The 115,343-nt window shown below is 64.6% G+C and carries 84 protein-coding genes and 1 tRNA gene (2 of these 85 running past the window's edge); 37 read left to right on the forward strand and 48 right to left on the reverse strand.

Going from position 1 to position 115,343, the window contains the following annotated elements:
- The 3 genes in view from K3172_RS07750 to K3172_RS07760 are tightly spaced (at most 48 nt apart) and all read left to right on the forward strand, a layout consistent with a single transcriptional unit that may run on beyond the window.
- Positions 1–648, forward strand: partial view of a sugar porter family MFS transporter gene (locus tag K3172_RS07750; protein WP_221588491.1) — the 3' portion only. Its footprint begins 771 nt before the window's first position; the window shows 648 of its 1,419 coding nt (coding positions 772–1,419); the start codon falls outside the window, past its left edge; its stop codon occupies positions 646–648.
- Positions 649–696: 48 nt separating this feature from the next.
- Positions 697–2,220 carry a tryptophan halogenase family protein gene (locus K3172_RS07755; RefSeq protein WP_221588493.1) on the forward strand — a complete coding sequence of 508 codons (1,524 nt, stop codon included), beginning with the start codon at positions 697–699 and terminating at the stop codon, positions 2,218–2,220.
- Positions 2,217–3,692 (forward strand): tryptophan 7-halogenase, encoded by a 1,476-nt coding sequence (locus tag K3172_RS07760; protein ID WP_221588495.1) that lies wholly within the window; start codon positions 2,217–2,219, stop codon positions 3,690–3,692. Before K3172_RS07755 ends, K3172_RS07760 begins: the two co-directional genes overlap by 4 nt.
- Here K3172_RS07760 and K3172_RS07765 read toward each other — a convergent pair.
- From K3172_RS07765 to K3172_RS07775, 3 genes are read right to left on the reverse strand one after another with little or no spacing between them, the layout of a single operon-like run.
- Entirely contained in the window at positions 3,670–4,686 is a 1,017-nt protein-coding gene (locus tag K3172_RS07765) for a cupin-like domain-containing protein (protein WP_221588497.1), read from the reverse strand. The two genes, K3172_RS07760 and K3172_RS07765, sit on opposite strands and share 23 nt — an antisense overlap.
- Entirely contained in the window at positions 4,683–6,215 is a 1,533-nt protein-coding gene (locus K3172_RS07770) for a tryptophan halogenase family protein (protein ID WP_221588499.1), read from the reverse strand. The genes K3172_RS07765 and K3172_RS07770 overlap by 4 nt, the downstream gene beginning before the upstream one ends.
- Positions 6,215–7,768, reverse strand: a complete 1,554-nt coding sequence (locus K3172_RS07775) for a tryptophan halogenase family protein (RefSeq protein WP_345725627.1) — start codon at positions 7,766–7,768, stop codon at positions 6,215–6,217. The genes K3172_RS07770 and K3172_RS07775 overlap by 1 nt, the downstream gene beginning before the upstream one ends.
- A gap of 188 nt (positions 7,769–7,956) precedes the next feature.
- Between K3172_RS07775 and K3172_RS07780 the strand changes: the two genes are divergently transcribed.
- On the forward strand, positions 7,957–11,334 hold the full coding sequence (locus K3172_RS07780; protein ID WP_247717957.1) for a TonB-dependent receptor: 3,378 nt from the start codon (positions 7,957–7,959) through the stop codon (positions 11,332–11,334).
- A gap of 75 nt (positions 11,335–11,409) precedes the next feature.
- Here K3172_RS07780 and K3172_RS07785 read toward each other — a convergent pair whose 3' ends face one another.
- Both K3172_RS07785 and K3172_RS07790 read right to left on the reverse strand, forming a co-directional pair.
- Positions 11,410–12,567, reverse strand: a complete 1,158-nt coding sequence (locus tag K3172_RS07785) for an endo-1,4-beta-xylanase (protein WP_221588503.1) — start codon at positions 12,565–12,567, stop codon at positions 11,410–11,412.
- Positions 12,564–14,966, reverse strand: a complete 2,403-nt coding sequence (locus K3172_RS07790) for a glycoside hydrolase family 3 N-terminal domain-containing protein (protein ID WP_221588504.1) — start codon at positions 14,964–14,966, stop codon at positions 12,564–12,566. Before K3172_RS07790 ends, K3172_RS07785 begins: the two co-directional genes overlap by 4 nt.
- A 58-nt stretch (positions 14,967–15,024) precedes the next feature.
- Between K3172_RS07790 and K3172_RS07795 the strand changes: the two genes are divergently transcribed.
- Genes K3172_RS07795 through K3172_RS07805 form a run of 3 tightly spaced genes read left to right on the forward strand, consistent with a single transcriptional unit; the run spans position 15,025 to position 20,073 of the window.
- The gene (locus K3172_RS07795; RefSeq protein ID WP_247717958.1) at positions 15,025–17,136 is read left to right on the forward strand and encodes an alpha-glucuronidase; all 2,112 of its coding nucleotides are present in this window, start codon (positions 15,025–15,027) and stop codon (positions 17,134–17,136) included.
- A gap of 43 nt (positions 17,137–17,179) precedes the next feature.
- Positions 17,180–18,292: a LacI family DNA-binding transcriptional regulator gene (locus tag K3172_RS07800; protein ID WP_221588506.1), complete on the forward strand. Its 1,113-nt coding sequence runs from the start codon at positions 17,180–17,182 to the stop codon at positions 18,290–18,292.
- Complete coding sequence (locus K3172_RS07805; protein WP_221588508.1) at positions 18,289–20,073, forward strand: IlvD/Edd family dehydratase; 1,785 nt, start codon at positions 18,289–18,291, stop codon at positions 20,071–20,073. The genes K3172_RS07800 and K3172_RS07805 overlap by 4 nt, the downstream gene beginning before the upstream one ends.
- Before the next feature lie 14 nt (positions 20,074–20,087).
- On the opposite strand, the gene K3172_RS07810 is transcribed toward K3172_RS07805, so the two are convergent.
- From K3172_RS07810 to K3172_RS07825, 4 genes are read right to left on the reverse strand one after another with little or no spacing between them, the layout of a single operon-like run.
- A complete protein-coding gene (locus K3172_RS07810; protein WP_247717959.1) occupies positions 20,088–21,992 on the reverse strand; it encodes a sialate O-acetylesterase in 1,905 nt (634 codons plus the stop codon).
- Positions 21,989–22,873 (reverse strand): SMP-30/gluconolactonase/LRE family protein, encoded by an 885-nt coding sequence (locus K3172_RS07815; protein ID WP_221588511.1) that lies wholly within the window; start codon positions 22,871–22,873, stop codon positions 21,989–21,991. Before K3172_RS07815 ends, K3172_RS07810 begins: the two co-directional genes overlap by 4 nt.
- Complete coding sequence (gene xylB / locus K3172_RS07820; RefSeq protein ID WP_221588513.1) at positions 22,864–23,649, reverse strand: D-xylose 1-dehydrogenase; 786 nt, start codon at positions 23,647–23,649, stop codon at positions 22,864–22,866. Before xylB ends, K3172_RS07815 begins: the two co-directional genes overlap by 10 nt.
- Before the next feature lie 52 nt (positions 23,650–23,701).
- Positions 23,702–24,826 carry a fumarylacetoacetate hydrolase family protein gene (locus K3172_RS07825; RefSeq protein WP_221588515.1) on the reverse strand — a complete coding sequence of 375 codons (1,125 nt, stop codon included), beginning with the start codon at positions 24,824–24,826 and terminating at the stop codon, positions 23,702–23,704.
- A 93-nt stretch (positions 24,827–24,919) separates the two neighbouring features.
- On the opposite strand from K3172_RS07825, the gene K3172_RS07830 reads away from it, so the two are divergent.
- Positions 24,920–26,575, forward strand: coding sequence for a glycoside hydrolase family 43 protein (locus K3172_RS07830; RefSeq protein WP_221588517.1), 1,656 nt, complete (start codon positions 24,920–24,922; stop codon positions 26,573–26,575).
- A 4-nt stretch (positions 26,576–26,579) separates the two neighbouring features.
- Here K3172_RS07830 and K3172_RS07835 read toward each other — a convergent pair whose 3' ends face one another.
- From K3172_RS07835 to K3172_RS07845, 3 genes are read right to left on the reverse strand one after another with little or no spacing between them, the layout of a single operon-like run.
- On the reverse strand, positions 26,580–27,614 hold the full coding sequence (locus K3172_RS07835) for a glycoside hydrolase family 5 protein (protein WP_247717960.1): 1,035 nt from the start codon (positions 27,612–27,614) through the stop codon (positions 26,580–26,582).
- Positions 27,615–27,626: 12 nt separating this feature from the next.
- Positions 27,627–28,634 (reverse strand): cupin-like domain-containing protein, encoded by a 1,008-nt coding sequence (locus K3172_RS07840; RefSeq protein ID WP_221588519.1) that lies wholly within the window; start codon positions 28,632–28,634, stop codon positions 27,627–27,629.
- A 30-nt stretch (positions 28,635–28,664) separates the two neighbouring features.
- Entirely contained in the window at positions 28,665–31,178 is a 2,514-nt protein-coding gene (locus tag K3172_RS07845) for a glycoside hydrolase family 3 protein (protein WP_247717961.1), read from the reverse strand.
- A 205-nt stretch (positions 31,179–31,383) separates the two neighbouring features.
- Between K3172_RS07845 and K3172_RS07850 the strand changes: the two genes are divergently transcribed.
- The 7 genes from K3172_RS07850 to K3172_RS07880 all read left to right on the forward strand — a co-directional run bounded on the left by K3172_RS07850 (position 31,384) and on the right by K3172_RS07880 (position 41,160).
- Positions 31,384–34,245, forward strand: coding sequence for a glycoside hydrolase family 31 protein (locus tag K3172_RS07850; protein WP_221588523.1), 2,862 nt, complete (start codon positions 31,384–31,386; stop codon positions 34,243–34,245).
- A gap of 132 nt (positions 34,246–34,377) precedes the next feature.
- Positions 34,378–35,556, forward strand: a complete 1,179-nt coding sequence (locus K3172_RS07855; RefSeq protein ID WP_221588525.1) for a Gfo/Idh/MocA family oxidoreductase — start codon at positions 34,378–34,380, stop codon at positions 35,554–35,556.
- Entirely contained in the window at positions 35,553–36,605 is a 1,053-nt protein-coding gene (locus tag K3172_RS07860; RefSeq protein ID WP_221588527.1) for a sugar phosphate isomerase/epimerase family protein, read from the forward strand. The genes K3172_RS07855 and K3172_RS07860 overlap by 4 nt, the downstream gene beginning before the upstream one ends.
- A 30-nt stretch (positions 36,606–36,635) precedes the next feature.
- Positions 36,636–38,042 carry an MFS transporter gene (locus K3172_RS07865; protein ID WP_221588529.1) on the forward strand — a complete coding sequence of 469 codons (1,407 nt, stop codon included), beginning with the start codon at positions 36,636–36,638 and terminating at the stop codon, positions 38,040–38,042.
- Positions 38,039–38,602: a gluconate 2-dehydrogenase subunit 3 family protein gene (locus K3172_RS07870; RefSeq protein WP_221588531.1), complete on the forward strand. Its 564-nt coding sequence runs from the start codon at positions 38,039–38,041 to the stop codon at positions 38,600–38,602. Before K3172_RS07865 ends, K3172_RS07870 begins: the two co-directional genes overlap by 4 nt.
- A gap of 12 nt (positions 38,603–38,614) precedes the next feature.
- Entirely contained in the window at positions 38,615–40,321 is a 1,707-nt protein-coding gene (locus tag K3172_RS07875; protein ID WP_221588532.1) for a GMC oxidoreductase, read from the forward strand.
- Entirely contained in the window at positions 40,321–41,160 is an 840-nt protein-coding gene (locus K3172_RS07880) for a sugar phosphate isomerase/epimerase family protein (protein WP_221588534.1), read from the forward strand. The genes K3172_RS07875 and K3172_RS07880 overlap by 1 nt, the downstream gene beginning before the upstream one ends.
- A 5-nt stretch (positions 41,161–41,165) precedes the next feature.
- Here the strand turns inward: K3172_RS07880 and K3172_RS07885 are convergent, their stop codons facing one another.
- Both K3172_RS07885 and K3172_RS07890 read right to left on the reverse strand, forming a co-directional pair.
- The gene (locus K3172_RS07885; protein ID WP_221588536.1) at positions 41,166–42,185 is read right to left on the reverse strand and encodes a LacI family DNA-binding transcriptional regulator; all 1,020 of its coding nucleotides are present in this window, start codon (positions 42,183–42,185) and stop codon (positions 41,166–41,168) included.
- A 120-nt stretch (positions 42,186–42,305) separates the two neighbouring features.
- Positions 42,306–43,280, reverse strand: coding sequence for an SMP-30/gluconolactonase/LRE family protein (locus K3172_RS07890; RefSeq protein ID WP_221588537.1), 975 nt, complete (start codon positions 43,278–43,280; stop codon positions 42,306–42,308).
- Between the two features lie 157 nt (positions 43,281–43,437).
- Here K3172_RS07890 and K3172_RS07895 point away from each other — a divergent pair, with 157 nt between their 5' ends.
- Positions 43,438–43,944, forward strand: coding sequence for a gluconokinase (locus tag K3172_RS07895; protein ID WP_247717962.1), 507 nt, complete (start codon positions 43,438–43,440; stop codon positions 43,942–43,944).
- On the opposite strand, the gene K3172_RS07900 is transcribed toward K3172_RS07895, so the two are convergent.
- From K3172_RS07900 to K3172_RS07935, 8 genes are all read right to left on the reverse strand, one after another.
- Positions 43,924–45,291, reverse strand: a complete 1,368-nt coding sequence (locus K3172_RS07900) for a GntP family permease (protein ID WP_221588539.1) — start codon at positions 45,289–45,291, stop codon at positions 43,924–43,926. The genes K3172_RS07895 and K3172_RS07900 overlap by 21 nt on opposite strands.
- 16 nt (positions 45,292–45,307) lie before the next feature.
- Positions 45,308–45,688 carry a cupin domain-containing protein gene (locus K3172_RS07905; RefSeq protein WP_221588542.1) on the reverse strand — a complete coding sequence of 127 codons (381 nt, stop codon included), beginning with the start codon at positions 45,686–45,688 and terminating at the stop codon, positions 45,308–45,310.
- A gap of 186 nt (positions 45,689–45,874) precedes the next feature.
- On the reverse strand, positions 45,875–47,596 hold the full coding sequence (locus K3172_RS07910; RefSeq protein WP_221588544.1) for a methyl-accepting chemotaxis protein: 1,722 nt from the start codon (positions 47,594–47,596) through the stop codon (positions 45,875–45,877).
- A 971-nt stretch (positions 47,597–48,567) separates the two neighbouring features.
- Positions 48,568–50,691, reverse strand: a complete 2,124-nt coding sequence (locus K3172_RS07915; protein WP_221588546.1) for a DUF11 domain-containing protein — start codon at positions 50,689–50,691, stop codon at positions 48,568–48,570.
- A gap of 3 nt (positions 50,692–50,694) precedes the next feature.
- The gene (locus K3172_RS07920) at positions 50,695–55,695 is read right to left on the reverse strand and encodes a hypothetical protein (RefSeq protein ID WP_221588548.1); all 5,001 of its coding nucleotides are present in this window, start codon (positions 55,693–55,695) and stop codon (positions 50,695–50,697) included.
- Between the two features lie 40 nt (positions 55,696–55,735).
- Positions 55,736–56,797 (reverse strand): DUF11 domain-containing protein, encoded by a 1,062-nt coding sequence (locus K3172_RS07925; RefSeq protein ID WP_221588550.1) that lies wholly within the window; start codon positions 56,795–56,797, stop codon positions 55,736–55,738.
- Positions 56,798–56,869: 72 nt separating this feature from the next.
- Positions 56,870–57,349 carry a hypothetical protein gene (locus tag K3172_RS07930; protein ID WP_221588552.1) on the reverse strand — a complete coding sequence of 160 codons (480 nt, stop codon included), beginning with the start codon at positions 57,347–57,349 and terminating at the stop codon, positions 56,870–56,872.
- Positions 57,350–57,363: 14 nt separating this feature from the next.
- Positions 57,364–58,341 (reverse strand): hypothetical protein, encoded by a 978-nt coding sequence (locus K3172_RS07935; RefSeq protein ID WP_221588554.1) that lies wholly within the window; start codon positions 58,339–58,341, stop codon positions 57,364–57,366.
- A 92-nt stretch (positions 58,342–58,433) separates the two neighbouring features.
- Here K3172_RS07935 and K3172_RS07940 point away from each other — a divergent pair, with 92 nt between their 5' ends.
- Entirely contained in the window at positions 58,434–59,123 is a 690-nt protein-coding gene (locus K3172_RS07940; protein WP_221588556.1) for a response regulator transcription factor, read from the forward strand.
- Here the strand turns inward: K3172_RS07940 and K3172_RS07945 are convergent, their stop codons facing one another.
- Complete coding sequence (locus K3172_RS07945) at positions 59,124–59,456, reverse strand: Hpt domain-containing protein (protein WP_221588558.1); 333 nt, start codon at positions 59,454–59,456, stop codon at positions 59,124–59,126. It abuts the gene before it with no gap.
- Between the two features lie 185 nt (positions 59,457–59,641).
- On the opposite strand from K3172_RS07945, the gene K3172_RS07950 reads away from it, so the two are divergent.
- Complete coding sequence (locus tag K3172_RS07950; protein WP_221588560.1) at positions 59,642–63,208, forward strand: PAS domain S-box protein; 3,567 nt, start codon at positions 59,642–59,644, stop codon at positions 63,206–63,208.
- Positions 63,209–63,751: 543 nt separating this feature from the next.
- On the opposite strand, the gene K3172_RS07955 is transcribed toward K3172_RS07950, so the two are convergent.
- Entirely contained in the window at positions 63,752–64,204 is a 453-nt protein-coding gene (locus K3172_RS07955) for a GFA family protein (RefSeq protein WP_221588562.1), read from the reverse strand.
- 214 nt (positions 64,205–64,418) lie between these two features.
- Between K3172_RS07955 and K3172_RS07960 the strand changes: the two genes are divergently transcribed.
- Together K3172_RS07960 and K3172_RS15530 are read left to right on the forward strand one after the other, a co-directional pair.
- Complete coding sequence (locus K3172_RS07960) at positions 64,419–65,147, forward strand: methyl-accepting chemotaxis protein (protein ID WP_247717964.1); 729 nt, start codon at positions 64,419–64,421, stop codon at positions 65,145–65,147.
- Complete coding sequence (locus K3172_RS15530) at positions 65,141–65,461, forward strand: hypothetical protein (RefSeq protein WP_247717965.1); 321 nt, start codon at positions 65,141–65,143, stop codon at positions 65,459–65,461. Before K3172_RS07960 ends, K3172_RS15530 begins: the two co-directional genes overlap by 7 nt.
- 64 nt (positions 65,462–65,525) lie before the next feature.
- Here K3172_RS15530 and K3172_RS07965 read toward each other — a convergent pair whose 3' ends face one another.
- Both K3172_RS07965 and K3172_RS07970 read right to left on the reverse strand, forming a co-directional pair.
- Positions 65,526–67,925 carry a YbcC family protein gene (locus K3172_RS07965; protein WP_221588564.1) on the reverse strand — a complete coding sequence of 800 codons (2,400 nt, stop codon included), beginning with the start codon at positions 67,923–67,925 and terminating at the stop codon, positions 65,526–65,528.
- 25 nt (positions 67,926–67,950) lie between these two features.
- Positions 67,951–69,510 carry a proton-conducting transporter transmembrane domain-containing protein gene (locus K3172_RS07970; protein WP_221588566.1) on the reverse strand — a complete coding sequence of 520 codons (1,560 nt, stop codon included), beginning with the start codon at positions 69,508–69,510 and terminating at the stop codon, positions 67,951–67,953.
- Positions 69,511–69,618: 108 nt separating this feature from the next.
- Here K3172_RS07970 and K3172_RS07975 point away from each other — a divergent pair, with 108 nt between their 5' ends.
- On the forward strand, positions 69,619–70,482 hold the full coding sequence (locus tag K3172_RS07975) for a LysR family transcriptional regulator (protein ID WP_221588568.1): 864 nt from the start codon (positions 69,619–69,621) through the stop codon (positions 70,480–70,482).
- Here the strand turns inward: K3172_RS07975 and K3172_RS07980 are convergent.
- The 3 genes from K3172_RS07980 to K3172_RS07990 are packed head-to-tail and all read right to left on the reverse strand — an operon-like array spanning position 70,465 to position 73,984.
- Entirely contained in the window at positions 70,465–71,676 is a 1,212-nt protein-coding gene (locus K3172_RS07980; protein WP_221588570.1) for an acyltransferase, read from the reverse strand. The two genes, K3172_RS07975 and K3172_RS07980, sit on opposite strands and share 18 nt — an antisense overlap.
- Before the next feature lies 1 nt (position 71,677).
- Positions 71,678–72,994 (reverse strand): hypothetical protein, encoded by a 1,317-nt coding sequence (locus K3172_RS07985; protein WP_221588572.1) that lies wholly within the window; start codon positions 72,992–72,994, stop codon positions 71,678–71,680.
- Positions 72,995–73,030: 36 nt separating this feature from the next.
- Entirely contained in the window at positions 73,031–73,984 is a 954-nt protein-coding gene (locus tag K3172_RS07990) for a UbiA family prenyltransferase (protein ID WP_221588574.1), read from the reverse strand.
- A 659-nt stretch (positions 73,985–74,643) separates the two neighbouring features.
- Here K3172_RS07990 and K3172_RS15670 point away from each other — a divergent pair.
- Together K3172_RS15670 and K3172_RS08000 are read left to right on the forward strand one after the other, a co-directional pair.
- Entirely contained in the window at positions 74,644–75,261 is a 618-nt protein-coding gene (locus K3172_RS15670; protein WP_282098593.1) for a LuxR C-terminal-related transcriptional regulator, read from the forward strand.
- Between the two features lie 263 nt (positions 75,262–75,524).
- Positions 75,525–75,977, forward strand: coding sequence for a GtrA family protein (locus K3172_RS08000; protein WP_221588578.1), 453 nt, complete (start codon positions 75,525–75,527; stop codon positions 75,975–75,977).
- Here K3172_RS08000 and K3172_RS08005 read toward each other — a convergent pair.
- From K3172_RS08005 to K3172_RS08035, 7 genes are all read right to left on the reverse strand, one after another.
- Positions 75,904–76,896 carry a glycosyltransferase family 2 protein gene (locus K3172_RS08005; RefSeq protein ID WP_221588580.1) on the reverse strand — a complete coding sequence of 331 codons (993 nt, stop codon included), beginning with the start codon at positions 76,894–76,896 and terminating at the stop codon, positions 75,904–75,906. The genes K3172_RS08000 and K3172_RS08005 overlap by 74 nt on opposite strands.
- Positions 76,889–77,857 (reverse strand): NAD-dependent epimerase/dehydratase family protein, encoded by a 969-nt coding sequence (locus K3172_RS08010; protein ID WP_221588582.1) that lies wholly within the window; start codon positions 77,855–77,857, stop codon positions 76,889–76,891. Before K3172_RS08010 ends, K3172_RS08005 begins: the two co-directional genes overlap by 8 nt.
- Before the next feature lie 19 nt (positions 77,858–77,876).
- Positions 77,877–79,139 (reverse strand): class I SAM-dependent methyltransferase, encoded by a 1,263-nt coding sequence (locus K3172_RS08015; protein WP_221588584.1) that lies wholly within the window; start codon positions 79,137–79,139, stop codon positions 77,877–77,879.
- Positions 79,132–80,352, reverse strand: coding sequence for a DegT/DnrJ/EryC1/StrS family aminotransferase (locus tag K3172_RS08020; RefSeq protein ID WP_221588586.1), 1,221 nt, complete (start codon positions 80,350–80,352; stop codon positions 79,132–79,134). Before K3172_RS08020 ends, K3172_RS08015 begins: the two co-directional genes overlap by 8 nt.
- Entirely contained in the window at positions 80,343–81,485 is a 1,143-nt protein-coding gene (rfbG, locus tag K3172_RS08025) for a CDP-glucose 4,6-dehydratase (RefSeq protein ID WP_221588588.1), read from the reverse strand. Before rfbG ends, K3172_RS08020 begins: the two co-directional genes overlap by 10 nt.
- On the reverse strand, positions 81,478–82,299 hold the full coding sequence (rfbF, locus tag K3172_RS08030; protein ID WP_221588590.1) for a glucose-1-phosphate cytidylyltransferase: 822 nt from the start codon (positions 82,297–82,299) through the stop codon (positions 81,478–81,480). The genes rfbG and rfbF overlap by 8 nt, the downstream gene beginning before the upstream one ends.
- A 157-nt stretch (positions 82,300–82,456) precedes the next feature.
- Positions 82,457–84,037: a glycosyltransferase family 39 protein gene (locus K3172_RS08035; protein WP_221588592.1), complete on the reverse strand. Its 1,581-nt coding sequence runs from the start codon at positions 84,035–84,037 to the stop codon at positions 82,457–82,459.
- Between the two features lie 206 nt (positions 84,038–84,243).
- Between K3172_RS08035 and K3172_RS08040 the strand changes: the two genes are divergently transcribed.
- The 3 genes from K3172_RS08040 to K3172_RS08050 are packed head-to-tail and all read left to right on the forward strand — an operon-like array spanning position 84,244 to position 87,013.
- Positions 84,244–85,380, forward strand: coding sequence for a glycosyltransferase family 4 protein (locus K3172_RS08040; protein WP_221588594.1), 1,137 nt, complete (start codon positions 84,244–84,246; stop codon positions 85,378–85,380).
- Positions 85,377–86,345 carry an ATP-grasp domain-containing protein gene (locus K3172_RS08045; RefSeq protein ID WP_345725621.1) on the forward strand — a complete coding sequence of 323 codons (969 nt, stop codon included), beginning with the start codon at positions 85,377–85,379 and terminating at the stop codon, positions 86,343–86,345. Before K3172_RS08040 ends, K3172_RS08045 begins: the two co-directional genes overlap by 4 nt.
- A complete protein-coding gene (locus tag K3172_RS08050; protein WP_221588596.1) occupies positions 86,342–87,013 on the forward strand; it encodes an HAD family hydrolase in 672 nt (223 codons plus the stop codon). The genes K3172_RS08045 and K3172_RS08050 overlap by 4 nt, the downstream gene beginning before the upstream one ends.
- 5 nt (positions 87,014–87,018) lie before the next feature.
- On the opposite strand, the gene K3172_RS08055 is transcribed toward K3172_RS08050, so the two are convergent.
- From K3172_RS08055 to K3172_RS08070, 4 genes are all read right to left on the reverse strand, one after another.
- On the reverse strand, positions 87,019–87,582 hold the full coding sequence (locus K3172_RS08055) for a sugar transferase (protein WP_221588598.1): 564 nt from the start codon (positions 87,580–87,582) through the stop codon (positions 87,019–87,021).
- 9 nt (positions 87,583–87,591) lie between these two features.
- The gene (locus K3172_RS08060; RefSeq protein WP_221588600.1) at positions 87,592–89,820 is read right to left on the reverse strand and encodes a GumC family protein; all 2,229 of its coding nucleotides are present in this window, start codon (positions 89,818–89,820) and stop codon (positions 87,592–87,594) included.
- A 265-nt stretch (positions 89,821–90,085) separates the two neighbouring features.
- Entirely contained in the window at positions 90,086–91,246 is a 1,161-nt protein-coding gene (locus tag K3172_RS08065) for a glycosyltransferase (protein ID WP_221588602.1), read from the reverse strand.
- Positions 91,243–92,700 carry a pectate lyase family protein gene (locus tag K3172_RS08070; RefSeq protein WP_247717966.1) on the reverse strand — a complete coding sequence of 486 codons (1,458 nt, stop codon included), beginning with the start codon at positions 92,698–92,700 and terminating at the stop codon, positions 91,243–91,245. Before K3172_RS08070 ends, K3172_RS08065 begins: the two co-directional genes overlap by 4 nt.
- 200 nt (positions 92,701–92,900) lie before the next feature.
- Between K3172_RS08070 and K3172_RS08075 the strand changes: the two genes are divergently transcribed.
- On the forward strand, positions 92,901–94,256 hold the full coding sequence (locus tag K3172_RS08075) for a hypothetical protein (RefSeq protein ID WP_221588604.1): 1,356 nt from the start codon (positions 92,901–92,903) through the stop codon (positions 94,254–94,256).
- On the opposite strand, the gene K3172_RS08080 is transcribed toward K3172_RS08075, so the two are convergent.
- From K3172_RS08080 to K3172_RS08100, 5 genes are all read right to left on the reverse strand, one after another.
- Positions 94,253–95,479, reverse strand: a complete 1,227-nt coding sequence (locus tag K3172_RS08080; RefSeq protein ID WP_221588606.1) for an outer membrane beta-barrel protein — start codon at positions 95,477–95,479, stop codon at positions 94,253–94,255. The genes K3172_RS08075 and K3172_RS08080 overlap by 4 nt on opposite strands.
- A 2-nt stretch (positions 95,480–95,481) precedes the next feature.
- A complete protein-coding gene (locus K3172_RS08085) occupies positions 95,482–96,063 on the reverse strand; it encodes a polysaccharide biosynthesis/export family protein (RefSeq protein WP_247717967.1) in 582 nt (193 codons plus the stop codon).
- A gap of 146 nt (positions 96,064–96,209) precedes the next feature.
- Positions 96,210–97,061 carry a sulfotransferase family protein gene (locus K3172_RS08090; RefSeq protein ID WP_221588607.1) on the reverse strand — a complete coding sequence of 284 codons (852 nt, stop codon included), beginning with the start codon at positions 97,059–97,061 and terminating at the stop codon, positions 96,210–96,212.
- On the reverse strand, positions 97,058–98,278 hold the full coding sequence (locus K3172_RS08095; protein WP_221588609.1) for a DegT/DnrJ/EryC1/StrS family aminotransferase: 1,221 nt from the start codon (positions 98,276–98,278) through the stop codon (positions 97,058–97,060). The genes K3172_RS08090 and K3172_RS08095 overlap by 4 nt, the downstream gene beginning before the upstream one ends.
- Complete coding sequence (locus K3172_RS08100; protein WP_247717968.1) at positions 98,275–100,368, reverse strand: polysaccharide biosynthesis protein; 2,094 nt, start codon at positions 100,366–100,368, stop codon at positions 98,275–98,277. Before K3172_RS08100 ends, K3172_RS08095 begins: the two co-directional genes overlap by 4 nt.
- Positions 100,369–100,661: 293 nt before the next feature.
- On the opposite strand from K3172_RS08100, the gene K3172_RS08105 reads away from it, so the two are divergent.
- The 8 genes from K3172_RS08105 to K3172_RS08140 all read left to right on the forward strand — a co-directional run bounded on the left by K3172_RS08105 (position 100,662) and on the right by K3172_RS08140 (position 109,578).
- Entirely contained in the window at positions 100,662–101,891 is a 1,230-nt protein-coding gene (locus tag K3172_RS08105) for a glycosyltransferase family 4 protein (protein WP_221588611.1), read from the forward strand.
- A 44-nt stretch (positions 101,892–101,935) separates the two neighbouring features.
- Positions 101,936–102,850, forward strand: a complete 915-nt coding sequence (locus K3172_RS08110) for a methionyl-tRNA formyltransferase (RefSeq protein ID WP_221588613.1) — start codon at positions 101,936–101,938, stop codon at positions 102,848–102,850.
- Entirely contained in the window at positions 102,847–103,533 is a 687-nt protein-coding gene (locus K3172_RS08115; RefSeq protein ID WP_221588615.1) for a PIG-L deacetylase family protein, read from the forward strand. Before K3172_RS08110 ends, K3172_RS08115 begins: the two co-directional genes overlap by 4 nt.
- A gap of 414 nt (positions 103,534–103,947) precedes the next feature.
- A complete protein-coding gene (locus tag K3172_RS08120) occupies positions 103,948–104,226 on the forward strand; it encodes a hypothetical protein (RefSeq protein ID WP_221588617.1) in 279 nt (92 codons plus the stop codon).
- A 94-nt stretch (positions 104,227–104,320) separates the two neighbouring features.
- Entirely contained in the window at positions 104,321–105,838 is a 1,518-nt protein-coding gene (locus K3172_RS15745) for a hypothetical protein (RefSeq protein ID WP_221588619.1), read from the forward strand.
- A gap of 201 nt (positions 105,839–106,039) precedes the next feature.
- Positions 106,040–107,218 (forward strand): glycosyltransferase family 4 protein, encoded by a 1,179-nt coding sequence (locus K3172_RS08130; RefSeq protein ID WP_221588621.1) that lies wholly within the window; start codon positions 106,040–106,042, stop codon positions 107,216–107,218.
- The gene (locus K3172_RS08135) at positions 107,218–108,222 is read left to right on the forward strand and encodes a class I SAM-dependent methyltransferase (protein ID WP_221588623.1); all 1,005 of its coding nucleotides are present in this window, start codon (positions 107,218–107,220) and stop codon (positions 108,220–108,222) included. Before K3172_RS08130 ends, K3172_RS08135 begins: the two co-directional genes overlap by 1 nt.
- Before the next feature lie 36 nt (positions 108,223–108,258).
- Entirely contained in the window at positions 108,259–109,578 is a 1,320-nt protein-coding gene (locus K3172_RS08140) for a lipopolysaccharide biosynthesis protein (RefSeq protein ID WP_247718115.1), read from the forward strand.
- Here the strand turns inward: K3172_RS08140 and asnB are convergent.
- The 3 genes from asnB to yghU all read right to left on the reverse strand — a co-directional run bounded on the left by asnB (position 109,552) and on the right by yghU (position 112,704).
- Positions 109,552–111,552 carry an asparagine synthase (glutamine-hydrolyzing) gene (gene asnB / locus K3172_RS08145; protein ID WP_221588627.1) on the reverse strand — a complete coding sequence of 667 codons (2,001 nt, stop codon included), beginning with the start codon at positions 111,550–111,552 and terminating at the stop codon, positions 109,552–109,554. The genes K3172_RS08140 and asnB overlap by 27 nt on opposite strands.
- Before the next feature lie 173 nt (positions 111,553–111,725).
- Positions 111,726–111,800 (reverse strand) — tRNA-Gln (locus K3172_RS08150).
- 52 nt (positions 111,801–111,852) lie between these two features.
- On the reverse strand, positions 111,853–112,704 hold the full coding sequence (gene yghU, locus K3172_RS08155) for a glutathione-dependent disulfide-bond oxidoreductase (RefSeq protein WP_221588629.1): 852 nt from the start codon (positions 112,702–112,704) through the stop codon (positions 111,853–111,855).
- A gap of 92 nt (positions 112,705–112,796) precedes the next feature.
- On the opposite strand from yghU, the gene K3172_RS08160 reads away from it, so the two are divergent.
- Both K3172_RS08160 and K3172_RS08165 read left to right on the forward strand, forming a co-directional pair.
- On the forward strand, positions 112,797–113,801 hold the full coding sequence (locus tag K3172_RS08160) for a DNA topoisomerase IB (RefSeq protein WP_221588631.1): 1,005 nt from the start codon (positions 112,797–112,799) through the stop codon (positions 113,799–113,801).
- A 276-nt stretch (positions 113,802–114,077) separates the two neighbouring features.
- Positions 114,078–115,343, forward strand: partial view of an NAD(+) synthase gene (locus tag K3172_RS08165; RefSeq protein ID WP_221589150.1) — the 5' portion only. The gene runs 804 nt beyond the window's last position; 1,266 of the gene's 2,070 nt are visible here — the first part of the coding sequence; the start codon lies at positions 114,078–114,080; its stop codon lies off the right edge, out of view.

Here is a 115,343-nt window from a genome sequence, read left to right on the forward strand (position 1 = left end):
ACCAAGGGCTTCCTCGGCCTGCGCCCGATCATCTGGGTCGGTATCATGCTCGCCGTGTTCCAGCAGCTCGTCGGGATCAATGTGATCTTCTACTACGGCGCCACGCTGTGGCAGCTGGCGGGCTTCACCGAGAACGACAGCCTGCTGATCAACATCGTTTCGGGCGCGGTGTCGATCGCGGCCTGCTTCATCACCATCGCCGTCATCGACAAGATCGGTCGCAAGCCGCTGCTGCTCATTGGTTCGGCGGGCATGGCGGTGACGCTGTTCGTCATGGTCTACGCCTTCAGCCAGGGTGGTCTCGATGCCGAGGGCAATTTAACGCTCTCGGCCTCGCTCGGGACGCTCGCAGTGGTGGCTGCGAACCTCTACGTGATCTTCTTCAACGTTAGCTGGGGTCCGGTCATGTGGGTCATGCTGGCCGAGATGTTCCCCAACCAGATCCGCGGTTCCGCACTGGCGGTGGCGGGCTTCTTCCAGTGGTTCGCGAACTATCTCATCGCGCAATCCTTCCCGCTGATGGCGGCAGGGATCGGCCTTGCCGCGAGCTATAGCTTCTACGCGGTCTGCGCGGTCATCAGTTTCTTCCTCGTCCAGAAGTTCATCACCGAAACGAAGGGCAAGGAACTGGAGGAAATGCAGGGATGACCGGAACGGGGCTGGTTCTGCCGGACCGGCGGCCCTAGTCTGGCGACGATGGGTAGCGAGACAGCCAAGCGCCTGCGGGTCGTTGTCCTCGGCGGGGGAACCGCCGGATGGATGACGGCCGCGGGGATTGCGCGGCTCCTGCCCGATCTCGCCAATGTGCAACTGGTCGAAAGCGAGGACATCGGCATCGTCGGCGTCGGCGAGGCGACCCTGCCGCATATCCGCGGCTTCGTCGAGCGGCTGGGGATCGACGAGGCGGCCTTCATGAAGGCGACCCACGCGACCTACAAGCTGGGCATCGACTTCCGCGATTTCGGCAGGATCGGTGAGAGCTACATCCACCCCTTCGGCTCCTTCGGCGAGGAGCTGCGCGGGGTGGGCTTCCACCACTACTGGCTCGAGCTGCACCGGCAGGGGCTCGCGCGCCCGCTCGGTGAGTATTCGCTGGCGGTCGCTGCCGCGCAGGCCAACCGCTTCCGCCCACCGAGCCTCGATAGCTCGCTCGGCTCGACCTATGGCTATGCCTACCAGTTCGACGCCACGCTGTTTGGCCCGTTCATGCGCGAATTTGGCGTCTCGATCGGCGTCGAACGGCACGAGGGTGTCGTCACTTCGGTCGAGCGCGACGCGGAGACCGGCGATGTCCGCGCGCTGTGCCTCAGGGACGGGCAGCGGATCGAGGGCGACCTGTTCGTCGATTGCTCGGGCTTTCGCTCGGTGCTGCTCGGACAAGAACTCGCGGTCGACTGGGAAGACTGGATCCACTGGCTTCCCTGCGATCGCGCGGCGGCGATGCCATGTACCCATGCGACCGAGGATTTGCGGCCCTATACCACCGCGACCGCCATGCCCGCGGGCTGGCGCTGGCAGATCCCGCTGCAGCACCGCATGGGCAATGGATATGTCTTCTCCAGTGCGCATCTCGACGAGGACGCTGCCTGCGAGGCGATCAGGACGAGCGCCGAGGGCACGCCGCTGGCAGAACCGCGCATCCTGCGCTTCCGCCCCGGACGGCGCGCGCAGTCATGGAGCCACAACGTCATCGGCGTCGGCCTTGCGAGCGGCTTCCTCGAGCCGCTGGAATCGACCTCGATCTATCTCGCGCAGATGGCGATTACCTATCTTATCGAGCTGTTCCCGCAGGACGGGACCATCGACCCGCGCGACCGCGACGAGTTCAACCGGATGGTCGATATGGAATACGACCGCGTGCGCGACTTCCTGATCCTGCACTACCACGCGACCACGCGCGACGATTCCGAGTTCTGGAACCACGTCCGCACGATGACGGTGCCCGACAGCCTCGCCGACAAGCTCGAGCTGTGGCGCAAGGCCGGGCGGATCGAGAAATATTCCGACGGCCTCTTCTACGATGCCAGCTGGATCGCGGCTTATGTCGGGCAGGGCCTGCTGCCCGAACGCTACGATCCGCGCCCTGCACTGGGCGACCCAGCGCAACTGGCGCGCGCGGCGGAGCGGCTGCACGAAGCGATCGCACAGGAGGTCGCGGCCATGCCCGATCACCGCGCTTTCCTGCTGCGCGAAGCGGCGCGCATCGCGGAGGCGGCATGATCGCCCCGCGCGAGCCCCTGCGCCGGATCGTCGTGGTCGGCGGGGGGCAGCTGGGCGTGCTCGCCGCTATCGCACTGCGTCGCGCGCTGCCGGTGTGCCAGGTGGTGGTGGTCGGGCAACTGCCGTCGCCCGCCTCATTCGCCGACTGGTCGCCGACCGCGCTTCCGTTCACCAACAAGCTGCACGACCGGCTCGGCGTGGCGGAGGATGCCATCGTCCTGCGAGCTGGCGGCAGTCACCGTCTCGTGACCCGCTATCTCGGCTGGGGCGGAGAGGGACAGGCGGGCGTGCTCGCCTATGGCGAGACGCTCGATCCGGTGCTCAAGACCGCCTTTGCGCGCGAGTGGGGCGGTGGGCGCCCCCTTCCGGGCGGGCCGCGTCCCGCCGGGTCGGTGGCCGAGGTGCTGGCCGATGCCGGACGGTTCGCACCGCCGCCGCCCGACCAGCAGACGCCTCTTTCCGATATCGACTATTCGCTGCGCTGGAATGCGCAGGCCTATCGCGGGCTGCTGATCGAGCACGCGCAGGCGCTTGGCGTGGATTATGTCGAGGGCGAGATCGACCGGGTCGAGCCGGGCGAGGGCGACACGATCCGCGCCATCGGGCTCGCGGGCCAGGGCGAAATCGAAGCCGATTTCTTCGTCGACTGCAGCGGTCCGCAGGCGCGCCTGCTCGCCTCGCATCCTCAGTTCGCGATGGTCGACTGGTCGGCGAGTCTGCCGACGCGCAAGGTCTACCTGTCAGGGCCCGGTGCGCCGATGGCCGCGCTCGAAGATCGTGTCTCGCTGCTCGCGGAAGGCTGGCTGGTCGAGATTGCGGGGCGCGACGGGCTCTATCGCATGCTCGGCACGAGCGAGGAGGTGTCGCGCGATGCAGCGCTGCAAGCGCTGGGGGCACCTGCAGCTGCGGTGGTCGCGCTGGAGCCCGGCCGGGTCGCGGCGCCGTGGCTTGGCAATGTGGTGGCCCTCGGCGATGCCACCGCGCGCTTCGAGCCGATCGGTCCGTGGCACCTCGACCTTGCGCATCGCCAGCTTCACCTGCTGCTCGAAATGCTGCCGGGGCGACAGATCGAACCGCTCGAGCGGGCGGAATACAACCGTCGCTCGGTGCTGATGATGGAGGGCGTGCACGAGACGTTGGCGCTTCATTTCGCCTCCGATCGCGGCCGCGCGGTGTTCGGCGATCGCGCCCTCCCGAACCGGCTCGGCGAGGTCATCGATCAATGCCGCAGGCGCGGCCGTATCCCGTTTCGCGAAGAGCAGCCGCTGGTGCCGCAAGAGCAGTTTGCGCTGATGGCAGCGCTGGGTTTCAAACCCGGCTTGCCCCCTGTCGCTCGCTCGGCTTACCAGCACTCGGAAGAGCGGGCTAAGGAAGGCTTTGCCGCGCGCTCCACGCAGGCGCTGCAATTCGCACCGCCCTACGAGCGCTGGCTTGCCTCGATGCTCCAGCCTAGCCGAGCGCCTGCCGGATAATCTCGCGCATCCGCGCAAACAGCGGCGGCGAGGGTGGGCCGAGGATGCCTGCTGCACTCGCCGGCAGGTGCGCCGCCGGAACGCCAGACCGCTCGAAGACGTAATAGTCGAGCAAGGTGCGCCACACATCCCGCTGCTCCTCGGGCAAGTGCCGATAGGCGAGCATGGCGTGGAGCAGCGCATCATAGGCCCCACCGATTTCCGCAGGCAGGCCCTCGGTCCACCAGTAATTGACGAGGATGCTCACCGGATCGAGCGATTCCACGCCGTGCCACCAGCCATAGGGAATGTAGATCGCATCTCCGGGTTTGAGCATTGCCTGCTGCGCCGCCGCCCACGCCTCGGCGAAGCGCGGGTGGGCTTCGAGGTCGGGGCTCGCAAGATCGACCATGCTCACCGGCGTCCCGGCGGGCGTAAGCTCGAAGGGACCGGGATAGAGATTGGCAATCTGGTCGGGCGGAAACAGGGTGAAGCGCCGCCGCCCGGAAACGCAGCAGGCGACGTTTTCCTTGGCATCGTAATGCGGTGCGACACGGATGCGGTTGCCGATCCAGATGCGCGGCGCGACGCCGGGCAGCAGGGCGAGCGCATTGTCGCGCACGAATTGCGGCAGGAGGCTGGCGATGTCCTCGGATTGCACCGCCATGGCAGGCGGATCGGCGAGATCGCGCGCCCTCAGGAGATCGTCGAGAAAGGCTTCGAGGCGACCCTGGCCGCGCACGAAGTTCAGGCGGGACAGGTCGGGCGTGTAGAAGAACCGTCCGCCTTCCTCGGGCGGGGCGGCGATGGCCGATACCGGCCGGGCGCTGCCCTTGGCGGCGAGATAGTTGCGGATCGACTCATCGCCACGTCTGGCAGCAGCGACGGCGGGCCAGTCGGCGACGATCCCGCGCAGGACGCAAGGCCGTGCCGCCTGCCTGATCGCTGCAAAATCTTCTGCGCCGAACGGTCCCGCGTGTTCGGGCAGGGGAGCCGGGCTACCCGAAAGGCTCATGTGCTCAGGCGGTCCGCTGCCTCGATCGCTCCGCCGTGCTGGCGCAGGAAGGCAGCCTGCGTCGGCATCTGCGCCACGGTATTGCCGATGACCTCGCGGATATGGGCGAGGCGGGTCGGCGTTTCGCCCGCGTCGAGCAGGTGCGCGGCAGGATGGTGGCCCTCGGGGACGATGCCCTGGTTGAGCATCACCGAAAGCCAGCTCGCCTCGGTGAAGAGCTCGTTGTTCTCGCGGAAGATGCGCCCCGAACTGCGGAACATCTCGATCTTGGCCGCCAGCGCATCGGTCGGCTCGAGATTGCGGCAATAGCGCCAGAACTCGGAATCGTCCCGCTCGCTCGCCATGTAATGCAGCAACAGGAAGTCGCGGATATCGACATATTCCTGCTCCGTCTCGCGATTGAAGCGGTCGATTTCGGCATGGCCGAAGCTGCTGTCCGGAAACAGCGAAAGCAGGCGCGCGATGCCCGACTGGACGAGGTGGATCGAGGTCGATTCGAGCGGCTCGAGAAACCCGGCCGCAAGACCCAGCGCGACGACGTTCTTCTCCCACGCCCGCGCCCGGTGGCCCGCCGTGAAGCGCAGCTGGTTGGGCTCGGCCAGCGGCGTGCCGTCGAGGTTTTCGAGCAGCATCGCGGTGGCGTCGTCGCGCTCCATATAGGCAGAGCAGAACACGTGCCCGTTGCCGATCCGGTGCTGTAGCGGGATGCGCCATTGCCAGCCTGCCGGTCGCGCGGTGGAGCGGGTCAGTGGCTCGGTCTCGCCATCAAGCTCACACGGGATAGCGACCGCGCTGTCGCAGGGCAGCCATTTCGACCAGTCGGTGAAGGGCACGCCCAGCGTCTGGCCCAGCAGCAGCGAGCGGAAGCCGGAGCAGTCGACGAAGAGTTCGCCTTCAACCTCGCGTCCGTTCTCCAAAACGATCGCCGTGACGTGGCCGGTCTCGGCATCCTGCTTTACGTCGACGACCTTGCCTTCGACCCGCACTGCACCGGCCGCCTCGGCCATACCGCGCAGGAAGGGGGCATAGCGCCCTGCATCGAACTGGAAAGCATAGGACAGGCGCGACAGGGGTGACTTGGTGGCGTCCGGCTGCGGCCAGGCGAACTTGCCCGCCTTGCCGGCGACGGCGGCGATCGAATAGGCGTCGATCATCCCCGGATCGCCCAACTCGCGCCCGCGCAGCCAGAAATGGTGGAACTCGATCCCCAGCATATCGAGGCCGAAGGTGCCGAAGGGATGGACGTAGGAATGGCCCGGGCGCAGCCAGTCGACGAACTCGATGCCGAGCTTGTAGGTCGCGCGGGTCTCGCGCATGAACTGCATCTCGTCGATGCCGATCATCCGGTTATAGAGCGAGATTTGGGGAATGGTCGCCTCGCCGACGCCAATAGTACCGATCGCCTCGCTTTCCACCAGCGTCACCGAGAAGCCGGGCATGGCGCCGAGGATGCGGGTGAGTGCGGTCGCGGCCATCCAGCCGGCGGTGCCGCCGCCGACAATCACGACTTTCGTGACAGGCTTCGCCATCAGCGCGCCGCCGCCTGCGGCGTGAATGCAGGGGGAGGGGCGTCGTGCCAGCCGCCCGACTGGCGCAGGAACTCCTCATGGCTCGGCAGCCGCGCCGCGGTGTCGCGATAGGCATCGCGCATCTGGCGCATGGCGGCCGCGATCTTGGCCTCGTCGAGTGTGTCGGCGATCGCGTCATAGGCATCGGGCCAGATGTTCTGGCCGAGCATCACCGCGATCCAGCTGGGCGCGGTGAAGAGTTCGGCATTCTCGCGGAAGACCCGGCCATGCAGGCGCCACAGCTCCATCTTGCGCGCGAGGCTATCGGGCACCTCCATGTCGCGGACGTAGCGCCAGAACTCGGAGTCGCCGCGCTGTGTCGCCTTGTAGTGGAGGATGATGAAGTCGCGCACGTCCTCGTAGAGCTCGCGCATGCCGCGATTGTATTCGTCGCGCTCGAGCGGGCTGATCGGGTTGTCGGGGAAGAGGGCGAAAAGCCGCGCGATGCCGTTCTGGATCAGGTGGATGCTGGTCGATTCGAGTGGCTCGATGAAGCCCGAGGACAGGCCGAGCGAGACGACATTGTGGTTCCACGCCTTGCGCCGCATGCCGGTGTTGAAAAACAGCGTGCGCGGATCCTGCAGCGGCTCTCCGTCGAGGTTGGCGAGCAGGGTGTCGCGCGCCTCGTCTTCTTCCATGAAATTGCTCGAAAACACATGCCCGTTGCCCGTGCGGTGCTGCAGCGGGATGCGCCATTGCCAGCCGGCGCTGTGCGCGGTCGAGCGGGTGTAGGGCTCTGGCGGACCGGGGCTGGCGGTAGGGACAGCGATGGCGCGGTCCATCGGCAACCAGTGGCTCCAGTCCTCATAGCCGGTTTCCAGCGCGTCCTCGATCAGCAACCCGCGAAAGCCCGAGCAATCGATGAAGAGGTCGCCTTCGACCTCGCTCCCGTCCTCCAGCCGGACCGAGTGGATATCGCCTGTCTCCCCGTCGCGCCGGACGTCGGTGATGCGGCCTTCCTTGCGCCTGACCTGCTGCCTCTCGGCAAGATTGCGCAGGAAGGCAGCGTAGAGGCTCGCATCGAACTGATAGGCATAGGCGATCTGCGAGACGAGCGACTTGGCCCCGGCGGCAGGTCGCGCGAACCTGCCGCTGCGCGCCGCCATGGTCGACATCGAGAATTCGCCGATCTCGCCGGGCGAGTGGCCGCGGGCGTACTCGCGCAGGAAGAGGTGGTGGAACTGGATGCCGTGGAAATCCTGGCCATAGGTGCCGAAGGGGTGGAAGTAGCGGTCCCCCCGCTTGCCCCAATTCACGAATTCGATGCCCAGCTTGTAGGTGCCGCGCGTTGCGCGCAGGAATTCGTTCTCCGAAATGTCCAGCATGGCGTTGAAATTGCGGATCGGCGGAATCGTCGCCTCGCCGACGCCGACGGTGCCGATTGCATCCGATTCGATCAACGTGATGGTGCGCTGGCCGTCGTTGAAAAAGCGCGACATGGCGGCAGCCGCCATCCACCCGGCGGTCCCTCCGCCGACGATCACGACCCGTCTGATACGATTTACGGTAACGATACCATTTACCTCCGCCCTTGGCCTACCTGTCTATCGCCGATCAGTGCTGTGGGCAATTTGTCACAAAATGTCGGGAATGGGTTTTCCCCCCTCTTGCCAATCCTCCAATGGCTCGATACACCTTCCAACAAAGAATTCAAAAGCTCCACGCTCAATAGTGGTAGCGCTAACATGGGAGGGATGGTCTTATGACCGAGACGATCGGGAATCGTGACGGGCGCGGTGCCCCCAACGAGCGTTTGCTGAAGACTTTGTTGCGCACCAGTGTCTCGGCCATGGTGGTCGGCGGCTTCATGATGGGGCAGGCGGCCTACGCGCAGGAGGCTTCCGACGAGCCCGAGGCGGCTTCAGGCGCGGACGAGAATGTCATCGTTGTCAGCGGTATTCGCCAGTCGCTCGCCAATGCGCAGAACATCAAGCGGGATTCCGACACGGTGGTCGATGCGATCACCGCGGAAGACATCGGCGCTCTGCCCGATCGTTCGGTGACCGAAGCGCTCCAGCGCGTCCCCGGCATCGCCATCAACCGCTTTGCCGGCTCGAACGACCCCGACCACTTCTCGGTCGAGGGCTCGGGCGTCGTCATCCGCGGCCTCAACTTCGTCCGTTCGGAATTCAACGGGCGGACCGCCTTCGCTGCTGGCGTTGGGGGGCAGGCACTCAACTTTGCTGACGTGCCTTCCGAACTGCTCGGCTCGGTGCTCATTAACAAGAATGCTACCGCCGACCTTGTCGAAGGCGGGCTGGCCGGGACCGTGAATCTCGTAACCCGCAAGCCGCTCGATCGTCCGGGGTTCCACATCGCGTTCAGCGGTGAAGCCAACTATGGCGACTTTGCCAAGGAATGGACGCCCACCTTCTCCGGCCTGATCAGCAACACGTGGGAAACCGACAAGGGCACCTTCGGCCTGCTCGTGGCGGGATCCTATTCGCGCATCAAGAGCCGTGCGGACGGCCTGCAGATCACCAACTTCCAGACGCGAGACGGGGCCCAAGTCGATGAGGCTTTCGCCAACGGTCGCGAAATCTGCCGCAATCCGCTGCCGGGTAGCGGCGACAGCACCAGCAACCCGCCAGCGAATTCACCGTGCGGTACGGCGCAACTCCCAGGCGCGGACGGCTTCGTCGATCCGGCAGGCCTGCGGTACGCTCCGCTAGGCGGCCAGTTCCGCACCCAGGAATTCGATCGCAAGCGTGACGGTATCTCTGCCGCCGCTCAGTTCGAATCGATCGACGGCAAGACCGTGATCACCGCCGAATTCATTCGCTCGCACGCCACCAACCGCTGGGGCGAGCATACGTTCGAGACCGGGCCGGACCTTGCCGAGTACGGCACGTATCCGCTGGGCTGCCAGCAGAATGCAGCCGGTCCGAACCGGGTCAATACGGACGGCTCTCTGGGCGATCCGACGACGCGGGCGCAGTGCCCGGTCGGCGGTTTCACCGATTATATCTACGACGCCAACGGCCTCTTCCAGTCCGGCTACATCACCAATCCGAACGACGGCTGGCGCGGGAATCCCGGCACCTCGCCCTTCGTTCCGATCGGCGGCCTGCAGCAGACGCTGGCGCGTCGCGAAGTCGACGAGTCGACTACCAACCAGGACTGGGGCGCCCATCTTTCGACGGAACTGACGGATCGCCTGCATCTCGATCTCGACTTTCAGTATGCCAAGTCGCGAAAGACCAATCTCGACGTCACGGTGCATGGTTCGCTTTTCGCAGACCAGGAGATCGACCTAAGGGGCGATTATCCGAGCGTCATTCCACATGTGCCCAACTATCTCAGCTACAGCTGGGCAGGCGACAGCGATGCGCTCGCTCCGTATGGTCGCGATCCGTCGACCCCGGCGACAGCTTCGGACGATGCGGCTTATTTCGGCGATCCGCGCTTCACCTTCTGGCGGTCCGCAATGGACCACATCGAGGAAAGCACGGGCACGCAATATGCCTGGCGTGCCGACCTCGCCTACGAGTTCGACGAGGATTCCTTCCTGCGCGAAGTAAAGGTCGGGGCCCGCTTCCAGGATCGCGATCAGACGGTTCGCTACACCACCTACAACTGGGGCATGCTCAGCGAAGTCTGGTCGGGCGATCGGCCGGTGAATTTCGAGGACACCGGAGCAGGCAATTCGGAGTTCTTCGAATTCCCCGACTTCTTCCGCGGACAGGCCCCCGGTCCAATCGGTGGCTACTACTACAATGGCGACCTGATCGATGGCTACGAGGAATCGGTCGCTTTCTTCCAGTCGATCCAGGACCAGTACCGCGACCTCAACGGCTCTCCGACGTGGAACCCGCTTGCCGGCCGACCGGGTGTCGTCGCTGGCACACCCTATCTGCCTTCCGAAATCCAGCCGATCCGGCAGGAAGACGATTCTGGCTATGTCATGCTGCGTTTCGGGAGCGAAAATTTCGCCGGGATGCGGATGTCGGGCAATATCGGCGTGCGCTACGTCAATTCCCGCATCGCCTCGACCGGGCTTACGAACCTGTCGGCAGTCCAGGCGCAATTCGCGCAGGATCGAGCCACGCTATGTGCGCCGATTCCGCCTGTACCGGGACGCCCGCCGGCAACACCGGGCGGGATATGCAACCTGACGGATGCCGAGTTCAGCCAGCTCGAGCAGTTCTCTTTGACCGAGTTTACTCCCGAAACGGCGAAGGCGTCCTACGACTTCTGGCTGCCGAGCTTGAACGTCAAGTTCGAAGTGACGCCGGACGTTATCGTCCGTGCCGCCGTCTCCAAGGTCATGACGCGGCCCGACAATGCGTACCTGCGAAATTTCCTGAACATCTCGTACAACATCAACGCGGGCATCCTTACGGCCGATGCCGGCAACCCCCTGATCAGGCCGGCAACGGCCTGGCAGGCCGACCTGACGGCGGAATGGTATTTCGCCACCGTCGGCTCGTTGACAGCGAACCTGTTTTACAAGCGGGTGAAGGACTTCTTCTATCAGAGTGTCGGTACGGTTTTGGTCGAAGGTGACGGCCTGACACTGCCGGTGGTGGTCCGTCGACCGGACAATTTCGAAGGCACCGGCAAGATCAAGGGCTTCGAGCTGGCCTACCAGCAGACCTACGACTTCCTGCCCGCTCCGTTCGACGGGCTCGGCGTGTCGGCGAACTACACCTACATCAAGAGTTCCGGTCTGCCGAACACGTTCCTCAACGGCGGCAATATCCCGACGCCATCGACCGTCCCGCCGGGTAATCTCCCGCTCGAGCAGCTCTCGAAGCACAACGTCAATGCCACCGTGTTCTACGAGAAGGGCCCGATCTCGATGCGTGCCGCGTACAACTGGCGCTCACGCTTCCTGCTGACGGCGAGCGACGTGATCTTCCCCTATTACTCGATCTTCAACGAGCCGACGGGGCAGCTGGACGCGTCGATCTTCTTCAACGTCACCGACAACATCAAAATCGGTGCGCAGGGCGTCAACCTGCTCAACGAGGTGACGAAGACCACGCAGGCCTATACCGGCAATCCGGCGGACCTTGCGCCGCGATCCTATTTCATGAACGATCGCCGCTTCTCCTTCATCATCCGGGGCAATTTCTAGCCCCGCGATCCAAAGCGGCAAAAGAAAGGGCCGCCCTACCTTCGGGTAGGGCGGCCCTTTTTTGCTACGAGGAGATCAGCCTGCGAGCGAGGCGGCGATGGCGTCGCGCAGCGGCTTCGGGCTGTAGTCCGACCCGTAAGGCGCGCCGCGCACTTCCAGCCCATCGTCGCGCTTCGAGGGGCCGAAATATTGCAGCCAGTTGAAGCCGTCGACCATCCCCCAGGCGAGGATGTCGTCGAGGTGCTCGCCATATTCGAGCATGAGGTCGAAATAGCGCTGCGAGAACTCCGCGACCTTCGCATCGCGCAGCGCAATGTTCCCGGGCAGCGCCTTGTCCTTCACGTCGAACTCCGTGACCAGCAGGCGATAGCCCATGTCGACCACCTCATCGAGGAAGGCTCGCCATTCGCGTTCGGCCACCGGCCCGACGCCGGTTGCGGGATCGAGCGAGAACATCTCGATATGCGACTGGATGCCCAGCGCATCGACCGGCGTCCCGCGCTTGCGGAAGCCTTCGAGCAACCGCAGCACGTCGGCACAGTGCTTCCGGTGGGCAGGCTCCCAGCTCATGTAATCGTTATAGACAAGCTGGCCTTGGGGCAGTTCCTCGCGCGCCGTGTGAAAAGCGAGGTCGAGCACAGCCTCGGGGCTCCCCATGGCGCGGCTCAGGCTGGTTTCGATCGGCGCATTGCGATCGTGATCGATAGCCTCGTTGACGACGTCGTAGCTCGAAATCACACCCTTGTAGCGGCGCGTGACGGTGCGGATGTGCTCGGTGACGAGACGTTCCGCCTCGCTCGCCGGGCGGGCGCCGAAGTCGTAGCTGTTGAGCCAGTCGGGAAACCATTGCGGCCGGTGCCACAGCAGCGTGTGCCCGCGCACCTCGAGCCCCTCCGTTTGAGCCCAAGCGACGATCTGGTCCAGCCGCGCGAAGTCATAGGTAGCGGGATCGGGGCGCGTCGCCTGCCATTTCATCTCGTTCTCGGGCACGACCAGCCCGCATTCGCCGAGCACGATATCGGTGTAGCGCGGGTTCTGGATCGATCCGGCGGAGGTCCGTCCGGGCGTCGAGGCGATGGCTGTGCCGAAGCGGCGACCTCCCGCCTGTGCCAGCGTGTCGAGGCTGGGCGAGGGGGTCCTGGCCGGACTGCCAGATGCACGCGGGAGCGCGCCATTCGCGCAGCCGGCGACTGCCAGCGCACCGAGCGCGGTCAGGGCATCGCGCCGCCTCATGGCAGGACCGTCAGTTTGACGTCGACGACGTCGCGCGAGTTGGGCCCGACCATCAGCGTGAAGTCGCCCGGCTCGACCACGCGCTGCATGTCCCTGTTCCACAAGGCGAAGGCATCGGGCCGGATGGCGATATCGACCTGCTTCGTCTCGCCTGCGGCCAACGTGACCCGCTGGAAGCCGACCAGTTCCTTGACCGGGCGCGTGACCGAGCTGACATCATCGCGCAGGTAGACTTGCACGACCTCGTCGCCGACCAGCTTGCCGGTGTTGGTGACGGGAACGCGGATCGTCACGCCGTCGCCTGCCGAAATCGATGCCGAGGACAGCGTCGGCGTGCCGAAGGAGAAGCTGGTGTAGGACAGACCGTAACCGAACGGGTAGAGCGGCGAGACTTCCCCGAACAGGTAACCGCGCCGCGCGCTGGGCTTGTGGTTATAGAAGTTCGGCAGCTGACCGACGTTGCGCGCGGTCGTGACGGGCATCTTGCCGCCCGGATTGACCCGGCCGAACAGCGCGTCGGCGATGGCGGTGCCCTGCTGCTCACCGGCGTACCAGGTCTCGAGCACCGCGTTGGCCTCGCCGTCCACCGATAGATAGCTCGGCGGGCGTCCGTTCACGAGCACCGCCACGATCGGCTTGCCGAGCGCCTTGAGCGCAGCGAACAACTCGTTCTGCTCGCCCACGAGATCGAGGCTGGTGCGGTCGCCGAGGTGGTTGTCGCCCCAGCCTTCGCGGCTGGTCTGTTCGGTGTCGCCGATGAACAGCAGGATGGTGTCGGCACCGCGCGCCGCCTCGACCGCCTGCGTGATCATGCGGCGGTTTTCTGCCGGATCGGCGAGGACGACCTCGTCCTCCCACCAGTCGTCGTTTTCGGTGATCTTCACGCCGGGCGCGTGGACGATGGTCGCACGCTCGCCGACGAGCGTCCTGATCCCTTCGAGCGGGCTGACGGTCTTGCGCGGGATGCCGTAATAGCCGCCGAGCCTTGCGACGTCGGCATTGGGCCCGATCACGGCGATGGTCGGCTTTGCCCCGCTGGCAGGAAGCGACAGCGGCAGCACCCCGTCATTTTTGAGCAGGACGAGCGATTTCTCCGCCGCCTTGCGCGCCAGGGCGACGCCTTCGGGGCCGTTGGAGGCGAGGGCGGGCGCGGTGTCGGTGACGAAGGGCTGTTCGAAGAGCCCGGCGTTGAACTTCATCGTCAGGATGCGTTCGACCGCCTCGTCGATCTGGGCGAGCGTGACCTTGCCGTCCGCCAGCTGTTTGCCGAGGTTGCGGAAGGCGGCACCATCGGGGAAATCGATATCGACGCCGGCATCGAGCGCCAGCTTCGCCGCGTCCGGAATCTCTGCGGCGATCTTGTGCCGCGAAACCATTTCCTCGATCGCGAAATAGTCCGACACGACCGCGCCTTCGAAACCCCATTCCTCGCGCAGGATGTCGTGCAGCAGCCAGCGGCTCGAGTGGCTTGGGATGCCATCGATTTCGTTGTAGCTTGCCATCACCGCATCGATCGCGGTCCGGTCGACCACTTCCTTGAACGGCGGGAAGAACATCTCGCGCAAGGTGCGTTCGGAAATCTGCGCCGGTGCGATATTGGTGCCGCTCTCGGGCTGGCCGTGGCCAGTCATGTGCTTGAGCGTCGCCATCACCTGACCGGGCGCGAGCTTGCGGTCGCGACCGACGCCTTGCAGGCCCTCCACCGCGGCAACCCCCATCTCGGCGACGAGGTAGGGATCCTCGCCGAAGGTTTCCTCGATCCGGCCCCAACGCGGATCGCGCGCGACGTCGACGACAGGGGAGAGAACCTGCGTGACGCCGCGCGCGCTGACCTCGCCGGCGATGTAATCGTTGACGTCGCGTACGAGGTCCGGGTCCCAGGTCGAGGCGAGGCCAATGGCCTGGGGGAAGCTGGTGGCATCGAGCGCGGCGAGCCCGTGGAGCGATTCCTCATGCGTCATCACTGGAATGCCGAGCCGGGTGGAGCGCGCCCAGGCCTGCAGCGCGTTGACGTAGCGGATGCTGTCCTCGATCGAGCGGGGGGTGTTGAGGCGCGGGCTGCCCGGGCCGCGCAGGTCGGACGGGCGGGTGAAGAAGCCGATCCCGTCGGGATAGCGTGCGCTGGCCTTGGCGGCGTCGAAGAAGTCGGCATCGTCCTGGATCTCGGCCTTGTTGGTCCAGGTCGAGATCATCTGGGAGAGCTTTTCCTCCAGCGTCATGCGCGCCATCAGGTCGGCGACGCGCGTCTCGCCGGGGAGCGACGCATCCCAATAGGGCGCGTCTGCCAAGGGTCGTTCGCTCGCCGTGGCATCCTGTGCCAGCGCGGTCGAAACGTGAAGCGGTTGAAGCGCCAGGAAACATGTCCCGAGCGCGAGCGCGGTGCGCTTTATGGCCTTCATGCGATTGTTCCTCTCCCTGAGCAGCCTTGACTGCACGGCACCTTGTGGTAGCGCTACCATGATGAGGGAGAGGAGGCTTGTCAACCGGCTAGCGAAGGCGCTGGCGACCGTGCTGGTGGCGGGACTTGCTGCGTCGCAAGCGCACGCCGAGGATGGCTATGAGCTGTGGCTGCGCCATACACCGCTGGAGGGCGGGGCGCTACAGGAACTCGGGCAATACGCCCCAGAGGTGGTCGCGCCGCAGGGCGAGTTCCAGAGTGCGACCACGGACATTGCGGTCGAGGAACTGAGAGCCGGATTGGCGAATCTTGCCGGCGGAAACGTCGCGCGCGGCAAGGCAACCTCCATACGCATCACGCTCGATTGCGGAACGGCGGTAGGGGATGGGCAAGCCGGTTTCTCTCTAGTGCCCGAACTGGACCGTCCGACCCCTGCTTTCCGGATAGCAGCCCGGGATCACATCGGCTGCCTCCACGGCAGCTTCGCCCTGCTGCGCGAGCTGGCGCTCGGCAAAAGTCTCGCCGATATCACACTGCAAGAGCGGCCCGCCTATCCGCTGCGCATGCTCAACCACTGGGACAATCCCGACGGCCATGTCGAGCGCGGCTATGCCGGCCGCTCGATCTTTGACTGGTGGCACCTGCCCGAGCGGCTCGATCGGCGGATGATCGACTATGCCCGCGCCAATGCCTCGATCGGCATCAACGGCGCAGTCGTGAACAACGTCAATGCGCGCGCTTTCATGCTCGAGCCGCGCTACATCGCGAAGCTCAAGCGGCTCGCCGATGCCTGGCGGCCCTACGGTATTCGCGTCTATCTCTCGCCCCGGTTCAGTGCGCCGCGCGACCTTGGCGGGCTCGACACCGCAGACCCGCTCGATCCCGAAGTCCGCGCGTGGTGGCGGGCAAAGGCCGACGAAATCTACGCGGCGATCCCCGACTTCGGGGGCTTCCTCGTCAAGGCGAACAGCGAAGGGCAGCCCGGCCCGCAGGATTACGACCGCACGCATGCCGACGGCGCGAACATGCTCGCCGAGGCGCTGGGTGAGCGCGGCACGGTGATCTGGCGCGCCTTCGTGTATTCAGCCGAGGACGAAACCGACCGCGCGATGCAGGCCTATGCCGAATTCGTTCCGCTCGATGGCCGGTTCGCAGACAATGTGATCCTGCAGGTCAAGAACGGCCCGATCGACTTCCAGCCTCGCGAGCCCTTCCACCCGCTGTTCGGCGCGATGCCGCGGACCCGGATGATGCTCGAAGTGCAGGTGACCAAGGAATATCTCGGCTTCGCGAGCCACCTCGCCTTCCTCGCGCCCATGTGGGAGGAGGTGCTCGACGCCGATACCGGCAGGGGCGGGACCGTCGCGCAGGTGGTCGCGCCCGCCGGCATGGCAGGCGTCGCCAACACCGGAGCGGACCGCAACTGGACCGGCTCGGACTTCGACCAGGCGAACTGGTACGCCTTCGGGCGGCTGGCATGGGATCCCGGGCTTTCCAGCGAGACGATCGCGCGGGAATGGAACGCACAGACCTTTACGCGCGACCAGCGGGCGCAGGATGCGATCACCGACATTATGCTCGGCAGCCGCGAGGCAGTCGTGCGCTACATGACCCCGCTGGGCCTCGCCCACCTGATGGGGACGGCACACCACTATGGCCCTGCGCCGTGGGTGTGCGACCTTGCCCGGCCCGAGTGGAACCCCTGCTATTATCACCGCGCCGATGCGGGAGGTATCGGGTTCGACCGGACTGCCACGGGTTCCGGCGCGCTGGCGCAATATGCGCCCGAGATCGCGCAGCGCTGGCGCGATCCCGACACGATCGATCCGGCGCTGCTGCTGTGGTTTCATCGGGTCACCTGGGACCACCGCATGGCCGACGGCCTCACGCTCTGGGAGCGGCTGGCGGCCGAGTACGACCGCGGCGTAAGCGAGGTCGACCGGCTCGCCGCCACTTGGCATGGGCTCGCCCCGGCGATCGACCCGGAGCGCCACCGCGCCGTCGCGGACATGTTCGCCATCCAGCAGAAGGAGGCGCTCTGGTGGCGCGATGCCTCGCTGGCCTATTGGCACTCGGTCAACGGACTGCCCTATCCCGATGGCGTGACCCCGCCGCCGCCGCCGCTCGAGCATTACATGTCGCTCTCTTTTCCGGAGGCGCCCGGCCAATGATCGCACTTGCTGGCCTCACGGGGATGCTTCTATGGCGATAGGCATGGACATCACCCAGAAGAGCGGGACCGCCACGCGCAAGCGCAGTTCACGCAAGGGCAACTCTGCGCCGACCATCGCCGATGTGGCACGCGCCGCGCATTGCTCGCCCATGACGGTCAGCCGGGTCATCAATGGCGAAGAGAATGTGCGCGAAGCGACGCGGGCGCAGGTCCTCGATGCCATCGCCAAGCTCAACTACATTCCCAACCGAGCGGCCCGCTCGCTGGCGGGCGGGGCTCAGCTGCGGATCGCGTTGCTGTTCGACAACCCGTCGGCGTCCTACCTCAGCGAATTCCTGATGGGCGCGCTCGAGGAAGCGAGCCGGCGCGACATACACTTGGTGGTACAAAGCTGCGAGACCGTGCCAGAGAGCAAGGAACTGATCAGCAAGCTCGTCGACGGCGGGATCGTCGGCTTTATTCTTCCGCCACCGCTGTGCGACGACCAGAGCGTGCTCGACCAGATCCGCGCCTCGGGCGGCATCGCCGTCGCCGTCGGCCCGGGCCGCGCGAGCGGGTCGCACGGCGCGGTGCAGATCGACGAGTTCCAGGCGGCTTACGACATGACACGCCACATCATCGGGCTAGGTCACGAGCGGATCGGCTTCATTATCGGCAACCCCGAACAGGTCGCGAGCGGCCAGCGGCTCGAAGGCTTTCGGGCGGCGATGGAGGAGGCAGGCCTGACCATCAGCGACCGACTGATCGCGCAAGGCCAGTTCACCTATCGCTCGGGCATGGTGGCGGCAGAGAAACTGCTCGCGGTCGATCCGCCGCCGACCGCGATCTTCGCCTCCAACGACGACATGGCCGCCGCAACCGTGGCGATGGCGCACCGCCGGCACCTCGACGTGCCGAACGACATCACCGTCTGCGGCTTCGACGATACCGAACTCGCCAGCTCGATCTGGCCCGAACTGACCACCATTCGCCAGCCGATCCGCGAGATGACCGCGCAGGCGGTGGTGATGATCGCCAAAGCCTACCGGCAGAAAACCCCGGCCTCCAAGGCCAAAGGCGAGCAGGTCACAATGGCGTACAAGCTGGTGCGTCGCAATTCCGATGCGGGGCCCAGTCTGGCGTCCTCGTTCCAGCGAGCTTCGGAGAAACAATGAAGGAAAAATCCAGCGGTCGGCGGCTGCGCTCGCGCGAGTGGTTCGACAATCCCGATCGCATGGACATGACGGCGCTCTATCTCGAGCGCTTCATGAACTACGGCGTGACGCCCGAGGAGCTGCGCAGCGGCAAACCGATCATCGGCATCGCGCAGAGCGGCAGCGACCTGTCACCCTGCAATCGCATCCATCTCGAACTCGCCAAGCGGACGCGCGACGGGATCAGGGACGCGGGCGGCATCCCGATCGAATTCCCGGTGCACCCGATCTTCGAAAACTGCCGCCGCCCGACCGCCGCGCTCGACCGCAACCTGCTCTATCTCGGGCTCGTCGAGCTGCTGAACGGCTACCCGATCGACGGCGTCGTGCTGACAACCGGCTGCGACAAGACCACGCCTAGCCAGATCATGGCGGCGAGCACCGTGGATATCCCGGCCATCGTCCTGTCGGGCGGGCCGATGCTCGACGGCTGGCACAATGGTGAGCTGGTCGGCAGCGGTACTGTGATCTGGCGCAGTCGCCGCAAGCTTGCTGCGGGCGAGATCGACGAGGAGGAATTCCTCGACCGCGCCACGTCCAGCGCGCCCAGCGCGGGGCATTGCAACTCGATGGGCACGGCGAGCACGATGAATGCGGTCGCCGAAGCGCTCGGCCTCTCGCTGACCGGCTGTGCCGCAATCCCCGCACCCTATCGCGAGCGCGGGCAGATGGCCTACCGGACGGGGCAGCGGATCGTCGAAATGGTCCATGCCGACCTCAAGCCCTCGGACATTTTGACGAAGGATGCCTTCCTCAACGCGATCGCGGTCGTCAGTGCTTCCGGCGGGTCATCGAACGCCCAGCCGCATATCCAGGCGATGGCCGCGCATGCGGGCGTGGATCTGCCGCTGAACGCGTGGCAGGAGCATGGCTACCGCCTGCCGTTGCTGCTTAACATGCAGCCTGCCGGCAAATATCTCGGCGAGCGTTTCCACCGCGCAGGCGGCGTGCCTGCGGTGATGTGGGAATTGCTGCAGGCGGGTGTGCTGAAGGCCGATTGCCTCACCTGCACGGGCGCGGACATGGCGAGCAATCTGGCGGGGCGCGAGACCGGCGACCGCGAGATGATCCGGCCCTTCGACGATCCGCTCATGCCCGACGCCGGTTTCCTCGTCCTGTCGGGCAATCTGTTCGACTTCGCGATCCTCAAGACCTCGGTCATCAGCGAGGAATTTCGGGCGCGCTACCTCTCGCGGCCCGGCGCGGAAGGCGTGTTCGAGGCGCGGGCGATCGTGTTCGACGGGTCGGACGACTACCACCACCGGATCAACGATCCCGACCTTGCCATCGACGAGGACTGCATTCTCGTTATCCGCGGCTCGGGCGTCATCGGCTGGCCGGGCAGCGCCGAGGTCGTCAACATGCAGCCCCCCGATGCGCTGATCCGCGCGGGCAAGCAATGGCTCCCGACGCTGGGCGATGGTCGCCAGTCGGGCACGAGCGACAGCCCCTCGATCCTCAACGTCTCGCCCGAGAGTGCGGCTGGCGGCGGGCTCGCGTGGCTGCGCACGGGCGACACGATCCGCGTCGACCTCAATCGCGGCACATGCGATGCGCTGGTCGACGAGGCCGAAATCGCGCGGCGGCTGGCGGAGGAACCGGCGCCCGAAATCCCGGCCAGCCAGACGCCGTGGGAAGAGCTGTTCCGTGAGAAGACCGGCCAGCTGGGCGAAGGCGGGGTGATGGAGTTCGCGCTCAAATACCGCGGTACGTCGCGTAAGCCGCCGCGCCACAATCACTGATCGCGCGACCGCGCTCAGCGCACGATGGAAAGCTCGAAGCCCGGTACGGGCATGCCCCTGCCATCGTAGAGATTGACGATCGGCGCATCCGACCATGCATGGCGCACGCGGGTGGGTGCCAAGCCATCGGGCACGGTGAGCATCATGCGGTCCCCGTCGAGGCTGGCGAGCACGTAACGGCAACTGGCCTGCTCCGCGCCGCAGAGCTCGACACCGAGCGGGTAGGGGCCGGAATGTGCGACGAGCCTGCCCCTGATGCCGGCGAAATTTACGGTCACCGTCTTGCCTGAAAGGGTCGCGTTCAGCGGCGTGGGCATCGCCTCGCCGACGAAAGCGTGGGCGAGGCGCTTGCCCAGATCGTTCTTGTTGGCCGGGTGGATGTCGGTGGCCTCGCCGATGTCGATCGCCGTCACCAGCGCGGCATTGCCGTCGGCCTCGACCGCCGCGAGCTGCTCCTGCCGCAGGCGCGCCCAGCCGGACTCGACCGGCTGCGAAGTGCGCGTGCCGAAGTCGGCCAGCTGGACGACCAGCATCCGCGCCTGGCTGCCGAACTGTCCCCGCCAGCCGGCAAAGAGCTCGCGCAATTTCCCGTCGTAATCGGGCTGGCCCACATCGGACTCGCCCTGGTACCACGCCACGCCCGCAAGCCGCATCGGACCTAGCGGCGCGATCATCGCATTGTGCATCACGCCGAGCCCGGCATTCGCGTCCCACGGCGCGCGCGGCGGCACGTCCTCGAAAGCGGCGACCGAATAGTCCCAGTCCGCTCCGAGCGGGATCGGCGAGCCGCTTGCGGGGCTGAAGAACAGCCGGTCGGGACCGGCGAAGAAGCCGCCCGTGTCCCACATGTTGTTGGCGGCGATCAGGACCTCGTTCTCGCCTTCGCGCAGGTAGTCGGCGGGCACGCGATAGGCCCGCTCGACACCCCAGCCGAAGGTGTAGCCCACTGGCCTGCCATTGACGAAAGTCATGTCGAGATCGTCGATTGCGCCGATCGAGAGCGAGCCTGCCTGCTGCGCCTGTCCGGCGGTCAGCGTGAAGGTCTGGCGCAGCCACACATTCGCCCGCGGGTTGGTGTCGAGGCCGGTGCCCTTCCACTCGTTCCAGAAAGAGAATTGCGGGACGGGCTTCCAGTCGAGCATCGCACTGTCGGTCCAGGGCTCGCGTCCGCCGTCATGGGCGCGCCACCAGTCGAACCATTGCGGGGCGAAATCCTGCGCGGCTTCGAACGGGTCGCGCGCATAGGTTTGAAGCTGGTCGAGTGCCTGCTGGCCGTAGAGCGCGCGCACGCTTTCGGGCGTCATCCACGCCCGCGCCGCGCTGCCGCCCCAGTTGGAGTGGATCAGCCCGACCGGCACCGCCGGATCCATGCGGCGCAGCTCCTTGCCCATGTAGAAGCACGCGGCAGAGAAATCGGGCACGCTCTCGCGGCTCGCCTCGCGCCATGCGACGGGTTCCGCGAAGCTTGCGGCGGGTGTCGCCGCGGTGGTCTTCGGCACCATCAGCAGGCGGATGCCGCTATCGGGTGCGAGCCGCAGCTGGTTCCAGGTGTCGAGCGCGCGGTTGACCGACAGCTCCATGTTCGACTGGCCCGAGCACAGGATGACGTCGCCTACGAGGATGTTGTCGTAGCGCGTCTCTCCGGTCGGGTCCGTCAGGATGAGCGAAAGCGGCTCCTGCGTTGTGGCTGTGGCCGGCAGCGTGACCGCGAAGCGGCCGTCCGCATCGGCGCGCGAGGTGGCATGCGACTGGCCCAGGACCGCCGACACCCTTCCACCGGGTGCAGCCGTACCTTCGAGCACTACGGGCTCGCCGCGCTGGAGCACCATGTTGTCGCCATAGGCCGGGCCGAGCACCGGTGCGGCGGCTGCGATCGAAGGGGCCAACAGGGTCGCGAGGAGCAGGGCGGGGCGCATCATCCGAGTTTCGCCCGCGCCTGCGCGAAGCCCGCGACGGGTGCCTCGAAGCCGAACAGGCTGCCTGCCTGCGGATAGGTTGCCATATCGCTTGCCTCCATGTTCTTGGTCGCGCTGGTCACGAATGCGGTCCGCAAATGCGCTCCACCGAACGCTATCTTGGTAATGTCGCGGGCCGGCATCGGGATCGTCGCGACGAGTTCGCCATCGGGCGAGAAGCGTGCGACCCGTCCGCCGAGGTAGAGGCCGGTCCACACATGGTCCTCGGCGTCCACCACCGGCCCATCGGGAAAGGCCTCGGGAAACAGCGCACCGGTGTCGGCGAAGGGTCGCGCCTCGCCAAGGCCGCCGGGCGAAAGCTCCGCCACCATGATTCGCTTCCCCAGCGTGTCGGTGAAATAGATCCGGTCGCCCTGCGCGTTCACCGCCGGGCCGTTGGTTATGCAGACACCCGCCGGACCGACGGGCCGGATATCACCGCGATCGAAGAGGTAGAAGCGCCCCGAGGCGGCCTGCTCCGCATCGTCCATCGAACCGAACCACACGCGGCCCCACGGGTCGGTGCAGGCATCGTTGAGGCGGTTCGAGGCGGGCTCGCCGGGCACGTCGCAGAGGAAGGTGAAATGCCCGCTCTCGGGGGCGAAGGTGTAAAGCCCGTCCTTAAGGCCGCAAAGCAGCAGCCCTCCCTCCGCTGGAATGGCCCAGCCGATCTGGTCGGGCGCCTCGTCGAATGTCGCCGCGCCTGTTGCCGGATCGTAGCGCCACAGCCGGTGGCGTTTGATGTCGACGAACCAGACGAGCTGCCGCTCCGCATCCCACAACACCCCTTCGCCGAGCTTGCTCTCGGCGGCGAGGATCTGCGCGACGGGGAGCGTTACCTCCATCCGGCGTCGACCCAGTAATTGTGCGCGGTGCAGAAGCGGGCGTCGTCGGAGGCGAGGAACAGCGCCATCGCGGCGATGTCGACCGGCTGGATGCGCCCGTCGAGGCATTGCGCGGCGACGATCTCTGCTTCGCCCTCGGGCGTGTACCAGCGCATCTGGCGCGGGGTCTGGACATTGCCCGGGATGATCGTGTTGACGCGGATATTGTCCCGCCCGAGCTCGCGCGCGAGGCTGCGCGTCAGCCCTTCGATCGCGGCCTTGGCGGTCTGGTAGATCGCCAGCTCCTCGAGCCCGAGGTGCCAGCTGATCGAGCCGAGATTGACGATCGAGCCGCCGCCTGCAGCCTGCATCGCGGGGACCACCGCCCTTGCGGCGAAGAACTGGTGCTTGAGGTTCACCGCCATGCTGCGATCCCAGTATTCGGGCGTGACGTCACCGAGCCGGTGGCGATCGTCATTCGCGGCGTTGTTGACCAGCACGTCGCAGCCGCCCAGCCGGTCGATGATGGCGGCGATCTTCTGTCCGTAGTCCTCGCAATCGGTGATGTCGCAAGGGACGAAGAGCGGCGCGATCTCCGCGTCCTTCAGCCGCGCTACCAGATCCTCGCTCGCGCTTTCTTCGATATCGACGAAGGCCACTGCCGCGCTCTGGCGGACGAAGGCCTCGACGATGCCCTCGCCGATGCCCGAACCGCCGCCGCTGACGATCACCTTCCTGCCGCGCAGGCTGGGGTATCGCGCCGTGTGAGCGGCTGGATTGGCGTTGTCAGCTGTCAAAACTCATTCCCCGTCCATGCAAGCGCGCGCCTTTCAGAGCGCGCGCCGAAACTCACATCCTGTCGACCAGACCGCGTCCTGCCAAATTCGCGACGAAGCCCGCAATTCCCATCGTCCACGCAGGCGCATCGCGCGAGGTCGTGACCGTGTTGGTCAGCGCACCGATCCGCTGCGAGCGAATAGTCACCCGGTCGCCGCGCTTGTGCGTAAAACCTGCGCCCGCCACGTCGCGGTCCTGTGTCGGCGCGAACAGCGTCCCGCAGAACAGCACGAAGCCGTCGGGATAGTGGTGTTCCGAGAGGCACTGAGCGACCAGCTCGACCGGATCGCGGCTGATCTGCGCCATGTCGTTGGTGCCTTGCAGGCGGTATCCGTCCTCGCCCTCGATCGTCAGCTCGACCTCGGCCGCGCGGATGTCGTCGAGCGTGAAGTCATCGTCGAGCAGGCGGATCAGCGGGCCGATCGCGCAGCTCGCCGTGTTGTCCTTGGCCTTGGAGAGGAGCAACGCCGAACGCCCCTCGAAATCGCGCAGGTTCACATCGTTGCCCAGTGTGGCGCCGACCACTTCGCCATCGGAATCGCACACCAGCACGACCTCGGGCTCGGGATTGTTCCAGCTGGAATCGGAGCGCACGCCGATGGGCGCGCCTTCGCCGACCGAGGAGAGGACCGGCGATTTGGAGAAGATTTCCGCATCGGGCCCGATGGCGACCTCGAGATATTGCGACCACATGCCTTCGTCGATCAGCGCGGCCTTGAGCTGGGCCGCCTCCTCGCTGCCCGGAACCACCGAGCGGATGCCCGAGCCGATCTTGCTCTCCAGCTGTGCGCGGATGTCCGCTGCCGCGCCCGCGTCGCCGCGCGCGCGTTCCTCGATGACCCGCTCGATCGCCGAAAGGGCGAAAGTGACGCCCGCTGCCTTGATGCATTGCAGATCGATCGGGGAGAGCAGGCGCCAGCCTTCGGGCAGGCCGTCCTCGACCGGACCCAGCCGACGTCCGCCCGCGAATTGCCGTCGGGCAATCGCGCCGGAAACGGTCGCCACCTCCTCGGTAAGATCGAAGATTTCCCCGTCGCGCACCGCGATAACGCAGGGTCCTGCGGGCGATTGCGCGCGCCCGATGAAACTGCCGCGCGCATGATCGGCCGGCAAAACGTCGCTGAAATTGTCGGCCACTGCTGGCTCTTGCCCTCTCCTGTGATAGCGCTACCATAGTCAGGTCATGAGGGTGCGACAAGCCCCTTGCGAGGATTGATCGGGGAGGCGGGCTTGAAAACGTATCTTGCTACACTGGCGGCATGCAGCGCCGCGATTTCGCTTGCGGATCCGGCCAGTGCCGGGCCGACCGCAAGTTTCGATTTCATAGAGTATCGCGCGCTCGAACCTGCCCCCGAAATCCCGGAGGGCTCCTATCGCAACCCGGTGCTGCCGGGCTTCCACCCCGATCCATCGATCGTCAGGGTCGGCGACAGCTTCTACCTCGTCACCTCGACCTTCAGCTGGTTTCCCGGACTGCCGATCTTCCGCAGCGAGGACCTCGTCAACTGGCGCTTCGTCGGCAATGCCATCAACCGCGCGGCCCAGATGGACTTTTCCGGGCTTGGCACCAATCGCGGCCTCTTCGCCCCTGCCATCGAACATCACGACGGTCTGTTCTGGATCGTGAACACCTGTATCGAATGCGGCGGCAATTTCGTCATCACCGCGCAGGACCCGGCCGGACCGTGGAGCGATCCGCACTGGCTGGAGTTCGGCGGGATCGATCCCTCGCTCTACTTCGCGGACGATGGCACGGCATGGATCGTCTACAACGACGCGCCGCCGGGAGATCCGCGTTACGAGGGCCATCGCGCGCTGTGGCTGCAGCAGTTCGACCGGGAGACCATGCAGGTGCTGCCGGGGCGCACGCTGCTGGTCGATGGCGGGGTCGATCCTTCGGCGAACCCGGTCTGGGCGGAAGGGCCGCATATCTACAAGGCCGATGGCTGGTATTACCTGCTGGCGGCCGAAGGCGGAACGGCGGACCAGCATTCGCAGACCATCTACCGTTCGCGCAAGCTCAAAGGGCCTTACGTGCCCGGCCCGCAAAACCCGATCCTGACCCAGCGCGACCTGCCGCCCGATCGCCCCAACCGCGTCGAGGCGACCGGTCACGCGGATATCGTCAGGCTGGACGACGGCAGCTGGTGGGGCGTGTTCCTCGCCACCCGCCCCTTCGCAGGCCAGTCGACGCTGATGGGCCGCGAGACCTTCGTACTGCCGGTCGAATGGGTGGACGGATGGCCGCGCTTCCTCGCACAAGGCAAGCCGGTGCCCCTGACGCCCCGACGGCCCGACCTGCCGAGCGGCGAGGCGATCGATCGCAGCGCCTGGCGGGATGACTTTTCCAGTGCCCTCCCCGGCGAATGGATCGGGATCCGCACACCGCGTTCGCTCCAGCAGGTCATGCTCGACGAGTCAGCAGGGCGGCTGGAGGTGATCGCGGGTAGCGATGCGGCGGGCAGCCTCGGCAAGCCGGCTTTCATCGGGCGGCGCCTGCGCCATCACGAGGCCGAATATGTGACAAGCCTGGAGTTCGATCCGCAACAGGACGACGACTTCGCAGGTCTGCTCGCCTTCATGGACGAGGCGCATTTCCTCGCGGTCGGACGCGAAGGCGGGCGTCTGGTGGTCCGGCTCAGGACCGACCCGGCGCAATCCGAACTCGGCGAGATCGTCGCTGCCACTCCCTACGATGGCGACGCCGCGCTCGATCTCAGGATCACTTTGCGCGGCGGTTCGGCAGAACTCGGCTGGCGGCCCAGCGGAGAGACGCGCTGGCGGGCACTGGGGCAAGCGGTCGATGTCGAACCGCTCGCCTCGATCCACGCCGGCCTGTTCACCGGCCTGGTGGTCGGCCCCTACGCCTATTCGCCAGCGCGCTGAACGATCACTCCTGTTCGGGCAGGCCTATCGCGCGGAGCATTCCGGGCAGCCACTTGCCGGATTTTCGGTCCCAGAAGGGGAAGGTGTTGGCATAAGCCCACATGCACATGCCGATGCCCGTCGGCGCAAAGGCTTCGCGCACGGTGCGGTGATAGGCGGCGCGGTCGGCGGTGGGGATATGGAGGTCGTAGGCCCCGATTTCGCCCATGAAGGGCGTCTTGCCGGTGCGCGCGATGTAGCTACGGATCTTCTCCACGTCTTCCGAAAGCTTCTTCGTATCTTCCGCGGTCGGGAAGCTGCGGCCCACCGGCGGGATATCCGGTGCCGTCCAGCTGGCGCCCTGGTGCGTGTAAAGGAACGGGTCGTAATAGTGGAAGGTCGGATGGATGTTCGCATCGTCGGGCAGCGGCAGCGTCGCGAGCGAATTGATCCCGCTCCAGTTCTCGCCGCCGATGATCACCGCGCGGTTCGGATGCGACGCGCGCACCGCCGCCAGCGCGGGGGCCAGCGTTTCGAGCAGGTTCGAATGGTCGAAATTCTTGTGCGGTTCGTTCTCGAGCTCGAACCACAGCGTCTCGTTGGGATAGCCTGCAAATCGCTCTGCGATCTGCGTCCAGACCGCGCCATGCCACTCGGCAGTGCCCAGCGGGTCTTCGTGGATCGGATCGAAGTGGTGGCTGTTGAGAATGACGTTGAGGCCTGCCGCCAGCGCCTCGTCGACGACCTGCTGGACGCGGTTCATCCAGCTTTCCTCGACCGTCCACGGCGCTTCGGCGAGCGTCTTGTTGTGCCAGCGCACCGGGATGCGCACGGTGTCGAAGCCGGCTGCCTTGATGCGCGTGAAATCTTCCGCTGCCACCGGCGCGCCGCCCCAGCTGCCCTCGAATTCGGGCTCGAGCGTATTGCCGAGATTGATGCAGGTGCCGACGGGCAGGGGCTCGGTAACGGCGGCTGCCGGGGCCGGGGACTGCGCATGGAGCGGCAGGCTCGCGGCGAGCAGGGAAGCGATGCAGACGCTCCGGGTCAGGTTACGCATCATGGCAGGTCTCCTTCAGTGTGAACCGAGCACCCGCAGCAGGAAGCGGCGGATCATCTCGTCGCGCTGGGGCGAGGGTGGGCCCGTCACCGTGCGCGCATGCGGGGGAAGATGGTCGGCGGCGTGGCTGGCCTCTTCGCCGAAGACGAAGTGGTCGAACCAGGCGCGCCAGGCGTCGCGCTGGCCCTGCGGCTGGTCGCGGATCGCGAGGATTGCATGGATCAGCGCGAGGAAGCCGCCGCCGCGCAAGGCGTCGTTGTGCCAGTAGTTGACGAGGATGTTGATCGCATCGCTCGCCTGCACATGGTGCCACCACAGCGTGGGGATGTAGATCGCGTCGCCGGGTTCGAGCTCGGCAAATTGCGCCTGCTCCTGCGCTGCGGCGTAGCGCGGATAGTTTTCGAGGTCGGGGGCGAGCGGATCGACCATGCTGACCGGCTGGCCCGCCAGCGTCATGTCGAGCGGGCCGACATAGAGATCGCCGGTCGCCTGGGGCGGGAACAGGGTGAAGCGTCGCCTGCCCAGCGCGACGACGGCGAAATTGTCCGACAGGTCGAAATGGGTCGCGACCTGCGTCGCATTGCCGAGCCAAATGCGTGTCGTCGCATCGGGAAGCGCATCGGCGAGCGGGAAGGGGTGCTCCTGCTCGAAGCCGGGCAGGTGTGAGGCGGCCGGAGTCGCGCCGGCGTAAATGCCGATCGGTTCGTTCTCGTTTGCCGCGCCGAGCAAGTGGCGGGCAAGCTGCGTCAGCGAGCCCTGCTTGCGCTCGAAATTGAAGCCGCTGGTATCGGCATTGTAGAAGAACCGGCCCTGCCTGTCGGGCGGGGCGACCATCAGGCTGGTCGGCGCGCCGCTGTCGTACCGCTCGATATAGTCCAGCGCCTCGGCCGCCGAACGCCGCCCTGCCGCGACAATCGGCCAGGCCTCCGCCGCGCCCCTGATCACGACCGGCGTGAACCGCGGCCGCACGATGCGGTCGAAGTCCGCGGGTTCGGGCGCTGCGATTTCCTCGACCGGTGTCATGATGCCAGCGTTAGCACGCCCCTCGAATGATCAGGAACATGGCACCACCACTTCCGCATCGCTTCCGAGGCGCACTTCGCCGATCGCATAGTCCGCGCGGCCGGAGGTCGTTAGGACGAAGGGTTGAGTCAATTGTGCCATGTCTGCGCCGCCATTGCGCAGGCACTTCAGCGGGATGCCGTAGCGCACCCACTCGCCGTTTTCGGCGAGCGGCAGGTTGGCGAAGCCGCGCGAATTCGGCCCGATGGCACCGATGGCTGCGCTAGCCGGAGCATCCCACACCTTGATCGTGGCGAGCAGGAGAACGTCGCCATTCGTCTCCTTCGACACATCGAGAGCCTCAAAATTGCGCAGTGAAACGGTGGCTGTGCCGCCCGCGATCGCGAACCGCCGCGCGCCTTCCTGCACGAGGTAGTTTTCCGCGCTTACCCTGACCCGGCCGTCGAGGATCTCGGCAGGGACGGTCGTGATCCGGACCTCGTCGACCTCGGACTCGCCGTTCACCAGCAGCGACCAGCGCGCCGCCGGCACGCCGCCGCTGAACCAGAGGCGGCTGTCACCGCCGAGAGCGGATGCATCGAGTTCGGGCAGGGCGGTCCACGCGGTGCGCGGGCTGGCGTAGGTCAGGCCGTAACCTAAGGGGAACAGGGCGCCGTCCGCCATGTCGGCGGTGCGCGGCCATGCAGCGGGTAGCTTGCCCGAGAAATCGATATGTGCGCTACCATCGGCCTTGCCGACGAGCACATCTGCGATCCCGCCGCCCTCGCTGCCCGGGAGCCAGGCGACGACGAAGGCATCGGCCGCATTGAGCGCCGGATTGGCATAGAGCGGGCGCCCGGTGATCATGAGTGCGACGACGGGAATGCCCTGCGCCTTGAGGCGGCGCATCGTCTCGTAAGGACCGGTGAGCTGCGGATCGAGCGTCAGGGCGGCCCGGTCCCCCTGGAATTCGGCGTAAGGGGTCTCGCCGAAGACGACCACCGCCGCGTCGGGCCGCGCGGTGAAGCTGCCGTCGGGCGACAATTCGGCGCTGCCTCCTGCCGCCGTGACGGCCTGGTCGAGACCTGCCCAGATCGAGGTGGCGCCGGGGAAGTGGCTGTTGTCGATGCCCGTGCCCTGCCAGGTGATCGTCCACCCGCCCGATTGGCGCGCGATGTCGTCCGCACCGTCGCCTGCCACGAGCAGGCGACCGCCGGGCGCGAGCGGCAACACGCCCTCGTTCTTGAGCAGCACCAGCGACTTGCGCACCGCCTCGCGCGCAACGGCGCGGTGTTCGGGCGAACCGAGAAGCTCGTACTGGCCGGAATAGGCGCGGCTTGAGGGCTTGCCGGCCTCGAACAGGCCCAGCCGCGCCTTGACGCGCAGGATGCGTGCGACCGCCTCGTCGATGCGCGTCATCGGCACCGTGCCTGCCTTGGCGCGGGCCAGCAGGTCCTCGTAGATCGGCTTCCACGTATCCGGTGCCATATACATGTCGACGCCGGCCATCAGCGCCTGCGGGCAGCTCTCATTGGTGCATCCGGCGACCTGTCCATGCGCGTTCCAGTCTGAGACGACGAAGCCGCCGAAATCCATCCGCTCCTTGAGCACGCCGGTGACGAGCGATTTGTTGCCGGTCATCTTCTTGCCCTGCCAGCTCGAGAAACTGACCATCACGGTCGACACGCCTTCGGCAATCGCGGGTCCGTAAGGCTTGCCGTGAATATCGCGCAACGCCTCTTCGCTGATGGAGCTATCGCCCTGGTCGACTCCCTTGTCGGTGCCGCCATCGGCGAGGAAGTGCTTGGTCGAGGCAATCACATAGGGACCGGCAAGGAGGTTGTCGTTGGTCGGTGCGCCCTGCAGGCCGCGCACCATGGCGCCGACGTAGGAGGCGACGAGATCGGGATCGGAGGAATAGCCTTCGTAGGCGCGCCCCCAGCGGAAATCCTGCGGCACGGCGACGGTCGGCGCGAAGGTCCACTCCTGCCCCGTGACGCGGATCTCCTTGGCGGTGACCTGGCCGATCTGCTCGATCAGGGCGACGTCGCGCATCGCGCCGAGCCCGATGTTGTGCGGGAAGATCGTCGCGCCGATGATGTTCGAGTGGCCGTGCACCGCGTCGGTCCCCCAGACGAGCGGAATTCCCACGCCGCCGTCGGACCTGTCGACCGAAGCGGTGTAGAAATCGTCGGCGGCCTTGAGCCAGTCGGGCGCAGGCGAGAGGTCGTTGCCGTTGGGGCCGCTGTTCCCGCCGACGAGGATCGAGCCGAGATTGTAGTCGCGAACGTCTTGCGGGGTGACGCAGCACAGGTCCGCCTGCACGAGCTGGCCGATCTTTTCCTCCAGCGTCATGCGCGCGATGAGCCGGGTGATGCGTGCCTCGTCATCCGCCTGTTCGGGCACCGGGTACTCATACGCTGGCCAGATTTCGGGATGGGCGACACCGGCCGATTGCGTGATGGCGGATGGCGCGGAATCGGTCGCCGTCCCGGCGATCGTGGTGCAACCTGCGAGGGCAATCAGGCTGAGCACAGCCAGGCACTTGTCGGACCCGATGATCAAAATTCCTCTCCCGTCCCCTTGGCGACGATGCATCCCGGCCACCGCCTTTTTGCCAGCGCAAATGTGAGCGCTATCATGTGCGTATTGAACCCTTCGAAGGGAGTCAATCGGGGATGGCTTGCCCACGATTGCCGTATCGATTAGCCTTCCGAAAACGAGGCGGTCTGGAGATCGTCCCATATCGAGGCGAGGGAGGAGCGTGTCGATGGCGCTAAGTTTGGTAGCGGTATCATTGCGGTCGAAAGCGCAGCGCAGCTGGCTCGCTGCGCTGGCGTTCCTGCTACCGGTCGCTGTCCCTTCAGCAGTTGCGGCGGGCGAAGTGCGGGAGGTCGACCATGGCATGCTGGTCTCTCTCGATAGCGGCGAGACCATCCGCGTGCTCGCCTATGAGAACGGCACCTTTCGCGTCACGGCGACGGGCGGCGATATGCCGGAAGGCCATCCGACCAGCATGGTCGTTCTTGAACCCGACGGCGAACCGGAACTGACAGTCGCTCCTGGCGAGGCGAACCTGCAGACGGCGACCTCCCGGCTCTCGGTCGATCTTGCGGACGGTCAGGTGCGCGTGTTCGATGCCGCTGGAAATCTGCTCCTGGACGAATATGCCCCGGCACGCACGATCACGCCTGTCGCGATCGAAGGGCAGAGCTGGTTCGCCACGCGCGCGCAGTTCAACCGCGGCACCGACGAGGGGCTCTACGGGCTCGGCCAGCACCAGAACCGCCAGATGGACTACAATGGCGAGGATATCGAACTCGCGCAGCACAATATGGCGATCGCTCTGCCGTATCTGGTCTCGACGCGCGGATACGGGCTACTGTGGGACAATGCCTCGATCACGCGGATCGGCAATCCCGCGCCCTACGCGCAGCTGGCGCTGGACTGGCAGGCCCAATATTACCTTGGCGACCGGCTCGTGGTTGAGCGCCCCGAACGCGCCATCGATTACCAGTATATCGAAGATCAGGACCGCTGGCCCGCTGAGGCCAAGGCGGCGGTAGAGGCGGCGACCACCGGCCAGAATACGCAGGGCAACGCACTCCAGAAGCAGCGCGTCGTGTGGACCGGCACGTTCACGCCCGAAACCTCCGGGCAGCACAAGTTCCGTCTCTATTCCTCAAGCTATGTTGCGGTCTTTGCGGACGGCGAAAAGGTGCTCGACCGGTGGCGGCAGAACTGGAACCCCTGGTACCACAATTTCGAACTCGACCTGACGGCCGGCAAGGGTGTTGAGTTGCGCATCGAGTGGGAGCCCAACCAGGGCTACATCGCGCTCGAGCACTCCGACCCGCTGTCGCCGCTAGACCGCCACTCGGTCAGCTTCGCGAGCGAGGCGGGGCAGGCGATCGACTATTATGTCGTGCCCGCGCCGACGATGGACGATGCGATCGCCGGGTATCGCGAATTGACGGGCAAGGCACCGATGATGCCGCGCTGGGCCTATGGCTTCTGGCAGTCGCGCCAACGCTACGAAACGCAGGACCAGCTGGTGGAGGTGATGCAGGGCTATCGCGACCGCGCCATCCCGATCGATACGATCGTGCAGGACTGGTTCTACTGGCCAGAAGACAGCTGGGGCTGCCATTGTTTCGACCCGGACCGCTTTCCCGATGCTAAGGCGATGGTCGACAAGGTCCATGCGCTCGACGGGAGGGTCATGATCTCGGTCTGGCCGAAATTCTATCCCGACACAGCCAATGGCAAGGCGCTGAGCGAGAAGGGGTTCCTCTATGAACGGCCGCTCGAGGCGGGCCAGCGCGACTGGGTCGGGCCGGGTTACGCCAACACTTTCTACGATCCCTATGACCCGGCGGCGCGGGCACTCTACTGGGGGCAGATCGAGCGCGATCTCCTGCCGCTCGGCTTCGACGCCTGGTGGATGGATGCGACCGAACCCGACTGGCATTCGAACCTGTCGATCGATGAGCGCAAGTGGCAGATGACCTCGCCGACGACCGGGCTGCCCGGAGCCGCGCTCTTCAATTCCTACCCGCTCGATCACGCTGTCGGGGTGTTCGAAGGACTACGCCAAGCCCAGCCCGACACGCGCCCCTTCATCCTCACGCGCAGCGGATTCGGCGGCATCCAGCGCACGTCGTCGGCCTTGTGGTCGGGCGATGTCGCCGCGCGCTGGGAAGATCTGCGCGACCAGATCAGCGCGGGGCTGAACCTCAGTCTGGCAGGGGTGCCCAACTGGACCCACGACATCGGCGGCTTCGCGGTGGAGGAACGGTATAGCCGGCAGGATCCCGCGCATGTCGAGGAATGGCGCGAGCTTTACCTGCGCTGGTTCCAGTTCGGCGCCTTCTCGCCCCTGTTCCGGAGTCATGGCGAGTTCCCCCGGCGCGAGAGCTGGATCGTGAGCGAAGGCGACCCGGCGATGCTCGATGCGCTCACCTATTATCACCGGCTGCGCTACCGGCTCATGCCCTATATATACACGCTGGCTGCCGGGACCCATTTCGAGGATGGCACCATCATGCGGCCACTGGTGATGGATTTCGAAGCGGACCGGAGCGCCTGGTCGATCGACGACCAGTATCTTTTCGGGCCCGCCCTGATGGTTGCCCCGGTCACGCGGTTTCGTGAGCGGGAGCGGCTGGTCTACCTTCCTGCGGGAGCCGATTGGTACGACCTTGCAAGCGGGCGCAAGGTCTCCGGAGGCCAGCATGTGCCCGTTGCAGCGCCGCGCGAAAGGCTGCCACTGTTCGTGCGTGCCGGATCGATCTTGCCTATGGGAAGGGACGTCCAATGGACCGGGGAAGATCCGCAAGGACCGCTCACTATTCACGTCTTCGCCGGTGGCGATGCAGACTTTGCTCTCTACGAAGACCAGGGCACCGACATGGGTTATACTCGCGGAGAATTCTCGCGGATTGCTTTCGGCTGGAACGAAGGCGAGCGGCGCCTGTCTGTCGCAGCGCGAGTCGGGGCCTTTCCGGGCATGGCCATCAAGCGCGAGATGCTGATCGTCCTTCACGAAGGGAATGGGGAGGGCATGATGCTCGAGCGGTCCGGCGGCGTCGCCGTCACCTATGAGGGAGAGGCCGTTGCAGTGGATTTCTAGAGGTGACGCCGTGGGCGGCGAACTCACCATCTCCGGTGGAAATTGCGAACGCTCACTTGACGGTGCCGACGGTAGGGCATAGCAAATTGACAACGTAAGACAAAAACGCGTGTTAAGGAGGGGAAATCAAGGATGGCGGGACGATTGCGTCTGGGCATGATCGGCGGAGGGCAGGGGGCCTTTATCGGTGCCGTCCACCGTGCTGCCGCCCGGCTCGATGGCGCGACCGCTCTCGTCTGCGGATGCTTCAGCCGCGACCCGGCCAATTCGCGCGAGACCGCACAGGCGCTGCATCTCGATCCCGAGCGCGCCTATCCCTCTGCCGCCGAGATGTTTGCTGCGGAGGCTGCTCGCGGCAACGACGCCATGGAAGCCGTCGTCATCGTCACGCCGAATGACACGCATGTCCCGCTCGCCAAGGCGGCGGCGGAGGCCGGTTTCCATGTCATGTCCGACAAGCCTGCAGGTATTGCGCTCTCCGAGGTGAAGTCGCTTGCCGAGACCTTGTCGGTAAGCGGCACGGCCTATGGCCTCACCCACACTTATCTCGGCTATCCGATGGTCTGGCAGGCTCGCCATCTGGCGACGAGCAAGGCTTTCGGCGCGATCCGCCGGATCCTCGTCGAATATCCCCAAGGCTGGCTTTCCTCGCGCGCGGAGGCGGATGGCAGCAAGCAGGCCGAATGGCGGACCGATCCGGCGCGCTCCGGCCCCTCGGGTGCGTTCGGCGATATCGGCAGCCATGCGCACAGCCTCGCCGAGTTCGTCGCCAATTCGCGCATGACCCGGCTCTCGGCGCGGCTGCGCAGCCACTTCGTCGAGCGCAGGCTCGACGACGATGGCGAGGCGAGCTTCGAAATGGAGAACGGCGCGACCGGCGTGCTCGTCGCGAGCCAGGTCTGCGCGGGTGAAGAGAATTCGCTGGCGATCCGTATCTACGGCGAGAATGCCGGCCTCGAATGGCGACAGATGGAGCCGAACACGCTGATCGAGCGGCGCGGCGATGGATCGGTATTCGTCCACCGCGCGGGGGTCGACAAGCCATTGTGCGATGAGGCGCTGGCCCGTTGCCGCCTGCCATCGGGTCACCCCGAAGGCTACATCGAGGCTTTCGCCAACCTCTATCGCGACTTTGCCGGCGCTGTTCGCGACGGCGCGCCGCTCGCTTCGCGCGGAGTGCCCGGGATTGCCGAAGCGCTGCGCGGGATGGCCTTCCTCGAAGCGTCGGTCGCGAGCGCACAAGCAGACGGCGCCTGGACCGACATCGCCGCGCCATCCACCGGACCCGACCTCAAGGGATTGCTGACATGAAGGAACTTCGCGGCCCCGCCATCTTCCTTGCGCAGTTCATGCGCGACGAGCCGCCTTACGACAGGCTCGACACCATCGCGGAATGGGTCGCCTCGCTCGGCTACAAGGGCATCCAGATCCCGTCGAACGACGCGCGCTGCATCGACCTCGATCTCGCGGCAGAAAGCCAGGACTATTGCGACGAGCTCGCCGGGCGCTGCGCCGAGCGCGGGCTCGCGATCACCGAACTCGCCACGCACCTGCAGGGCCAGCTGGTCGCGGTGCACCCGGCTTATGACGAGCTGTTCGACGCCTTCGCGCCGGTCGAGGTCCACGGCAAGCCGGCCGAGCGGCAGGCGTGGGCGGTCGACCAGATGAAGAAGGCGGCGATCGCCTCGCGCCGGCTGGGGCTGAAGGCAGTCCCGAGCTTCCCTGGCGCGCTGATGTGGCACCTTGTCTACCCGTGGCCGCAGCGGCCCGCAGGGCTCGTCGAGGCAGGATTTGCTGAGCTCGCCAAGCGCTGGCGCCCGATCCTCGACGTGTTCGAGGACAACGGCATCGACGTGGCTTACGAAATCCACCCGGGCGAGGATCTGCACGACGGCGCCAGCTTCGAGGCTTTCCTCGACGCGGTGGACGAGCATCCGCGCGCCAACATCCTTTACGACCCGAGCCACTTCGTGCTGCAGCAGCTGGACTACCTCGGCTTCATCGATCGCTATCACGATCGTATCAAGGCGTTCCACGTCAAGGATGCCGAGTTCCGCCCCGACGCGCGGACCGGCGTCTACGGCGGCTATCGCGGCTGGGCCGAACGCGCCGGGCGGTTCCGCTCGCTGGGCGACGGGCAGGTCGATTTCCGCCAGATATTCAGCAAGCTGACGCACTACGGTTTCGACGGCTGGGCGGTGCTCGAGTGGGAATGCTGCTTCAAGCATCCCGAGCAGGGCGCAGCCGAGGGCGCGTCCTTCATCGCCGACCATATCATCCGACCGACACCCTACGCCTTCGACGACTTCGCGGGCGGCAATGTCGATGAGGGAAAGATCAATCGCACGCTCGGCATCTAGAGCTGACCGGCGAGTCTGGGAGAGGGATTAATGGCAACCGCACCAATGGACGCGATCGCGCCAACCGAAGTCAATCGCAACCGGCTGTTCCTGCTCGCCTGCCTCTCGCTGATCGTGACCGCGATGACCTTCGCGATCCGGGCGGGGATCCTCACCCAGCTTTCGGACCAGTTCGCGCTCAGCGACACGCAGCTCGGCTGGGTCAACAGCATGGCCTTCCTGGGCTTTCCGCTGGCGATGGTCGTATTCGGCTTCCTCTACAACAAGCTCGGCCCGCGCCTGATCATGATCCTGGCTTTCGTCGGCCATCTGCTCGGGCTGGTCCTGACCATCCTTGCCGACGGGTTCCTCGGCTTGCTGGTCTCGACCTTCTTCATCGGTTTCGCCAACGGCTCGGTCGAGGCGGCCTGCAACCCGCTGGTTGCCGACCTGTACAAGGACGACAAGACGAAGTGGCTCAACCGCTTCCATGTCTGGTTCCCGGGCGGGATCGTGATCGGCGCGGTCGTGTCCTACCTCATGACCAATGCCGGGATCGGCTGGCAGCTGCAGATCGCGGTGATGCTGATCCCAACCGCGATCTATGGCTACATGGTCTTTACCACGCGCTTCCCCGAGGTGGCAGAGAGCGAGCTGATCGTCGGTCTGGATCCCAAGGGCGTCTTGCTCATGGGTTCGATCCTCGGGCTGCTGGTGCTGATCGGCACGCCGAACGATCTGGTCGCCGGCCTGCCCGGTACCTTTGTGCTCCCTCTCTTGATGGTGCTGGGCCTCACATTCCTGCTCATGCTGTTCCGCGCAGGGCGGGTGCGCGATGCGGCGCTCCTGATCGTGCTGATGGCCGTCATGAGCATTACCGCGACGTCAGAACTCGGGACCCAGCAATGGGTCGACCGCATCCTTGGCGCACAGCTTGGTAACCTTCCAGGACAAGCGATGATCGTGCTCGGTATGGTCACCGGCATCATGGCGGTCGGCCGCTATTTTGCCGGTCCGCTGATCCACGCGCTCAATCCGCTCGGCGTATTGTTGATGAGCGCGGTGCTGACGACCCTCGGCCTGTTCCTGATGGCCTCGGCGAGCGGGGCGATGGTCTATGTCTCGGCGATCATCTTCGCTGTCGGCGTGTGCTATTTCTGGCCCACGATGATCGGCGTCACGGCGCAATATGTGCCACGCTCTGGCGCGCTCGGCATGAGCCTTGTCGGAGCTGCCGGCATGTTCGCCCTGACGATCTGGAACCCGATTATCGGCGGCTGGATCGACAACGCGCGGGCCAGCGCCGAGGCAAGCGGGCTCGAAGGCACGGCAGTCGAAGTGGCCGCGGGGCAGGGGGCCTTGTCGCAGCTGGTTTACTTCCCCGTGGTGCTGATCGCGATCTTCGTGGTGCTCTACCTCGCCCGGAAACCGCTCGAACAATCGGCGGAGCAGGCATGATGACAACTCGCTCACACACCATCGACCGCCGCACTGCATTGCGCGGCTTCGTTACCATAGCCGGCGTCGCAGTTATCCTGCCGTCGGTTGCAACCCTGGGCGGCTGCCGTGCAACGCCCGCCACACTCGAGGAGCACACGGCCCTGCTCAAGGCGGTGGTCGGCCGGATCATCCCGAAGACCGATACGCCCGGGGCGCTCGAAGCCGGTGTGCCCGACTACATCTCCGCTGTCTTCGAGCAGCACATGACGCCCGAACAGCAGTCCGACTTCGCAGCTGGCCTCGGCGAAATCGCCGCGCTGGCCAAGCGCGAAGGCGTTTCGGATCTTGCGGCGGCGACACCCGAAGCACAGGATGTCGTACTCGGGAAACTCGCAGGTTCGGCGGATGGCACGCCGGGCAAGGACACCTGGCAGCAGCTCCGCGACATGACCCTGTTCGGCTTTTACACCTCCGAAACGGCCACTGAGGAGCTCGCCTACGAGGAAATCCCCGGGCGCCAGATCGGCTGCCTTCCCTTCGAAGAGATCGGTCGGGCCTGGCTCGATCGCGGCGTCTGAGAGGAGCGCGCGATGTCCATAGATCAATCCTTCGATGTCATCGTTGTCGGCTCCGGAATGTCGGGCGGCTGGGCCGCCAAGGAGTTCTGCGAACGCGGGATGAAAGTGCTCGTGATCGAGCGCGGCAAGAAGACCGAGCGGAGCGTCGACTACGTCGGCGAGAACAAGGAACCGTGGGACATGCCGTTGCGCGACCGGGTCGACCCCAAGCTCGCCGAAAGCGACTATCCCGTTCAGAGCACCTGCTACGCCTTCCGCGAGAGCACCCGCAACTTCTTCATCAACGATCGCGAGAACCCCTATTCGCATGCCGAGGGCGCGCCGTTTTCCTGGCTGCGCGGCGACCAGGTCGGCGGCAAGTCGCTGATGTGGGCGCGCCAGAGCTATCGCTGGAGCGATACCGATTTCGGCGCGAACAAGGCCGACGGCCACGGCACCGACTGGCCGATCCGCTATGCCGACGTCCAGCCGTGGTATGACCATGTCGAGCGCTTCGTCGGCATCAGCGGCTCTGCCGAAGGATTGCCGCAGCTGCCCGACAGCATCTTCCAGCCGCCGATGGAAATGACCTGCGTCGAGAAGGAGGCCAAGGCGAAGATCGAAGCGGCCTTCCCCGATCGCAAGCTCATCATCGGCCGCGCGGCGCACCTCACTCAGCCGACCGAGGAGCAGCTGGCTCTCGGTCGCGGGACCTGCCAGTTCCGCAACCAGTGCGAACGCGGGTGTTCGTTCGGGGCCTATTTCTCCAGCGTCGCGGCCACGCTCCCGGCAGCGGAGAACACCGGCAATCTCACGATCCTGCCGGACAGCCATGTCGAGCGTATCGTCTACGATCCCGCCACCAAGCGCGCGAGCGGCGTGCAGGTGGTCAACCGCAAGACGCGCGAACGGCAGGAGATCGGCGCTCGCGTGATCTTCCTCTGCGCCTCCACCATCGGCACGCTTCAGGTGCTGCTAAACTCGACGTCCGAAGCTTTCCCCGAAGGCTTCGGCAATTCGAGCGGCGTGCTTGGTCGCTACGTTATGGACCACCACCACCGCGTCGGCGCGCGTGGGCGGATGCCGGGCTTCGAGGACAAATATTACGCGGGACGGCGGCCCAATGGCATCTACCTCGTGCGCTACGCCAATATCGACAACCGCACCGATGGCGAGTTCCTGCGCGGCTATGCCTTCCAGGGAGGCGGGGAGCGATCGTCATGGACCCGCGCGCTTGGCGGTGGCGACTTCGGCGCGGACCTCAAGGATAGCCTGCGCACGCCGGGGCCGTGGTATTTCAACCTCCAGGGGTTCGGCGAGCACCTGCCCAATGCCGACAATCGCGTGACGCTGCACAAGAGCAACACCGACGATTTCGGCATCCCGATCCCCCACATGGAAATCCGCTGGGGCGAGAACGAGCGAAAGATGCGCAAGGCGATGCGGCGCGATGCCGAGGCCATGCTCGAGGCGGCCGGGGTCGTCGATATCGAGAGCTTCGAGAACGAAGCCACGCCTGGCCACTGTATCCACGAGATGGGCGGGGCGCGAATGGGTCACGATCCGAAGACCTCGGTGCTCAACCGCTGGAACCAGTCGCATGACGTAGCCAACGTCTTTGCTACCGACGGCTCGGCCTTTGCCTCGACTGCCTGCCAGAACCCGTCGCTCACTTTCATGGCGCTGACGGCGAGGGCGGTCGATTACGCGGCGCGGCAAATGCAGGAAGGACAATTGTGATGCAGGATTTCGAGACGAGCCGCCGGACCTTCCTCGCCGGCGCGCTGGGTGTGGGACTTACCGCCTGTGCGCCATCGGGAGTAACCAGTTCGCCTTCGGCTCCGCCCTATGACGGCAGGCTAGGAGTCCAGCTCTATACCGTGCGCTACCTGTTCGAGAAGGACTACGCCGGTACGCTCGCCTCACTGGCGAAGATCGGGTTCAAGGATTGCGAGACCGCCGGCTATTTCGCGCATGATCCGCGCGACGTGCGTAGCGCGATGGACGACCTCGGTCTGGTGAGCCGATCCGGACACATCCGGCTCAACGAGTTGCAGGATGGCTTCGCCAAGCAGCTCGAGACCGCCGCCATCATGGGGCAGCGTTCGCTATATCTCGGCTGGATTCCGGAGGAAGAGCGCACGCCAGACAAATATCGCGCGCTGGCCGACCTGCTGAACACCAGGGGCGAAGCGGCCAAAGCGGCAAGTATCCAGCTCGGTTACCACAACCACGATTTCGAGTTTGCCGATCTCGGTGGGGTCAAGGGCTACGACATCCTGCTCGAGCGGACCGACCCCTCATTGGTCGCAATGGAGATCGACTTTTACTGGGCCGCTCAGGCCGGCGTCGACCCGCGTGACCTCTTCGCCCGCGCGCCAGGACGCTTCCACTCGTGCCACATCAAGGACCGCAAGGCGGACGGCTCGATGGTCTCGGTGGGTGAGGGGCAGATCGATTTCGCCAGCATCCTGTCGGAAGCGCGCAAGGCCGGCCTCGAAACCTTCTACGTTGAGCACGACGAGCCGGCAGACCCGATTGTCTCGGTCGCCGCAAGCTACGCCTACCTGACGCGTTAGGCTTGTTACCGGCGACCGGGCGGAGCGGTCGTCTCGCGCAGGACGAATTCGTGGTCGAGCACGATCCGCTTGGGTTCGAGGCTCCCGCGGCTCTTGAGCTGGCCGATGAGCTCGCGCACGGCGGTCGCACCCAAGTCGCCCAGCGGCTGGCGGATCGTCGTTAGCAGCGGCCGCATGCGCGTCGCCACATCGGCATCGTCGAAACCGACGACCGAGAGCTGCTGCGGCACGGCGACGTGCCGGACATTGCAGGCGGCAACGACTCCCGCAGCCATATCGTCGTTCGAGCAGAAGATGGCGGTCGGCGGTTCGGCCATGCCGAGAAAATATTCGCCGGCCTTGAAGCCGGACTCGAAATCGAAGTCGCCACGGCGCACCAGTTGCGGCAGCACGCCAAGCCCTCGGGCCTCCAGCGCCGCGCAGAAGCCGGCGTAGCGCACGTGCGCCGAGCGCTGCTCTTCGATGCCGCGGATGAATCCGATCCGGCGATGGCCGAGGTCCAGCAGGTGCTCGGTCAGTTCGACGGCGGCCTGATAGTCGTCGATCTCGACAAGGATACCGCGGTTCTCCAGTTCGACCGGTCCGATCCGCACTGCGGGAAGCCGCAATTCCTTGAGCACCGCGTCGATCTTCGGGTCATCGGCGTAGGGCGCGACCAGCATGACGGCATCGGGCTTCCTGTGCAGCAGCAGGACCTCGAAAGCCTCGCGGATTTCCTTTACCGGCTTTCCCGTCAGCCCCTCGAACAGGTTGATCGAGAGCTGGTAGCCGCGCTCCTGGCAGGCGACCACCGCGCCGAACTGAATTGCATTGATGTAGTTCGAATGGGCGTTCGGGCAGATGAGGGCGATGTCGTAGGAGCGATTGCCGCGCAGCGAGCGGGCCGACTGGCTGGGAACGTAATTTAGCAGCTCGACCGCCTCGCGCACCTTTGCCTGCAGTGTTTCCTTCACATGCGGTTCGTTGTTGAGCACGCGCGAGACGGTCTTGATCGAGACGCCGGCCAGTTCGGCCACGTCCTTCATCTTCGCCGTCCTGCCTGCCGTCGACCCGCTCAAAGCCTGTCCCCCCGTTTCGCATTTTATTGGCTCCGCCCATGCCTCACAAGCGGCCCGAGGGGAAGCCTGCGCATGGGCGCGTCTTCCTCACATTCCAAGACCACGCACCCGGGTGCGGACCGCCAGCAGCCGATCCTGCGCGGTGATGAACAGCGTGCGCCCATCCTCCCCGAAAGCACAGTTGGCGGTCGCGCGGCCGGTCGCGATGCGGCCAAGGCAGGTGCCGCCTTCGTCGATCACCAGCACGCCGCCCGGCCCGGCGAGGAACAGGTGCCCAGTCACGGCCATGGCCATGCCGTCGGGCAGGCCGGGGCTGGACGCGGTGTAGGGGCTGGCGTCGAACCAGACCGGCGCTGGGCCGGGCTTGTCGAGCTCGAGCTTGCGGACCAGCGGTGCGGCTGGATCGGACTGGCTGACAAAAAGCGATACGCCGTCGGTAGAAAGCACGACGCCGTTGGGAAAGGTCATGTCGGAGATAATGCGCGTGAGCATTCCATCGGGCGCCAGGCGGTAGACACCGTTCGCGTCCATTTCCTTGAGCGGCGATGCATCGAGGCCCTCGAGCCCGTAGGGCGGGTCGGTGAAGTAGATCGTCCCGTCACGTGCCTCGATGACGTCGTTTGGACTGTTGAAACGCTTCCCCTCGAAGCGGGAGGCGAGGGTGGCCCGTTCGCCGGTTCCGAGGTCGAGCGACTCTACGGCGCGCGCACCGTGGTTGCAGAGCAGCAGCCTGCCGTCGCGGGCAATCAGCAGGCCGTTCGCGCCGGGCTCGCGAAAGCCGTCGATCGCACCGACCGCACCGGACGGGTCGAGGAAGACCTCTACCCTGTCGCCAGCGGACCAGCGGTAGGCACGGTTGGCGGGGACGTCGGTGAAATAGAGCGCCTGCCGCGTCGCATCCCACGCGGGCCCTTCGGCCCATTGGTAGCCGCTGCCGAGGAGCTTTGCCGGAGCAGTGACATCGACGACGCCCGCGAACCGGCCGTCGAAAGCTTCGAATTCGACCGACGAGGCGTCGGTATCGCCGACACTTTGCCGCGCGGCCACACAACCGGCCAGCATCGAAAAGCAGGCGCCTGCAAGAACCGATCGACGCGAAAGAGTACTGTCCATTGTCATCCTCCGCCTCCGTGATACAGCCGCGTTGACAACCTTGTCAAAACCCGCAAGCCTGCGATGCACCGGCTCTGCGAGGGAGCCGCGGGACAGGTGGTGCGCAATGGCAGGACATCGCGAGCTGATCGTGCTCATGGGACCGAGCGCCTGCGGGAAAACCACCATCAGCGGCATGCTGGGCGAGGCGCTTAGCGCTCCGGTGATCGAGGGCGACGATCACCATCCGCCCGCGAACAAGCGCAAGATGGCGGCGGGAACACCGCTGACCGACGAGGACAGGGCGGCATGGATCGACAGCCTTGCCGCGGATAGCCGCGCGAGGCCCGACGAGCGTCTCGTCCTCGCCTGCTCCGCATTGACCGCCTATGTCCAGGATCGGCTGCGATCTGAAAGCGGGCGGAGTGTCCGCTTCGTCCTGCTCGACCTGCCGCGCGATGTGCTGGCGCAAAGGCTCGCCGCGCGGACCGACCACTTCATGCCGGTGTCGCTGCTCGACAGCCAGCTCGCGGCGCTGGATCCGCCGGCAGATGTGCTGCGGGTGGATGCGACTATGGCACCGAGCGCAATCGTCGAGCACATTCGCGCCGAGCTAAACGAACAGAGCGAGTAGCAGCACCGTTGCGAAGCCCGTCAGCCCGATCAGTGTCGAGGACACGGTCCAGGTCCTGAGCGTCTCGGCCGAAGTCAGGCCGAAGTAACGCGACACCAGCCAGAAGCCGGAATCGTTGACGTGGCTGGCCATCGTCGCGCCCGATGCGATGGCGATCGTCATCAGTGCCAGTTCGAATGGCTGGAGGCCCGCTGCACCGGCGAGCGGGGCGGTCAGGCCCGCTGCAGTGAGCATCGCGACCGTCGCCGAACCCTGCGCAATGCGGATGACGAGGGCGAGGAGGAAGCCGCCGACGAGTGGCCCAAGACCGAAGCCGAGCAGGCTCTCGGCAAGCATCGCGCCTGCACCCGTATCGACCAGCATCTGCTTGAACGCGCCGCCCGCGCCGGTCACGAGCAGGATCACCGCCGTCGGTTCAAGGGCGCGGGCGAGCGTGTCCGACAACCGCTCGCGTGCTGCCGCATCGCCCGGTGCCAGGATCAGCGCTGCGAGGCCGCACGCGAGAAGCAGCGCCACGAAGGGGTGGCCGATGAAGGCCAGCGTGTCGGCGGCCACTCCTGTCCAACCCAGCGAGGCGGCAATTGCCGCGATCACGATCAGCCCGATCGGCAGTGCGATGGCCGCGAGAGCCCTCAGGCCCAATTCGCCATCGAATCTTACGCCGGGACCGCTTGGCGCGGGCGTGAGCACCGGTTGGCCTACGGGGAGCGCATTACTTCGGGTCAGGACAGCGGTGAAAAGCGGGCCTGCGACCAGCATGGCCGGAACCCCGGCGGCGAGGCCGTAAACTATCACCAGGCCAAGTTCCGCCGAAAGTATCTCCGCTACCGCGACGGGGCCGGGCGTGGGCGGAATGAAGCTGTGGGCGGTCGCGAGCCCGGCAAGTAGCGGGAGGCCGAAATAAAGCGCGGGCTTTCCCGCGGATCGCGAGAGCGAGGCAACGAGCGGAAAGAGCAGGATCAGCGCGACGTCGAAGAAGACCGGGATGGCGATAACGATCCCGACCACCCCCATTGCGACCGATGTCTTTCCTGCATCGCGCCCACCCACAATGGCCCGGGCCAGCGCGGCCGCTCCACCGGACGCCTCGAGATAGCCGCCCAGCAACGCTCCCAGCCCGACGATCACCGCGATAAAGCCGAGGACGCCGCCCATGCCGGTGGTGATCGACTGGATGACCGCCGATGGAGCGAGACCCGCGGCCAGCCCTGTACCTAGGGCAGCAACTAGCAGCGCGGCAAAGGCATTGACCTTGCGGACGAGGATCATGAGCAGGAGCGCAGCGACCCCCGCAATGGTGGCGAGGAGAGGTCGCCACTCGGCCGCAATTGCGAGGAATTCGGACACGACCAGGCTTTTGCCGTCAGTCCTGTCCGGGCATCGGGTTGGGCGGCACTGGCAGGCCCTTCGGATGTGCTTTCCAGAACACGAACCGCAGCGGGACTTCGCCGGTATTGCGGATTCCGTGGAGATCCCAGGCGGCCGCGTAGAGCATGTCGCCTTCGCTGGCGGCGAACGTACGGTCTCCCACGGTCCATTCGCCTGTCCCTTCGAGGACCATCAGGAATTCCTCCTCGGCGTGCCGGTGCGGGGGATGGATTTCGAGACCCGGGTCGATCGTCGCTGTGCCGGATAGCAGATCGGCCAGGCCGGCGGTTTCGCCTTCGAAATAGGTCGCGGCGCTGCCCCATTCCTCATTCGAAGTCGCCGCACTTGAGGGTGAGATAACCTGCGTCTGGACCAATCGGGAAGCCGCAGCGCTGGCGGCTGCTTCCCCTTCAGGCTGCGTGTTCGAACATGCCGGAACCAGCAATAGAAGGCAGCTTAGTGTCGCATAGTTTTTCATCGAGCCCGTCCTCCCGGCTCGCACTGATAACGTTGTCATTGTCCGGACGCAAGGAGGGTGCCGAGACTGGGGCCTGCGGCGGTATCAGGCTGCCCTGACGTGGGAGAGGAATTCGCCGACCTGTCGGCGCAGTGCCTCGGCCTGTTCGCCCAGTTGCTGGCACGAGCCGAGCACCTGGGTCGCGGCCGAACCTGTCGCCACTGCCATGCGGCTGACTTCGGACATATCGGCAGCCACAGCCTCGGTGTTGCGCGCGGCCATGTCGATGCTTCGCGCGAGATCCTGACCTGCCACCGATTGCTGGTCCACCGCGCTCGCGATCGAGGTCGCGGTACCCTGCAGTTCGGTAACTTCTTCGGTGATACGGCGAAGGGCCCCGGCACCAGAGCCGGAGCTTTCCTGGATCCGGCGGATCTGTTCCTCGACCTCTTCGGTTGCCCGCGCGGTCTGGCCGGCTAGCTCCTTCACTTCGCTAGCGACCACGGCGAAACCGCGACCTGCCTCACCGCCCCGCGCGGCTTCGATCGACGCGTTGAGCGCGAGCAGGTTCGTGCGCTGGGCGATCTGGCTGATCATCTCGACCACGGCGCTGACCTGGCCGGCCATCTCGTCGAGCGCGCGGACCGAACGGTTGGCGTCGGTGGCCACTTCGCGGGCCTTGCCGGCTCGGTCTGCCGAGTTCGCTGCCTGACGGCTGATCTCGCCGATCGACATGACGAATTCATCGCTCGCCGATGCTGCTCCGGTCACGCCTTGCGAGGTCTCACCGAGTAGCTTGGTCGCATTGACGACGCGCTGAGAAGACTTCTCCGCGTTTTCGTTCATCAGCGAAGCGGCGCCGTTGAGCTGGGTGCTGGTCGCTGCGATATCGCCTGCCAGCTGGCCGATCATCGCTTCGAACTTGTCGGCGAGGGACTGGACCATCGCCACGCGCTTGTCGCGCTCGGCTTGCGCGTCGATCGTGCGATGGGCCTGTTCGATCGAGTCCATCGCATAGCTCTGCATGACATGGAGCGAACGCGACATCTCGCCGATCTCGTCCTCGCGGTCGTACGTCGGGATCATCAGGTCGGTCTCGCCCTTCGCGAGACGTGCGCTCACGTCGCTGATCTCGGCGACCGGCGAGACAATGCGCCGCGCGACGAAATGCTGAGCCCAGACGACCAGTCCGACCGCTAGTATGACGAGCAGGACCATCGCGACTATGTAGGCCTGGATTTCGCCGATCCCATCGGTCGAAACCGATTCCACGCGTGTCGAGGCATCCTGCCCAAGACCGAGGATTTTGTTATTCGTGGTGTCGATGAAGTCGTAGCGCGGGCCGAGGAAGCTTTCCTGCTCCACGAGTCCGCGTGGCGCGTCGCGCACTTCTTCCATGGTGACTTCGAGTTTGGCGAGATCGGTATCGAGTTCATCAATGGTCGAGAGCCATGCCGGATCGATCGCCGCAGCGGAGCTCCGCAGGTCGGCGTTCATCTGCTGGGCGCGCTGCGCGGAAGCGATCGACAGCCCGATGATCTCGGGGTCGTAGCCACGCGCGCGGTAGGCGCCCATATTGTCCTTGGAAAGCGTCACTTCGCGCGCCATGCCCGAAGTCAGGAAGGCGACTTCGGTCAACTCGGAAAGGCGTTGGGCACGTTGCTCGATGCGCAGGAAGCCCAGCGCCGCAGCAAGCCCCAGCAGGAGCACGAGCGCGCCGACCGTCCGGAAGATAACGCCGAACTGGCGATTGATCGATCCACGCGTGATCCAACCCAGCAAACTGTCCGACCCGAAACGGGCTGTTGTCGTCCCATTAGAACTCATGACACCCCCCCTAAACGTTTTGATTGATTTCGTTGTCAATAAGGAAAGTCCTGACTTAGCGGAATGTCGTAGCGCGAATTGGTTAACGCATCGCTGCCTGGTGTTATCTAAGGCTGGTTGTCGCCCTCGAACCTCGATTCCCTTTGCTCTGCGAGTCGCGCCTCAGGCCTATCGCTGACCGGTAGTCATTGATCATGCAGTGGACGGTCGCTAGATGCTTGGACACTGTCCTTAGTCGAAAATTGGGCGGGACGGAGCGCGGAAGGGCAGGTAGCGGGCCACCCTGATCCAGACAGGCTATCCACGACGTCACTCGCCCCGCATTTCGACAGCATGAGGGCATGGATGCAAGATTGTGTTCGCTCTCGAGAAAGCGGAAGATGTCGCTCGAAGCGATATCGTCGACGGTGAAGCAATGCCTCAAGGGCTCGCAATCTACCACCACCGCTGCACGAGTAAAAAGGGTGTCATCGGATTGGCTTGCCAAAGCACGCTGGGGCGAGGGCTTTCATAAGGTACGTTTGAGGGGGAATGTTCGCGCGCCCCAGCTGACAGTCAGGAAGCGGCCAATTTTCTACCGCTCAATCGTCGGCAATTGATAATTCGTCGACCGCGAAGCATTTGAGCATACTTGTGAATCAACCGAACGCAAAGTCGCCTAGATGGGGTATCGTTGAGGGTATTGTCACGGAGTTTGGGGTAATTGCCGAATTAATTCATAACGTTACATGTGTATTTTGTAATCCTCCTCCGCTACCAGGAGTTGGCGCTCGCATTGGTTCGTGTGAGTGTTCTCTTGCGTTCGCAATCCGAGCCCACACGCCGTCCCTTGAAGAACACCTGCTACCGTCTGCGATCCCCCAAAGTTCACATGCGTTTATACGTCCACGTTGGGCTGGATGGTTTGCGTAGATATTTTCAGCATGTCCCTTGCCGACCCATTCGGCGCACGTGCCTTGCGTCACGCCAACTCAATCCAGCGTCGCGCGGAACCTGATTGCGAAGGTCGCGTCAGGGGCGATCGACGTTGCTCTGGCGGTCACCGTATTGGAGGAGAAGGATCCACCATAGGGATCCGTCTCGTCCGCTCCACTTGCGTTATCGTCTTCGGCTCCGGTAGCGGACGAACAACCGGGCCCCGACAGGATCGAGCCGGAAACGAAGGTCAATTCGGTCGGGAGAACATCGCTCACTACCAGATTCGTTGCCGTGGCCGAGCCAGCGTTGCTGACGAGAATGCAGTATTCGATCACCGCACCGGGGATAGCCTTGGGATTATCCGTACCGCTGACCGGATCGGAGATAACTGTGCTGGACTTCGTCGCCGTCACTTCGGTGTCCGGGTTGCAGAAGGTGATGTCGTGGATCGCGATTGCCTGTCCATCGGGATTGGAGGGGGCCGTGTTGGCGTTCCCGTAAGTGATTGTGATGGTGTCCACCGGCTGTGAGAACGTGACGACCACATTCCCGTCCCCGGTGGTCCCGTCCGAGCCGGCATCTCCAATGGCAGTATTGCCCACGACGTAGTTCGCAGTGCCATTGGTCAGGGTGGGCAAGACCGTGGTCCCTCCGAAACTGCCGGAAACCACCAGCTTGTCCGCGAAGTCATCCGCCGCGTAGTCGACATCGAACACAGTGAATTGCACGCCGGGAACCGCGGTCGGAAGAGAGATGACCGTGGTCATCGTTTCGCTTGCTGTGGCGAAGTCGAGATATTGATGCAGCGCAAGCTGTGTGCCGGCAAAGCCGCCATTGTTTGCGTTGCTGAGGCTGGGGGAGGCACCGCCGAAGGCGGGATCGGTCACCCAGCTTCCGCTTCCTGCAATCGCGAAGCTCAAAGTCCCGATCCCGGCAACGGAATAGCTGTTGTTTCGTGTTCCTGAGATCCAGGCGCGCGTGTCCCAGTCGAACAAGGTCGATCCGACCGGACAGATGAGGGCAGGGGCCACGCCAGCGGTTCGGCTTCCCTGGACGGTGAAGGTCACGCTTGCACGATCGTCTTCCCCCACGACCGAGTTGTTCGGCGTGGAATCCGGATCGTAGTTCGGGCTGCTGAAGACCTCGGCGATATTGGTGACGGTGATGCCTGCCGGGGCCGTTACCGTGCCGGTAAGCGTTATCGTCCGGGTTTGTCCGGAAGAGATGAGGGGAACGCTCCAGCGGCCGGTGGAATTGTTGAAGGTGCCGTATCCGCTGGCCGAAACGAAGCTGAAGCCTGCCGGCAGGGCGTCGCCCACGACCACATTCGCCGCCGCCAGGGGGCCGGCGTTACTGAGGTTCAGCGTATAACTAATGGTCGAGCCGTTTGTCGGGGTCGCGTTGCTGACCGTCTTGGTCAGCGAAAGGTCCGATACGCTCACACCGCTCTGCTGCCAGGTGAAGTCCGACAGGCCAATATATTGGTAGCTGCCGGTCGGGTTCGCCGTCGGCGATCCTTGTCCGAAGAGATAGCGGATACGGACGCGTTTGACGGTCACTGCGCCGAAGTTGACGGCGATGTTGCCCGTCGTGCTGGTGATGCCGCCATTGTAACCGGTGCCGTGAAAGCCCGCGACGCCGTTCAGCGTTGTCGTGCCGACGGTCGATCCCAGCGTATAGGCCGTCGTTAGATTGCGCAGGTTCAGCCAAGTACCGGTGCCCGTATCGTATTCGATCGTCACGCCGTCATGGAAGTAGTAAGGGTCGGTGAAATACCGGTCCACATTGCCGACCGTGAAAGCGAGGTTGGTTACCGCCGTATCGAGCGTATAGATCGTCTCGAAGTAGTCGCCCACATCGAAGATCGTGTGGTCGGTGCTGTAAAACAGGGTGCCGGTGTTGCCCCCGACATTACCGCTGTAGTAGGATAGCATTCCCGTCGAATAGCCGTTGGTGAAGCCGGCATCGTTGGCATCGCCGTCGCGATTGATACGGGTCGTAACTGTGACGCCGTTGGGCCCGGCGGCGACGCGTTCCCCGCTTGTGACTTCCTGCAGGTTGTTCTTGTTGAGGTTCGTCCAGTCGGCGCGGATCGTCGTCTGCGCCGCCACCGGAAGAGCACCCAAGGTCGCGAACGCAAGTGCCATGAGCGCGGCAAGAAGATGGCGAAAGGTCATCACTTACCGCCTTCCGAGACCGAGGAAAGAAAAGCTGTCGGCATCGAGTTTCATGCGAATGGTGGCGTAAAGTCCCTGGTCCGTGTTGCGTGCTGCCGAATAATCGCGGTCACGGAAACCCTCGATGTTGTAACCGACGCTGAGCAGCACATTGTCGGTCGGGGTAAAGCCGATCTCGGGGCCGAAGGCAAAGCTGGTGTAACCGTCGGTAACATTGCTCCGCATAGTCGCGCGCCCGCCGATCTCGAAGCGCTCGCCCACGCCGATCCTTGCGTCCACCCCGACCAACGCGGTGAAACCTGCGAGGTCGAAGTCGTCGAAGCGGTCGAAATTGTAGCGACCGCCCAGGAACAGGCCGAACTCGCTACGCTGGAAGAAGCCTTCTGCGCCGTCTTCATCTTCGCCGCGCGGCGACCAGTTGGTCGAAAGGCTGGCCATCAGGCGGCGGGATTCAGCGTGACCGGTGACGGTCAGCGCGGTGCGCCCGGCTGGGCCGGTTTCGCCAGCGATAGCTCCGGTGACCTTGTCGCTGCGATATTCCAGCTTGCCGAGCAGGGCGACGCGGGAATTGTCGGGGCGGTGCGCGAAGGAAATGGCTGCATCCATGATTTCGCTGGTTGCGCCGTTCTCACCCTCGGCTTCGGTCCAAGTGAGACCCGAACCGACCACGCTGCCTTCGCCCAGCTGGCGTATCGCACCGAAAATCAGCCCCTTGCGGTCGGCGAATTCGCCGTCGCGATATTCCCCGCGTGCGGTTGCTGCCCAGCGGTCTTTCCGCCAGCTTGCACCGAGGGTCGCCGCGGTAAAATCTTCGAAGAGCTCGCCGTTCTGGCCCAGGTGTCCACCGCTCGCGGCAGGGTGTGCCGGATTGATGACCTGGGCAAAATCCACCCCGCCGATCTGACGATTGTGATCGACCGTGGCGTCGACCGAGAGATTCTCCGTCACGGCAAAGCTCTGCGCAAGGCCGAAGGCGGCGAAGCTGCGCTTTCCGTATTCGGCGATATCCTGACGGCCGAGAGTGGTCGTCACGCGGGCGCCGTTCCAGGGAGAAACCTCAAAGCCGCCCTTGAGTGTGCGCGCATCGATCGCATCGCCCGAGGCGATTTCGTAATCGGTGATCGCGCGAATCTCGTTGGTGATCGCATAGCGGGCGCCGAAACGGTGACGCGTCGGCAGATCGATCGAATCCGTCCCTTCCAGCGCGATGCTCGTCGCCGCGCTCAGCTCGAGGCGGTTGTTGAGCAGGCGCTGGGTCACGCCGCCTTCGAGCACGGTGGATGCACCGCTCGTGCCATCGGCATAGCGATCGGCGAAGCGAGCGATGCCCAGGCGCAGGTCGGTCGATTTTCCGCGCCAGCTCGCCTGCAATTGTACTGCATCGCGGCGGGCATCGTCGACCAGGCTGTCGTCGCGCCAGGCGCTGCCGACCAGCGAAATCGCCTCGTTCACGCGATATCGCGCATCGACACCGACCTTGCGGCGACCGACTTCCGCGTTGCTTTGCTGGCCCGTGCCGAAACCGGCTTCGATCGAGCGGGCGTAGGCCAGGACATCGACATCGCCGCTGTGGTGTTCGGCTTCGACGAGCCAGGCCGCCGAAGTCTCCCCTTCGGCCTTGCTGGCAGCGACTTCTGCACGAACCTCGGTATCGGTCCCGATGCGGACGCGGGCGTCGACCGCGGCGAGATCGGTACGCGCGCCATCACCCTTGTCGGTGATGGCGGTTGCACCGAGACGCACGTTGCCATCGGCCATGGTGACATCCGCACGAACCCCGGCGTTCCATTCGCCCGAGCCGGCCAGCTCGTCGATTTCGTACTCGATCACGATGAACTGCGGGTTGAGGTCGAAATCGCGGCTGAGGACAGGCGCGCTGAAACGGATGGTGCCGGATAGCAGGTCGATGTCGTAGTCGATGAAGCGCTCGAGCGTGCGGCTCGACACGATGAGTTCGGAGCGGAAGCGGTCACGGACCTCGATGGTCACTTTCTCGCTGTTGGCGACGATCGCGCGGCTCGAAAGGCGATAAGGGCCGGACAGGCCATTGCCCTGGATTTCGTCGCGGCGGAAGCGCGTCTCGGTTTCGGTGGCAAAGCCCTGCACGTGGACGGCGCCGAACCGGCCTTCCGCCTTAACGCCGGTTGCGGCGCGGTTGTAGCGCGCCAGCTGGGTCTGATCGAAGCCGGTCACGAAATCGCCGTAGATGGCGTAGAACGTGCTGGTCTCGACGCGGACGTAGAGCTTCTCGCGGCTCGCCGCATCGAACCGGCGCACCGAACCGTCGGCGAAGACCGTATAGTAGGCGTTGGGATCGATCGCGCCGGTCAGGCGCTCTTCGTCGCGCTGCTTGGCACTGTCATAGGCAGCGGTGAGCAGGAACTTTCCAAGGATGCGGCCCTTGGCGTAGAAGGCGACGCGAGCGTCGTCGCCGAGATCGCTGTCGAAGCGTCCGGCACGTTCCATATTGTCGGCGATGGAGCGCGCGCCGACGGAGCCTTCGGCCAGGCCGACAAGCGTCCATTCCTGATCGCCCGGCACGATCCAGCTCTCGATTTCTTGGGTGCGGCTGGTCTGGCCGTCGGAGAAGGTGAAACCGAGGTGCAGCGGGCCGCTGACCATGGTCGGAGCGAGTTCGATAAGCGCGACACCGTCATCGCCGTTGATCGTCCAGCTCGGCGCGGCGCCCGAAAGTCCGCTGAGTTGGCGCGACTGTGCGAGTTCGATCGCCTGTGCGCTTTCGTAGGGGGCATTGATTGCCACGCTGCCGGAAACGCCGGTGCGAACCGGACGGCCCTTGCGATCCGTGATGCGCACGGCGATCACCGGGTTCGACTTGCCGTCCGCCACCAGGTTGGAGCGATCGAGCAGCAATTCGGCACGGGCCGGCGCGGCTGCGAAATTGACGACCCGGGCGATTTCTGCGGAGACGGAGCCATCTGCATTGCGGATCGTCGCGGTGAAGTTCGTCGCCTCGCTATGCAGCGCGATGCCGCGCCAGATGCTGACGGCATGCGATCCGCTCGCGGCCTTCTTCACCCCGTCGAAAGACAGGGGATCGACGTCGCGGCCGTTGGCTCTCAGTTCGACCTTCTGGCCGACTTCATGACGGATCACGATGCGAACCGCGGGGGCACGCGGATTATGGCCCACTTCGGGGAAGAGAAAATCGGCCGGTCCGTCGCCAAGCGCCAGCCAGTCGGTCTCCGCGCCAGCTGCTTCGGCGTCGCCCAGCGGCTGCAGGGCGACATCGGGCGAGGGCGGGGCCCAGTCGGTGGGCAGGGTCGCGTAGAAGTCCGCCACCACGAGGCTGCCGCCCTGGCCACGCACGAAGCGCGAATCGACGGCTCCGGCGTTCGCCGTCGAGCGCGCGCAGTCGATGAACTCGCCGCCTTCGGGCAGCGTCTGGCGCTGTGCCTGCACGACGTGCGTCCCCGGCATGAGCCCTTCGAAGTGATAGCGCCCGTCGGCATCGGTGATGGCGAAGCTGCCGTCTTCCAGCATTACGCGGACGCCGGGAATGCCTCGGCGTGCGTCTTCGAGCGTGCACGGCCCTTCCGTGATGCGCCCGATCAGCGTCATGCGGCTGCCGATGGTCTCGCGCTCGATCCGGATCGAGGCGCTGGTGCGGACTTCGTCACCGCGGCGATCGGTCGCGACGGCGAGGTTTTCGGCATTGCCGGGTACGGCGTCGGCGCGCACGACCATGGCATAGCGGACCACGTGGCTTGCGCCGGCAGCGATTTCGTCGAAGCGGATGGAGAGCGTGCGTCCGTCGTCGCTCACTTCGACCTGGTCGGGAGCAGGCTCGCCGTCCACGCGGACGCTGTCGCGGCGCAGACGCAGCCAAGGCGACGGTGTATCGAGCACGACGACATCGAATTTCGGCCCGAGCGTGTCCTGGTTGCGCACCGTGACGGTGTAGAAGACGGCATCACCGGGCATCGCGTTGGGACGCGAGGCGGTCTTGTCGAGCGAAATCAGGACATCGGGGCGATCGAGCGGGATATCGAGGCGAACCGGCTCGATCGTGGCGAGCGAGAAAGCGGCGCCATAAGACCCGTCGACAATCACATACGGATCGCCATCCGGCCGCGAGAACGCAGCGAGCTCAGCGGGGGTGGCTTCCGACGGGGCAGTGTAGGGCGCGGGCGGTTCGACCACGATCCGATAGGTGCCGAGCGGCGCGAGCGGGAAGCGAAACTCGCCCGGCTCCATCTCGTAAACATTGCCGGCGGCATCGGTGACGGGCTGTCCACTGATCATCGTCGACGGCCAGGGGGTCACGCCGTCATAGGCGAAAACCGTCGCCGGCTGGCCGGTCGCAGCATCGACCAGGGTCACGCGTGCGCCAGTCACCGGCTGGCCGGTCTGGCTGTCGAAGACGAAACCATAGGGATCGGCCAGCACGCCGACGACAGCCACGACGATCGGAACTCCGTCGGGACGGCGATATTCGACGTTTATATCTTCGTCCGGATGCACGCTGAGCAGGCAATCTCCGGCAACAGGCTGCGGCGGAATCGGGGCAGTGCGTATCGCGCCCACGAACTCGCCCGTGTTGTCGCCGGTTTCGAATATGGTGACGGTTTCTTCGTCGCCGGAAGGCGTCGTGAGCGTCGTCACGATGCTGTCGATCGACGACGGATCACGATTGGCGGCCCTCGCCGTCACACGGAAGACAAGAATGTCGCCGATCCGGACCGTGTCGGTTGGCGTCACGCCGAGCGGACTCGGCCCGGTGCCATTCCCTCCGCCAATCGCCAGGGGCTGGTTGCCGCAAAGAGTAGGCGTGTAGGGAAAGGAAACGTCGGTGCCGGGTGTCGGCAGGAAGGTGTCGATGATCACGGGATCGTCGACCACTTCGATTACGACCTCATTGGAGTCGGTGTCGCCCGGCAGGTCGCCGACGCGCCATTGTGCCGAGGCGGTATTGGTAATCGTCTGCGCGCTCGCCGGACTCACGACGAGCAGCAGCAGCACTCCGAGGAGTGCTGCTGCCATGTCGTGGAAGGTCCGGCTGAAACGCACGCTTGTTGCCCGGTCAGTCGATCACTGCGCGGAAGACGAGCGTCGCGGTGTCGCCCGCAGCGATATCGCTAAGCGCACCAGTGACGTTCGTGCCGTCGTAGGAACCGCCGGCAGACCCGTCGAGGTTGCAGGTTCCCGACGAGACGGTGCCGTCCAGGAGGATCGAGCCCGCTTCGAAGGTCGTGTTCGCGGGAAGCGGATCGGTGACCACGATATTGGTCGCCGGTGCGCCGCCGGACGCGTTCGAAACCGCGATGCAATATTCGATTACGGCGCCCGGGATCGCCTTGGGCGTCCCGCCGGTCACATCGGTGATCGGATCGGAAACGATGCGGCTGGTTTTCAGCACCGAGAGAGCAGCAGCGAGGACCTGGTAATCGTCACGTGCAGAGAATGCGCCATCGTAATCGGCATCGGTCGCGCCCGAGCCATCGGCAAGAACGGTGTCGACCGCGTCGACCGTGTTGGTCGCCGAAGTGGTCAATTCGGCGCCGAGCGAGCCGGTCGCCCCGCCTTCATGGGCATCGGCGGTCAGCACGACGGTGGCGATGTCACCGGTCACCTGGCCAAGCGGGATGTCGGTTACGACAAAGACGGTTGCCGACGTGTCGGCCGCCAGTTCGTCGATATACGTCACGAGGGTGTCGGTCGACGGGTCGAAAACGCCGTCGCCATCGTCGAGATAAATCGTCGTCGTACCGGTGTCGAACGTGTCGGTGCCGCCAAACGCGCTGGTGCCGCCAGCCTGCTGGTCGACCGTCAGTGCGTAGTCGACCGTATCGTTCGATAGGTTGGTGACGGTGAAGGTCGTGACCTGCTGCGTCGACCCCGGCGAAACGATCGTCGCCGCCCCGCCGACTTCCTCGACGGTCAGGTTGACCCTGCGGTCGACGAGGAATTCGTCCGTGTTCGAGTCGACCGGGTCTTGCGTAACCCCGCCAACGTCGAAGGTGACCGAGACGGTGTTCTGGATCGCGGTGCCCGCGTCCGTGCCCTCGGCAAGGGCTGGGTTTGCGCTGAGAGCGACGAGCGCGATTGTGCTCACCGCGCCCAGCAATCTGCTGGTGCGTGTCATTTCAAAAAACCCTTCCTGGTTCTGCCCCGCGTTCGACCCGCCCGCGGAAATGGCGGTTTCCCCCCCCGCTGGTCAGCGGACGATGGCTTGATAGGACAGACTGCCGCGCTCGCCCGGTTCAAGGCGCGCGAGAGTCCAGCGAATATGGGTTACGTCGGCCAATTCGGCCTTCCGGCCAGCTTCGGAACTGACGGACAAGTCCGCCACGCTCGCAGCGTAGGTCTTTCCGCCATCGATCGAGACCACGAATGAATTGTCCTCGGCCGCCAGCTTGACCGCTGCGGGCAGCGGATTGGTCACGACGAAGTTTTCGATGACTTCGCTGCCGTTGTTGGCGTAGCTCGTCTCGAAGACCAGCTTGTCGCCCGGTACCACGTCCACCGGCGCGGTCAGGACCTGCTCGGACACGCCGTCATCGACGACCGTGCGCTCGACCTTGACGTCACTGTCGAGTGTGACCGGCGACTGGGCGAGAGCCGGACCGCTACCGAAGGTGGTGGCTGCAAGCAGCGCGCCAGCAATCAGCGCATTCTTGAGTGATACGTTCTTCATGGTCATTGTCCCTATCAATCGATCACAACGTCGAAGGTGATGGTGAAGCTGTCGCCGGCGTTCGCGTCGCCGATGAGGACGTCGATACCGCTTGCGTCGGCAGTGCCGGCATCGGTGTCGGCGGCATCGGTGAGCGAGGCTGCATCGAGCGTCATCGACCCTGCAGTGTAGGTGGTGTCGGTCGGCGTGGCGTCGGTGACGCGCAGGTCGGCAAGGCTGCCGCTGCCCGTGACCGAAGCGACGATGGTGAAGGTGATGGTTGCTCCCGGAACGGCCTCGTTCCCACCGAAGGGGTCGGCAACGGTCGCCGACTTGACCAGTGAGAGGCTGGCAATGGTCGCGAACAGCGAGCCGAAGTCGTCGTCATCTGCGCCGGTCGTACCGACGACCGCATCGCTCCCGTCGACGCCCTGGCCGGTGAAGGTCGTACCGGGCGCGCCCGTTCCGGTAACCGCCTCTGCCAGCAAGTTGACCTGGCTGGTCTCTGTATCTGAAACGCCGGCCGGTGCGCTCACGAGCACAAAAACCGTCAGCGAGCCGTCCGCGAGAATTTCCGGGGTGGCTTCCCCCGGTCCGAGGATAACATCGACGCCCGGATCGTAGACCCCGTTGCCGTTGGTGTCGTAAGCAATCGCATCGATCGTCACGTCGAAATCATTGCCGGCAACGGCCGGATCTGCAGTCAGGTCGTATGCTTCGGGGCCGTTGCCCGTGTTGGTGACTTGGAAGGTGAGAACCGCCGAACCCGAACCGATCGACACGGCGCTCGCGTCCTGCGTGACCACGGTCACGTCGAGCAGCTCGTCGACCTGGACGGTCACCGTGTTCGAATCCACCGTCTGCGGCGTACCGCCGGTATCGGAGTAAGTCGCCGATGCGGTGTTCTCGATGATCGTGCCTGCGGGTACGCCATCGGCCAGGGCCGGCTGCGCCGCAAGGAGCGTTGCGATAGCCAGCGAACTGGCGGCGATGCGTTGGGTTGCGTGTGTCATGCTCCCAAGGTGAGGGAACAAGGTTATCGAAAACTTACGAAAACCACGTATTCATACGAAGGTATGAGGCTAAACTTGTTAAAGATTGTAACATGGACGGAATGGGCTTTCCCGTCCGTGACAGGGTCTTAGAACGGAAAACAGAGAGGGTTGCGATGGTGCGACGGGTTCTTGTTGCCGATGACCATCCGCTGTGTAGCGCAGCGCTGACGCTGACGGTCCATTCGATCGATAGCGCCGTGGTTGTCGATACAGCCGTTTCAATTGCGGAAGTTGAGCGCGCTCTAGTGCGGGAGCGCTATGACGCCTTGTTCCTGGATCTCGCGCTAAAGGACAGTCAAGGTCTCGCGAACTTGTCGATGGTCCGCAACCTGAACAAGGATATCCCGGTCCTCGTCGTAAGTGGCAACGATCGCGGCGAAGTGATCGCCCGTGTAAAATCGTTGGGCGCCCGCGGCTTTCTGAGCAAGTCTGCTTCGGTTGCCGTGATGAAGGAGGCCGTGGACGCCGTCCTTGGCGGTGCAACCTATTTCCCGGATCTGCCTGATGCCATTCCCGAAGATGCCGACCAATTGAGTTCTGCGATCGAGCGCTTGTCTCCGGCTCAGACCAAGGTCGTGATCGAGCTCGCGAAGGGGCACTCCAACAAGGTAATCGCCGACGATCTCGATCTATCGGAGGCGACCGTAAAATCCCACCTTTCTGCGATATTCAAGGTTCTTGGGGTCACTAATCGTGCCCAAGCTATCATAGCGCTGCAGGAATCCAGTGCAAATATCTGATTATGAGAGAATAAATGGTAGGTCGCGGATCGCCCACTCCTGCGTTGCCAACGCGACATTGCAAAGGGTTTCAAAGTCATCGTCCGACCAGGTTGGACTGCGTTCGAGCCGGCGTGCCTCGACTGCAAGGCGCTCCGCTCCGCAGCTTGCTGCGGCGCCTGCCAGGCTGTGAAGAGTGCGGCGTTTCTCCGCGGCATCCAGAACGGCAAGCCGACGGGCATCCGCAAGACATGTGTTGGCCATGAGCCTGCAAAGCTTGATCATCTCTTCCCGCCCGAGCGCTTCTGCGCCTTGCTCGACCATCTCCATGTCGATCAGTGCGCTGGACGCCATACTCTGATGCCTTTCAATGGTCCGCATCTGGAGAATCAACGAGACCGCTTATCGTGACGTTACAACCTTATCAGAAATGCGCTTCACAGTATCAAAAAAGGTGCTCGTTTCGAGTGAGGAATAATCGGTTCCGGCAAAGGCAGGACGTTACTCAATATTAACTATACATCCGCCATGCAAATGACATGACAAGCCCGCTTGGAAGTGGAAGAGGTAGGGTCGAGCCTTTCGGCGCGTGCGCGAGCATCGCTGGCGCGACCCTGATCAGTCTTGTCTTCGGGCTTTTGGCTTTTGCGGCGATAGAGCTAACGCACGCTACAGGGCGGATTGCCGCCTTCTGGATAGCGAACGCGTTCGTCGTCGGGATGATCTACGGTCGCGGTGCTCGCTGCAAGATTGCTGCACTCGGTCTTTGTTTCGCTTCCGGAGTCGCAGCGAACCTTGCCGTCGGCGACGAACCCGTAATTGCGCTGATGCTTGCCGCGGCCAACATCTTCGAGATCGCGTTGGCGCTATGGGCGCTTGAGAAATTCGTGGATCGCACGACACTTTTTGAAGATGCTCGACAGTTTGGCAGGATGCTGCTGATCGGCGTTGCCGTGCCGGCGGTTTCCGGAATCGGCGCTGCTTCGGTTTTGCTGGCTTGGCAGGGTCAGGAATGGTGGTTCAGCTTCGGTCGCTGGATGTCCGGTCACGCGTTGGCGATCGCAATCTTATCCTCTCTCATACTTGTCCTCAGGGAAGCGCTCGAATTCCCTGAGAATGAATGGAGGAAACATCCTTTAATAAACTGGATATCAACGCTTTTCATATCGGTGATCGCGCTTTTGCTCATCTTCGCGCAAAACACGTATCCCTTCCTGTTTCTCGCCGCGCCAGTGGTTGTTCTCGCCGCATTCCTGACCGGCAGGTTGGGGACGGCGCTGGTGGTATTCCTGACTGCAATCGTGGCCGCTGTGGCGAGTTTCAATGGCTTCGGCCCGATCGCGCTGGTCGCGGGCGGGCCCAGGGAAGAGATCATTGCGTTCCAGACCTTCCTCGCGTCTTGCCTCGCGATCGGACTGCCTGTCGCGATGGTGCTGTCAAACCGTTCGGAAATTGGGCGCGACCTTCAGGAAAGTCGGGACTTCATGGGCTCTATCCTCGACGGGATCAGCGATCTCGTGTTCCGCGTCGATAGTGACTGGAAGTTCACCTATCTCAATCCCCGATGGGAAAGCGCTACCGGTCACAGTTCTGAAAGTCTGATCGGCGAAACACCCTTCGACCGCCTGATGAATCCAGGCACGATCGATCTGAAGGCCGAGAGGAGAGCGGTCGAAGCCGGCCAACGCGTCGGAGAGCAACACATTGTCGAAATCCGTACCGCAGCGGGCGAGACAAGGCAGATTGCTGTGAGGCTGACGCCGCAATTCGATAACTTGGGACGATTTGGCGGCGCCATCGGGACTGGCACCGATGTGACGGAGAAGATCGCACACGATCATGCTCTTGAATCGAGTGAGGCGCGCTTTCGCAAACTTGCAGAGGCTTCGCCGGTGGGTATCTTTCAGGCCGATGCCGAAGGACAGATCACCTACGTCAATGCTGCATGGTTGAAGGGATTTGGGCTCGAGCAAAGCGACATTCTGGGGGATGGGTGGAAAGAACGCTTGGCCACAGGCGAAGAATACGAAGCAGACCCCGCATTCACCGGTTTCCACAAGCCGGGGGACGTAAGGCGCCGCGTCATCCGCTATCGGGACGCAGCTGGAGGTGATGTGTGGATCGAGACGGTCAATGCGGCAGAATTCAGTGCTGAGGGAGAGATAGCGGGCTTCGTCGGGGTGGCCCACGACATCACTCAATTGGTCGAGACAACACAAAGCCTGGCCGAACGCGAAAGCCAACTTGCCCTGCTCGCCGATAACGTCACTGACGCGGTCCTAAGGCTGGACCTAGGCGGGGTGTGCAGATACGCTTCGCCATCTTCGAAGCAATTGTTCGGAATCGATCACAAGTTAATGATCGGTAATAAATTTATCACAGGTTTCCACCACGAAGACATAGCTGTCGTTGAAGCCGAGTTCGAAGCGCTCTCGACCGGTGCCAGCGACCGCGCGAGAATTGCATTCCGTTCCGAAAGAATTCTCGAGCCTGGGACCTATCAATGGCTCGAGGCAAATTGTGCCTTGGTACGAGATCCGGAAAGCGGGGATCCACTGGAGATCGTGGCTTCGCTGCGGAACATCGACGAAACGAAGCGTCTCGAATTCGCCCTCACCGATGCGAAACAGCGAGCCGAAGCCGCCACGCAGGCCAAGTCCGCTTTCCTCGCGAACATGAGTCACGAAATCCGCACACCCATGAACGGGGTCATCGGATTCACGGAGCTGGCCCTCGCAGGGGAGGTTGATGAAGACCAGCGTCAGAACCTGGAAATGATAGCGGACTCAGGCCGATCCATGCTTCGCCTTCTCAACGACTTGCTCGACTTTGCGAAGATCGAGTCGGGTCAAATGACGATTGCCGGCGAGCCGACCGATCTTCGGCACAAGATTGCTGGCGCAATCCGGCTGATGGAACCGGTCGCTCTGCAAAAGGGCTTGGCGCTCCAATTCGAATGTGACGCGGACGTGCCCCAGTGGTTCAGGTCGGATCCAATGCGACTTCGCCAGATCCTGTTGAATCTTGTCGGCAATGCCTTGAAGTTCACCGAACAGGGGACAGTCTCACTAAAGGCGCAGGCCGATCGCAAGGGCAGATGCATCAGGATTGCAGTAAGCGACACCGGGCCAGGCATTGCAGCGGATAGGCTTGAGCATATTTTCGACGAGTTCACGCAGGCAGACGAAAGTATTGCACGTCGCTACGGGGGGACGGGCCTGGGCCTGCCGATCAGCGCCAAGCTGGCGGGTCTACTTGGTGGAAGTCTCTCGGTTGAAAGCGAGGAAGGCGCAGGTTCGACTTTCATCTTGCATCTCCCTTTGCTGGAATGCGAGGCACCTTCCGGAAATGAAACCCCCGATCTTATGGAATCCCGCGAAGCGGGTCCCGCAAACATGCTGGTTCTCGTCGCGGAAGATAACCAGATCAATCAAATCCTGACCATCAAGATGCTAGAGAAGGCAGGGTATCGCACTCTCATAGCTGAAAACGGCCAGATTGCGCTGGAGACCGTGCTTGCAAGGCGGGGATCGATCGATCCGATCGGTGTTGTCTTGATGGACATGCAAATGCCGGAAATGGATGGGCTCGAGGCGACCAGACAGATTCGTGCTGCGGGAATTTGTGCAGAGGAACTCCCGATCATATCACTGACCGCCAATGCCTATCAGGAAGATGTCGAAGCGTGTCGTTCCGCTGGCATGCAAGCGCATCTCTCGAAGCCGGTCAGGCTTCGGGACTTGGATAGGGTTCTTGCAGATATCCCCATGAGGATGCGGCGCCCTGCGAAACCTGGCCCCGAACATTCTGAATGCGACGGCTTCGCTCAACTGTTCGAAGATCGCATAGCAAAGGCGCACGCGCTTGTTTTGCGACTGCAGGAATATGGCGTGCAACGAGAGAGCGACCTCGACCAGGTATTCGCGCTTTTACATCAGATTGCGGGTACTGCCGCGTATTTTGGTCAGGGGGAATTGGGGGACCATTGCCGGAACTTCGAAACCAATTATCGTGAAGCCTCTGGTTCAGTGCGGACCGAGCTTTTGGACTCAATATTGACCCATCTCGGGGGGATCAGCAGGACTGAAGTGCTCCGTGCCTTCTAGGCCAAATCAGTCCTTCTCATTGGTCGCACACTTCTGAAAGACGGCTGGTTGAGTAACTCCACACAGATTATTGCTCGAACTACATACGTGTCTTATGTAGAGAAAACATTGTAGTTCTAGAATGTTGGTTGGCAGGACTCCTCGGCAAAATCCTAGTGTTCTTGCTGAATTTTTGTGACCGCCCACGACCGAAGGAGCGCATTTGCCAAATGCCCCCGTCGCAGTCCGCTTAGTCTTCGAGAATTCGCAGAATAGCCACCGAACCGACTGGTGATCCATTTCATTGATGAGCCTCTCATCGCGTTCTTCGATCAATCTGCCGTAAAAGATCGACAAGAGGGGGGTGTTGGGGCTACTTTTACCTCAAGATAACAAAAATACGAAAAATCAATAAGGTAATTTCCGCCAGGCCGTTCCTCTGACGTTACTAACTTCACTCAGGGCCCGAATACGGAGTCACCGCGCGGAAGCACCGGAAGCGATCGGATCGTCCTTCGACCGCGATCAGACCGGTGTCGCCCCAGGGGCAAGCAGGCAGGGCCGCTATCCGTGCACGCGCCGGGCGCAGGCGAGCCAGCGCTGTCCGTCCGTCCCGCCGAAGAGTACCCGCAGGTCGCTGACGGGATACATTCCTTCAGAGCGCGGCGAATGTGCCGGCAAGTCTAGCCACTCCAGTCGGGTGGAGGTGAAGATATGAACTTGCGGCGCGAGGTCTTGCCTCGCCTCGAGCGTACCGACACGCACGAACGTTACATGCTCGCCGAACCCCGGATCGTTGCTCCAGAGCGCGACGTTGCATCGGGGACAGCGCAGGATCGTCTGGCCTTGCCCGCTTGCCGACGCGGTGACATGGGCCTCGGGCGACCTTTCGAGGACGCGCACGCGGTCGCTTTCGATCAGGGCATTGACAGCAAAGGCGCTTCCCGTTTCCCGCTGGCAATAGCTGCAGCGGCAGCCATGGATTGCGAAGGGCCTGTCCGTCAGTTCGAAACGCACCTCGCCGCAGCGCAACGACCTTGGATGTCGGGAGCCGCCATACTTGTCCTCCCAGCATGAAAAACCCAGTCATGATTACCCCACTTTCGTGCCCCGATTGCAAGCCGGAGCGCAGCTTTCCGGCCCCTTTCTGACCATGCCTCCCGGCCGGGTTGAACACTGCTTAACCAATCTTTCTTACCATCTGCGGTCCAAGCAAACCTCAGATGGGAAGATGGCTTCTCTCCCTTTCTTGTTGGGCCTCGGCAAAGGCGAGCAAGCGCTGCCGACCGAGCTGGTTTCGGCGCAACTGCGCGCGGCGCGCGGCGGGTATCCGCTCGTTTTCGGCTGCACCGTGCCGGCTGCCAGCCTGATCACCTTCACTGCGACCGATCCGATGCAGCTCATCCCCTTTCTAGTCGCCTTGTTGCTGGTGTCCTGCTGGACGCTTGCGGTGTGGCGGCGCAATCAGGCCAAAGACTGGCAGGTCGAGGATGCGCGCAAGGAAGTGCTCTCCACTGCCGGCTCGGCCCTGGTAACCGCGATCGCGTGGGGCCTGTTGCTGTGCGGCGCCATCGTCGACAACGATGTCGAGGGACAGATCCTCCTGTGCGGCGTCATCGCCGGGGTCATGGCGGTGGGCGCCCTGTCCGTTGCGACCGAAGTTTCGCGACGGGTTGCCGAACAATCCGAAGTGCCCACGCAGGTGGTCAGCGACGCGCGCTGGGGCGAACGGGTCATCAGTGAACTCGTCGAGGATGCGAAGCGTGTGGAAAAAGTCGCCGGGATGATCTCCAACATCGCGACGCAGACCAATCTGCTGGCGCTCAATGCGACCATTGAGGCGGCGCGCGCGGGAGCAGACAAATCGCGCTTCTCGGTGGTTGCCGGGGAGGTCAATTGCTGGCGAACCAGACTGCCGCTGCAACCCAGGACATTGCCGATATCGTCAATGCGATGCTGACGCGCGTCGAAGCCGTGGCCAAGACCATGGGCGGCATCATCTCCCAGGTCGGGGAGGTTTCGAACGCCACCGCTAGCATCCGCATGGCGACCGAGGATCAGACGCAGACGGCCGTGTCCATCGCGCGTCATGCCGAGCATACCGCCTCGGACAACGCCCGCCTGCAAATAGACGTCGAAAGCGCGGCGAGTGCGTCGGACGAGGGCCGTCGTCTGGCTGAGGAAATGGCGAACTCGACCGGTACGATTGCGATGAGAGCCGAAATCCTTGTCGAGGAAGCGGCCTCGTTCCTTACGAGCTTGCGCGCGGCCTGATCCGTCGCACCGGGCGCAAGTTCGGGTTTCCCGGGCGAACGGGCCGGCCAGATGCCGGCTCAGCTCAGGTCTCCGTTTCGCTCCACTTCAGATCGCCGACATAACGTTTTGCGGGGCGACCTTCGTCGTCGAGTGCAAGGAGGTGCAACCAGCGATTGTCGAACAGTTCGCGCACCTGCGGGTGCTTGTCGAGGATCGCCGTCATGGCATCGACCGGCGCTTCGATGCAGACCGCGAGGCGCAGCGGTTCGTGGACCAGCTGTTCCCCGTCATGGACCGATTGCCAGGATAGCCCGGCACGCATGTTGCCGCCATTCCCCTCGAACACGCCGATGCCGCCCACGACGTTGTGGAGCAGCTTGTTGCCGGCGCCGAAAGTGGTCGGGGCGACGGTCGAGCCATAATATTGCAGGCTGATCCAGCTTGCGACCACCACCGGTGCGGTCATGATCAATTCGAGCACGGCGAAGCCGTTCGCCTCGTCCTGGCGCCAGTCGTAGTCGTGGAGGAAGGCGCGGCCTTCTAGCTCTCGGCCGCTCGTGCGGTGGCGCGGTGCAGCGATGAAGGCCTTGCACCCTGCCAGCGCCCACTCGGGGCGGACTTCGGCCCAGTCGCGTGCGCGGCGGGCGATGTCGGCCCCGCCAGAGGCATGCGGCAGCCGGGGCGCGCGCTCGGCCCGGGCGAGGGCACCGGCTGTCTCCAGCCAGCTGCGCACCTGCGCCAGGTCGACAGGGGACGTGTCCTCCAGATCGCCATCGTAAAGCGTAACGCGGTCGGTGGTCGTGTCGTGGAGGGCGCCCACGAAAACCGTGTCCGCGGGTACGACGATCCCGCGCCCGGTGAGCCCGTCACGAACGGCGGCGTCGTTGAGCAGGCCGGCCAGCAGGCGCGCATTGACCTCGCCCGAATAGCCGCCGCAGGCGCCGCAGTGCAGGCCGCTGGCGTGGGGATTGTTGGTAACATTCGCGCCATGGCCCGCGATGAGCACCACCGGCGCGAAGGTGGTGGTTAGCGACATCGCCTTCAGGATCGTGTGCGCGGCGTCGATCCGCGCTTCAAGGGGAAGCTCCGGCGCGAGGCGCGGTGTGGGTTCGCCCGGCGCCGTCGAGCCCGCCAGTCCGAGCGCATCGCGCAGCAGCTTAACCACGTAGAGCGGTCCGGTGGCCTCCACGAAGGCGAAAGAGGAGACGGCGGCGAACTTGAACCGGCCCCAGGCGCGCTTGGCCCGCAGGGTGAAACGGGTGGTGCGATCGCGTTCGTCGTCGCCTTTGTCGCCGGCGACCGACGTAAGCGAAGGGTTGAGCAGCACCGGCAGGCGGCGCTCGGCGATGTCGGAGGCGAAGCCGCGATGCTCGGTCGCGAGACCGAAGAAGCCGGCGAAACCGATGGTCTGGATGGCGGGGTCGGCGCTTTCGAGCGCGCGACGGAATACTTCCGAGCGCACGTCTATGCAGAAGGCCGCCTGCAGGGCGGGCCGGTCGGTCGCAGGCTTCGGTCGGGCAGTCGCGAGGACGTCACCGAGCTCGCGCTGCGAGGCACGCTCGGCAGCTTCCTGCAGGATTTCGTCGATCACATCCTCCGGCTCGGCCGCGTGCGTCGCGGCATGGGCGGCGCGCACTTCGGCCCAGTCGTCGGCAATCGCCGCGCGGTGCTGGAGGTAGAGGGTCTCTTCCCACAACAGGCGGATGGCCAGCAGGTCGGACACGATGGCGTCGGTCCCCCCGGCAAGCTCGGCCTGCCACAGGCGATAGCGCGCATATTGCGCCCAGCCACCGAGCGAGAAGAGCAGCTGGTGGAAGAAGCCCGGCAACGCCGCCGACTCTAGGCCTAGCGTCCCCACCGCGCGCTCGATGAGCATGCGGGGGTTCTGCGGCGCCTCTGCGACGATGCGGGCGAAGCCGTCGAGGCCCATGATTTCGGGCGTGAGGTCGTGCGTCGCATAGGTGCGCCAGGCCGCCCATGCGGAGCGGCCCGGAATAGCGGGCCACAGGGCCTGTCCCTGGTCGAAATAGCTACCCAGCCAGGACCCGATCCGGTCGGCGAGGATGCCGGGCCAATCGGTGCCGCTCGCGCGGGCGGAGAGCATCGCCACGCTGGCGAGTGGGGCGGCCGTGGGAAGGTTCGCCGCGATCGCCTCGTGCAGCGCGGTAAGGTCGGCGGGCTTGCCCGCATGCGGCGAGGCGTCGAGCGCTGCAGCGAGATCGCCATCGGAGATGGTGCCGCTTGCGATCCGATCGCGGTACCATGCACGTGGCATGGTAACCGGCACCCCGCCGACACTGCGCAGGCGCGCAGCCGTTGCCGCCAGTGTCTCGCCCGACTGGCCGAGGAAGGGGTTGACCGCGACCGAAGAAGCCAGCGGCCATGCGGGCGGGATCTGGCGCACGGCGTGTTCGATGGCGTCCTCGATGGCGACGGCGAGCGCCGAAGCATCGAACTGGGCAGCGGGGAAGGGTGCGGTCATGGGCATGGTTTCCTGCATCGTCCGGTCAGCGGGTCTTGCGAACTGACCAGTTGCCGACCAGCCGGTCGAACACGGCATTGGCGTAAAGGCCGTTGGAGAGGTGGACGCGCAGGCCCGACGCGGCCGGGTGCATCGCCCAGCGCGGGAACAGCGCCTGCGCGACGGCGGTCAGGCCGAAGCTGAACACGGCGAGCGCGATCAGAGTCCACTCGAGCGGACCCGGAGCCGGGGTGGCGGGCAGCGTCCCCTCGGTCAGCCATTCGGACAGCCGCTGCAGTCCGAAATAGCCGAGCGAGGCGAGCACCGAATAAAGCGCGGTCTTGCGGGTGAGCGCGCGAGGGGCCTTGTCGGCGAGCCCTTGCGCCAGGAGATAGGCCACGCCGAAGACGAGGATCGCACCGAGGCCGATCGCCTGCGGGCTCTTGTGCGCCAGTCCGAACAGCGCGCCGATCGCGGCGTAGATGGCGAGCGCCAGGACGAAGGCGGCGGCGACGTTCCTGCCGCTGGGCACCGCGATCGGGCCGGGCCGGCGGTTCGCGGTCACGACCTCGACCGCCGAACCGGAGGACAGGAACGCGTGCGCCTTGTAGAAGGAGTGCGCGACGATGTGCAGCAGGGCGAGCGGGAACAGCGCGAGGCCGCACTGCATGATCATGAAGCCCATCTGGGCGATGGTCGACCAAGCGAGCGAATTCTTGACCGCCGGCTGGCCGAGCATGGCGAGCCCGCCCAATAGCGCGCTGAAACCGCCGATCATTACCAGCACCGCGAGCACGCCGGGTGCCATCAGCATGACATCGGCGAAGCGGACCAGCAGGAACCCACCGCCATTGACCACCCCTGCGTGCAGCGTGGCGGAAACCGGGGTCGGCGTGTCGACCACTTCGGTGAGCCAGCCGTGGGTGGGGAACTGGACCGACTTGAGGACTGCGGCGAAAGCGAGCAGGCCGGCGGCGATGATCGCGCTGGAGGGAGCCACACCCTCGCGCGCTGCCCCGAGGATCGTCGCGATGTCGGCTGTGCCATAGCCCCACCAGAGCAGGCCGGCCGCGGCGCCCAGCGCAATGTCGCTGGTCCGCGCGACGATGAACTTCTTGCGCGCGCCCCGTTGCGCCTGCAGCCGGTCGGGATAGAACAGCAGCAGGCGATGGAGACACAGGCTCGTAGCGATCCAGGCGGCCACCAGAAGCGACAGATTCCCGGCGACGACGAACAGCAGCACCGCTGCAAGCGTCGCGGACAACCAGCCGACAAACGCGCCCTGCCGCGCCTCGCCGTCGAGGTAGTTTGCGGAATAGCGCAGGACCACCCAGCCAATCACCGTAATCATGAGCAGCATGGTGACACTGACGGCATCCAGCCGGACCGAGAGGCCGAGCCCACCCCAGCCGATGACCGAAGAGGTCGCAGGGCCAGCCTGCACGAGACCGACGAGCGCGGCGAGCGAAATCGCGATTGCGGCCAATGCCGCCCCTTCCGCCGTCCGCAGAAGCCAGATCGGTCGCCGGCCCGGATTGAGGATGGCGAGCGCGGCGACGAATGCGAAGAGCAGCGGCGCGGCAAGAGGCAGGAATGGTTCGGTCATGGTCGCTCCGGAGGAGGATGCAAGGCAGGTCGGGCTGCCGGATAGGGCCATATCTGGATCAGGAAAAATACATTGTTTATACCTTTATGTTCTGATTAAGAGAACGAAATGGGCGAGCTCAACTATCATCACCTGCGGTATTTCCAGGCCGTTGCAGTCGAGGGCAACCTTACGCGCGCAGCGGAAAGCCTGAACGTTTCGCAATCTTCGGTGTCGACGCAGATCAGGCTGCTCGAGGAACGGCTCGGCCAGCAACTCTTCGAGCGTAGGGGGCGCTCTTTGCTGTTGACCGAGGCAGGGCGGATCGCGCTCGACTACGCCAATGCGATCTTCGCCAGCGGTGACGAGATGATTGCGACCTTGCAGGCCAGCGGTCGCCAGAGGCAGGCCTTGCGTGTGGGGTCATTGGCCACGCTGTCGCGCAATTTCCAGCTCACCTTCCTCCGCCCGGTGCTGGGCAGGAGCGACGTCGAGGTCATCCTCCATTCGGGCAGTGCGGGCGAACTGTTCAACGCGCTGGCCGACCTTCATCTCGATGTCGTGCTGACCAACCAGCCGCCGCCGCCCGACACACTGCGAAAATTCGTCGTCCGGCGGCTGGACGACCAGGCGGTGAGCCTGGTCGCGAAGCCGGAACTCTTGCCCCGCGACCGTTCGCTCGAACAGCATCTTGCGCTCGCGCCCATGGTCCTCGCCACTCCGGGATCCGCGCTGCGGATGGGCTTCGATGCCATGATGGACAGGCTCGGCCTGAACCCGCAGATCGCGGCCGAGGTCGACGACATGGCGATGATGCGCCTGCTCGTGCGCGAGGGTGTCGGCGTTGCGGCGCTGCCACCGATCGTCGTGCGGGACGAACTCGCCAGCGGCGAGCTGATCGAAAGCGCCGAGTTGCCGGGCCTTGCGGAAACCTTTTACGGCGTCACCGTCGAACGGAAATTCCCGAACCCGCTGCTACGATCGCTGTTGTAGCGGTGGCTGGGCCGCCACGTCGGTGCTGTCCGTGCGGCTGTTCCGACCCGTGGCCTTGGCGGGCTTGGCGGCGACGGCTCCGATAAGGTAGCGCGAGAATGGTGAGGTGGTACGTACGATCACGTGTACGATCACGGTCGAGATGGTCAGCGCGAGCACGAAGGCGGCGCATATGGCGATGCTGACGGCCAACCACGGATCGCCGACGGGTACCGCCTCCCCGAGCACCCTGGCAATCGGTCGCAAAAGCGGCCCATGGAGGAAGTAGATGCCGAAGGCGTAGTTTGCGAACAGCAGCAAAAGGGCCGAAGTGCGCGTGCCGAACGATTCGCAATGTTCGTACAACCACAGCAGCACCAGGCCGGATATCGCCAATCTCAGGATGTAGATCGCGCTTTCGCGGAGCGATGTCTGCCCGAGAAACTCGATCCCTCTGGCATCGAGAAAGGCCACGGCCGTCGCGCTGCAAACGACCGCGATCCACAGGACACCGCGGCTTTTGCGAAAGACGGTGAGGGCCCGGTCGAGATCCGCACCTATTGCCAGGCCGACGACATAGACCCCGATGAAAAAAGCGATCATCGCCGGCGTAACCTCGCTTCCCGTTCGTGAAACGAATAGCGGGACCAGCGCGATCGCCACCGCAAGCCATTGCCATGAGGGGGTTCGGACGATTGCCAGAAGCGGTGGGCTGATGATGTAAAGAACCATCACCACAGGTATGTACCAAAGCGTATTCCAGGCTTCGCCCAGCGCGACATTGTAGGCTGTCAGCCGCGCCAGACCGAGCGGGTCGAACGCGGCTCGCCCTGTGTAGCTCGCATAACCGTAGAGCAGGACTGTCAGGCCGATCGAAATGACCGCGTAGGGAACGAAGACGTTAAGGACCCGGGACTTCAGGAAGGGCAGATGCGGCTTGCGGTGGAGGGTGAAGGCGTAGAGCACCCCCGAGATAAGCGCGAAGTAGACCGTGGAATTGTGCGAGAGGATATGGACCACCGTGCGGACCCCGCTCGCGGTCTCTGCGCCTCCGTCTGATATTCCCCGCAGGAGCACGGCGTTTCCGGAATGGATCAGGACCACGAAAAGGATGGCGAAGGCCCTGAAGTAATCGAGGAAGGGGACGTGGCTCTTGCTGGCGAGCGGCGGGGTTTCCGTCTGGCGTGAAGGCAGGTCGGTCGATCGGTTCTGCATCTTATCTCCCCCTGCCGGCAGCACGTTCGCGGGCGAGCGCCGCGGGGTGTTCACGGTCGGCCATGGTCGATGGCGGTATCGGGCAGCAGCGAGACGGGTCGTGCGTCCGCGGATTGCCCAATGGCGGCAGGTTCACCGCGAGACACAGCAATGCCACGCCCGCTACGATGAGCGGTATGCGCCCGAGGCCCGAAGCGCCTGCCAGCACCAGCGGCACGGTCCATTGCGGGCTGTACAGGATCGCTTCGTCGGGGTTGAAATAGAGATAGAACGCCAGGATCGCCACGACCGCAAGCAGGATGCCGAGTGTCGTCGGTCTCTGCTCAGACCGCAGGCTATGCCAGATACCGTACACCAATGTTGCGATCAGCGCGCCGTAGGCGATGAGATTGACCGGCCGGGCCATGAGTTCGGCCAACTCGGGAATCAGAAACCGGCAGCGCAGAAATTCCAGAGGCGCCACGAAGGCGAAGACCAGCGCGTTCAGCAGGAAGTTTGCGATCGTCGCCAAGTCGGTGAAGTTGGCGAAGGTGGCATAGCGTGCGAGATAATTGGCGTGCCAGCTCGAGCCCGCATCGGTCCCTTCGGCGACGAGTACCGGCAGCACCGGCGCGATGGCGACGCACAGCAGCGGGAGCCCTGCAGCAATCGCCAGTCTGCGCCCGTCGAGTTGCTGGCGCAGCGGCCACAAATTCGCGAAATAGACCAGCAGGAAAGCGAGCGCAGGCGCGTTGGCAAAGCCAAGCCCCAATGTCAGCAGGCCTGCCATCAGCGGCGCGAAGACGGGTTCGCTCTTCGCATGCTCGGCGGCGAGCGGGAAGAAGATCAGCGCAGTCACGATCATCGCGATGGTCACGCCGTAGGTTTCGGTAATGCCGAGCAGGGTCGCGGTGCCCAATCCGGAAAAGGCCATAAGGGCGAGGGCGACAGAGGGGAGGGACGCACAGGCGTTTGCGCGTCCGAAGACGTAGATCAGGGCTGCAGCAAGCGTATTGACGGTTGCCAGCGCAGCCGAACCGGCCACCGCCGGCGCAAGGCCTGCCAGTTTGAAAGGCATGGCGAGCAAGCCGAGCATGACGACGGCGAGCGCGTGCTTCTGGACTTTGATGCCGGTATACTGCTCGGTCGCGAGAGCCTTGGCATAAGTGGCCGCGTCGGCCCCGAAGATGCAGTTGTTGACCTGTAGCGCCTCGCGGCTCGCTTCCAGCCTCAGGTAGGATACGGCGAACACGACCGCTCCGAGCGACAGCAACGCCAAGGCATCGCGGCCGTTCAACGACTTGCCTTCAGGCAGTACGCTGGCGAGGACTTTACGCAAGTCGCATACCGCCTTCAAAACGCGATCTTTCGGGCGTCACCATGCAGCGAGGGTCACCAAGGTCATCCCTACACCGCACCACCGGCTATGCGCATCGCGGAGCGTAAATAGCACCGGATCGTCGACGATCATCTTGCGGTTGGCGAGCAGCAGGAGCCGCATCAGCCAGTATACGAGAATGGGAACCATGAGCCACAGCAGGCGCGGATCGCTGAAATTGTCGGTGACATCGCTCGATCCGATGAAGCGGACAAAGATCGCGATCGAGCACATCGATGCACCTGTCGCTAGGGCAAGGAGGATCGGGATGTCCTCCTCTCGATATGCGCGACCCGGGAGCTGCTCATGGCCGTCGAGCAGGGACGTGAACAACTCGGAACAACGCTTGATGAGGGCCAGAGCCAGGAAGAGCAGGCAGGAAAAGCCAAGTATCCAGTCCGACGAGTCCAGGCCGGCAAGATCGGCTCCGATGGCCTCGTCCCCGGCGACGACGCGCAGCGTGTAAAGGCATGCGATCACAACGATGTCGAGACCGAGCATCCGCTTGAAGAGCAGGGTGTAGCCGAGCGTGGTCACGAGATAGATTGCGAGCACCACGGCAAACCCGTGCGGGAGTAGCAGCGTCAGCGCAGAAGCGAAGAGCAGCAAGGCTATCGCGCAGGACATTGCCGCGCGCTCGCTCAACGCTCCGCTCGCGATCGGGCGCTGGGACTTGATCCTATGCATCCTGTCGGACCTGATGTCTCTCAGATCGTTGAACAGATAGGTCGCCGAAGCGAGCAGGCTGAACGAAAAAAACGCCACGAGCGCGTCGAGGAAGTCTTCGAGCGTAAAGGCATGGCTGACAAGAAGCGGCACGAAAACCAGGGTATTCTTGGGCCATTGATAAAGGCGCATGCCTTGCAATGCGCCGGCGATACTGCTGCCATGGCGTGCGCTGGCCGGGTCGCTCTCTGTGACTTGGCGATGATCGGACGCTCGCGTGCCCACTCGTGCTCTCGCTGCTGTTCTGCTTGGGCAAGCCTATGCGAAAGCCGGACGGTAGGCGCATGCAATTGCGAGGTAATCCGTTTTCAAGGTCGGGACTGGAGACCATCGAGTGGCGCAAAACGCCGACTCGCCGCCATCCATGCGCGACATCGGGCTTCATCGTGGCCATTCTCGGCAACTTTGAGAACGTTCAGCGGAGCGGGAATGCAAGAATGACGTAAGCCGTTTGGTGAGTTTCACCGCCCATGTCTCAAAACGGGACACTTGAAGGTTATCCCCTGTTTTCAGGCGTATATAGGGCGATTCCTCATCACCGGAGAGCCGGCAACCACGGACCACGCGCCTTGCGGTATGATGCTCAGGCCAAATCTTCTTGAGTGAAACCGAAAAATAACTATCGTGATAGGTGAAAGCCACAGCGCCGGGACCTCTGGACGGGACCCCAAAACACAGCGATGTCGTTTTCATACAACGATAAAATCAAATCAACAGTGGGTTCGCGTACTTCCATACCAAGGACGGGGTACACGAATATGTTGGATAAAACCGAAGTAAACGTGGCGCTCGTATGCGCCAATTCCATAATGCGAGAAGGTCTCAGTCGAATTCTTGGTGAAGAAGAATTCGTTGTCGAGAGATCCTACAAGAATTGCGAGGCCATGTTGGCTGGGGCTGAAGGCCCGGTCGAAGCCTCGGAACTCATCGTGATCGATGTGAGTGCCGCCCAGGACGTCAAGACCGAGGTCATGGCGATGCACAAGGCCTTTCCCAAATCGCGGCTCGTCCTGCTTACGGACGAGTTCGAATACGAGATCATGGTCGATTCCTTCCGGGCCGGCGTTGACGGCTATATCGTCAAGGAAATCGCCTGCCGCTCGTTGGTGGAATCCCTGCGCCTCGTGACGCTCGGCGAAAAGGTCCTGCCCAGCGCGCTGCTGGAGCACCTTTCCGATCGGAGCGTGATGCCGGGGCGCAGCGGCCAGAGCGGCGCGGAACTCGTCAAGCTGCTCTCGGAGCGCGAGATCGAGACACTGCGCTGCCTGATCATGGGCTATCCCAACAAAGTGATCGCACATCGGCTCGATATCAGCGAGGCAACCGTCAAGGTCCATGTGAAGGCGATCCTGCGCAAGCTGATGGTCCAGAACCGCACCCAGGCGGCGATCTGGGCGGTCAACAACGGTGTCGATGCCAATGCGACCTGTGCGACCGTCGCGGTCGAACCGCAGGCGGTCGAAGCACCCGCCGAATCGATGGCCCTCAGCCAGTCGGCCTGAGCCGACCGGTCACGGCCCTGACGACATTGAGGCACCGGCCCCGCTTCAGCGGGCTCCGGTGCCTTTGGTCGTGTTTTGGAGCCCGACGGACATGGCCTCGATTCTGATCGGAATTGCCAAGCCTTATGGGCAATTGCGGGTGTCACCACGGCCGCGCATGATGGCGCTTGCCGAAGACAGATAGTGGGCAACAGCGATGCATATCGACGCGCTTCAAAGTCACGGACAGGTCGCCGTGAGCCATGTAGCGGAAGGGCGATAACGTGGCTTCGTCATTCCTCACCGAGCTGCGCCGGCGCGACATTGCCGAATTGGTACGCTTCCTCGCCGTGGGCGGGTTCAACACGCTGCTTGGCTACGCGATCATCGTGGGAGCGCTGCATCTCGGCGCGGGCGACTACCCGGCCAATGTCATCGGCTTCTCGCTCGGCCTGCCGATCTCGTGGCTGCTCCATCGCGTGCTGACTTTCCGGGTGCGTCACGAAATCTCGCGGCGTGAACTGGTTCGCTACGTGCTGGTGGTTGCCTTCGCCTACGCAGTAAACCTTGGCGTCGTCGCCGGCGGTCGAGGACTTGGCTTCACTGAGAGCCCGCTGGTCCAGCTTGTCGCGATCTGCGTCTATGCCGCCCTATTCTACGTGCTCAGCCGCCGTTTCGTATTTCCCGCAAGTGACCCGAGCGGCGCGGCTCCTCGAAGTTCAGGCGGGTCTCGATAATCGGGTCCGCCTCGGTCCGCGACTGGATGAACAGGCGGCCGATATATTCCCCCAGGATGCCCATGAAGATCGCATTGATCGAGATCGACATGAGCAGCAGGATTGTTGTGGTCGCGAAACCCGCTGGCCAGGCCTGTCCGAGGAAGACCCGGCCGAGGATGTATATGAAGGACAGCAGCATCGTCAAAAGTCCGATGATGATCCCCGCATAGGAAGCGAGCCGCAGCGGCAGGAGCGAGTGGTTGAGCAGCCCGTCCACCGCCAGCGAGATCATCGACTTGAGCGGAAACTTGCTCTCGCCCGCAACGCGGTCCGCGCGGTCGTATTCAAAGCCGACCTGCGAGAAGCCCATCGAGCTGATCAGGCCGCGCAAATAGGGCGTGGTGTCGTTGACCTTGCGCAGTTCGTCGAGGATGCGGCGGTCGCACAGCCGGTACTCGCCGACGTTCACCGGCAGGTTGTCGTCGCTGATGCGCGAGATCAGCCGGTAGAAACCGCGGCGCAGCTGTCGCACGATGAAGCCATCAGGCAGCGAGCGGCGGATGCCGTAGACCACTTGGTGATCCATCCGCCACAACCGCAGCATGTCGGGGATCAGCGAGGGCGGGTCCTGAAGGTCGCAGTCGAGCTGGATCGAGCATGCGCCAGAGGCGGCCTTGTAGCCGCACAGCAGCGAGCGCTGGTAGCCGAAATTGCGCGAGAAGCGGATCACCTTGACCTTGGGATCGCGCTTGGCGATGCCCTCGAGCAGTTCGAAGGTCCGGTCGGTCGAGTGGTTGTCGGTGAAGATGATCTCGTAGTCGTAGTCGGGCAGTCGCTCGAACGTTTTCAGGATGGCGTTGTAGGCGCGTTCGACGTTCTCTTCCTCGTTGAAGGCGGGGACGAGGATCGAAACGAGTGTCTTGGCATCCTCATCCATGGCGCTCTCCTGCCGCTGCGAGCGTTGTCCGATTCTCTAGCGCGAGCATGCGCAGACCGTCGTGCAAGGGTATGGTGGCCTCCCAGCCGTAAAGGCGCTTGGCCAGTGTGTTGTCGCAGCGCAATTCGCTCGGACTATCGGGCGCGGCGTCTGTGGCGCTCGTTATGAGATCGGGCCTGCAGCCTGTGATCTCGACCATGTGCTCGCCGACTTCGCGCATGCTGGGTGCATATCCAGTGCCGATGTTCACATGGGTTGCGCCAGCGCGCGGTCTTTCAGCGAGCTCAAGCAACACACCGACCACGTCGTCGACATGGATGAGATCGCGCCTGTCGTCGGGCCGCTGGAGTTTGAAGGCTTCGCCGCGTTGGCAGGCGTCCAGCATGGCGGGAATCATGAAGCGCTTGTCCTGTTCGGGACCATAGGTCAGCGCGAGCCGTGCGGTCACGGTCGGGAAGGGCAGGGTATTCTGCAGCATGGCCAGATGCTGCGTGCCCGCGAGCATGGCGGCACCATAGGGTGTGGAGGGAGCCTCGCGCCGATCCTCGCGGAAGGGCAGGGCGGAATTGCCGTATTCGGCGATCGTCCCTGCGCGGATGAAATGCGCCGGCGGTTCGGCGCGGTCGGCGAGTGCGCTCACGAAGCTCAGCAACGGCGTCAGAATGCGGTCTATCGAGTCCTGTGCGGCATCGATAGAGGGGGCGATGCCCCCGCGCGTCGGGGTCGCGAGGTGGAAGACGAGTTCGGGGCGCGCCGCCTCGATCACGAGCGCCATCGCCGCCCCATCCTCGAGATCGGCCGAATGCATGGTGACGCGATCGGCCAGCCCCACAATCCGGATCCGCGATCCGCCGGGCCGCACGAGCGCGTGGACCTCGGCACCCGCATTCGCCAGGCGGCGGCACAGGTGCGATCCGATGAACCCGGCGGCTCCGGTGACGAGGCAGCGTGCTCCCTTCAACTACCCTTCCTCTCGAAGATCAGGATACGAGGCGCGGCCTCGGATAGGGCACGATGAACTGGCCGCCGCGTGCCCGGAATGCTTCTTGCTGCGCATAGATCTCGTCGAAGAAGTTCCAGGCCAGCATGAAGAGCACGTCGGGCTGCTCCTCCTCGATCGCCTCGACCGGCTTGATCGGGATGCGCGTGTTCGGGGAGAACAGCCCCTGCTTCAGCGGGTTCTTGTCGACCAGAAAATCGAGATCGTCCGCGCCGATCCCGTAATAGGTGATCGTCGTGCTGCCGCGCGCGGAGGCGCCATACCCGGCGATGCGCTTTCCTTCGGCCTTGAGCCGATCGATCATCTCGTGCAGCTCGCGCCCGATGGCGTCGAATTCCTGCTTGCGCGTGTCGTAAACGGCTTTGTCGAGCATGCCGACCGCGGCTTCCTCGTCGAGCATTGTCTGCACATTCGGGCCGATCGGAAAGCCTGCCGACTTGCGCGTCATGAAGGTGCGGAACGAGCCGCCGTGGATCCCGTCGAGATAGGTGACGTCGCTCACCTCGAGATCGAATTTCCCGGCGAGCTTCACCATCGAAAGCACGCTGAATTCGGACACGTGCTCGTGGTACATGTTGTCGAATTCGGCCTTCTCGAGCATTTCCTTGGCCCAGGGCACTTCGATGATGAAGGTGCCGTCATCCTCCAGCATGATGCACACCGCTTCCATGAAGTCGTCGAGGTCGCCGATGTGGTTGAAGGTGTTGGTCGTGGTGATGACCTTGGCCTTGCCGCGCGCCTCGCTCACCTCGGTGGCGGACTGCGGGTGGAAATAGGAGATGTGCGTCTCGACCCCGCGCTCGGCGGCGATGGCGGCGATATTCTCGGCCGGGTCGAAGCCCAGCGTCTTGCAGCCGCGCGCATTGCAGGCAGCGAGCAGCAGGCCGTCGTTGCTGCCGATATCGACGATCAGCCCTTCGGTTCCGGCCCGTTCGGTGATGACGTCGGCAAATTCCTCGAAGTGGCTGTGCATCGTCGCCGCGCCCGAGGGCACGTAGAGGTAATGCGAGAAGAAGTTCTCCGGAATCTGGTCCGCCACCGCGATCAGCCCGCATTCGAGGCAGGCATGTGCATTGAGCGGGAAAGCCGGTTGCGGATCGTCCATGTCTTCCGGCCGGATCAGCATCTGGCCCGGCGAATGCTCGCCATATTCGAGGAACAGGTAAGGGTCCGCAGCCCCGCAGGCACGGCAGGTGTCGAGCGTCGCCTTGCGCAGGCGCTCGGTGGACTGGGGATCAAGCATTGACGGCCTCGCTGGCAGGAGTGGACAGGCGGGACTTGGCGAAATCCCGGAAGGTTTCGTGCATGTAGTCGATCTGCGCCTCGTCGAGGCCGTGGTGGCAGGCGAGCAGGATGCCGCCGCGCATGACCTGGTCGGCGATCGGATAGCCGTCCGCCGACACGCGCGCTTCGACCGACTTCATCGCCGGCTGGCGCAGGATGTTGCCGGTGAAGACCGGGCGCGTCTGGATGTCGCGTTCTTCCAGCCAGATCTGCAGCTCGCGGCGCTCGAAGGGCGCATCGGGCCGGATCGTCATCGGGAAGGAGAGCCAGCCGGTGCGGGACTCTTCCATCTGCTCCGGCAGGATGAACCACTCTTCGTAATCCTTGAAGAATTCCATCTGGCGGGCGAAATTGTGCTCGCGTGCGGCGATGTTCTTGTCGAGCTTGTCGAGCTGCACGAGGCCGAAAGCGGCACCCATTTCGGACGGCTCGACATTGTAGCCGAGCTCGTCGAACAGGAATTTCGCATCGTAGCTGATGCCGTCGACATCGACGTTGAAGCGTTTCTCGATGCTCTCGGAGTCCTGGTAGAGCGACGAGGTCCGGCCCCAGGAACGCAGCAGCAGCGCCTTGCGCGCCAGTTCCTCGTCCGAAACGCACAGCATGCCGCCATTGCCCGCCGCGTTGATGACATGCGAGCCGTAGAAACTGGTTGTGCTGATGTCCGAACGCGTACCGGTGCTGGTCCCACGGAGGGTGGCGCCCAGCGTATCGGCACTGTCCTCGATGACTTTGAGATCATGGTGGTCGGCCAGCTCGCGGATCCTGTCCCAGTCGGGCAGGTTGCCGATCAGCGAGGGGATCATCATGGCCCTGGTCTTCGGCCCGATCATTTCCTCGATCTTGTCGACGTCGATATTGTAGGTGCCCACGGCGGCGTCGATGAACGCGGGGACCAGCCTCCCGCGGACGATCGGCGCCACCGTGGTGGCGAAAGTGAGCGCGGGCGTAATGACCTCGCTCCCCTCCTCCAGGTCGAGCAGTTCCATGGCGAGATAGTTCGCCGAAGATCCCGAATTGACCATGATGCCATGCTTCTTGGCGAACAGCGCGGAGACGCGTTCCTGCATGGCGCGAACCTTGGGACCCATCTGGGTCGAGGTCCTGAGCACTTCGACGACGGCGGCGATTTCCTCTTCGCCGTGGACGGTCTGGCCATAATTCACGCGCATACGGGGCGTTTCCCTTCCTGCTGGTTCATGGATGGTTCGATGCCGCAGAAGCGGTCGATCTGGTCGAGGGTGAATTCGCGCAGGTCGTCGCGGCCCGCAGCATAGGTTCGGTACCACTCGGCGGTCATCGCGATCGCCTCGTCGGTGGTGAGCCGGGGCTGCCAGCCGAGACGCTGCTGCGCCTTGCTGCTGTCGAGCGTCAGGAGCCGCGCCTCGTGGGGTTCGTCGGGGCGTTTTCCGAAAGCGATTTGCGCCGCACCGGGGCCCCAGGCGCTCTGCAAGCGGCGCGCAATTGGCTCAACCTCCTGGAACGCGCTGGGAGAAGGACCGAAGTTCCAGGCTTCGGCGAATTTCGCGCCGTCATCCGAGAGCAGGCGCGCGCCGATTTCGAGGTAACCGGAGAGCGGCTCGAGCACATGCTGCCAGGGGCGAACGCTAGCCGGGTTGCGGATCGTGACCGCGGTGCCGGACAGCGTCGCGCGGATGATGTCGGGGATGAGCCGGTCCACCGCCCAGTCGCCGCCGCCGATGACGTTGCCGGCACGCACGGTCGCGATATGCGGCGAGCCGGGCGTGGAATAGAACGATCGGCGAAAGGAGCTGGCAACGAGTTCGGTGCAGCCCTTCGAGGCGCTGTAGGGGTCGGAACCGCCGAGCTGGTCGGTCTCGCGATAGGGCCATTCCCACTCGTGGTTCTCGTAGCACTTGTCGCTGGTGACTACGACTACCCCCTTGAGCGAGGGCATATGGCGCACGCGGTCGAGCACGACGGCTGTGCCGGTGACATTGGTCGCGAAGGTATCGACCGGATTTTCGTAGGATGGGCGGACGAGCGATTGCGCGGCCATGTGGATCACGAGGTCGGCATCGACGCCTTCGGTCGCCCGGGCAAAGTCCTCGGCCGAGCGAATGTCGCCGATCCGGTGGTCGATCACCCGCGCAAGGTCGAGCGAGGCGAACATCGAGGGGCCCGGCGGCGGGTCGAGCGCCACACCGATTACCTCCGCACCGAGCCGGTCGAGCCACAGCGACAGCCACGAGCCCTTGAAGCCCGTGTGCCCCGTTACAAGCACGCGCTTGGCGGAGTAGCAGCTGGCCAACGCCGCCATCGGGACGGGGGGCAGGTCAGGCATTGACCAGCTGCACCTGGGCGTCCGTCGACAGGACCGGCTTGCCGTTCTCGAAATCGAGCCACGGCGGCAGGGTCTGCGAGCCCAGCTTGTTCAGCGTGTCGCGGTCGCGGACGGTATCCATCGGGTGCCAGAAACCCTTGTGCTTGAACGCCATCAGCTCGCCGTCATGGGCGAGCTTGGTGAGCGGCGCCTGCTCGAGCGGTTCCTCGTCGCTGGTCAGGTAATCGAGCACGCCCGGTTCGAAGACGAAGAAGCCGCCGTTGATCCAGGTTTCGTGCTTGCGCACCTTTTCGGTGAATTCGGACACCTGGTTGCCATTCAATTCGAGGTTGCCGAAGCGCGCGGGCGGCTGGACCGCGGTAACGGTCGCCAGCTTGCCGTGCGATTTGTGGAAGTCGACCAGTGCGCCGATATCGATGTTGCCGACACCGTCGGAATAGGTGACCATGAACGGCTCGTCGTCGAGCCAGTCGCGCAGGCGCTTGATGCGGCCGCCGGTCATGGTCGAAAGGCCGGTGTCGACCACCGACACCCGCCAGTCGACCTTCGACGTGGGGCGCAAATCCATCTCGCCGTTCCCGATGCCGACCGTGAAGTCGTTGGTCATCAGGTGCAGGTCCTGAAAGAAGCTCTTGATCGAGATCGCCTTGTAGCCGCAGGCGACGATGAAATCGGAGAAGCCGAAGCGGTCGTAGATGTCCATTACGTGCAGCATGATCGGACGACCGGCAACCTCGACCATGGGCTTGGGAATGCGGACGGTTTCCTCCGCGAGACGGGAGCCGAGCCCACCTGCCAACAGAACCACCTTCATGTGCATGTCCTTCCACTTCGCTGGTCTGCGGAGCGCACGAAATGCCCTCCAACATGCAGAGGACTCTACGGAAGGCGGCGGTTTCGCCGAAATGGGCATCGGGGTTAGGCAGCTTTAGCCAGACCCCCTCCCAAGGGGCTAGCACCATACGAAATGGTCAGCGTGGCCGGACGTAGATATCGAAGGCCCGCGTTCCCTGTCCATGCCGCGAGGCACGGTATCCGCGCGAAGCGGCATAGGTTGCGAAATCGCCTGCCATGGCCTCGTTCCGGTTCACGAGGATCGCGTCGGGCGGCCTTGCGTCGAGGAAACCCGGCAGTCGCGAGGAAGACGTCGTGCGGTAGAACGGCTCTTCTTCGGCGGAGAGGAACGGGGCGACGCGGTAGACGAATTGCCCGGCGGCAAATTCCGGGTAGATCGCGTAGCCGCCTTCGATGGCCATGACCGGAGTGAGTGTCGCCACGAGGTCGCCCTTGCGCAAGCCGGCCGCTGCGCCCGCTTTCGCCACCTCGCGCTTCAGCGATAGCGCATCCCACGACCCGGGGGCGGCGAGGCCGGCGAGGCCCGCCCCCAGCCGCGGGGCCCCGTTGACGAGCGCCAGCGCGGCGACGCTCGCCAGCAGGGAAAGGGCGAGTGTTCTCTGACGCGGGTCGATCAGGCCGGACAGCACCAGAACCAGGATCAGGAGGAAGGGCAGCGGCGGCACGAAATACTGCGGAAAGGACGGCGAGGGAACGAAGGCCACGACCACGCCGCACAGCGCAAGCGCGCACAGCATCACGATCCGCCAGTCCAGCAGGGATTGCCAACGCTCGATCGCGGCCATCGCCAGCAAGCTACCGGCGAGCACCAGCGCCAGCAGGCTGGTGTTGGCCAGCCAGATGCTTTCCGCCATCAGGATCTTGCCCTTGACGTCCATGACCTTGGGAAGATCGGCGCTCGACCAGTAGGCGGCCTGCAAGTTCGTGAAGTAGCCGATCGTGTGGGCGAGGACGGATTGCGGATCGGCAACGAAATGCAGCAGCGTCGGCAAGCCGCCGACTAGACCGCCGATGGCGAGCGGCAGGAGTCCGCGAACGATCCGTTGGTTTACCGTCATGGCGGGATTGGCCACCAGCGTCGCGATGGCGAAGACGGGCGCGAGGAAGACGAAATTGGCTTTGAACCCTATGGCCAGCGACGCCAGGAAACCGGCCGCGGCAAGGTGCGCGATGCTAGGTCGGTCGGGCTCGAGCCCACGGAAGAGGCAAAGGGTTGCGGGGAACACCAGCGCGACGGGGATGAAGCCGTTGGTCGCCAGCATGCCGGCTTCGCCGAGCAGTACGGTATTGCCGATCAGGATGAAGGCGACCGCGAAGAAGGCCGCTCTGCCCGAGGCGAGCTGGCGCGAAAGTGCCCAGAGCGACCCGATCGCCAGCAGCCAGGCAAGGATCACGACCACCCGGGCGGTCAGCAGGTAGTGGTCTGTCCCGAGCAGCTTGAAGGCGGCACCGAACGTGTAGACGAGATTGGGCAGGTGGTTGTACCCGAGGTCGCGATAGATATCGCCGTTGCCCAGCTGGCTTGCGACCGCGACGAACAGGTTCTCGTCGCGATTGAGCGCATAGGACAGTATGCGTCCGACGACCCCCAGCACGCCGAGCGCGAGAACGCCCCAGGCGATGGTCGAACTCGCCGCCTGCCGCCTGCCGAGCGGCGTGCCTGCCGACCGTGGCTCCGCTGATACCGGCTGGTGCATGGCGCGAAAGATGCGCCCGCCGGCCAGCGCAGGCGAGCGGAAAGACGAGATACCTCTTTCGGATGCTGTCGCCGGGCGCTCCAGCCGTCGGAGCGACAGCCGTTTTCGGGTGCATCAAAAGGGGGTTAGACCAAATGAACCGCCTCGCCGGCGTTGTGGCCGTGCTAATGCGGGATGCGTGATCTTCAGCAGGACGGACAAGCTCCTTGGCAGGCCGACATATCGCATTCCTGATTACGGCGCTGGGAGCGGGCGGGGCGGAGCGCGTGATCGCGATCCTGGCGCGCAACTGGATCGCGCGGGGCGATTCCGTCACGATCCTGACCTTCGATGCGGATAGCGATCCGGTCTATCACGCGCTGCCGCAGCAGGTGCAATTGCACCGGATGGGCATGCTAGACGCGAAGGGCTTTCGCGGAAACATGCGCAAGGTCGCCGCCTTGCGCCGCGCAGTGGAGGAAGTCGCGCCGGATGTGCTGGTCTCCTTCCTGACGAAGAACAATTTGCTCGCCGCCCTGGCCTGTCTCGGCACCGACACGCCGCTGGTCTGTTCCGAGCGCAACAATCCCGAACGCCAGACTACCCATCCCCTCTGGAACGTCATGCTTCGCTGGGCCTATCGGCGCGCCGATGCCATCGTCTGCCAGACCGAAGCGGTTAGGCGCTGTTTTCCGGCAAGCGTTCAGGATCGCCTGGCCGTCATCTACAATCCGATCGAGGCTTTTGCCCGTGATCCCGACGCTGCACAGAGCAGGACCATCTGTGCAGTGGGGCGGCTCACCCCGCAAAAGGATTTCCAGACCCTGATACGGGCTTTCGCGATGATCGCTCCGAAGCACGAGGGATGGAGCCTGCAAATCTGGGGATCCGGAGAACTGCGGCAAAAGCTGCAGGACCTGATCGAGGCTCTGGCGATGCAGGACCAAATTACGCTCCCCGGCAATACCTCCATGCCCGGCGAATGGGCGCGAAGCGCGGCGTTCTTCGTGATGTCGTCGCGCTACGAAGGTTTCGGCAATGCGCTGGCAGAAGCCGTCGCCAGCGGCATGCCCGTGATCTCCACCGATTGCGATTTCGGGCCGGCCGAGATCGTAACCGAAGGACGCAGTGGCCTGCTGGTCCCGGTTGGCGACGAACGGGCGATGGCAGATGCGATCTCGCGGATGATCGAAGACCGCGACCTGAGGCGCAGATGCGCGATCGAAGGGCCCCGGCAGGCGGCGCGCTTCCGGACTTCGGCGGTGGTGGAGCAATGGGCCGAGCTGATCGAAGGAATCGCCAGGAGGCCGCAATCCCGGCTCCCGGCTGACAGGGTGGCACTCGCAACCGGGACCACGCGGTGACGGATCGCGCATTGCGGGTTCTCTTCACCTCGGCTGGGCGGAGGGTCGAGCTGACCCGCTGCTTCCGCGCGGCAGCGGGCAAGCTCGGGCTCGGCCTCGAAGTGCATGCCTGCGATCTCGATCCCGAACTCAGCGCCGCTTGTCGTGACTCCGACGCGCGCTTTGCCGTGCCGCGCTGCACCGATCCGGCTTATGTCGATGTGCTGCTGGAGTATTGCGCCGCAAATGCGATCCGCCTGCTGGTCCCGACCATCGACCCCGAACTCGATGCACTGGCATCGGCGGCACCGCGTTTTGCGGCCATCGGAACGACGGTCCATGTGAGCTCGCCGGAAACCATCGCGGTGGTGCGGGACAAGGCGCTGACCGCCGCCACGCTCGCCGAAGCCGGTGTTCCGGTTCCGCGCACCACCACGCCCGAGGCGGTTCGCGATGGCGCGGTCGACTGGCACTGGCCGGCCTTCATCAAGCCATCGGGCGGCAGCGCGAGCAGGGGGATCGGTGTGGTTCGCTCCGCCGCCGACCTCGCGCCCAGTTACCCCGAGCCGATGATCCTCCAGGAATTGCTCGAGGGCGAAGAATATACGGTCAATATTTATGTCGATCGCGATGGTGCGCTGCGATCCGTCATCCCGCATGTGCGCCTATCGGTTCGCGCGGGCGAGGTAGAGAAGGGGCGCACGGTCCGCCGCGACGACATCGAGGACGTGGCGCGCAGAATCGTGGAGGCGCTCCCCGGCCTGCGCGGGGTCGCCTGCTTCCAGCTTATCGACGACGCCGCGCGAGGGCTGCGCGTATTCGAAATCAATGCCCGCTTCGGCGGCGGCTATCCGCTGGCCGACCATGCCGGCGGTCGGTTCGCGGAGAGCCTGCTCGCCAGCATCTCTGGGGGGGAGGAATGCGCGTCCAATTCCTGGACCGAGGGTGCGACCATGCTCCGCTATGACGCAGCGGTGTTCGTGTGATCCAGCTGGCCACGAAGGTCGTCGTGCTCGATCTCGACGATACGCTCTATCTCGAGCGCGACTTTGCCCGCAGCGGCTATGTCGCGGTCGGGCGGTCGCTCGCCGGGCAGGTCGATCCCGACAGATTCGCCCAACGCTGCTTCGACGTGCTCGAGGAAGGACGGCGGGGCGATATTTTCGATATCGTGCTCGCGGAGTTCGGCGTAGCGGTCGGGGACAGCACGATCGCCGATCTGGTCGAAATCTATCGGGAGCATGAGCCAGTGATCGAAGTGTGCGCGGACGCGGCGCGCTTCCTCGATCGCTTCGCCGGACGCGACACCGCGATCATCACCGACGGGCCTGCGCGGACGCAGCAGGCGAAGCTCGACGCGCTCGGCCTGTCGGGACGGATCGGCCACTGCATCCTTACGGGAAGCTTCGGGAAGGGGCAGGGCAAGCCGCACCCACGCGCTTACGAGGACGTGGCAGGCCGCTTCGGACGGGCGGCCTGCGACCATGTCTACATCGCCGACAATGCGGCGAAGGATTTCGTGACGCCCAAGGCGATGGGTTGGCGGACGATCCAGGTCATGCGGCCCGGCCGAATCCATGGTGGGCAAGCTCCCACCCGTGCCCATGCAGCCGATCACGCGGTTATCGACCTCGACCGTTTGATCCCGGCCTGAAACGGTCAGCGAGAGTGGGGCCGGGCTCCGGCCTCGGTCAGTCTTTCGCCCAGCACCATGACTAGGAACGTGCGCATGAGGATCGCCAGATCGAGGCGCCAGTTCGCTTGCCGGACGTAGAAGAGATCGAGCGCGATCTTGTCGTCGAGTTCGAGCAGGGCATTGCCGTTCACCTGCGCCCAACCGGTCAGTCCGGGCAGGACCTCGCCGCGCTCGCGGCCGCGCTCACCGAGGCTTGAGACGGTTTCCGGCAGCAAGGGCCGGGGACCGACGAAAGCCATGTCGCCCCGCGCGATCGACCACAGGCCCGGTAGCTCGTCCAGCCGCGACCGGCGCAGGAAGCGCCCCCACGCCGTCACCCGTTCGCTGTCGGGCAGGAGCTTGCCATCGGCACCCACGGCATCGGTCATAGAACGGAACTTGACCATCGTGAACGGCCGGCCGCCCAGGCCCGATCGCTGCTGGCGGAAGAGGACCGGCGTGCCCATGCCGACTGCGGTGATCACCGCAAGGACCAGCAGCAGCGGCGCGGTCAGAATGCTGAGGACAAGTGCGACGAACCGCTGCATCGCATCAGGTCACGCCGCGGCTTGCTTGCGTCCGAACAGCCGGCGGATCTGGTCGAGGAAGCCGATCCGCTCCGGCACGTCGTCCGTGTAATAGTCCGAGGCTTCCATGTAGAACTGGACCGAGTCCCCGTAGCGACGGCGGGCGTGTTCGGCGTAATCGACATGGTCGAAGATCACGCCGTTGACCTGGCTTCCGAGCAGCTCGAGCGTGGCCTTCATCTGGTCGACGCTGGTCCGGCCCCACCGCGCGACCACGACCGTGTGGTCAGTATAGTCGCACATGGCGCGCGCATCGCGCACGGCAAGGGCGGCCGGCGCATTGATGATGACCTTGTCGAACCGCTTGCGAAGCTCGCCGATCAGCACCTGCAGGCGGTAGGTGGTCAGGATCGACGCCGGGTCGCGCACGGGCCGATTGGCGCTCAGGAGGACGATGCGCGGACGGTCTTCCTCGTCATGTTCGCCGGTGCGCTGCCATTCGATCAACGCTTCCTTCGGCGTGGAATCGATCAGGTGGTCGAGATCGGCCTTGCCGGTGATCACGTCGACGATATCGGGGGTGTTGAGCTCGTTTTGCAGCGACTGCAGCAGGCCGCGCTTGCGCAGGTCGAGGTCGAGCACGACGGCGGATTCGCCATAGCTGATCGCGGTGGCCGCCAGCGTGAGCGAGACGGTCGACTTGCCGTCGCCCGGCAAGGGCGAGGTCACCAGCACGGTTTGCGAAGGCGCGCCGTCGGCAAGGGCGCGAAGTTCGGAGTAGGTCGAGCGGGCCGCTTCGCCGAACAGCGATTGCGGATCGCGCAGCACGAGGTTCTCGTCCACCCGTTCCGAAATGCCCGAGGAGATGATCGGCAGCATGCCGAGCGTGGGCATGCCGAAGTGGCGGCGGATCTGCGCCGAAGTCCGCAGGCGGTCGTCGATCAGGTCGCGCGCCAGCGCGATCAGCACCGCGATCGTCGCCGAACCGAAGAAGGCCAGCAGGATCATCTTGAGCGGTTCGGGGGAAATCCGCGCATAATTGGGCACGGCGGGCGAGACGAGCTCGGTATTCACGCCTTCGAGCTGCATCTGCGCCTGCACCTGTTCGATGCGGTCGGCGATCGAGGTATAGGCGTCGTTGGCGAGCATGCTCGCGCGTTCGAGCTTCGACAGTTCCGCCATGTTGGCGTTGTTGCTGAACGCCTTTTCCGTGAGGGTCGCGACCGCGCCCTGCAGGCGCGACGCGCGGGCGGCATCCATGGCCGCATCGCTGCGCGCCAGGGCCGACATCCGGCCGGCTTCGGCCGCCGCCACTTCGTTCGCTGCGGCGCGCGCCCTCGAGCGTTCGGCGGCGAGTGCGGAGTCGACCGTAGCCAGCTGCGAGTTCACGCGCACGACGTCGGGGTGGTTGGGTCCGAAACTCGCGCCCAGCCGGGCCTTTTCGGCCAGCAATGTCCCTTGCTGGCGCTCCAGCTGCTCGACCGCGGCGGAGCTTGCCTGGGCGGTGCTGCGGATCGAGGCTGCTCCGGCCACGCCCGCGCTGCGCGAGGCCGACCCGGCGCTGTTCGCGCTGGCCGAAGCGGCTTCGGCAGCGACGCGGTTGATCTGGGCGAGGTCTTCCTGGCTCCCCGCGCCGACCAGCATGCCGGTCTGCGCGCGGAAATCGGACAGGGCGAGCGCCGCCGTCTGTGCTGCATCGAGCCGCTTAGCCTGTTCGGCCTTGAGCGAATCCAGCAGCTCCATGCGCTTCTCGTTGCTGCGCGAATTGCGCACCACGCGGACGGATTCGGGATACTGGTTGGCGATGCGCGCCGACAGCTCGGGATCCATCGTCGTCACTTCGATCTGCAGCAGGTCCGAATTGCCGTCGCTGGTGACCTGGCTCAGCTGCAGAAGACGCGTCGTCGCCGCCTGCATCATGTCCTTGCGATCGCCCGCAACGCCGCCGAGTTCAGCGAGAAACGCAGGGTCGTTGAGCAGGTCGAGATCGTCGATGACCCGCTCGGTCGCCGAGCGCGAGCGATAGAGGCGGACGGCGTTGCCGATCCGCTGTTCGTTGCGCGCGTAGATATCGGCCTGGTTGGTCCCGACCTCGTCGAGCAGTTCGACCTGGACTTGCGAGACCGACATGTACTGGTTCGGCGCGAGGAATTGTTGTGTCGCAACCGCCAGCGTGGTGATGGCCACGATGGCGGCGATCATCAGCTTGTGGCGCTCGATCAGGCGCAGGATATCGCGCAGCGACATGACCTGCGGCATGGGCGCGGGGTCGTAACGGGGCTGGTGATCGTAAGGTCTGCCTGGCAGGTGGTGGCTTCCGGCGGGTTGGGTGGTAAGCAGGTTTGGCATAGGCTGGTTCCGGTTGCGCACGATGCCCCGCACCGGTTCGGGCCGGTCCTGTGGGCAAGAGGACTATGCCTGTCCGCCCTGCGCGACCCAATCGCTCATAGGATAAAATCGCGGCTTATAGAGATTAGCCCTTTTAGGTAGCGGGACCTGCCGCAGTATTGTCGGGCTGCTAGCTCTACGACCGGGATGCGCTCGCCGGGCTCAATCCCGCGTAGGGCTTCGCCCCGGCGATGGAAGCGTAGAGATCGTGATAACGGCGCACGATCGCGTCGATCGCATACAGCCGTTCGATCCTTCGTCGTCCGCTGTGACCCAATATGGCGCGCTGTTCCGGTGGCATGGCTGCGATGCGTACGAGCGCGGCGGCCAGAGCGGACGGATCCTGCGGCGGAACGACGATTCCCTCCTGCCCGACGACCAGCGCGCTGTCGCCGACGTCGGTGGCGACGACCGGGACGCCGCAGAGCAGCGCTTCCCCGATTACATTGGGGAAGCCTTCGCCCCAGCCGGACGGCATTGCGAGGACGTCGAGCCCGGGCATCCATTCGGCGATATCGAAGCGTGCCCCGCTGGAGGTCAGGCCACCTTGTCCAATCAGCGCCTGCAATTCGGGCGGCGCTTCCTCGAGCCCTCTCCCGACCATCAGCAAGTGAAGCCGTGCGTCGGCCTGCCGGGCAATCGCGAAGGCGCGGGCGAGATTGTCATGCCCCTTCATCGGGTGCAGGCGGGCGACACAGCCGATGACGACGGCGTCGCGAGGGATGCGGAAGAGAGCCTCGAGCCGTTCGCGCCCCTTGGGATCGGGACAGTACTGCGCGCAGTCGAAGCCGTTGGGGACGACCTGCCTTCGCCCGGCCGAAAAGCCGTATGCCTCGTGCTGGAGGGCGGCGGCCTGCGAATTGTAGACGATCGCGTCGGGCGTGCCGGACAGCGGACGGCTGAGCGCGAGAAGTGCGCGCGTCTTCGCCGGCTCGCGGCGCGGATCGGCGAGGGAATGGCGCACGTTCCAGATAGTCGGTACCCTGCGGCCAACGGCCAGCCTGGCGAAGGACGCCGCGAGGTTTCCGTGGTACATCCAGCCGTGCAGGATATCGGGCTTGGCCGCGCGGACATAGCCGCGGAGGCGCAGCGCGGCGGCCGGTGTCGCCAAGCCGCGGCCCATGTCGAGGCAATCCACGCGCACGCCGGTCCGCTCGATCCGTTCCGCCAAGGGGCCGCGCGGAAGGAGCGAAAGCACCTGCTGGCTGTCCGGATGCGGCTCGGCCTCCATCAGCTTGGCGAGCATGTTTTCGGCGCCGCCGATGTTGAGCCCTGTGATGATATGCAGGATCTTCATTGTGCGCCGCCCGTCGGGCCGTTTTCGCGGATGAGGCGATCGCTGAGGTCGTCGAGAAACTGCTCGAGATTGGCGACGCCATCGCCATCCGCATCGAGCCAGGGGTCGGACATCGCGGGGTCCGTGCCGTTTGCGCGTTCCCAATCGTCGTCCATCCCGTCGCCATCCGCGTCCGGGTAGGGCGTGCCGGATGCGATGGCCGGTATGGTCCCCGGCTGGCTTGCGAGGCTGCCGCGCCGTGCTGCGACTTCGCCGACGACCTGCTCGTCGAGGGCGTCACGGGGGAAGGCGCCGGCCGACGCCAGAACCGCGGCATAGGCCTCCGCAGCCGGGCGCGGGGAATGGGAGAACGGGCAGGGCGGTTGCGGCCGGACGATGGCGTCCAGCGATCGGTCGATATGGACGAAGGACCCGATGAAGCCGTTGCCGCGCAGGTAGGCACTGCCTTCGCCCGTGCTGCCGATGGTCTGGCGGACGATGCCGACCGCCGAGCTGCTCGTATCCGGTCCCGCGATGAAGCTGTTGCCCACGAGGGCGACGGGGCTCCCGCCGTAGGTCTCCCAGACTTCCGCGAACTCGCTGCGCGCGTTGTAGAACACGTTGCCGAAGATCTCGACGCAGGAGCCGGGCATGAAGTTGATATCCGGATTGCGGTCTCCGCTGTGCGCACACAGATTGCCGATGAAGCTCAAGGTTTGCCGTCCGGTCGGGTCCGAGCCGAGCAGAGCGCATTTGTCGTGACGCGGGATAGCCCAGGCGAAGATCGAATTGCTGATCGTGATCGCATCGTTCTGGGCGTGACCGTTGATCAGTTCGTCGCGCGCCCAGCTGGCGCTCACGTGGTCGATGATGACGCGCTCGCTCTGCTCGATCGTGATCGCATCTTCGCCGCCGCGGTTGTTGCCGATGCGGTCCGGGCGCACGCGCAAGTGGCGGATGACGACATCGTGCGATTGCTTGACGACCAGCGGGGTAGCGCCCGCCTCGCCGCCGGCATGGGCCAGCGTGATCCCGCCGCCCGGCGCGGTCTGGCCGGCAATGGTGATGAAGGGGTTGCGGATACGCGGCGGCGCGGTGGTGTAGCGGATGACGCCCGAGACCCGGAACACGCACACGCGCGGTCCATCGGCCTCGATACAGGCGCGCAGGCTACCCGGGCCGGAATCGTCCAGCGTCGTCACCGGGATGATCCGCCCTCCGCGCCCGCCCGCGCTCACCGCCCCGAAACCTTGCGCGCCGCGGAAGGCGAGGGGGCCTTCCGGCGGTGCCACCTGCTCGGCATCGCTGGTTTCAACTTGCCGCGCCATGCCGTTGCCCGGCCCCGAACAGGCCGCGATCAGGATCGTCAGGAGCGCGAGCGAGGCCCTGAACCCCGACGCCCGTTCGTGCGGGGTGGCGGCTAGCGTGGCACCCGGCGAGGGCGCTTCGACCGTCGATTTGCAGTGCTGGGCCAAGTGAGAACTCGCTGCTTTGCCTGATCAATCCCGCTGCGGCAGGGATCGCCGGGGTTGTAGACGATGTGCCCGGCATCCCGACCGTCTCTTTAGGGTTAGCTCGCCAGCCGAATGGGCCGCGCCCTAGCCCGATGGCCTTTGGGCCTGGTCCGCGAAGCAGGTTAAACCGGGATGGAACCAAGGGCTGGGCAGGATCGAGGATGTACCGCTCCACCGCATACGCGGAAGACGATCGGGACCGGGAACGGACGGAAACGACCGTGCCGGCCGGCTGGTCGCGTCGCGACGTGCTGGTCAACCTCTGCCTTATCGCCGGGTTTTTCACGCTGTCCTGGGGTCTCGTGCGGTATGGCGCCTGGACCTATGCGAGTGCAGGCGGGATCAACCTGACGCTGTCCGACATGTTCCTCCTCGTCGTATTGCTGCTGTTGCTCGGCCGCGGGCAACTCAACGCCAGCCCGTTCGGGGCGACCACACCAGTGTGGTTCCTGGGCTTCCTGCTGTTCATCGGCGGCCTGCTGGCCAGCACGCTCGTCAACGGCGATCCGCTGCGCTGGCTCAGCGTCGGGGGACAGTATGTCTTCGCCCTGCTGGCGATTCCGATGATGCTGGCCAGCTTCCACCGCGAGCTGCTGGACAGGTGCATGGTCGCGTTCGTGATCGGCGTCGCCCTGTCGCAGGCGGTCACCTTCGTCGCGAGCTTCTTCGTCGATTATCACGATGTCTGGGAATTCATGGGCATGGACTTCATTACCGTGCGCGGGCGGATCGGGGCGTTATCCGGCAATGCCAACATCAACGGTGCCATGAACACTTTCGGCCTGCTCATGGCGCTCTACGCCGCGCGCCGCTCGCTCATGCCCAAATGGCTCCTGCTGCCTTGTGCGGGATTCCTGGTGTGGGGCATCATCGCCAGCGCCAGCTTCACCGCGTTCTCGCTTGCCGCCATCGCGGTCCCGCTGTTCTGCCTTATCGTCTGGCCGAGGAACACGATCCTGTTCGGCGTCCCCGCGCTGGTCCTGGTCATCGGTCTACTCGCATCCGGCATACCCCTGCCGGGAGCGTTCGAAGAGCGCGTGGCCGAGGCGCTGACGTCGGGCGATATCGAGGAGGCGGGGACCTTTGCCGGCCGCTGGCAGCTCGCCATCGAAGCCTGGCGGCTTTCGGGCGGGACGTTGCTCTTCGGCTACGGCGCGGATGGTTACAAGGAAATCAGCGCATATGGCGCACCCGTCCATGTCTTTCCCTTGCTGGTGCTGACCGAAGGAGGGCTCGTCTCGCTGGTAGGCCTCGTGGTGATGATCCTGCTCCTGTGGGCGATCGGCGCATCGCTGCTGAAGCAAGACAGGGTCGACAGCGCGCTGACGCTCGGCCTGCTGGTCGTCTTTACAGGGTTCGCCTTTTCCGCACCGCACATGTACGCCCGGCTGTGGATCGGGCCGATCATGCTGGCCATGCTGCACGGGTTTGCGCCGCGGATCGAGAGCTTTGCCAGGCAAGGGACGAGGCGGGCAGAGCCGCTGCCCGTCCCGGCGGCAGGGCATCAACTCGCCTAGAAGCGAATGCGGACCCCGATACCGCCACGGAAGCGAGCGAATTCCTCCGTCGGAACGTCGCTGTCGCGGGTGCTGTAGCTTGCATCGGCGACGATCGAGAGGTTCCGGTTGACGACGTACTCCAGTTCGCCCTGGAACAGGCCCGTCCGATCGGTCGATCCTGTCTGCTGGAAGTCGTTCTGGACATAGGCACCGACGATGTAGGCGAAGAGGTTGTGCCGGATCTCCTGATGGACCGCGAGACTCGCGACCGTGTCGACGCGGCCACCGGGGGCGTTGCGGAAGGTGGCGACATCGCCGCGCGAAACACTCGCCACGAAGGCGGTTCGCGGCCGCGGCCGGTAGATCAGATTGCCCGCCAGCGACAGGCCCGACTGGGCATCGAGCGAGGGATCGTCGGGGTTGTTGCGGAACACGCCGACCGAGATATTGCCCTGCACGAGGCCACCCGGTTCGATATCGAGGCCGACCCTTCCGCCGATCGTGGTCGAGTCCCGCTCGATCCCGGCGGTGGTCGTGCTGAGGCGGAATTCGCGGCGGTTCACGAAGCCGGTCGCGGTGGCGAACACGGCGCCGCCGATGCGGAAGCCCACGGTCGCATCGCCGCCGTACGACCGGAAATCGCGGTTGGCGTCGGATGCGGCCAGCGCGTCGAACTTGGCAATTTCCGCGCGCAGGTCGAACAAGAGCTTGCCGCGGGTCCGGCGATAATTAGCATCCGCTTTCCAGACGTCGATCCTGCGCGGTCCGTCCAGCACCTGGTTGAGCGCCTCGGGGTCGCCGCGATCCTCGATCTCGCGGGCGTACGAGGCACCCACACGCAGGCTCTCGCCCTGGTTGGGCGAAAATGTCAGGTCGGTCGTGAATCGGGTTGCTTCGGAATTTTCGGTCGAGCGGTCGGCATAGCGCCGGATGTTCGACTGCGTCCCGAAGGCGACGTTAAGGGGCCCGGCATCGTAGACGGCGCGGGCGAAGGGCGCGACCTCGAAGACGATATCGTCGACCTCGTTGGCGTCCGCCGCATAGATATTGTCGTCATAATAGACGTTGGAGGCCGCGCCCACGGTCACCGCGAACGGACCGACCTGGGTGGGCTGGATCTCGTATTCGGGATCGTTGCGCGGGATGGCACCGGCCGTATCGGGCAGCGATTGCGCGGCCAGCGGCGAATGCATGAGCGCGAACAGGCCGGCCGATACCGGCAAGAGCGATGCGGTCCGCACGATCAGAACCAGCGTTCGAAGACGCGGATCCGATCACCCGGCTGGATCGGGCTGTTCTCGTCGGCCCGGCCGGTCACCTCCCGGCCGTTGATGGTCCGGGTGATTTCGACCTCTCCGGTGGACGCGCGATAGGTGTACCCCCCCGCTGCCGAAACGGCGGCGAGCACGGTCATGCCCTGGCGATAGGCGAATTCGCCCGGCTGGCTGACTTCGCCCAGCACATAGAACGGCCGCAGCGTGGCGGGTTGCACGTTCACGATCGGCGTGTTGAGGATGCCTGCGCTGCGGTACTGCTCCTCGATCCTCGATCCGATCTCGCGGAAGGTCAGGCCCCTGACGGCGATTTCCTTCACCATCGGCAGCGAAATCGCCCCGCTGTCGTCGACCACATATTCGCCGTCGGCGGCGTCGAGATCCTGGATGGCGATCTTCAGCGTGTCGCCGGTGTCGACGCGATACTCTCCGCTGGCAGGTGCCGGAATGGACGCGAGCGAGCCCAGGTTGTTGCCGCAGGCGGTGAGTGAAAGACTGCCACCCAACGACAGGGCCAGCAAAGCGACAAGCCTCAGAAAGCGTGACATCATTATCTCCCCTTATGGCGGGTGTGCGAACTCCCGGTCGGCCCATCCTAACGCAGACCGGCGGCGGGAGGTTGGTCAATTAAGTCGATGACCACAAAGCGGTTCTCCCGCCTAACCCTTTGTAGGTATGACGAGCGCGAGGGCGCTGGTCAGGCAGCAACCGCAGGCCGCGCCGTGCGCCAGTCCGACAGGTCGATGCCGGTCAGCTCTTCGGTCAGCGCGATGTCGTCGCGGTAGAATTCGGCCATGTTCTGCCGGAGCCGCTCGGAAAGCGCGGGATAGCGAACTTCACGCGCCAGTATCGCGCGCGCGCCTTCGAACCATGGTTTTCCACGCAATGGCCGGACCGAGTCCTTCAGTGGGGCGAGGAGGTTGCGAATGGGGAGGGGCAGCAACTCCTCCCGGCTGTTGTTCTCCCGGCGGGTGAGACGATCGCGGTCGATCATCACTGGCGCGCCGATGTGGCGGCTGACGCGCTCGACGACGTCTGCCGGATCGCGGCCGATCGCTTCATAGGGGAAGACCAGGATCTGTTCGCGCGGAAAATGTTCGAACCAGCGCGCGATATGCCTGCCGTAAAGGCCGTCGTGCAGGAAACGCGGTTCGGGATTGTCGAGGCTGGCGAGATATTCCTCGGGCTTCGCACTCACATGGCCACGGCGATAAAGCATCTTGTAATCGGAATAGGCGCGATCGACCGGGTTGCGCAGCTGGATCACCAGTCTCGCCGCAGGGAGCATGGCGGCAAGGCGCGCCGGCACTTCCGGATCGGAGAGGTAATCGGCCGATTTCTCGCCGACGACAGTGGCGCTGGCCGGACAATCGGCGAACCAGCTGCGATAATGCGCCTCGCCCAGCTCGTACTCGCGCGAGAAGAAATGGGGCTCGGGGTCGGGCATCCAGATCGCGGGATTGGCCTGCAACTGGGCCTGAATCCAAGTCGTCGCCGCCTTGGCCGCGCCGATGATGACGAAATCGGGCAAGCGCGCAGTTCGGCTCATCGTGAAACCTCGTCCAGGGCTTCGATCACCAGGCGAGCGATAGCGATCATGTCGCTATCGTCGAGCGTATGATCGACCTGCAGCATGAGCGAGCGCCGGCCGAGATCGGTTGCGACCGGCAAATCGCCGTCCCGGCGGATCGGCATGCCTTCGAAGGCCGCCTCGCGGCTCATATCGGGGCACGAGCCGGTGCCGATGGCTATCCCGCTGCCGACCAGCCTTGCGAGCAGGCGTCCGCGCAGATGCTCGACCGGTTCCAAGCCCGGATCGGCGAGCTGGAAATTGAACTTGTACCAGGCGTGTTCGATGCCGGGGCCGGGCGAAGGCAGGACGAGGCGCGGGTCTTGGCCGAGAATGGAAGCGAGAAGCGCCGCATTGTGGCGCCGCCTTGCGACCCAGCGCGGCAGCTTTTCCAACTGGCAGCGCCCGATGGCCGCCTGCATTTCGGTGAGGCGGAAATTGGTGCCGGGACTGTCGCAGATATAGCGGAACTGGCCGGGCGCGCCCTTGCCGTCGCGCATCTTTGCCGGGTTCTTGCCGTGGTCCTTGTAGGACCAGGCGAGATCGTGGTGACGCTCGGCGCGGAACAGGCAGAGTCCCCCTTCGCCGCCAGTCGACATGATCTTGTCCGTGCAGAAGCTGAAGGCGGCGGCATCGCCCCACGAACCGGCCCGTCGCCCGTCGATGGCGGCACCATGCGACTGGGCGCAATCCTCGATCACCAGCAAGCCGTGCTGCGCTGCCAGGCGCACGATGTCGGGCATGTGGGCCGGGAGGCCCCCGAGATGCACGGCGATGATGGCCCTGGTGTCGGGTCCGATGAGGCGCTCGATCGAGCCGGGATCGATGTTCTGCGTTTCCGGAACGACATCGGCGAAGGCGGGGATCGCTCCCACCGCCAGCACTGCGCTCGCGGTCGCGAAGAAACTGCGGGCCGGCACGATCACCTCGTCGCCCTGACCGATGCCCAGCGCACGCAGCGCGAGTTCCAGCGCGAGGGTGCCGTTGGCCACGCAGAAACCGTGCGGCATGCCGATGTACTCGGCGAATTCGGCAGCCAGGGCGTTGGTCTGTGTCCCGTGGACCAGCCCGTTTACGCGTCCGGCCGAGAGCACCGCGGTGACGGCGTCGATCTCGTCCTGCTCGTGCCGGGGCCAGCGGCTCGGCTGCGGGCGCAGTCGGGTGGCGAAGGGTTCCTGTGGTGCGATCTGGTTCATGGTGTAAGCGGGATCGCCGGTGTGGCCACGTCATTCATCGGTCGAGGCAGGATCAGGTCGAAGCGCGCACCGCTGCTGGGAATCTTGACCAGGTGGTGCGCGATCCGTTCGGCCTCGGCCGGGTCGTTTCGCTGGATCGCGTCGCGGAGCCTGTCGATGCTCTTGTTGATGAAGGGCAGCGGTATCGGGTGCGATCGAGCCTCGAAGATGCCCTTGATCTGCGAGGGAATCTCTTCCTCGCAATCGTCGAACAGCTCCTCGTACAGCTTTTCGCCCGGGCGCAGGCCGATGAACTTGACCGGTACGTCCACTCCCGGCTCCAGCCCGTATTGTGCGATCAGCCGGTAGGCGAGGTCGACGATGCGCACCGGCTTGCCCATGTCGAGCACGAAGATCGTGCCGCGTTCGAGGTCTTTTGCCAGCGCGGACGAACTGCTCTGCAGGATCAGCTGCACCGCCTCTCGCACGGTCATGAAGAACCGCTCGATATCGGGATGGGTCACCGTCAGGGGCTTACCTTCCTCGAGCTGGCGGCGGAACAGCGGCAGGATCGACCCGCTCGAGCCGAGCACATTGCCGAACCGCACGGTCATGAAGCGCGGAGCGTCGGGATCGTCCACCCCGCACATGTCGAGCGCCTGGCTGTAGAGTTCGCCGATGCGCTTGGTCGCGCCCATCATGCCGACAGGGTTGACGGCTTTGTCGGTCGAGATCTGCACCATCGCGCGGGCGCCGAATTCGGTCACCGCATCGGCAATGTGCTTCGTCCCGATGATATTGGTATGCACGCCGGCGCACGGATTGAGTTCGACGATGGGCACATGCTTCAGTGCAGCTGCGTGATAGACGACCGACGGTTCGTGCTTCTCGAACACGCGTTCCACCTCTTCCTTCGAGCGGATGTCGCACAGTTCCGGGCAAATCTCGAGGTCCGGGTATTTTTCCCTGAGCCGCATCTCGATCGAGTAGAGGTTGAATTCGCACAGCTCGAGCAGGACGAGGCGCGAGGGACGGAAACTGGCGAGCTGCCAGCTGAGCTCGCCGCCGATGGTGCCCCCGGCGCCGGTGACGAGAACGCATTGCCCTTCGATCTGGCGGGTAATGACGTCGCCCTCGAGCTCGAACTCGTTGCGGCCCAGCAGGTCGCGGACCGACAGTTCCTTGGTGTCGCTGCCACCCGGACGCTGGAGAATCTCGCTCCAGTGGTTCTTGATGCGCGACAGCTCCAGGCCGAGCTCGCGCGCGCGGTGGGTCAGCCGTGTCATCTCGCGTTGGCCGAGATACATGCCGTCATCGAGCGTGATGGCGAGCGAGAAGGGTCGACCCTGCAGTTCGGCTGCCTTGGCGACCTCCACCAGCTTGTCGTGGTTGCCGAGCACCCGCACGCCCCCAATGCGCTCGATCACATCGCTGTCCGACGGCAGGAGGATGCCGCCGATGGTGAATTGCGGGGAGTCTTCGGCGCGCATCAGTTCGATAACCGACATGGCCCACGGCGCCGGCCCGATCAGAAGAGCTTGCGGCAGGTCGGAGCGCGATGTCATAGTGAGGCGCACGCGCGAGGCCGACAAGCGTTCGCGGGCGATCCGCCGCATGGACCGCAGGCCGAGCAACAGTCCCGTCGCCAGCATCCATTGAGTCAGGGCGGCAGCCAGGATGGGAAACTCGAGCTGCGCCTGGTTCAGTACGAGAAGTGCCCACCACCCGCCAGCCGACCCGAGCAGGCTCAGCGTCACGACGGCAGCCGCATGGCGGAACCCGAAGAAGCGCCAGCTATGACGGTAGACCCGCAGGAGGAAGAGCGTGGCCGTCGCGGTCGCGGCGAAGGCGAGAATGCCGGTAACATGGGCCGTATCGACGCCGAAATTGTGCAGCGGGACGAGCAGGCCGATGACGATCAGGCTCGTCGCAAAGGCGGCGAAATCGAGTGAGGCAAGGACGGCCGTTCGCACGATCCATCGCACCGATGGCCTGCGGCGCAGGCGCACCGATTGGGGTGCCCGCCCAAGGCCCACGATCCGGCGGATGGCCGGGGGCCTGGATGGGGGCGTATCCCAGTCGTCGTTGATGGGCCGGGCTGTCTCGGTCATGTCCGCGATCGGGGTCCCTCTGTCGTATCACCGGCGGTGTCGCGCGTTTTCGGACTGCATGGATAGGCGATCCCGCGCGCTGCGGTACCGGCGCAATGAGACATCAGCCGGAATGGTCGCCGGCTGACCCAAGGTGGTGAAGGGCACTACCCCCAGACGGGATGCGATATGACCGTATGGCCCGTTCGGGTGGAAGGGGGCGGGCTGATCTCAAAGGAGTATCCCTCCTATTGCCGATTGCTCAGCAAGGGCTTTCCGGCCGAGTATTGCAGGCAGAAGAAGGACCTGCGCCCTTGAAGATCGTCGTGCTTTCGAGCCTCGCCTATTCGCTGACCAATTTTCGCGGCGACCTGTTGCGGGCCATGCGTGCCAATGGCCACGAGGTCGTCGCGGTCGCGCCCGACCACGACGCGAAGGTCGAGGCTGAGCTGGCGGAGAGCGGCATTTCATTTCGCGTCGTTCCGATGCAGCGCGCCGGTATGAACCCGCTCGCGGACCTGCGGCTGATGGCCGGCTATGCTCGCCTCCTGTTGCAGGAGAAACCCGAACTGGTGCTCGCCTATACACAGAAGCCCATTGTCTATGGGGGGCTCGTGGCGCGCCTGCTGGCTATCCCGCGCTATTATCCGTTGATGTCCGGCCTCGGCCATGTGTTCAGCCCGGACAGCAACGTGAGCGGCTTGGTGCGCAAGATGGTCGCCCGGCTCTATCGCTCGGCAGTCTACCGGGCACAGACGATCTTCGTTTTCAACTCGGACGACCGGCAGGACATGATCGATATCGGGATCGTGAGGCCCGACCAGCCGGTGATGCAGGTCCCCGGTTCGGGTGTGGATCTCACGCGATTCCCGCATGTCGAGCCTTCGCGCAGTCCGCTGCGTTTCCTGCTCATCGCGCGGCTGCTGCGCAATAAGGGCATTCTCGAGTTTCTCGAAGCGGCGCGGCAGATCAAGAGCGTGGACCCTAGCTGCGAATTCGTGGTCCTGGGGCATCCGGACCAGGAAAACCCCGCCGGGTTCAGCCAACAGGAACTCGGTGCCCTAGCGCGCAGCTACCCGGTCGAATTCGTGCCCGGGACGGACGACGTCCGGCCCTATCTGGCCGACAGCTCGGTGTTCGTCCTGCCCTCGACCTATCGCGAAGGGCTTCCGCGCACGATCCTCGAAGCCATGGCGACCGGGCGGGCGATCGTCACCACCGACATGCCGGGCTGCCGCGATGCAATCGAGGATGGCCGGAACGGTCTGCTCGTCCGGCCTGGCGATGCCACGGATCTCGCCCGGGCGATGCTGCGCTTCGTGGCCGAGCCCGAGCTGGCCGCGACGATGGGCGAGCGGTCGCGCAGGCGGGCCGAGCAGCATTACGATGTGGACATCGTCAACCGCATGCTGCTGCACGAGATGGATCTGTTGGGGGCCGCGAGCAGGTACGAAAGCCGGATCGCTCCCGACGTCGCGTGCGACGCAATGCAGGTCGCGCCAGCCTATAGCCGCACCGGCGGCGACCGCAGGGCTGCTCGCTGAATGCTGCGCAGCACTGGTTCGATCGCGCACCGAGAGGCAGGGACTTGAAGCGAGCCGTCGTCATCGGAGCGGTCGGAAGCACCGAAGTGGTGCTCGACGCCTTTGCCGTTGCCGACGGTTGGGAAGTGCCGCTCGTCGTTACCCTCCCTCTCGATCTGTCGGCTCGCCATTCGGATTTCGTCGACCTCGATCGCCAAGCCGGGCTCCTCGGAGCGTCGCTCTACCGCACGGCGAAGACCAACGATCACGAGACCCTGAATCGGATCGCGCGGGCGGAGCCGGATTACATCTTCGTGGTAGGCTGGTCGCAACTGTGCGGGCCCGACTTTCTTGCTCTGCGGCCGGGCAAGGTCATCGGCTATCACCCCGCCGCGCTCCCGCGATTACGGGGCAGGGCGGCACTGCCTTGGACGATCCTCCTGGACGAGAAGATTACCGCCGGCAGCCTGTTCTGGATGGAGGAAGGCACCGACGACGGGGACCTGCTCGCCCAATCCTATTTCCATGTCGCGCCCGACGAAACCGCGCAGGAGCTTTACGACAAACACATGATCGCCCTGCGCGACCTGATCGATCAAAGCCTCCCGAAGCTGGCTCGGGACGAAGAGCCGCGCCGGGCGCAGGACGAACGCTATGCGACTTGGGCCGCAAAGCGGACGGCGGCGGACGGGCTGATCGACTGGCGAGAGGATGCCCGCAGCATCGACCGGCTGGTGCGCGCCGTCGGGCATCCCTACCCCGGCGCCTTCACCCATATGGGCGAGGAAAAGCTGGTCGTGTGGCGAAGCGAGATTGTCGCGGACGCAGGGATGCATCATGCCGCGCCGGGGCAGATCGTCGATCGCACCAATGGGGCGCTGCTGGTGATGACGGGTGACGGGCTGCTCAGGCTGACGGAATGGGAATGGGGCAAGGATGCGCTACCGCGCCAGCACGCGATCATGGGGGGACAGGCATGAGTGGTCTCGCTGAACTCGGCCGGGTGCTCGTCGTCGCGCCGCATCCCGACGACGAGATCCTCGGTTGCGGCGGCACCATGGCGCGGCTTGTCAAAGAGGGACACGAGGTTGATGTCCTGGTCGCCACGCGAGGGAAGCCACCGGCTTTCTCTGCGGACAGCGTGGCGCAGGTGCGCGGCGAAATGGCGAAGGCGCATGCTCTGCTCGGCATCACCCGCAGGCACGAACTCGATCTGCCCGCCGCGGCGCTCGACACCGTCCCGGCAGCCGAGGTCAACGCTGCGATCGGATCGGTGATCGATGCGGTTGCGCCCGATACGCTGTTGCTGCCGTTCCTCGGCGACATCCACGGCGATCATGCCATCGTCTTCCAGGCTGCCATGGTGGCCGCCCGACCGCGGCACGACGCCGCGCCGTCGCGGGTGCTGTGCTACGAGACCCTGTCCGAGACCAACTGGTATGCCCCGCCGGTCACACCCGGTTTCCAGCCGAACGTCTTCGTCGACGTTTCGACAACACTCGATCGCAAGCTGGATGCCTTTCGCTGCTTCGCGAGTCAGATTCGCGCGTTTCCCGAAGAGCGTTCGATCGAGGCGCTCGAGGCACTGGCACGAATGCGGGGCGCGACGGTCCATCTTCGCGCTGCCGAAGCCTTTGTGAACATTCGACAAATAATCCGGTAACGCAGGCAAAAGCCGCGAGCACCCCGAAAATGCGAATTTCCGAAAGGCGTAGAAAATCAGAAATATAGCCTGAAAACGGCGGATTGCCCACGTTTCGTCACGATTGTCAGGCTGCTATTTCGGAACCTTGATATCTTCACCGCTCGCCGAATTCCTCGCACCGTTCGACGCTCCACCGTCCCTTGATAATTGGATGGTAACCATGGTTGCCCTAACGCAGCACTGGGCGGGCGGAAGAAAGTTCCGAAGCAACTCATCGTCCCGATACCGACGGCCAGTCCTGGCCCAACGACGATAAACATCCCTCATATTTTTCAGTTTGCGCATTTTGCGCCTTGGCAAGGTAGTGCCCGTGTCCCTTCGTTCGCTTATCAGAAATTCCGCCCTGGCCACTTCGACCCTCGCGCTTGTCGCGTGCGGGGGTGGCGACAGTTCCGGTCAGTCGCCCGGGCCGGTCGCCACGGTCGTCCCGTCGCCAACTCCGACGCCAACTCCGACCCCCACGCCCACGGCAACGCCGACGCCGACCCCTACGCCGACCCCTACTCCAACTCCTACGCCCACGCCGACACCGACGCCGACCCCTACTCCAACTCCTACCCCCACGCCGACCCCGACCCCGACCCCGACGCCTACTCCTACTCCTACTCCGCCTCCCACTGGCGGCAGCGCATCCGCCTTTGCCAACCCTGACAACGGCGACATTCTCGACCGCGCCAAGCATCCAATCGCCTTTCCCACGGCGATCGGTTTCGGCCGCGTCGCGTCTGTCCGCGCCAGCAATGCGGTGGTCTACAAGATCAACTCGCTTGAGGATTCCGCCAATCCGGGCGACGGCAAGATCACCTATCGTGAGTGCGCGCTCGCGCTACCGGTGACCTCGCCCTACAATATCCCTTCGGGCCGCCCGCGTTACTGTGTGTTCGATGTGGCCGGTGCCATCCAATTGCAGTCACCGGCGATCGTGACGACCGACAAGCTCTACATCGCCGGCCAGACCTCTCCCGGCGGTATCGAGTTCAGGCTTGGCAGCGGATATTCACCGGTCGGCCCGCTCATCACGAACAATCGCCAGTCCGACATGATCTTGCGACATGTCAGGGTGCGGCTCGGCGAACATCCCGACAGGCCCTCCGATAATGGCGATCCCATCCGCCTGAGCGACAGCCGCCGCCAGATCATCGACCATGTCTCCTCGATGTTCGGGACTGATGAGAGCCTCGACGCGCATTGTACGGATTGTACTGTGCAATGGACAATCATCGGACCCAACATGTGCCGCAATGCCGGCCACGGGACGACAACGTTGCACTGCAAGACCTTCTTCCTCAAGCCTGCTGCAAAGGTGACCCTGGCCTACAATCTCAGCCAGCATGGCGAGCAGCGCGGAATGAACGTCGCGGTCGGGAGCCATCCGGCCGACGCGAGCTCGTTTTCGCAAGGCGATTTCATTCACAACGTCCTGTACAATTTCGGCGAAGAGGGTGGGCTCCTGTCAAGCCAGTTCGGCAGCCCCTATGCGAATTACATCGGCAACGTTTATTTCGCCGGGCCCAGGTCCGTTCGCTTCGTGCACAACGCGCTGATCGCGCTCTATAACGCCGCATCGAACTTTCCCTACGGCTTTAAAATCTACGTCAATGGCAATGTGACGCCGCGCAATCGCATCGCCGGGCAGTTCGGTTCATCGGTGACCGATCCAGCCCGCTCGGCAGCCATGCTCTACGGGAATACCGCTGCGAACAGCTATTGCGGCCTCAACTCCGCCGGCGCGCAGGACTGCTCGGTCGGCGGCCTGAACGTTGTCCAGACCAAGAGCCTCGCGACTGCGCCGGGCGTCAACGGCCAGCAGTTCGAAAGCTGGATGCTCGGTTCGCCTATGCAGGCGATGCGCGACGTGCTGGCGTTCGCCGGTGCCGATCGCTGCCGTGACGGCTCGTGTCGCGACAATGTCGATCGCTATTACATCGACGATGTGCGCACCTGCGATAGCGCGCCGTATCTGTTTGCAACCGAATGGCCGTCCAGAGTGGCCGATTCCGGCGGCTTCGCGCGGATCAGTTCGACCGGCGGGGCCCGCACCGACAGCGACAATGACGGGATGCCCGACGAATGGGAAAACCGGTTCGCCGGTACCGATGCAAACCGTTGGGATGCCAACAACGACCCCGATGGTGACGGATATCCCAACATCGAGGAATATCTGAACTGGCTCGCCGCTGACGATGCCCGCTATCGCGGCATCTACGGCTCGGGCACCGGCCGCCTGCCTGCTTACAACTGCGGGCGCTCGCAATTCTCGTAATCGGCCGACGAGGACCGACCTGAGAGACCGGATAAGGGAGGGGCAGCCCAAAGGGTATGCCCCTCTTTCCGTGCGCCACTATACCAATGATAGCTTGAGCTTTCGTCCTTCGGGGCCGACTGTTCCGACTGGCTTTCTGGCCTGGTCGCGGCTGCCTGCAGTTGCGTCGCCGGGCGCGGCATCGGAGCAAGGGTCGACCTCATGACGACCGAAGACAGGACCACGATCTGCGTCGCCTTTGCGGGCGATCGCCTGGGCGGGAGTCACATCTCGCTGAAAGGTTTGCTCGATCGGTTGCCGCAAAGCCAGTATCGCGTGATTGTCATCCTGGAGGTACCAGGTGGACGCACCGCAGAATTCTTCGGCGGCTACGAACAGTTTGTCGACCCGGGCGCGCTGGAAAAACCTTTCGCGGTCGGACGGAGCTTCGGAGTGGCCAGTCTGCTGAGGACGCTGCCGAGCGTGGCGAGCAGAACCCGGCTGTTGAAGGAACTCGGAGCCGATATAGTCCACACCAACGACGGGCGTAGCCACGCCAGCTGGGCGCTTGCCGCGAAACTGGCCGGGGCCAAGATGGTCTGGCACCATCGCGGCGATCCGGATGCCAAGGGAACCAGTTACGTCGCACCCCTGCTGGCGGACCAGATCGTCAGCGTTTCGCAATATTCGCTTCCGACGCGCCGCTGGGGCAAGCTCAACGAAGCGCGCGTGATCCACAGCCCCTTCGATGTCGAGATCGACGTGGACAGGGCCGCCATGCGGCAGACCCTGATCCAAGAACTGCAGTGCCCCGCCGACACCGTGCTCTGCGCCTATGTCGGCCAGTTCATCGAGCGCAAGCGACCGGACCGGTTCATCGATGCCGTCATCGAGATGGAGAGGCAGTCGCCGCGACCGGTCTTGGGCCTCTTGTTCGGCGAAGCCAAGGACGAGGCTGTTTCGGCGCGGATGCAACAGCGTCTCGATGCCTATCCGGGAGACGCACCGGTCAGGCTGATGGGATATCGCGAACCGGGCCATTCGTGGATTGCCGGCTGCGATGTCCTGCTCGTACCCGCACTCAACGAACCCCTCGGTCGCACATTGGTCGAGGCGATGCTGGTAGGCACCCCGGTCGTAGCGGTGCGATCGGGTGGCAATGCGGAAGCGCTGACCCCCGATTGCGGCATCCTGGTGCCGCCGGACGATCCGTATTCGATGGCTGCGGCCGCGTTGTCCTTGCTGTCGTCCCAGACAGAGTGCGCATCTCTCACGCAGCGCGCTCGGGTCATGGCCCGCCGCCGTTACACGAGCGAACGCCACGTGGAGCAGATGCGCGAGGTATACACTCGGCTGGCCGGGGGACCGCGAGCATCTTCGCCCTTGAAAAGTACCGCGTGATGGAGCGCACCGGGTCGCTATCTGCAGAATGCTCGGGGTGGCACGACGACGCTCCGGTCTCTGCGGCGGACATCGATGACCTGCGCGAAGCGCTGCAATGCCCCGTCACGAAACAGCCACTGAAGTTCGACGGGGTATCGATAGTCGCCGCCGGTTTAGGCGATGCCGCGACCGAACATCCCGTTGCGAATGGGAAGCCGGTCCTTATCGATTTCGAGAACTCGGTGATTTCCCGCGAGAGAGTGGTCGATACCGCTGCGGCCAGCGTCATCGAACGGCCCCGCTATTCCGTCGCCCAGCGTGCACTCAAAGCGCTGGTGTCGCCGGAAAAGAAAGCGACGGTCCGGAACATCGAGCATTTTATCCGCCGGCTGAAGCGGGATTGTGACAACCCGAGAGTCCTGGTCATTGGCGGCGGAAGCGTCGGGCAGGGCATGCAATCGCTCTACAACGATGGCGGGATCAGCCTGACGGCCTTCGATATCTATGCTTCGCCGCTGTGCCAGTTTGTCGCCGATGCCCATGATATCCCGATCAAGGAAGACTATTTCGACGGGGTAGTCGTCCAGGCAGTGCTCGAGCATGTGCTCGACCCCCAGCGGGTGGTCGACGAGATCTGGCGTGTGCTCAAGCCCGGCGGACTGGTCTATGCGGAAACACCCTTCATGCAGCAGGTGCACGAAGGCGCTTACGATTTCACCCGCTTTACGGAAAGCGGCCATCGTTACTTGTTTCGTCGTTTCGAGCTGGTCGATTCCGGTGCATCTGCAGGGCCGGGCCGGCAGTTGATGTGGGCGGTGGACTATTTCGTGCGCAGCGTCTTCCGCTCTCGTCTTGCCGGCAAGATGGCGAAGCTCGCGTTTTTCTGGGCGCAGTATCTGGACAGGGTCATTCCGGCCGATCACGCCGTCGACGGGGCGAGCGGGGTCTATTTCCTCGGCACCAAATCCGACCGGACGATGACGCCGGGCGAAATCGTCGCCCATTACAAGGGCGCACAATAGCCCGTGGCCGGAACCGCGCCCGCTGCAAAATCGGTGATGCGGCGACGCATCGAGAGTGTGCTGCACCTGATGACGGGCAATGTCGGCAATGCCTTCGTCATGATCGGCAGCATCGCGCTGGCGACGCGGGCGCTGGGTCCGGAGGCGTTCGGGATCCTCGCGATGGGTCTCGCCGTGGGCCGGGTGTGCGAGCGGATCGTCCGGTTCGAATCCTGGCAGCCGCTGGTCCGCTACGTCGCGAGCGAGGAAGGGGCGTCCGATCCGGAGCGGCTTTCGCGCCTGTACCTGTTCGGCCTGATCCTCGATGTGATCGGCGCGGTCGTGGCGGCGTTGCTGTCGATGGTAGTGGCGCTTGCGCTTGTACCGCTGTTCGATTTCCCGGCCGAACTTGTAACCGTGGTTGCAATCTACGCCTTCGCGATCCTGCTGAACCTGCGCGGCATGGCCTCCGCAGTGTTGCGCATGGCGGGCATGTTCCGCACGATGGCCTATATCGTGTTCGTCGCCGGTTTTCTCCGGCTGCTTCTTGCCTTCATCTTCTTTCTGGCAGGGAGCGGGCTGGAGGTCTTCATGGCGGTCTGGACTGTGAGCCAGATCGTCGACGCTCTGCTGTTCAACTATATCGCCTTCCGGCAGCTGAGGAGGCAGGGCACGCCGTCGCCGCTGCGGGCTAGGGTCGGCAATCTGCGACGGGATTTCCCGGGCTTCCTCGGCTTTGCCTTCACGACCAATGCCTCTAGCGCGCTGCGTACGATCACGCATGAGGCCGACACGCTGATCGTGGGGGCGCTGACCGACAGCAGCTCGGCCGGTTTCTACCACTTGGCGAAACGCATGGCGAAGGTGGCGATGCAATGTGGCGAGATGATCCAGATGGTCATCTACCCCGATCTTGCGCGCATGTGGGCTGACCGGGTCCGGAGCGACTTCCGCAAGACGATCCTGGGGGTGCAGGCGCTGCTCGCCGGGATCATCGGTGCCATCCTGGTGGGGACGATCCTGCTGGGGAAGCCTCTCATCGCGTTCGCCTTCGGAGTCGCTTTCACGCCGGCCTACGCAATCCTCGTGGCGCATCTGGTGGCGGTGTTGCTGATCCTTCATTCGGCGCCGTCGCGCTCTGCCTTACTGGCGATGAACCGACCGACCTACGTGCTGGCTACCGCCGCCGTGTCGACGGTGGTGTTCCTGGCAGTCGCGCTGCACGCGATCCCCATCTACGGTGCGATCGGAGCGAGCTACGCGCACATTGCATTCGGGGCTTTGACGGCGGTGCTGCTGGACCTCGCCCTGTGGCGGCAGCTCCATCTGCGGGACTCTCCCGCCGAGCGGTCAGACCGCCTCGAAGCGGGCTCCTGAGCGCGGTTCGGCAGCTTCGCCCATCCAGCGCCGGTGCCACAGGCCGAAGGCGATGCAGGTCCACAGGTGAAAGCCCCAGTTGCGCTGGCCGGAGAGGTGTTCCGACCACTTCCTGCGCACCGCATCGCAATCGAAGAAGCCGAGTTCGCGCAGGCGTGCGGCGCTCAGCTGCTCTTCTGCCAGCGGGCGCAGCGGGCCGCGCAGCCAATCGTTGAGCGGAATGCCGAAGCCGCGCTTGGGCCGGTCGATCATGCGCTCCGGAACGCGCCGCGCCAGCAGCCGGCGCAGCGCGATCTTGCCCGGTCCGCCATCGGGCCATCGCAGCGAGGCGGGCATGCGCCAAGAAGCTTCCACGATCCTGTAGTCGAGCAGCGGCGAACGCACTTCGAGGCTCGCCGCCATGGATGTCCGGTCGACCTTCACGAGCACGTCGTCGGTAAGGTAGCTGACCGCATCGAGGAACATCATCTGCTGTTGCGGGTCGAGTCCTTCGGGGAGGGGATGGGTAGTATACGGGCTGGCCGGAAGGCGCCGCGGATGGCCGCCGACATCGCTGCCGGACCATTGCGACACGAACCGCTCGTAACGATGCCGGAAATCGGGCTCTGCAAGGATATCGAGAAGCTTTTCGATCCGGTCGCCGCTCGCCTGCCACTCGCCGTTACCCGCAACGAACATCTGCCCGAGCTTCGATGCCGCGCAAAGGACCGGGAAGGGTATGACGCTGGCGCCGCGCCATACGCCCGTCGGGAGCCGCTTCGCCAGCTGTTCCATCGCGGCCATCTGAGGATAGCGCTTATAGCCGGCGAAAAATTCGTCCCCCCCGTCGCCGGAAATGGCCACGGTCACCTGTTCGCGGATCAGGCGCGAAAGCAGCAGCGAGGGGATTTGCGAGGGATCGGCGAAAGGCTCGTCGAAGATGTCGTGCATTCCGCCCGCCGCGTCGAGCGCCGCATCCGGGGCGAGCGCGAGTTCGGTATGTTCGGTTCCCAACTGGGCGGCGAGCTCCGCGGCGTCCTTGCTCTCGTCGAACGCCTGGTCCTCGAACCCGACGGTGAAGGTGCGCGCCTTGCCTGCCAGGCGCTCTTGCATCAGCGCGCACACCAAGCTGGAATCGATACCGCCAGAAAGAAAGGCACCCACCGGAACGTCGGCGATCAGCCGCTGTTCGACCGCCGTCCCCAGCGTCTCCTCGAGCGTATCCAACGCCGCCTCCTCATCGGCGAAGGGCTCCGACAGGCCTGCCTGTGCTGCTGCCATCATGCTCCAGTAGGCTGCCGTCGACGCGCGGATGTCGCCGAGCGAAGGCAGGTCTGCGTCGATCGACAGGGTGACGAAACTCGCCGGGGGGAGTTTTCCGATGTCTTCGAAGATCGACAGCGGAGCAGGCACATACCCCAACCGTGCATAGTGCCGGAAAGCCTCCCCACTGATCCGCGGGGCCGCGAAGGCGGGATGCTGCCGCAGTGCCTTCAGCTCGGATCCGAAGGCCAGTACACCGTCGCCAACGCCGAGGTAGAGCGGTTTCTTGCCGAGCCGGTCCCGCGCGAATGTAACGTGCCGCAGGACGCGATCGTAGAGTGCGAGGGCGAACATGCCGTTGGCCCTCTCGAGCGTTTGCCGGATGCCATGCTTTTCGAAGGAGGCGAGCAGGACCTCGGTGTCGGAATGGCCGCGAAAGCCGACACCGCCGGCTTCCAGTTCCCGGCGCAGCTCGAGGAAATTGTAGATCTCGCCATTGAACACGATGAGGTAGCGGCCGGAAGCGGAGGCCATCGGCTGCGCGCCGCTGGTCGTCAGGTCGATGATCGACAGGCGCCGGTGACCCAATGCAACCTTGCCCCAGGCTTCGATCGCCACCGACCCGGCATCGGGTCCGCGATGGTGCAGGGCATCGCACATTGCGGCGGCGACCTGCGCGGGATCGACAGGTGCCGTGCCCGAAAAATCGATGAAGCCCGCAATGCCGCACATGCGCCGCAGTTTACGAATGCGGCGCGCCGACGCGAGTGTGCAAAGGGATATACCCTATAGTCGCAGGTCAGAAGGCTTTGCGGTCGTCAGGGATGCGAGGAACTGGCCGGGGTGGCAGGGATCGAGCCTGCGCCAACCCGCACACACCGGGTGGGCTCTCCGCCACAATAGTCTGGCTGGGGTGGCAGGGATCGAACCTGCGAATGTCGGTACCAAAAACCGATGCCTTACCACTTGGCTACACCCCAGCAGGCGGGCGCCCGTATAGCGCGCTCCGCCGCTTTGTGAAGGGGGCGAAAGCTAGAACTTCTTGCCTTCGAAGTCGGCGGCGGAGTGGCGTTCGAGCATTTGCTCGTCCTCATCGCCCCAGGCCTTGTTGACGATCCGGCCGCGGCGCACGCCCGGGCGGTCGGCCAGCTGGCGGACCCAGCGGCCCACATGCTCGTATTCGTCGATCGAGAGGAAAGTCTTCGCCTCGTTGTAGATTGTGCCGAAGACGAAGGGCGCAAGCCAGGGGAAGGTCGCGATGTCGGCGATCGTGTAGTCCTTCCCGCCGAGGTATTCGCTCTGCGCGAGGCGCTGGTCCGCCACGTCGAACAGCCGCTTGGTTTCCATCGCGTAGCGGTTGATCGGGTATTCGTATTTTTCGGGCGCATAGGCGTAGAAGTGGCCGAAGCCGCCGCCGATAAAAGGCGCGCTGCCGATCTGCCAGAACAGCCAGCTCAGCACCTCGGCGCGCGTGTGGTCGGTAGGCAGGAAGGCCCCGAATTTTTCGGCCAGGTGCAGCAGGATCGCACCGCTTTCGAAGATGCGCACCGGCTGGTCGCCGCTGCTGTCGAGCAGGGCGGGGATCTTGCTGTTCGGATTGACGTCGACGAAGCCGCTGGTGAACTGGCTGCCGTCCGAGATGTTGACCGTCCAGGCATCGTATTCGGCGTCGGAATGGCCGGCTTCGAGCAGTTCCTCGAACATGATCGTTGCCTTCACCCCGTTCGGCGTCGCCAGCGAATAGAGCTGGAAGTCGTGTTCGCCGACGGGCAGGTCCTTGTCCTCGCGCGCACCCGCCGTGGGCCGGTTGATGGCCGCGAACCGGCCGCCGTTCTCGGCATCGTGGGTCCAGACTGCGGGCGGGGTGTAGGTGGGATCGGCCATGCTGTTCTCCTCTGCGGGCTGGGCTAGTTCAGCCTTCCGTTCGTCGCAAGGTGGGGAACCGCTACAGCGCCGCCACGGTTAAACGCTTCGCCATGACGAAGCTCATCTATGTCGACGACGATCTGCCCGGGATCACTCGCAAGCGCGCAGGCAAGGGCTGGGCTTATTACGATCCCAAGGGCGAGCTCATCACCGATGCGGAGGAAAAGCGCCGGCTCAATGCCATCGCGTTGCCGCCGGCCTATGTCGACGCGTGGTTCTGCCCTGCGCCCAACGGCCACATCCTCGCCACCGGGATCGATGCCAAGGGGCGCAAGCAATATCGCTACCACCCGGATTTTCGCGCCGAGCGCGAGGGCGAGAAGTTCGACCGCTGCATCGCGTTCGGCAATCTCCTGCCGCTGGTGCGCAAGCGGGTCGAAGCCGATCTGCGTGGCCGCAAGCTGACCCGCGAGCGGGCGGTGGCGAGCGTCGTGCGCCTGCTCGATCTGGGTGCGGTGCGCGTCGGGAACGAGGGTTACACCCAGCGCAACAAGAGTTTCGGCGCTACCACCCTGCGGCGCCGCCATGCCGAGCTGACCGGCAAAACGCTGAGGCTGCGCTATCGCGGCAAAGGCGGCAAGGCGCGCGAGGTCGTACTGTCGGATGGCAGCCTGTCGCGCATGGTACGGCGGATGCAGGACCTGCCGGGGCAGAACTTGTTCAAATATGTCGATGCAGAAGGCGAGGTGCAGGCGGTTGGCTCGTCCGACGTCAACGAGTATCTGTCGGAGTGCATGGGCGAGCGGTTCACCGCGAAGAACTTCCGCACCTGGCATGCGAGCGTGATGGCTTACGAGTGCCTTCGCACCGGCGAGGGAAAGATGCCGATGAAGGCGCTGCTCGATTGCGTCGCGACGAAGCTCGGCAATACGCCGGCGGTGACCCGCAAGAGCTATATCCATCCCGCCGTCCTCGACCTGATCGATACGCAGGAGGAATGGCGGGCGGGCGTGAAGCTGCCGCGCGCGACGCAGTGGCTGGGGCGCGACGAGCGCGGGCTGATCGACCTGTTGCAGAACAGCCCGAGCGCCGCCGAAATCGTCGCCGCCGCGTAAAACTTGCCGAAATTATCCTTTTAAGATAATCGAACCTGCATGCACCGTGCGGGACAGAAACTGAAAGCCTGGCGACTGGCCCAGGAACCGCCTCTCTCGGCGGCCGATTTCGCCGCGCGGTACGGCTTCAAAACGCAAACGGTATTCGGCTGGGAAAGCAAAGGCAGGATCGCCCGCGCGGGCGCCCAGCGCACACTCGCCGCGCTCGGCATCTGCCAGCCCGACGACTGGATAGCGCCCGCCGCAGACGATCCGGCGCGCAACAGAAAGACTCCCATGAGCACGAGCGAGACGCATCCCTTCTACGACCTGCACACCCACGGCTTCGTCCGCGTGGCCACGGCGACTCCGCGCACCCGCACGGCGGATGTGGCCTACAATATGCAAGGGATCGTCGAGCAGGCGCAAAAGGCGCATGAGCAGCACGTCGACCTGCTGCTTTATCCCGAGCTCAGCCTGTCTTCCTACGCCATCGACGACCTGCATCTGCAGACCGCGCTGCTCGATGCGGTCGACCGTCACCTCGCCGATTTGTGCGAGGCGACCCGCGAACTGGTGCCGGTGCTGGTCATCGGTGCCCCGCTGCGCCGCAACGGCCGGATCTACAATTGCGCGGTGGTGATCGCGCAAGGGCAGGTGCTCGGCGTCGTCCCCAAGAGCTTCCTGCCGAACTATCGCGAGTATTACGAGAAGCGCTGGTTCTCGCATGGCCGCGACTGCGTGGGGCTGGAGATCGAGGCGGGCGGCTTAACCGTGCCCTTCGGGACCGACCTCGTTTTCGCCGCCGCGAAGCTGCCCGGCTTCACCTTCGGGATCGAGATCTGCGAGGATTTCTGGTCGCCCAATCCGCCCGGTACATTGGCGGCACTGGCCGGGGCGACGATCCTGCTCAACCCCTCGGCCTCCAACATCACGATCGGCAAGTCGGACGAGCGTCACCTGCTCAGCCGTGCCAGTTCCAACCGCGCGATCTGCGCTTACGCCTATTCGGCGAGCGGCCATGGCGAGAGCACGACCGACCTCGCCTGGGATGGGCAGGGCATGATCTACGAACTCGGCGACCTGATGGTCGAGAGCACGCGCTTCGACCTCCAGCCCGAGCTCTGCGTCACCGATATCGACACGAAGCGCATCCTTGCCGAACGCATGCGGATGCAGACCTGGGGCGATGCGACGGATGCCGCGGGACGCCCGGAGGACTGGTACCGCCGGGTCGAGTTCGACCATGCGGCGGTCCCGGACAACAAGGGGCTGGTCCGCGCCATCCGCCGCTTCCCCTTCGTGCCCAACCGCGCGCACAAGCTGGACGAGGACTGTTACGAGGCGTTCAACATCCAGGTCGATGCGCTGATGCGGCGCGTGCAGGCGACGCAGGCCAGGTCGTTGGTGATCGGCATCTCCGGCGGACTCGACAGCACGCACGCCCTCCTGGTCGCCGCCAAGGCGATGGACCGGCTCTACCGCCCGCGCACCGATATCCGCGGCTACACCATGCCCGGATTTGCCACCTCGGAGGGCACGAAGTCGAACGCGTGGAAGCTG

This window comes from Qipengyuania proteolytica, assembly GCF_019711565.1.
GTDB classification, from domain to species: Bacteria; Pseudomonadota; Alphaproteobacteria; order Sphingomonadales; family Sphingomonadaceae; genus Qipengyuania; species Qipengyuania proteolytica.

Excerpts from the sequence above, each read along its gene's own strand:
- K3172_RS08060 (WP_221588600.1), bottom strand. The coding sequence starts at position 89,820 with ATGCCGCAGGTCATGTCGCTGCGCGATATCCTGCGCCTGATCGAGCGC.
- K3172_RS07920 (WP_221588548.1), bottom strand. The coding sequence starts at position 55,695 with ATGGCAGCAGCACTCCTCGGAGTGCTGCTGCTGCTCGTCGTGAGTCCG.
- K3172_RS07815 (WP_221588511.1), bottom strand. The coding sequence starts at position 22,873 with ATGGAGGTAACGCTCCCCGTCGCGCAGATCCTCGCCGCCGAGAGCAAG.
- K3172_RS07770 (WP_221588499.1), bottom strand. The coding sequence starts at position 6,215 with ATGGCGAAGCCTGTCACGAAAGTCGTGATTGTCGGCGGCGGCACCGCC.
- K3172_RS07755 (WP_221588493.1), top strand. The coding sequence starts at position 697 with ATGGGTAGCGAGACAGCCAAGCGCCTGCGGGTCGTTGTCCTCGGCGGG.
- K3172_RS08115 (WP_221588615.1), top strand. The coding sequence starts at position 102,847 with ATGAGTGGTCTCGCTGAACTCGGCCGGGTGCTCGTCGTCGCGCCGCAT.
- K3172_RS08095 (WP_221588609.1), bottom strand. The coding sequence starts at position 98,278 with ATGAACCAGATCGCACCACAGGAACCCTTCGCCACCCGACTGCGCCCG.
- K3172_RS07925 (WP_221588550.1), bottom strand. The coding sequence starts at position 56,797 with ATGACACGCACCAGCAGATTGCTGGGCGCGGTGAGCACAATCGCGCTC.
- K3172_RS07805 (WP_221588508.1), top strand. The coding sequence starts at position 18,289 with ATGAAGGAAAAATCCAGCGGTCGGCGGCTGCGCTCGCGCGAGTGGTTC.
- K3172_RS08035 (WP_221588592.1), bottom strand. The coding sequence starts at position 84,037 with ATGCACCAGCCGGTATCAGCGGAGCCACGGTCGGCAGGCACGCCGCTC.
- K3172_RS07960 (WP_247717964.1), top strand. The coding sequence starts at position 64,419 with ATGGCTTCTCTCCCTTTCTTGTTGGGCCTCGGCAAAGGCGAGCAAGCG.
- K3172_RS08005 (WP_221588580.1), bottom strand. The coding sequence starts at position 76,896 with ATGGATGAGGATGCCAAGACACTCGTTTCGATCCTCGTCCCCGCCTTC.
- K3172_RS08015 (WP_221588584.1), bottom strand. The coding sequence starts at position 79,139 with ATGCTTGATCCCCAGTCCACCGAGCGCCTGCGCAAGGCGACGCTCGAC.
- K3172_RS07885 (WP_221588536.1), bottom strand. The coding sequence starts at position 42,185 with ATGAAGGACGTGGCCGAACTGGCCGGCGTCTCGATCAAGACCGTCTCG.
- K3172_RS07795 (WP_247717958.1), top strand. The coding sequence starts at position 15,025 with ATGATGAGGGAGAGGAGGCTTGTCAACCGGCTAGCGAAGGCGCTGGCG.
- K3172_RS07975 (WP_221588568.1), top strand. The coding sequence starts at position 69,619 with ATGGGCGAGCTCAACTATCATCACCTGCGGTATTTCCAGGCCGTTGCA.
- K3172_RS08130 (WP_221588621.1), top strand. The coding sequence starts at position 106,040 with ATGACGACCGAAGACAGGACCACGATCTGCGTCGCCTTTGCGGGCGAT.
- K3172_RS07780 (WP_247717957.1), top strand. The coding sequence starts at position 7,957 with ATGACCGAGACGATCGGGAATCGTGACGGGCGCGGTGCCCCCAACGAG.
- K3172_RS07850 (WP_221588523.1), top strand. The coding sequence starts at position 31,384 with ATGGCGCTAAGTTTGGTAGCGGTATCATTGCGGTCGAAAGCGCAGCGC.
- K3172_RS07840 (WP_221588519.1), bottom strand. The coding sequence starts at position 28,634 with ATGACACCGGTCGAGGAAATCGCAGCGCCCGAACCCGCGGACTTCGAC.
- K3172_RS07855 (WP_221588525.1), top strand. The coding sequence starts at position 34,378 with ATGGCGGGACGATTGCGTCTGGGCATGATCGGCGGAGGGCAGGGGGCC.
- K3172_RS08100 (WP_247717968.1), bottom strand. The coding sequence starts at position 100,368 with ATGACCGAGACAGCCCGGCCCATCAACGACGACTGGGATACGCCCCCA.
- K3172_RS07790 (WP_221588504.1), bottom strand. The coding sequence starts at position 14,966 with ATGAAGGCCATAAAGCGCACCGCGCTCGCGCTCGGGACATGTTTCCTG.
- K3172_RS07950 (WP_221588560.1), top strand. The coding sequence starts at position 59,642 with ATGACAAGCCCGCTTGGAAGTGGAAGAGGTAGGGTCGAGCCTTTCGGC.
- K3172_RS07765 (WP_221588497.1), bottom strand. The coding sequence starts at position 4,686 with ATGAGCCTTTCGGGTAGCCCGGCTCCCCTGCCCGAACACGCGGGACCG.
- K3172_RS07890 (WP_221588537.1), bottom strand. The coding sequence starts at position 43,280 with ATGCTGGCCGGTTGTGTGGCCGCGCGGCAAAGTGTCGGCGATACCGAC.
- K3172_RS08085 (WP_247717967.1), bottom strand. The coding sequence starts at position 96,063 with ATGATGTCACGCTTTCTGAGGCTTGTCGCTTTGCTGGCCCTGTCGTTG.
- K3172_RS07930 (WP_221588552.1), bottom strand. The coding sequence starts at position 57,349 with ATGAAGAACGTATCACTCAAGAATGCGCTGATTGCTGGCGCGCTGCTT.
- rfbG (WP_221588588.1), bottom strand. The coding sequence starts at position 81,485 with ATGCCTGACCTGCCCCCCGTCCCGATGGCGGCGTTGGCCAGCTGCTAC.
- K3172_RS07980 (WP_221588570.1), bottom strand. The coding sequence starts at position 71,676 with ATGCAGAACCGATCGACCGACCTGCCTTCACGCCAGACGGAAACCCCG.
- K3172_RS07910 (WP_221588544.1), bottom strand. The coding sequence starts at position 47,596 with ATGAGTTCTAATGGGACGACAACAGCCCGTTTCGGGTCGGACAGTTTG.
- K3172_RS08075 (WP_221588604.1), top strand. The coding sequence starts at position 92,901 with ATGTACCGCTCCACCGCATACGCGGAAGACGATCGGGACCGGGAACGG.
- K3172_RS07935 (WP_221588554.1), bottom strand. The coding sequence starts at position 58,341 with ATGACACACGCAACCCAACGCATCGCCGCCAGTTCGCTGGCTATCGCA.
- K3172_RS07945 (WP_221588558.1), bottom strand. The coding sequence starts at position 59,456 with ATGGCGTCCAGCGCACTGATCGACATGGAGATGGTCGAGCAAGGCGCA.
- K3172_RS07880 (WP_221588534.1), top strand. The coding sequence starts at position 40,321 with ATGCAGGATTTCGAGACGAGCCGCCGGACCTTCCTCGCCGGCGCGCTG.
- K3172_RS07965 (WP_221588564.1), bottom strand. The coding sequence starts at position 67,925 with ATGACCGCACCCTTCCCCGCTGCCCAGTTCGATGCTTCGGCGCTCGCC.
- K3172_RS08140 (WP_247718115.1), top strand. The coding sequence starts at position 108,259 with ATGCGGCGACGCATCGAGAGTGTGCTGCACCTGATGACGGGCAATGTC.
- K3172_RS07915 (WP_221588546.1), bottom strand. The coding sequence starts at position 50,691 with ATGACCTTTCGCCATCTTCTTGCCGCGCTCATGGCACTTGCGTTCGCG.
- K3172_RS15530 (WP_247717965.1), top strand. The coding sequence starts at position 65,141 with ATGCTGACGCGCGTCGAAGCCGTGGCCAAGACCATGGGCGGCATCATC.
- K3172_RS15670 (WP_282098593.1), top strand. The coding sequence starts at position 74,644 with ATGTTGGCTGGGGCTGAAGGCCCGGTCGAAGCCTCGGAACTCATCGTG.
- asnB (WP_221588627.1), bottom strand. The coding sequence starts at position 111,552 with ATGTGCGGCATTGCGGGCTTCATCGATTTTTCGGGCACGGCACCTGTC.
- K3172_RS07785 (WP_221588503.1), bottom strand. The coding sequence starts at position 12,567 with ATGAGGCGGCGCGATGCCCTGACCGCGCTCGGTGCGCTGGCAGTCGCC.
- K3172_RS07970 (WP_221588566.1), bottom strand. The coding sequence starts at position 69,510 with ATGACCGAACCATTCCTGCCTCTTGCCGCGCCGCTGCTCTTCGCATTC.
- K3172_RS08055 (WP_221588598.1), bottom strand. The coding sequence starts at position 87,582 with ATGCAGCGGTTCGTCGCACTTGTCCTCAGCATTCTGACCGCGCCGCTG.
- yghU (WP_221588629.1), bottom strand. The coding sequence starts at position 112,704 with ATGGCCGATCCCACCTACACCCCGCCCGCAGTCTGGACCCACGATGCC.
- K3172_RS07895 (WP_247717962.1), top strand. The coding sequence starts at position 43,438 with ATGGCAGGACATCGCGAGCTGATCGTGCTCATGGGACCGAGCGCCTGC.
- K3172_RS07870 (WP_221588531.1), top strand. The coding sequence starts at position 38,039 with ATGATGACAACTCGCTCACACACCATCGACCGCCGCACTGCATTGCGC.
- K3172_RS07860 (WP_221588527.1), top strand. The coding sequence starts at position 35,553 with ATGAAGGAACTTCGCGGCCCCGCCATCTTCCTTGCGCAGTTCATGCGC.
- K3172_RS08020 (WP_221588586.1), bottom strand. The coding sequence starts at position 80,352 with ATGCGCGTGAATTATGGCCAGACCGTCCACGGCGAAGAGGAAATCGCC.
- K3172_RS07810 (WP_247717959.1), bottom strand. The coding sequence starts at position 21,992 with ATGATGCGCCCCGCCCTGCTCCTCGCGACCCTGTTGGCCCCTTCGATC.
- K3172_RS07875 (WP_221588532.1), top strand. The coding sequence starts at position 38,615 with ATGTCCATAGATCAATCCTTCGATGTCATCGTTGTCGGCTCCGGAATG.
- K3172_RS08135 (WP_221588623.1), top strand. The coding sequence starts at position 107,218 with ATGGAGCGCACCGGGTCGCTATCTGCAGAATGCTCGGGGTGGCACGAC.
- K3172_RS07835 (WP_247717960.1), bottom strand. The coding sequence starts at position 27,614 with ATGATGCGTAACCTGACCCGGAGCGTCTGCATCGCTTCCCTGCTCGCC.
- K3172_RS07865 (WP_221588529.1), top strand. The coding sequence starts at position 36,636 with ATGGCAACCGCACCAATGGACGCGATCGCGCCAACCGAAGTCAATCGC.
- K3172_RS08090 (WP_221588607.1), bottom strand. The coding sequence starts at position 97,061 with ATGAGCCGAACTGCGCGCTTGCCCGATTTCGTCATCATCGGCGCGGCC.
- K3172_RS08160 (WP_221588631.1), top strand. The coding sequence starts at position 112,797 with ATGACGAAGCTCATCTATGTCGACGACGATCTGCCCGGGATCACTCGC.
- rfbF (WP_221588590.1), bottom strand. The coding sequence starts at position 82,299 with ATGAAGGTGGTTCTGTTGGCAGGTGGGCTCGGCTCCCGTCTCGCGGAG.
- K3172_RS07800 (WP_221588506.1), top strand. The coding sequence starts at position 17,180 with ATGGACATCACCCAGAAGAGCGGGACCGCCACGCGCAAGCGCAGTTCA.
- K3172_RS08065 (WP_221588602.1), bottom strand. The coding sequence starts at position 91,246 with ATGAAGATCCTGCATATCATCACAGGGCTCAACATCGGCGGCGCCGAA.
- K3172_RS07760 (WP_221588495.1), top strand. The coding sequence starts at position 2,217 with ATGATCGCCCCGCGCGAGCCCCTGCGCCGGATCGTCGTGGTCGGCGGG.
- K3172_RS07940 (WP_221588556.1), top strand. The coding sequence starts at position 58,434 with ATGGACGGAATGGGCTTTCCCGTCCGTGACAGGGTCTTAGAACGGAAA.